The sequence below is a fragment of the Photobacterium aquae genome, from assembly GCF_001029445.1.
Lineage (GTDB): Bacteria > Pseudomonadota > Gammaproteobacteria > Enterobacterales > Vibrionaceae > Photobacterium > Photobacterium aquae.
The window spans coordinates 115,343-230,685 of sequence record NZ_LDOT01000006.1 but is presented as its reverse complement, the minus strand read 5'-3'; the positions used below and the strand labels follow the sequence as shown (position 1 = coordinate 230,685).

Genomic DNA, 115,343 nt, shown 5'->3' with positions numbered 1-115,343 from the left:
GGTCGTTTATTCTGCAAGATGAACAGATCACAACACACAATCGATAAGGTAGAGACAAACCGCAGATAGGAAATATAACTATCTAGTTAGAATGGATTTATCAGAATAACATGCAGATGAGGGCAATATGACAGCACAATGTCAGGTTTTGGTGATGGTATTTTAAACGCCCCCTTCACTAAATCCTTTAAAATGACCAAAATTTCTGGCCTGTAAGGTGTAAACAAGCTTGTTTATGATACTATTCGACCCAATTTATGAATGAAATCTCATCGGTAGAGAGAACACAAAATATGGCTTTTGATTTTTCAAATTTGACTGTCGACTTATCGGCAATGCCTACAACAATTGACATGGGCCACGCATGGCTCGCTGGCCTGCTGGTTGTCATGGTCATCCTTTATATTGCCAAAAAGGGCAAGCCGGTCGAAATTGAGAAAATTGTCGAAGTAGAAAAAGAAGTCGAGAAAATTGTCGAGGTTGAAAAGCCTGTCGAGAAGATTGTCGAAGTCGAAAAAGTTGTTGAAGTTGAGAAAATTGTCGAAAAGATCGTTGAAGTAGAGCCTAAGCTCAAAACGACAACGCCTGATTCGGCACTTCAGCTTCTGTCTCTGCTTCAGCAAGAAGCACGCTTTATTGATTTTATGCAGGAAGATCTGAAAGGTTTTGCCGATGCAGAAATCGGTGCAGCGGCCCGAGTTATCCATGAAGGCGGCCAGAAAGTACTGAACGAATACTTCAGCTTTGCACCTGTACGTGATGAAGAGGAAGAAACACGTATCACTCTACCGAAAGGCTTCAACGCATCTGAAGTTCGCCTGACGGGTCACGTTGTTGGCGAAGCACCATTTACCGGAACACTCATCCACCGCGGTTGGAAGGTTACTGACGTCAAACTGCCTAAACTGGCTGAAGGCCATGACGCACACATCGTTGCCGCCGCTGAGGTAGAACTGTAATGCAAGAAACACAAGAACACCGTTACAGTGTAGGTATCGACCTAGGTACTACACACTGCGTACTATCATACGTTGACCTGCAAGACGAGAATGCGTCTGTCAATGTTATGCCGATTGCCCAGCTAACAACACCGGGTAACGTCGAAGATAAAAACCAGCTACCATCATTCCAGTACCAGCCTCATGAATCTGAGCTTGCTGAGGGCGATACAGCCCTGCCTTGGAATACCCAGCCAACCGCGATTGTCGGTGCAATGGCACGCAACCTTGGTAGCAAAACACCTATCCGCCTGATTGCGAGTGCGAAAAGCTGGCTATGCCACGGTGGTATCAACCGCCGTGACGCATTCATGCCACTCAACAGCCCGGAAGAAGTCATCAAGGTGTCACCGCTTGAAGCAACCCGCAACTACTTGGCACACCTTGCCGATGCTTGGAACTTCAACCACCCTGACACACCGCTGTTTGATCAAGATGTCACCATCACGGTACCGGCATCATTTGACCCAGCCGCCCGCGAACTAACAGCGGAAGCTGCGCGCGAAGTGGGCTTCAAGCACATGACCCTGCTAGAAGAGCCACAGGCAGCCGTATACAGCTGGCTGAAAAACAACGAAGACAACTGGCGTGACCAAGTGTCTGTCGGCGATGTGATTTTGGTCGTCGATATCGGCGGTGGTACCACCGACCTTTCGCTAGTTGCCGTGACCGAAGAAGATGGCAACCTGATGCTTAACCGCGTTGCCGTCGGCGATCATATCCTGCTGGGCGGCGACAACATGGATCTTGCCCTTGCCTACCGCCTGAAAATGAAGCTGGCGCAAGAAGGCAAGCAGCTGCAACCTTGGCAGATTCAGGCTATTACCCATGCCTGCCGCGATGCCAAAGAAGCCCTGCTAAGCGATGCAGACGTTAAAGCTGTGCCAATCGTCGTACCAAGCCGCGGCTCCAAGCTACTTGGCGGTACGCTGCAAACTGAACTGACCCAAGAAGAAGTTCAGCAGACACTGGTTGAAGGTTTCTTCCCTCGCAACAGCATTGAAGAACACCCTGTAGAAATGCAGCGCGGCGCACTGACCCAGATGGGTCTGCCTTACGCACAAGATGCCGCAGTATCACGTCATGTTGCTGGTTTCCTTAGCCGCCAGTCATCTGCCGTTGACGAGCTATTCGAAAAATACGAGCAGCTTCACGAAGGCTTCATCCGCCCTACCGCGATTCTGTTCAACGGTGGTGTGCTGAAATCTGATCTACTGGCAGATCGCCTGCTGTCTATCATTAACAGCTGGCTAACAAACGCCAATAGCCCAGAAGCAAAACGCCTACAAGGCTTAGATCTCGACCTAGCGGTTGCGAGCGGTGCGTCGTACTACGGTTCTGTTCGCAAGGGCAAAGGTGTTCGTATCCGTGGTGGTATTGCAAGCAGCTACTATGTTGGCATCGAAAGCGCCATGCCGGCAATTCCGGGCATGGAGCCACCTGTTGAAGCACTGTGTGTTGCGCCATTCGGTATGGAAGAAGGCACACAAGCAGATGTTCCAAGCCGCGAATTCGGTCTTGTTATCGGCCAGCCGGTACAGTTCAAATTCTTCGGTTCGACGGTTCGCCGCGAAGATCCAGCTGGTACGCACCTTGACTGGTGGCAGCCAGAAGAGCTTGAAGAATTGCCAGCGATTCAGGTTACCCTGCCTGTCTCTGAAGGCCGCACTGCAGGACAGGTTGTTCCGGTTCGTTTGGCGTCTCGCGTCACCGAGCTAGGCACGCTATGCCTAGAGGCCATCGCCACTGACAACGACCAGAAATGGCAAGTGGAATTTGAAGTCCGCGAAAAATAAGCACATAACGGCACCTTCGGGTGCCGTTTCTTTATCCTTCCCATGTCATGTTATTGTTCGCGAATAACCAATATTTATACCTAAAACAAGCAATTGACACCGGCTTGCGTATATAATCGAACGTTCAATAATGTAACTTACTCTTGGAGTAATGAATGTCTTCCCCGCGTTATCTTGTCGGCATTGACCTAGGAACAACCCATACGGTTGTTGCCTATGCCCCTATCTCAGACAATCTTGAATCAAGCCCGATCCAGATCTTTGACATCGACCAGTTAATTGCCCCCGGCGAAGTCGCCCGTAAGCCCCTACTCCCCTCTTTCCGCTACCATCCGGCTGAAGGTGAAATCGATCCAAGCCAAATGGTACTCCCGTGGGATCACCAACCCGTGGCCGGTGATATTCGCCACGCAGTGATCGGCGAGTTGGCCCGTGAGCTAGGAGCCAAGGTAGAAGGCCGGCAGATTGTCAGTGCCAAGAGCTGGCTGTCACATACCGGCGTCGACCGAAGCGAAGCCATTCTTCCTTGGTCGTCGACTCAAGGCGTCACCAAAGTGTCGCCTGTCGTTGCCAGCGCAAGCTATCTGAATCATGTCCGACAAGCGTGGGACTACCATCACCCAAGTGACAAATTATCCGAACAAGATGTCGTGGTTACCGTTCCAGCATCTTTTGACGAAGCCGCCCGGGCGCTCACCTTGGAAGCAGCCGCACTAGCCGGACTGCCCAATATTGTCTTGCTCGAAGAGCCACAAGCCGTCTGCTATGACTGGTATGCCAGCAACAAGCATCAAGCTGATACCCTACTGCAGGATATCCCCCTTCTTATGGTGTGCGATGTCGGCGGCGGTACGACCGACCTTAGCCTAATCCAAGTTGGTAGCAAAGACGGCAACCTGACCCTAGACCGTATCGGGGTCGGCGACCACCTCATGCTAGGTGGTGACAATATCGACCTTGCCATTGCCCACCTTGCTGAACAGCGACTTCATGGCGGTGCTAAAAAACTCAGTGCATCTGGACTATCCAAACTGATCCAGCAGACTCGGAAAGTGAAAGAATCGCTCCTATCGGGCAACGCGCCAGATACAGCCAAAGTAACCATGTTAGGCAGTGGTTCGCGTCTTATCGGCGGCAGTAAGAGCATCGATATCACAAAAGATGAAGTCCACCAAATTGCTCTTGATGGCTTTTTCCCACTTACCGCATTCGATGATCAGCCAAGCCAGCGCCAAGCCGCCGTGGTTGAATTCGGGCTACCTTACGCTGCGGATCCCGCAATTAGCAAACACCTAGCCCAATTCATCGCCTTGCATGATAACGTTTGTCGTCACTCTCTTGCCGAAGGCGGAGTCGTAATTGAAGACGGACAGCCTGCCATCCCTGTCGCCGTATTGTTAAACGGTGGCGTATTCAACAGCCCATTGTTGGCAGAGCGGGTTCTGAGCACCTTTAGCGCATGGAGAGGTGACAACGTCACCCAGTTGTGCAACCCTCACCCCGATCTTGCCGTCGCCTATGGCGCCGTCGCTTATGCCAAAGCACGTCATGGTGCTCAGCTCAAAATTGGTGGTGGCTCGGCACGTTCGTTCTTCCTTGTGCTTGAAGACAAGAAAAAATCCAAACAAGGTTTGTGTATCCTGCCCAAGGGATTGGATGAAGGCACCGAGATCCGGCTCAAAAACCGCAAATTTGCGCTAACCCTCGGCGAACCGGTACGTTTTAACCTTGTTTCATCCACCGATGATGCCCATACCCAGGCTGGTGAGATCCATACTATTGATCATGAAAGTTTCATTTCACTGCCACCATTTATCGCCACACTGGACAGTGAACGCGATCGTGCCGAACTTGCGGCCAACCAAAAGGATCGCGAAGAAGTCACCCTCGCCTGCCAGTTGACCGAAGTCGGCACCCTACAACTAGAGTGCGTTAGTACCCTAGACGAAACCAAGCGTTGGAAAGTAGAGTTTGCCATCCGCAAGGATCTTGCCAAAATTAACCGTGACGGCAGCACCCTTGCTCAGTCAGCCCTGCCTGATCGTATTGATGATGCAATTGATCTCATCAAACAAGCATATGGCGGCAGTACGAAGAACGTCGATGACAAGACAATCAAAACCCTTCGTAGCCGTTTGGATAAAATGCTCGGTAAGCGTGATAACTGGGATACACCTTGTCTGCGTGCTCTTGCTGACTCACTGATCGACAGCCGTAAACGTCGTCGTCGCTCAGATATCCATGAACGCAACTGGTTAAAACTGGCTGGTTTTACAATGCGACCAGGCTTTGGCTACCCTGCCGATGAATGGCGCATGGAACAGGTATGGTCACTGTATCAGCATGGTATCCAGTTTGATAACCAAACCCAGACATGGAGCGACTGGTGGACGTTCTGGCGAAGAGTCGCAGGTGGGCTAACCCAAGAGCAACAACTGGTGATCTACAAAGACATCGCCAAGTACATCAATCCAGCGGCTACCCGCAATGGCAAACTGGCCAAAGAGATGCAAGAGCGCAGCTATGAGGATATGGTTCGTCTGGCGGCATCATTGGAACATTTGCCTTTCGACAAAAAGCTCCAGCTGATTGAATGGATCTTCGGACGACTGCAAAAACCTCAGTTTGCCCAAGCACACTGGTGGGCTATCGGCCGTATCGCAACACGCAGCCCTTTCTATGGCAGCGCACATAATTTGCTTACACCTCAACATATTGCATACTGTTTACCTGAGCTCATGGAGTTTGACTGGCGCGATGATCCCAATATCGCTTTTGCGGCGGTAATGATGTGCAGAATGACCGGTGACCGCACCTTGGATGTGGATGAAAATAGCCGAAATGCTGTAATTGAGAAGCTAAAAGCAAGCAAAGTACCGGAAAGTTGGATAGAGATGGTGTCGACGGTGAAGATCTTGACGGAAAGTGAAACTAAGCGAGTATTTGGTGACGCGCTACCAACAGGATTACGCTTGCTCGATTAAGGTTCTGTTAGGGTTCGAATGGTAATCTCGAAGGATAACAAATAACAAATGCTTTTATTTTGATTGGCTAACACCATTTTGCCTAGCGAGTACAACCATGAACCGTTCACAATACCAAATTATCGCCCAGCGAATCTTCAAGTCAGAGAATCAACGTGTCGCAGTTGCAGCAGTTGTCTTTGACGGTATCTCAAGCTACGAAGCCGAGAAGCGATTTGATGTCCCTAAAGGCACCCTGTCGCGCAATGTTCGTAAATACAAACGCGAAGTTGAATATCTGCAGAACATTGCAACTGCTTGAAGTGCGTTTATACTCACTGACTAAAAAGGAGAGCCTGTGCTCTCCTTTTTCTCAATTGCTTATTCACAATTGCTTCAAGCTGACTAACCCATTCTCAGAGCATCATCAGTACCGCGCAGGTAACAACTCCCCGCAAATAATACAGCCCCGGCGAACAGCATCAATATATTAGTCATTATGCCGTTGGCAAGATACGATGCCACAGGATGTTCCCCCGTCAGGACCTGAAAAGGCTGCCAGTAAATATCAGACAAATACTGCCCCCATTCACCCGAGCCACTCACTTGGTAGAATACAATTTTCAACACCACTACAACGACGCATACCACTAAAATGGGATGCCTCGTCAACTGTGACAATGCAAACAAACCACAGGCAAACGGAAGTAGCGATACGCTAACCATCGCCATGCGGCCAATAAATTCAACCCAGTGCAGCATCAACCCCGTCAACGTAATATGATATGTAGCCATCATATCCGTAGGCAGCCACCAGGTTGCAAGAATCAAGACAATGGCATCGGCAAACAGCAAGAACAGTGATGTGATCAGCGGAACAAGCACAAGAATAAAAACTAACTTGGCGCCCAGCATCATTGAATCTGCAACGGGCATCGAACGCCAGAAAAACAGACTGCCCTCTTGCTTCTCCTTTTGCAGCGTTTTGGGGGTATAAATCAAAAACAACACAAAATATATAATGCCGGCGACAACCTCGTTAAGTTTTCCGATAAACCCGGCAAACATCCCCGTCGTCGCTGATAAGCTTATAGTGCTATCGCCTGAGGTCTCCCAAGACATCGAAAAGTTATTGCCGTAAACAACAAAAACAAAATTGACCACAGAGAGCAACGCAAGAAAAAGCGGCAACTTCCAGACAATCGAATACTCAAGCAGTTCTTTTTTTATTAATGGGAAGAGCTGTTTCATTCTTGCTCCTGCTGTAACGCAACAAACAATTCAACCAAGGATACTGAGCTTACACTGCCGATCTGAGCCAGCTGCTCTTTGTCCTCTAACCTAAAAATACCCTGTAATGTCTCGATTCCTTCTTTAATGTGCAATGGCTCTGCCGCCAATAATTGGCTACGCTTTTCACGCGGACAACTCACTTTCGCATAACGAGAGACGACTGCCGGCAACTCTCCGGTTTCTATCACCCTACCTCGTTTCAGCATTAAAACGTGCGTCAGCAAATGCGAAATATCATCCACATCATGACTTGCAATAACCACCGAGCGTTTTCCGGCATGAAACCATTTAACAACATTCTGATAGAAGCGTTCCCGATACATAAGGTCTAACCCCAACGTCGGCTCATCTAAAATCAGCACTTTGACATCAGTTGCCATAATCAAAGCGAGGTGTAACTGGAGCTTCATGCCTTTCGACAAACGAGCCACCTGCATTTTAACGCCGATATCCGTCTCTTTTAGGTATTCCTCAACCTTGTTACGCTTAAATCCAGGATGAAGACCTGCAACATAATCAATAAGCTGGCTTACCTTCATCCATCCGGGCAATATTGCCGCATCAGAAAGATACGCAAGGTGCCGAACAATCTCGACCCTATCTTTCCTCGGCTCACAACCCAGTACAACCAACTCGCCTTTAATATCATGTACACCAAGAATCGCATTAATCAACGAAGATTTCCCGGCACCATTATGGCCCAGTAAGCCTAGTATCTGCCCTGGCTCTAATACGAAATTCACATCGTTCAGCGCATGAAACTTGCCATAAGACTTACTTAACTGTTTTGCTTGAATCAGGGTTTCCACTCGATTAATTCCACCGTAGTCCATCTTAGGTATTCATCAGCACAGTTGTCTCTGTGCATTACCAATTCTGAATATACCTAAACTAAATCAAGATACTAGTTTCAAAGCAAGGAGAAAGTATGCCTTTTAGATAAAGTCCTCGATCATGATGTAATAACGTATATCTTTAAATCACTAGATATACCACTGACTGAATTTACCAAACATTTTTCATATTCAGCATTATACCCAAACTCCATCAGCAAGCTCGTCCATGCCGATGTGTAAGAGGACATTAAGCCATTGATTTGTAGGCAGTGCAGACCGCTACTGGATATACAGAATACAAGGATGGAATAACGAAGGTTGCGCACCAATCTCTTGGTGCGCAAAGAGGCAATCACAAATATCGACACCGAGTCATAATGCTCAGGTATAATTTAGGCGAAGAACACCCTAGCTAGACGCTATATTTCTACTCATTTACTGGGTCGTTATTATTTGCGAATTAAATCGCAATACTGCTGAAAGACCAACAGTATGAAACAGGTATTATAAGGCTTCGTCCTGTTCGGCAAATAACTCTTCTGGATGAACGCCGTCTTTTTCCATAAGAGCCAGAATTTCAGTCATTCGTACCTGACGCGCTTCTTCTTTAAATTCATGAAGAACAGCAATCAAATTATTGATTTTCTGAATTGGCATACGCTTGATTACCGCTTTTTGACGACCTGGTACTTCGTCTGCGAAATCAATTAGGACTTGGCGATAATCAACTCGCTCTTCCTTCACAACACCGGTTTTAGTATCAACAGATACTGAACCATTCTTTTGTTCAACACCTTTCAGCATCGCCGCAAGCGCCTTTTCGGCAGCCGCAAAATTATCCATGAATTATACCTCTAAAATCGAAATCACGTTGGGAGCAATTAAATCGATTTTATCGACATGAAATTGTGGAAGTACTCCGAGCATGATAATCGAAATATACAATGAATAGTTACATCAACAGATGTGTAGTAATTCGCAAAAAATGTCACCTGAACATTATCGTGAAAGGATAAGACACTAAACAGGATCGATCTAGTGCGACCAAAATGGTAGATAGGCAGATAATACCTCTAGTTTGAACCCTTGTGAACACAAATCTAATAAAATTCACAACAATTCAGTTTAGGGAAAGGTCTACCGTCAAACCATACTGACAAAAACTGACGCATTTTTAAAACTATCAGCTTGTTTTTTAAGTTTGGTTCACACTTTTCTATTTGGCAATAGTCGGACATAATTTGAGTCTCACCATTACTCACCCAACAGACGGCAATCTATGCATCCTTTACTTTCGGTGTTCTCGTGGACAAGGCTTAGCTCAACACAGGCTCGATACGCAGCTTGTATACTTATCAGTGGCTTAGCTCTACCCTCAACAGGCTTAGCCTCGGTAAAAATCGATACCCACTTCCAAGCGACACAGGCCTGCCCTGCCTATCAGTCGTTTCGCAAACAGAGCAACCCAAATAATATCCATACCCAAACAGGTACACGCTATCAGGCATATCTACTTAATAAACCCGATGGTGACTGGGTACAGCTTAAATTCAATGACGCTACCCCGCCACTTCGTTGGGTTAATCGTTCTTGCGGCCAATTAGGCTCGATCTCTAGCCCTCCAGCTAACGTCTCCACTAAAACAACAAACCACAACAATAAACAATGCGATGTCGCAAACCAACATGACTCCTATGTTCTTGCAGTAAGCTGGCAACGTGGATTCTGCGAACACAGCAATGCGGCCAACAATAAACCTGAATGCAAGGCACTGAACAATAACACGTTGAGTATTGATCATCTCACCTTGCACGGTTTATGGCCCAACCGTGCTTCCTGCGGAATAAAGTACGGGTATTGTGACCCAAACAATAAGCTATCACTCAAACCATCGACGATTGATGCCATTGCCCCGTGGATGCCGAATTTTTTGTATCAACAAGACTTTGGCGCATACCAATGGAAAAAGCACGGAGCATGCCAAGCCCTTGATGATGATAGCTATTTCCTTCTTGCTGCTGATCTCGTAAAACGCGTTGATGCTTCTGCAATCGGTCAATATATTAAGCACAATGCAGGAGAGCGAATCTCAGTAAAGAAGATGCAAACAGAACTACAACGTCAACTAGGCCAAGATACTGTCCGCAGGATCCAATTGTCATGCTTGAAAAAGCGCTATCTTCAAGAAGTCAGGATCTCACTCCCTTTGGATATTGAAAACAATTCATCTCTCGAAACGATGCTTGGCCAAGCGAAGCCCATGAAAAATTTCAGAGGAAATTGTAGCGCCACAATCGTCATTGAAGACTAACAAACCTTTGGGTTACCTCAAGGTATTCATTTAAACGACACCGTTATCTATTCTCATAAACGGCATCGCGCTACCTTGAGGTAACCGTTTAAACATCACCGAACATGATGTTTTTATCGCCACACAATCATATTCAACAACAAGAAATGAGAGCTTTGCATGAATTCTGAAATTCAATCCCTTGCTTTATCACCCTTGTTAGGTAGAATGATTTTCATTGCCTGTTAAGGCGATGAATATAAAGCCTTTTGGCGGACATTAGCGCAGTTTGGTAGCGCACTACTCTGGGGGAGTAGGGGTCGCTGGTTCAAATCCAGTATGTCCGACCAAAAGGCTTTCCCCGCATCAATACGAGCCATTTATCATCCCCTATCTAGTCCGACCAATATTTTACATAAATTTATCAATAAATTAAGATAGTATACTTATACTGTTTTATTTAATGCCCGCAACTGAGCGTATGATTCCTAAGGTACATAAATTATAATGATGAAGCTGCTAAACCTTCTCAGAATCAGCGTGTTATTGCTGATTATGCTGATTGCATCAGCTTTACTACTGGATAGATGGTTTTCAACCCAAACTCAAGCGCGTATCTTTGATACCGCAGATGCAATCCCTGCTCGCTCCATCGGCCTCGTCCTAGGTACCAGCAAATATATCGCCAAGTCCCTCAACCCCTACTACAAATACCGAATCGATGCGGCTAAAGCGTTATACAAGAAAGAAAAAATTAATGTCTTGCTGCTTAGCGGCGATAATGCCCATCGTTCATACAATGAACCATGGACGATGAAACGCGACTTGCTCAGAGCCGGTATTCCAGATCAAGACATTGTTCTGGATTATGCTGGATTTAGAACACTGGACTCTGTGGTGAGAGCTAAGAATGTCTTCGAAGCCGATCATTTTGTCATTATCACGCAGCGTTTCCACTGTGAGCGAGCCTTGTTTATTGCCGAACGTAATAATATCGATGCTATTTGTCTTGCGGTTCCTGAACCTAAGGGGTTAGCCGGTCTGAGAATTCATATACGGGAAGTGCTTGCGCGTATCAAAGCGGTAATTGACCTGTATGTATTAAACGTACAACCAAAATTTCCTGGCCCGCCAGAGCCCATTAAACAGAGTGACAATACTCTCGAAGGCCCCCCGTCTCCCAAGCCACACTAATCTGAAGAGCCACATCAGTGGCTCTTTTTTTGTTTCAACGAAACCAGACAGCCTCCGCCTCCAAAAAACTGCCGCTCCTAATGGGTAGAAATCTACACATTCCACGGTCACAGACTCACAAAAACAACAATGCGATTACAGTTAGGTTAATTATCAACCAACCACAACTTAACAAAGCAAAAACAACTGGTAACATTTGTCGTAGCGGATGTGACAGGGAATCTTGGCCATCCTATTACTATAATCAGCACAAGGAAAAATTATGACAGCCTTAGCCATGACTCTAAGAAACTGGCTGTTTGACCGAAACAGCCTCATCCTACTGGCCGATATCGCATTGTTTGTCGTTATGCTCAATACATTGCCTTTCGAACATGACATCGTTGTAGGTATCAGTATTCTGACTTTTATCGCCGTACTATGGCTAACTGAAGCCTTGCACGTCAGTATTACAGCCATTCTTGTACCGCTGCTGGCTATTGGCTTTGGTATTTTCAAAACACCACAAGCCCTTAGCAACTTTGCCAACCCCATTATATTTCTCTTTTTAGGGGGCTTTGCGCTTGCCGCGGCGCTTCACAAACAAGAGCTAGACAAAGCCATTGCCGACAAGGTGCTACTAGTGGCCAAAGGCAAAATGTCAGTGGCTGTTTTTATGCTATTTGGTGTCACGGCTGCGCTATCAATGTGGATCTCAAATACCGCAACCACGGCAATGATGCTGCCGCTTGTCTTGGGGATTCTCAACAAAGTTAACGCCAAGAGCGAGCGTAGCACTTATGTCTTCGTTTTGCTGGGGATCGCTTATTGCGCCAGTATTGGCGGTATCGCGACGGTCGTGGGCAGCCCACCCAACGCCATTGCTGCAGCAGAGGTAGGCTTGAGTTTCTCAGAATGGATGGCCTTCGGTTTGCCTATTTCCATTATCTTGCTGCCAATCACCATAGCCATCTTGTACTTTTTGATCAAACCGAACCTAAACCATACTTTTGAGCTTGATCACCAGCCAGTCGCCTGGAGCAACGGCAAGCTTATTACTTTGGCCATCTTCCTTTTAACTGTTACCTTCTGGGTTTTCAGCAAGCCCATCAATGCGTTCCTTGGCGGTTTTAGTAAATTTGACACCTTGGTTGCACTAGGCGCTATTGTTCTTCTTGGTGCATCACGGGTTGTTAAGTGGAAAGATATTGAGAAGTCGACTGACTGGGGCGTACTGCTACTGTTTGGCGGTGGCATCTGTCTGAGTAACATCCTCAAGGCAACGGGTACTAGCATCTTCTTGGCACACAGCCTTAGTGCATTCCTCGATCAGGCAGGGCTATTTTTCACTATCCTCGTTATAGCTGGTTTTGTTGTTTTCCTTACGGAATTTGCCAGCAATACCGCGAGTGCCGCCTTGCTTGTGCCTGTATTTGCAACCGTTGCCGAAGCGCTCGGGGTATCACCTGTCGTCCTGTCGGCATTAATCGCAGTATCGGCCTCGTGTGCCTTCATGTTGCCAGTCGCGACACCGCCTAATGCCATCGTATTTGGTTCTGGTCATATCAAACAATCAGAGATGATGCGAGCAGGTATATACCTTAACATTGCTTGTATTGGTGCCCTATCAATCTTTGCCTACTTGTTCTGGTAAGCACCGCCCTCTAAAATGCAACAAGGCCAGCATCTGCTGGCCTTGTTGTTTTCATCTATCTCAAGATACCGGTGAAATTTCCACCCTATTTCGTCCCTGCTCTTTCGCCAGATACAACGCACTATCGGCACGACTGATAAACTCATCTACCGACTCATCAATACGGTACTCGGCAACCCCTAGGCTGCAAGTTATTGTTGTACCCAGGCTCCAATGATAATGCTCAACAATATTCCGAAGTTGCTCGGCAAATTCCTGCGCGCTACGCAAATTTGTCGCCGGGCAAAAAATAATAAACTCTTCCCCTCCCCAGCGAACAACCACATCCGTTTTTCTGGCGCGCAAATTCAATACTCGACCAAATTCCTTGAGAACTTCATCCCCGCAATGGTGACCAAACTGATCGTTGATACGTTTGAAATGATCAATATCGATATAAATAATTGAAAATGAATGGCAATTAAGTCGAGAAAAATCCAAGATTTCGCTAAGCCAAGAGTCAACGGCGTGACGGTTCTGAGTGCCTGTCAGATTATCGGTAAAGGCAAGCTCCTCAAATTTCATCGACTTCTGATACAAATTCTTATTGGCATCTTTGAGAAAATCCGCCTTTGCCACAACTTGCTGTAACTGAAAATTTAACCGCCGACGTTCAAAATAGAGAAAAACAACCGCCGCACTAATCCACAACATCATGTTTATCCGCAATAGCGTCGATTCAGATATCCATTGCCCGTAAAAAACCAGCTTATTGAGTCGGATCGTGTAGTTCGTCGGTTTAACAAAACTGCCCGTTGCAATTTCTATGGTTTGGATTTGTGAGAATTCGGGGCCTGCTTTTTCAATCGGTATGGCATATTCAGCGATCCACCAAGAGAGTACCTGAAAGGAATCCATCGGGATCACTAACAGTCCGTTACCGGCCCCGGGCGCATACTCTATCGCGTTGAACTTAAGTGAAATGGGATCATTTTCGCTGGAATAAGATGGGTCGTAATTGCGGAGGTAAACACGGATTCTCTCGTCATCCACGGGGCTAAAATAATCAACATCAATGCCCACAGAATGATAAGTAGATAAGTCGATACCACGGGCAATATTGGTAAAATTAATGGCGATTTCACAAAATGGCCATTGCCCGGCTTTGCCCAGTTCACAATTGAGGACTATCGACTCACCATCTATATCAAGATACGTTTGAGTGTCGCCACCTTGCGTCGTGTCATCAATACTGGAAAAGGCGGCGTTTTTAGCACTGACAACAAATTCCTTGTTAAAGCCACCAAGCATATAGAAAAGATAAGAAAAAAATGAGAACGACAACAATATATATGCTGTATATCGTAGCCGTAGTCTGAGCCTGTCCACGCTTTCACCTACTCAATGTACGCATTATCATTTTCATTGAACCGCAACAAGGAAAAAACAGAGGTAAACCTCTGTTAAAATTACTAATTCTTGTCACGAATTAACTTTCTAGCCTACTGATAATGCGCACATTTCACTCAAATATCAACCTCTTTTCTGGTGACGTCCCCGATTTTTATGAATTTGCGACTTGGCTTTAGCTCTGCGCTTATCTTTTGAGCGGGATGGGCGTTTGTCATTCGGTACAACCGCGAAAGGATCTGGCTCATACCCCTCAAGCCATTCCTGTGGCAATCGGCTATCTAGCAGCTCTTCAATCGCACGGAGTGCCCACTCTTCGTCTAAGCTCATCAGTGAAATCGCGTGCCCTTTCATTCCAGCACGACCTGTTCGGCCAATGCGGTGAACGTAGTCTTCCGCTTTGAATGGCATATCAAAATTAACAACGTACTCTAACTGCTCAATATCCAGACCACGGGCAGCTACGTCTGTCGCAACCAGCACGCGCACCTTGCCCTCTTTGAAATCATTGAGTGCACGTTGGCGAGCGCCTTGGCTTTTATCACCATTAATAGAGGCAGCCTTAATCCCATCCTTGCCCAACTCTTTGGCTAGCTCGTCTGAGCCTTGTTTCGTTTTGGTAAACACCAAGACCTGCTGCCAATTGCGAGAGCCAATCAAATAAGACAACAGCTCTTGCTTACGATGTTTGTCAACTGGGTACACCATCTGCTCAACGGTAACTGCCGTCGAGTTAGCAGGCGTTACTTCGATCAGTTTAGGGTCTGTCAAAATATCATAGGCCAGCTTTTTCACCGCTTTACCGAAAGTCGCCGAGAAAAACAACGTCTGACGCTCTCTGCCAAGGCGCTTCATAATGCGCTTGATATCATCAATAAAGCCCATATCCAGCATACGATCGGCTTCATCTAAAACCAGCGTATTCACCAAGCTCAGATCAACCGTCCCCACATAAGCGTGATCAAGAAGGCGTCCAGGTGTCGCCACCAAAATATCAACACCACCAGCCAATGCTTGAACCTGCATTTTGATACTGGTGCCACCGTAAGCAACCGCCACCTTCAGACCGGTATCCTTGCTATAGCTTGTTAAGCTATCAAATACCTGCTGCGCCAATTCACGGGTTGGTGTCAAAATCAAAGATCTCGCCTGTTTTTCTGCAGGTCGGTCACCCGAGGCCATCAACTTATCAAGCAGCGGCAAACCAAATGCCGCCGTTTTACCCGTACCCGTTTGAGCGCCAGCCAAGACATCATGCCCAGCCATCACCTCGGGGATCGCCTGCACCTGCACGGAAGTCGGCTGCTCAAAGCCAAGCGCCTGAACATTATTAACCAATTGGCTATTCAGCCCCAAAGAGTGAAAAGACATAACATTTCCTGCTAATTACAAAGAGCAGCGATTCTAGCAAACTGCCCCCCCTAGGCAATGACAAGTTGTGTTTTAGGGGGAATATTTCCTTCCCTCAGCAGCTTAGTGAACTTCAAGACAAAAAAAAGCACCGTATTACCGGTGCTTTAACAGTGACACTATAGAGAAACTATTTAATATTCAGGAAAGCAGCCCCACGTACACCACCAGCATCACCATGCTTGGCTTTGACGATTTTTGGAACACGGGCTACTGACAAAAGATGCTTAGGAAGTCGCTTCGGCATCTCTTCATAAATCAATTCAAAATTGGACAGGCCACCGCCAAGTACAACAACATGTGGATCAAGACCGGTGAACAAGTTTGCCAAACAGATGGCAAGCAATTCCATGAAGCGATCTACATGCTCAAGGGCTTTCTCGTCGCCTTCGCCATGACGCTTGATGATTTCAATGGCTTTAAGCGCTGCTCGCCGTAATAGTGCGCGTAAAGTTGCTCAAATCCACGGCCAGACAAGTAATTATCAATACAACCCTTGTTCTTGCAACCACAATCGAACAGCGGAGCTTTTTCTCCGAGATGGAACCAAGCATCAATTGGCATACGTGTATGACCAAGCTCACCGGCAACATGGTTCTTGCCTGAGAATACCTGACCATCAAACACGATACCACCACCAAAACCGGTTCCTAGAATCAGACCCAGAACTGACTTTTCACCCTGAAGTGCTTCATCCCACGCTTCAGAAAGTGCAAAACAGTTAGCATCGTTGTCAATTGCAACCTTACGACCAATACGTTGCTCTAAATCTTTTCGTAGAGTGCGGCCTGTAGCAGCGGGTACGTTAGACGTCAGCAATGCACCATCTTCCGCATCTTCCATACCTGGGATGCCAATACCTACCAAGCCCTCGCAGCCAAACTCCCGATCGGCTTTCTCGATTAGACCAACCAAGGTATCTAACAGCTTGTCGTAATCATCACCGGGTGTTGGCACACGCTCTGTTGCCACACGCTCAAGCTTCTCGTTAAAGGCGCCAAACTCAATTTTAGTACCGCCTACATCAAAGCCGTAGTACATCCTGCACACTCCGAAAGTCATTAAAAAACAAAACTGAAAAAATTATCCACATAACTACACCTACAGACTGTGACGAGACACGAATTTAGCAGGCTGCAATTCTGCGATAAGTCGCGAATGTTGAAAGAAACACCAAACTGTTTCACAAAGTAACGTCTTGATGTTACTTAATTACCTGTATTTTCCATTTTCTTAGGTGGGTCGGAATAACTATCTCGTCTCCCCTATGATGGTTAAATTAATATTCAGTCATACATAACGCGAGATCAATTTTGGCATTGTGCTCCGGCAACATTCGGTTCATCTTTCCTGCCATATAACTTTCGCGGAACACATCAAACCATAAATCCAGAACTTCGGCATTTTTACTTTCGCCGTACAAATCTATAATTCGAGCAGCCACTTCCGCCGTTCCCAACTGATTGGCCTTGGACGCTTCCCTCACCTGGTAGCGCGATGGTTTTTCCGGATTGATCGACAGCACAGGAAAACCATTCAAATACGGACTCTTACGAAACATTTTTTTCGCTTCAGCCCAACTGCCATCAAGCATCACAAACAAAGGACGCTTACCAGGGGCAAGCTCAACCTGTTCTGCCACCCTGCCCGGTTCGGCATATTCAGCGGGGAAGACCACATAAGGCTGCCATTGCGGATCAGCAAGCAGTGACAACATGGCAGGGTTAGGCTCGGTACGAGACCAGATGTAAGCATAGGTATCGTGGAACAAATCGGCGATAAGCCGGCCTGTATTGCTTGGCTTCAGCACTTCATCATCGTACATCACCAGCAAAAAAGCCGCATTGGAATTGATTACCGGCTTGCTCGCGCAAATGCACATCGTCGCCCGCAGCATACAAAAGCCACAACGCTCTAACTTGCCGCCTCTGGCCAAAAATGGTTTTGTCGAACGAGCAAGGCGCTCATCGTAAAGCTTATGGACAGCGTGAATTCGCATAACAACCTACCAAACAATATAAAACGCCTGCATTGTACTGCTGTCTCGGCAAGTTGCAATCATTGTGAACTTAGATCACAATTTGAGGTTCATACGATATTCCAGTGAGATGAACGAGAGTGCCATGATCAAAAACGGCCACTCAATATGAGCAGCCGATTTTCGCTGTGCATCGTCATTAACGAAACGCAGATTGTTACTGGGCGTATTGGCTAATTGCCGAATCAAACAGGTTTTTGACCAGACCAATATAGTCTTCCAAAAATACGACCTGCTCGTTCGTTGGGCAACGAGTCCATACTCCAGCCAAGACTTCATTGAGGTCTTCAACAACCGCATCAGCTTCTTGCATCAACTTAAAACGGAAGTCTTTTGCCAAATCAGGATTTTGGGCAAATACAGCCATCAAATTCGTTGCTATCATATCCGTCACAACATCCTCGACTGTTTCAGCACAGCCTTCAGCGTCTGACTTTTCAAATAGCGAGAGATGCTCAGTAAAATATTCGATGAGCGCGTGATAGCCTTCAGATTCTACAACCATAACTTCCGATTTCTCGTTTACGATTCCTATGGGCCGCATAGATAGACAACGTCTATCGCGTTCCTGCCGAGCCCTTCTCATATTCCCAGCGAACTAAATCAAGATCATAACTCAAGTTAGCTCTATGCCCAAATCGCGTCTTGCTGTTTGGGTACACAGTAGCATTCTAAAAAATATAAGATTAATTACAATGATATAAATTAAGTTTTTACATTCACATGCTTTGTTTTTGGGCAGTTTTCTCGCTGACGGCAAAGATTGTAGACTGATTACGGCCATTCTGCTTGGAGTGATATAACGCACGGTCTGCACATTCTAGCCATTGATTGTAATTTGCCATTGCCGGAGTCCACTCTGCCATCCCCAAACTCACGGTGGTGATGATCTCGCGAATGTCTACCTTGACGACCGCCTTCTCTATTCGCGACCGCAGCCGTTCGGCAAAATACATCGCCATGTCGGCACTTGTTCCCGGCAGGATAATCCCAAACTCCTCGCCGCCATAACGCCCCGCCAAATCACTCTGACGTTTGGTTTTCTGCAAAATTGTCGAAATTTGCTTAATGACAGCATCTCCGGCGACATGACCATAAGTGTCATTGACCTTTTTAAAATGGTCGATATCAAACATCACCAAGGTTGATGACGATTGCAACTGGACACAACGCTCAAACTCTTCGGCCAAGCACGTTTCCCAATGGCCGCGGTTATAAAGCTGGGTGAGCCGATCTGTCATACTGAGATGGGTAAGTTGCGCATTAGACTCATGAAGGTGCATCTTATTGCGCGCAATATCCGAAACATCTGTAATGGTAAGGCAGATATGATGATATTCCCCGGTCAACGACTTCAGCGGCGTCAACGTCATATTTTGGTACATCACTGACGAGCCCCCAACCACGGGGCTGAAATTACTAAAATTAAAGATGAACGGACGATCTTCCCAACAGCTGAATGTGCGAGTACGCAGCTTGAATGTGGAGTTTATTTTATTTATCAGCCATGTTTTAGGTAAATCATCAATCACATCAAATAGGTCATAGCCCATGATTCGATCAACACAGACTCCGCTGTAAGCCTGCATAAAGCTATTCCAAGCGACAACTCGGTGTTCCCTGTCAAGGATCACCACACCTGCATCAATATTGTCTATAACCTGCAAAATAAGGTGAAAATCGGCAAGGTGGCTTTTTTCATTCAATGCAATGTCTCCATAATTTGTCTAATGACTGGAATTGAATGGCAATCCATCATAAACAGTACCGCACATTCCACATCATACCGTTCAGCTTTATAGCAATATTCAACAGTAAACAGCGACTGCTGGTTGCTCACATTATCTCCCCAGGCCATATAGTCCTCCATCACCAAAGGCTGGCGGACCGAAAATGGAATATTCATTTGCTCTGAGAGGGCGACCAAAAATGACGACACCATTAAATTTGCAATATTTACGACAATTTCATGTTTGTTTTCATCAACCTGACTAAAGCCTAGTCTTTCACCAAAATGAAGTATGTCACGCCCATGCAAACAGATTAATGCCTCTCCATGTATACCACCGCCTACAAACCGCTGCGAAATTGCGGTTGAATCAGGCTGGTGCTTAATATCGTGGATCGTCATTAAAAGATCAGCCGGACACAGCATGGCGACATTGGGCTGCGGCATTTTGATAAATTCCCCAAGGTGATCCGAAATAATTGCCCCCCCTCGCCCCAAAGCAATGTTGGCTATTTCCCGAAAGGCTGTCAGGCAAGCGTCGTTCCCTCTAGTAATAAACGCAGGTGACGGCTCAACCGATATGTGGCGAATCTTCGTGCTGGCGAGATGCTGAGTGTCGTTAGAGGGCAAAGCGCCATCAACACCGACCTCGGAAAGTACTTTCAAAAGCATCTGCTTTTGAAATGGTTTGGCAAGAAAATGAGCAGCACCAAGACGACTACAGCGCTCTTTTGCCTGTTGCTGTATATCCGCTGACAGCACAATAATCGACAGCTCTGACCGCTGATCCGCTAATTCTTCCAATACCTCAAAGCCGTCCATAACTGGCATGGTTAAATCCAGAAACAAAATATCAATGCGTTCATTTGCCATACAATTCAGCGCTTCTTGTCCGTCGCTAGCAAATATCACACTGACACCTTCAAACTCTTGAAGGTATTTCGACAGGCTCCGGTGTACCACCGGTGAATCATCACATATCAAAATACGTTTGGGGGACAGCACAACTCACACCTATATTTTCATCGAATGTGAAAATGATAATGTAAATATGCAACTCATGGTTTATATAAGCACGGTATTTTTGCACTAAGTGATACTGATCGGCTTTTCCATACAATTAATGTGAAATAGTTTAATTTTCATTGCTTTTATCGTGCTATTGACTCTTTGGCTTATTTATAAACTCAAGGTATGATGGTTATACTCCAATGACGTCAAAATGGTTATTTCAGCATATTAAAATATGACAATATAAGTTGATGAATGGCACGCTACTTTTCGCTTATTTTACAACTCGTGACTATGCTGGAGCCGCTTTAATTCTTCATTTTGAGGTAAATTGGGTATAAACATTACTATAAAGGAATCCTTCATATGAAAGTCATTCGTCTGGTGCTCGGACAACTCATCCTGCTCTTCAATGCCGTATTTTCGCCTCGGTCGCTAAAACGAGATGAAGAACAACAAGACAAGGTAAACCAAGCAGTTGCCCAACTTAAACTTTATCAATTCGATGCCTGCCCGTTTTGCGTAAAAGTACGCCGCACTGCCAAACGACTAAGCCTACCGCTGGAAACGCGTGATGCAAAACAGCCTGAACATGAGAAAGAGCTCATTGCCGGAGGGGGGAAACGTAAAGTGCCTTGCCTTCGTATCGAAGAAGATAACGGCAACGTTACTTGGATGTATGAATCAAACGACATCATTGAATACCTAGAGAACCGCTTCAACGCTGCGTGATTACTGTTTTGACAACCGCAAATGGCTAGTCATCCTAACCATTTCGGCGCTATCTAGCTGCCTCCAGACATTGAGCCTAGTGGTCGAGTAGTCTTGAGGTAGCTTGCCCTATCATTATCTACAACAAAAATAGTTACGACACCGCCCCCCATAAACAGAAATTTCCGCTCTCGAGTCCTTCATTTTTGTACCAAACGGTCGATATAGTGAGTTAGTGCCCCAAATTTGCGATGTATATCCTAATGAAAAAAACCAAAATCATTACCACTGACGACATCTTGCTCAAGCTCTGCCAGTCATTTTCAACGGTATTGTCTACAGCAACCGACAGTGACATTTCCTACTCGGCAATGGTACAAAAAATCAACAAAACCAGCCTCAAGCCTGATATAGGCTGTTTTGTTCTGTTTGACGGTGGCTTTACCGGTCTTGTTGTTAGCAATTTTTCACAACAAGCTGCACTCGAACTGTACAAAAATTACATGTTAAAAATGGGCATGATGGAAGACGAGCTCGCAATTCACCATACGTCAGATGAGGTATCAGACGTATTGGGCGAGCTCATGAACCAAGTTGTGGGTGACTTCACTGGCAAAATCCGCCGCGAGCTTCAGGTTTCTATCACCCAGAACCAGCCAAAGATGCTGGCACTCAACAAACAAATTTTGCTATCTGTTGATACTAACCTTGATCGCCCGCAAGCACGCCGAGTCAGTTTCACGACTGAAAACAATAATATTTTCTACCTTGAGCTTGCTATGGATAAAACTGAGTTTATTCAACTCGAAGAGTTTGACCAGCAAAGCCATGATGATCCTGACAGCATCATCGAACAAACACAGCGTACCCAGCAACCTAGCAAAGCTGAGGCGAAGCAACCCGATGTTGACTTGGATTTACTTGATGAACTAGGCCTATAAACGCCTCGAAGCATCACTATTCGCTGTCTTCCCCCATGCACGGATAGAGGAAGACAGCGCGATAACGTCCTCTGTGACGTCTTCCCCCCCTCAAGGATGAAACATCGCTTCATCCATGCTTTGCTAAACTTCTCAAAACACACGGTATGAGAGAACGTTATGCACTGGCGGTGTTACCTAACCCTAATAGCAGCCCAAGTATGCCTTGCTGGAGTGTGCTATGCAGAAAAAATCACCTATAACGAGCTGGAAAACGGCGATACGATTTCAGTCACACTAGATCAACTGTTGCCCACTCAAGCCGTGCTTGATTACGATGCTATCTATGCCAACCTGCAGAGATACAAAACCGACAAAAAAAATATATTTAATGACCTCTGCCGTTTAAATGGTCGATCAGGGGTAAAAAAATGGTCTGAAGACTCAACCCCTACCGACTCTGCAAGTTATCAATGCAAAGACAAAACCACAAAGCACAAAACCGCACTCAGCACTGTGGTAATAGGACCTGAAGAAGGCGTGCTGTACTTAACGGATAAACTGACAGCACTCTCAACCTTTTGGGATATGCCGAACGGCGGAACAAGCGTCCCCATTACAGTTAAAGTGGCACATAATCTTCTCGATTCTGGTGATGACTTCTGGGCTGAAATGAATAATGACCATGAGGTTTGGTTATTCAACCGCAAAGGCGAAAAAATAAAACCGGATGATTTGCCTGAATACATTGGTATGAAACAACTCAAAAACGACAAATACCTATCGGTTGTCAATTTCCTCGAAGGGATAAGCTATCGCCCTCCTAAACCTGATGGAAAAGACAATAACACCACAATGATTCCTTTTCTTGCATTGAACTGGGCTTTGGAAATTCGCAAGCACATGAATATCTCTGATTATGATCTCAATGATCCTGAAGAGTACGCCACTGCACTTACCGAGGCGGCAACCATCATGGTCGATCTCGCGGATGATACGGTTATTGGAAATTCAAAGCGCACAGCAAAAGAAATGGGAAAATTCGATACCGTCGACAGCAAAGCATTAGAGGCCCTTGTCACAAATAAAAAATCACGCTTTGGCCTTGCTATCGCCTACCGCCTAGACAAAAAAGAGAAATCAACACCTAAAGCTATCCTTGATGAAGAGAAACAAGAAAAACAAGAGGCCAAAGACAAAGACAACGGGGAAAACCCACCATCCTCTAACGACAACCCCAAAAGTGAATGATCATTAACTCGCCGTGTACTGTACCGCACGACTAACATCAAGAATTAATAACCACGTATAACGCAACAAGAAGCGCAGACAAAACAAAAGGAGCACTCAGATGCTCCTCTTGTTTATCACGGGCTAAGCGCCCTCACACAGCCGATCAGTTATTCAGGATCTGAACCGTATTGGCATCAACCGCATTGATGCTATCGTCTTTCTCAATAACACCATTAATCTGAATTTTGCTTTTTGGCGTAATTGTCTGGCCATTCCATTCATCGTCATCAATCTTTACTGGCATATTTCCGGTATCATCAGCAAACAGATAACGCTCATTACCCAATGAATGAGTCAGGTGGCCAACAAGCGTCACAGGCGTACCATCGGTCAGCCAGCTTGCATTCATAACATCTTCAACCGTATTGAGATTGTCGTTGGCGCTAGGCCCCTGAAAACCGCCGCCCGACGAAGAGTTATCGGCAGCCAAAACAGAACTGGAAAGCAGTAGCGCACCAAGAGTGACAATTAGTTGTTTTTTCATTTTTTGCTCCTTTTCTGGTTTGACCTAAGTATGTGACGACAAAGATGAATCGAGAATGAACAAACCATCCCTGCTGGACATATATTAGCAGATGGCAAGCAACTCATTGGCTGGCTATATGCGGCAATTCTTTTGATCCTTCGCACTGTCCATACCGGCAACAAACCTGAATGAAACCGCTCAACTCTTTCGCTGGCTCTGTTTCGCTGACTTAACATCACGGCCTTGCCATTATTTTCTGTTATAGTGCCGGTACCATAAATAACAATAACATCAGTTAATGAGAAAATTTATCTTACCGCTTGTCATGGTTGGATTTTTTGCACTTCCTACTGCGCTTCAAGCCAATACGGAAAACAGTGCGTGCAACGATACAACTACTGCTAAAACCCGAGCTCTATTTTTAAAGCATTATCAGAAAAAAGATTACACAGCCGCCTACTACGCAGCTTATCTTTATGCTGATAGTTGCCCGGCCTTGTTTTCGGCGCATTCACCGTCAGCAGAAACACTATGGCTGCTTAGCGACTATTCTCTCGCGGCATCACGGACCGATAATCAAAAAGCATGTGACGACATCGCGTCCCTTATTAAGGCCGATACGTTACAGCAACATCCCCGAATCGCCCAAGCAATACAAACCAACCTTGGCCTATGTTCACTCAAGCAAACCGAGTCACGAATTGATACACGGCTTACTCGCTCAAGTTGTGCTCTTGACAAAAATTTCCTTGCCGTGCCGGCATCTTGGCAAGGCAACATCGCAAATCATGAGTCGATAGAATGTATTGGCCCCAAAACATTAACACAAGGGACATCGCTAACCTTACTAAAGGCGGGCACCGACACTAAAGCAATTCGCATTCCCTTCGACGGTGTTATACCCAACGACGGCAAGACCCGTCATCTCTTCCTTGGCGACGAACGCCCTATGATGGTTGCCAATGTCTTTAACACCGAAGGCTCACTGCAACCCCAAGCTGCTAACAAACGTACCGAATACTATTCATTACGCGCTTATCAAACCAACGAAACAACCCAGCAGCAAGTCACACAACTCAATACCGATATGGTACAGAGTAAAAGCGACAACGATTACTCACCGGAATACCTTGCTGAGCTAGAAAAAACAATAACGACAGATTTTACCGTCGATCCATACAACTGGTGGAGGCACAAAGCGCTCATCGACATCAATGAAATGGCTAGTCAGGAAAACTTCCTTGTCGCTCATTATAAGAGCCGTATTGAGCTAGTTTATAATCTTGGTAATGATATTAAGACGCTTGATTTGCTAACGGGCAACAAAAAGACCGTATTCACAGCACCTGAACCGGTCTATGTCCATAGTATCGAAGAATCACTGCTGTACATAAAAAACAAACAGGATGATTATTTCGAGCTAGATCTCACTGCGGCAGCTCCCTCTCTGGTACAGGTTCCTTATGCGCCACCTCCGCACAAAGGTCGCTATTCGTCCGTACCGCTAGTATCAGCCGACCAACAAAGTCAAATAAGCAGCGATGATGGCCAATTACTCGTTGAAACCCCCTACCATAAAAGCATTCTGATTAATGATCACTACGAAAACTGGGTAATCAACAACCTTTCTTGGGGGGGCGATAGTTATGAAATCTATTTTGATAACTCATCAGCCTATGCCTGCATCTGGCGGGTTGATTTACTCAACCGTAAAATCGAACGAGTTATTCCGATAGAAGCCGCCGTTGAACCCTATGGATTTCGTGTTGGCAATGTCCCTTATGTGGTATATGCCGATCGAGACAAAGACAAACTCTATTTAGCGACACCGATGTAATAATCAATCGTCGAATACCCAAGTGATATCCCAGCCCTATAGCTAAATATCATTTGGGTATATCACGCGATGTATGATGCGCATCCTACTGCTCTGTCTTAATTTCTAAAGACATCGTTCAGCGTACAGGCATTTCAATTAATTTTGATTTTGTTGTTATCGCCGTAATTTTCATCTATTATTTCGCACAATCCGATCGGATTATTTATTTTCAACCACAACAAGAAAGGAGTAATCATCATGACAACGACAACATTATTTTCTGCAGGCCTTTCCCGCTAAGTCATCAGGAACAAATCCTTCCTTAGATACTTCTCGCCCGGTCCACAGGCCTGCCAATAGACTTTTGTTAAATCCTTTTAGCAAGGAATTGGTATTATGGGCAAATCCGTCCAAAAGATTTCAAACAACGTCAGCCTTATTGCATCCAAAAATACTTGGATTGAAGGGCTAGCTATACAGCAACTTCAAAAAACATCAGAGCTAGAAAGCATTATACGCGCTGCTGGTATGCCTGACTTACACCCCGGCAAAGGCTACCCTATCGGTGCGGCTTTTTTCTCAACAGATAAAATATACCCTGCCTTAGTCGGTAACGATATTGCTGCGGTATGGCCCTTTGGCAAACCTCCGCAAAAATATCCAAAATTAAAATAGACAAACTCGCCAAACAGTTAGAAAACATCGAGTCTCCTCTTGATGATAGTTGGGATTCAATCATTAGCGATGGCAAGCAAGGTAAAGGCATTGAAGACAATCGCTACGACCATGCACTGGGTACTATCGGCGGAGGCAACCACTTTGCGGAGTTCCAAGCCATCGAGGAGGTTTTAGACCAACAATCCCTTGAGGTATTAGGGCTTGATAAAAAACAGTTACAGTTACTTGTTCATTCGGGATCAAGAGGCCTAGGACAATCTATCCTGATGGAGCACATAACAGAATATAGTCACAATGGTATCAGGGTTGGCAGTGAAGGTTTCCAGCATTATATGACCCGTCACAATACCGCCGTATGCTGGGCGGCACTCAACCGTGAACTCATCGCCAAGCGCTTTATCGCTGCCATCAAAGCCGATGGCCGTTGCGCACTGGACGTGACCCACAACGCTGTTACCCCAACAGTGATTGATAATACGACTGGCTGGGTACACCGCAAAGGGGCAACCCCCAGCGACCAAGGCTATGTGATTATTCCGGGGTCTCGCGGTGACTATAGCTACTTGGTGAAACCTACAACTGATGTCCCTACAAGCGAAGACGGCCATATTGCCAGTTTGTTCTCGCTCGCCCACGGTGCAGGCAGAAAATGGAAGCGCGGCGATTGTCATGGCCGCCTTAGCCATAAGTACAAACGCGAAGATCTATACAAGACAGCCCTTGGCAGCCGGGTAATTTGCGGCAACAAAGAGCTGCTTTATGATGAAGCACCTCAAGCATATAAAAAGTGTGAAACGATTATTGAAGACCTTCTCGATGCAGGACTGATCACGCTAGTGGCAAAATTACGCCCCGTACTCACCTTCAAAACGCATGGAGGAAACTTGTCATGATTTTACTGCAACTATCATCAGGACAAGGCCCGGCAGAATGTTGTCTGGCTGTTGGGCATGCCCTCAAATATCTTTCCAAACAGTGCCATGATAGCGGTATTAACATCGATATCATTGAGCAAATGCCAACAGGCAATAAAGGCGAATTCAAGTCAGTTACCGTGCAACTAAGCGCTAAAAGTACCGGTAATGCCTTAACTTTTGCCAAGTCATGGCAAGGGAGCATACTGTGGATCTGCCCTAGCCCTTACCGTCCGAGGCACAAACGCAAAAACTGGTTCATCAGCGGACACGTCTTTAACCTAGAACAAACTGAATTAACTCATCACATAACATTTCAGTCCTGCAAATCATCAGGTGCTGGTGGCCAGCATGTCAATACGACCAACTCAGCCATTCGGGCGACACACACCGTTACGGGCATAACCGTACGAGTCGACAGCGAACGCAGCCAGCATGCCAATAAGCGGCTGGCCACGGCGTTGATCTTTAAAAAGCTAAACGAAGAAAAACAGCGACGAGATGAACATGATGATCAAACCCGATGGCAACAACATTGGGAGCTGGAACGAGGTAACCCGATAAAGACATTTAAAGGTAAAGAATTCAAATTCATTCACCAATCATAATCAAAAAAAACAGGCCAGCGAATGCTGGCCTGTTTTACTCTGTTACTTATCACCCTTTACGATGATAACGGGCAATAAACGTATCTAGCTTATTGGCAAACTGCTGGCGCTCTGCCTGCCCCATGGGTGCAGGGCCACCAGTTTGAATACCCGAACTGCGCAAGGTATCCATAAAGTCACGCATTTGCAGGCGCTGTTTAATCGTCTCTTTGCTGTACATCTTGCCGCAAGGATTCAATGCATGCACTCCAATACTGATAGCCTCATCTGCTAATAAAATATAAAGCGCAATCACCAAGTCCCCAGCCTCTACTCACAACTAACCAATTTCTTATTGATATATTTCAATGGATACCATGCGAAATTTTATTCATTATTATCAATGATATATCCAGATGCTGCCCATTTAAATTAGCGAATGCTAGAACCAACAATCTTCTCAAAACACGGACAATGAGAAATAAAACACCGAATAAAATTAAAGCTCAAAGCTTTTTATGATACATGTCACATATTAAATGTAACAAATTGTTATTAGGTAACTATAAGCATATTCTCCGTCGGTTTTTATAACCTTTGGTATAGCGATATGAGTAAAACACATAGCAAAAATCAACTCTATTATGCAGTGGCATGTTCCATGCTTGCATTGTCTGTCGTCAGTTGTGGTGGTGGTGAGTCATCAGCACCAACATCCGACAAAACTGAATCAGAGCACGTTCAAACACAGAGCATTTCTATTTCTCCGAGTTTTACAGCCGTATTCTCAGAAAGAGTCAACAAGGTTAGTGCGCCGTCATACCTGAAAAGCGCCCTTCCAAGCATGACGCTGAATGATAGCGAACAAAAAACCGTCAACACCAAAAGTGTTGATATCCGATACAAGGGACAGATGGTTGTTTCAGATACCCTGACATCCAAAGTTCAGGAATTTGACTGGCCACTGACGCTAAAAGCCGATGGTACCGTGATTTCACACCGTACTATCACGCTACGCCCAGGCACCTATGACTTTACGCTGCTGCTTGAACACAATAACCAGCAATACATCGGTAAAGCATTGGCTGTTGATGTCACCCATGATCAGGCCCTGAATGTAAAACTGAAAATCCAACCACATCTTGGCGATACCCTTGTTAACATCAAAGATATTGCGGGGCTTGCCAAACTCACGCTTAACATCCCGGCCGAAGAGCTAAAGGCGCTGGCTGATCCTAAAATCGGGATCACGCTAGGCAAAGATGGCGAAACTGTCGACGAGCTAGTTTTCAGCCTGAACAAAGACACAGGTCTGACAGACATCACTCTGGATTATGCCGAGGGCGATTATCACCTTGCACTGAACCTCTACGAGAACACCCAACTCGTGGGTACGTTGCTGAACAACAACACGACCATTAACTTGCGTGATGGTGAGTCCACCAAGGTCGATATCATCCCATTGCAGGCCGACCTCAACTTTAACTTCAATATCAATGACCAAGGCTACGCGGGAAACTATATTTTCAGCGTACCTAAATCACTGGTGGATCGCGTTAACGGAGTCGATAACCTCGCTGCTGTCGTTCGCTTCTCCACCAATGAAAACAGCCAAGAAACCATCCGCTACTTTGTCGAACAAAATGGTAAATACCTTAGCACGCAAGGGGATCCGATTTACTTCGAGACGAATAAACAAGAGAAATTCACTTCTTCCATCTCGTTTTTCCATAAAAACCAGAATGATGATTACCAAGATATCCCTCTTGCCTCATGCGCCTTCACGCTCACTGCTGGCTTGAACCAAGATGTCAGCTGTAAACTGAGTGTCGATGCCTCGCATCAAATTCATGGTCATATCCTTGGCAGCTTGATGCTGAACGTAATGAACAGCGACCAGACAATGGCAAACAATGCCAACGTCTATATCGATGACAAGCTGGTTGGTATTACAGGCAGTGATTACATCACCTCTTCGTTCAAGACCCATTTGCTACCGGGTCAACATACGGTAAAGGTTGAGAACAGTAAAAATAAAGCAGAGATAAATCTAACCATCAAGCCGCTAGATGTTATCAACAAGCTTGTATACTTAGAAAAGAAAAATAAAGGCTCGGGTATTTTTGAAAAAAGTGCTCAAGAATTGAAAATTGCAACAGGATCTGAAGCCAGAGATCTAGAACTAGGCGACTTAGATGGCGATGGGGATCTTGATCTTGTTGTGGGTATGGAAAAAGTTGGAGGAATACCCGATTTAGTTTTCTTTAACGATGGTAAAGGTAAATTCATCAATACAGGTCAAAATCTGGGCAATAAGCGTACTATGGATATTGCATTAGGTGATATTGACGGCGATGGGGATATTGACCTTGTAGAAGCTAATTATGAAGCAACCAATAGCATTTTTTATAATCGAGGTAACGGATTTTTTGATGAAGACAATTCTGTTTGGGGGGAGAAATCTTCTTCTGCTGTAATACTTGGAGATATAAACAACGACAACCACTTAGATATTATTGTTGGCTCTGGTAATAAAGATATGATCTACATTAACAATAGTAGTAAAGGGTTTGATTTTTCGGGTAAGATATTAAGTGAAAATGCATCAACGAGTGCTCTTTCTTTAGGTTATATTAATAATGACAATGAATTAGACTTAGTAAGTGTAGATGGTAATGGTCAATACTATAATAAAGGAGGCAAATTATATAACAATGTAAATGGTAATCTTCAATTAACTCAAGAGGATTTAGGTACTGGTTCTTCATTTGCTGTAAAAATTGCAGATGTCGATAATGATAATGACCTTGATATTTACATTGGTAACTGGAATGGATATGAGCATCAGGACGAACTTTATATAAATAATGGTTATGGTGTTTTCTCTAAATCAAGTCAATCTTTTCCATATTATCGCACTACGGATATTGCCTTTGCAGATGTAGACCATGATGGTGATCTTGATCTTATTACATCAATCTCTGATAAAAAGATTTCTAATAAATTATTTTTAAATAATGGTTATGGTGTATTTGAAGAAACAAATCAAGAACTAGGTTATAATGGCTCATCAGTTATCAGTGGTGACATCGACAATGATGGTGATATCGATTTGATCTTCGGTTATTCTGGTAAACCAATCGAAATTTACTTCAACAAAAACCAATAGTTCCTTTCACACAATAAAGGCTGCCCATTTGGGCAGCCTTTGTTCCATATCACCCTTTACGATGATAACGGGCAATAAACGTATCTAGCTTATTGGCAAACTGCTGGCGCTCTGCCTGCCCCATGGGTGCAGGGCCACCAGTTTGAATACCCGAACTGCGCAAGGTATCCATAAAGTCACGCATTTGCAGGCGCTGTTTGATCGTCTCTTTGCTGTACATCTCACCGCGAGGGTTCAATGCATGTGCGCCTTTGGTGATGACTTCATCAGCCAATGGAATATCAGCTGTGATCACGAGATCCCCGGCTTCTGCCTGCTGGACAATATAGTTGTCCGCCACATCAAATCCTGACTCAACCTGCGTCGAGCGAATATACGGTGACGGTGGTACACGAATATACTGGTTGGCCACCAGCGTCACCTGAACGCCTACACGATTAGCGACTCGGAACAAAATTTCCTTGATAACATTGGGACAAGCATCGGCATCAACCCAAATTTTCATGCTTCCTCTCTTATAGAAAACGTATCCTAGAAAAAAGCCGCCCTGACGGCGGCTTTTAAAATACAGTCTGGCTGAAGAATATTAGCCTTCTAAGCCTTTCTTCGCTAGGTACTCGTCGTAAGTACCGTGGAAGTCTTCAACACCGTCTTTGGTAATTTCAATAATACGGGTTGCGATTGACGATACGAACTGACGGTCGTGAGAAACGAACATCAATGTACCCTTGTAGTTTTCCAACGCCAAGTTCAATGATTCAATCGATTCCATATCCATGTGGTTAGTTGGCTCATCCATCAGCAGGATATTTGGACGTTGCATGATAAGCTTACCAAACAACATACGGCCTTGCTCACCACCAGAAATCACACGTACAGACTTCTTAATGTCGCTTTGTGAGAACAGCATACGGCCAAGAATACCGCGTACCGCTTGCTCGTCGTCGCCTTCGCGCTTCCACTGAGACATCCAATCAAGTAGATTCATGTCTGAATCGAAATCATCTGAGTGATCCTGAGCGTAGAAACCAATGTTCGAGTTCTCAGACCACTTAATCATACCTTCCATTGGGTCCATCGCACCGGCCAATGTATTCAGGAATGTCGACTTACCGATACCGTTAGCACCGATGATTGCAATACGCTCACCCACTTCAACCAACAGCTTCACACCGTTGATCAGAATGTTGTCGCCGTAGCCTTGCTTCAGACCTTCAACTTCCAGCGCGTTACGGAACAGTTCTTTATCCTGCTCGAAACGGATGAAAGGGTTCTGACGGCTAGACGCTTTCACTTCTTCCAGCTGGATCTTGTCGATCTGCTTCTGGCGAGATGTCGCCTGCTTCGCTTTCGATGCGTTAGCAGAGAAACGGCTAACGAAGGTATTCAACTCGGCAATCTGCGCTTTCTTCTTGGCGTTATCGGCCAATAGACGCTCGCGAGCCTGAGTTGCTGCAACCATGTATTCGTCGTAGTTGCCAGGGAACATACGCATCGCACCGTAATCCAAATCAGCCATATGAGTACATACGCTGTTCAGGAAGTGACGGTCGTGCGAGATGATGATCATGGTGCAGTTACGCTCAAGAAGAACGCGCTCAAGCCATGAAATAGTATGGATGTCCAAGTTGTTCGTCGGTTCGTCAAGCAGCATGATGTCTGGATCAGCAAACAGAACCTGTGCCAGAAGCACACGTACCTTCAGACCCGGTGCAACCGCACTCATTAGGCCAAAGTGCAGATCCTCAGGAATACCTAGACCAAGCAGCAATTCACCCGCACGAGCTTCCGCTGAGTAGCCGTCCATTTCTGCGAATTCTACTTCTAGATCAGCAACACGCATACCGTCTTCTTCAGACATATCTGGCATCGCGTAAATACGGTCACGTTCTTCTTTAACTTTCCACAGCTCTTTGTGACCCATGATAACGGTATCAACAACGGTGTACTCTTCAAACGCAAACTGATCCTGACCCAGTTTAGCCATACGCTCATTCGGATCTTTTGAAACAGTACCGGCTGACGGCTCAAGCTCGCCGCCCAAGATCTTCATGAACGTCGACTTACCACAACCATTCGCACCAATAAGGCCGTAACGGTTACCTTCACCAAATTTAACGGAGATATTCTCAAACAGTGGCTTGTCGCCAAACTGCATTGTGATATTAGCTGTTGAAATCAATGTACTGTTCCAATAATGATGTCTATCAAGCAATAAAAAAGCCGTCAGTGACGACGACCTTTTCGCGTTGTGCGGCCAGTATAACAGCTTATGTGAACTTCATCACCTTTAGTTTGCCCTACACCCGCTAAGCCGCTATACCCCATAAAAAAACCACTCTGCCTAACTGACCAATGTACTCACACCAAAACCACAAAAAACCATCAGCACGAAAGCACTGATACAGGCAGGCGTTTTGATTTTGACAATATGTCGTAATTTAATCCTACATGTCGATATTCTGGCCTACCTGAGTTATTGGGGGTATTAATTGCTTAGAATCAACGTTTGTTTTGCGTAAAATGTACGCATTAAACAAAAGGAATACTGAATGAAAAACAGATGGTTAGTCATGGCTTGTGCCCTTCCTTTTTTGGTGGCGTGTGACCATCAAAGTTCAACTACGAGTGCATCCAATACAATAGAAACTCAACCACAAACTGTCATTAGCACGCCAAGTAAAAAACGAACAGCTAATACGACAAAGTGTGACTGGAATGACCAAGATAGTTATGGGCAAACACTTCTTCATAAAATTTACAACGGTACAGCCTGGACCGAAAAAAGTTTTGATGAAAAACGTGCTTTATTGTCAGAAGGTTTTAAAAATGGCTGCATAGATCCTAATTTACAGGATGATATGGGATATACAGCTGCACATTACGCAATCAGATTAATGTACGACGTCATCCCTTATGATCCTAATTTGGATAATCGACCTTTTATACACCCGATAGAATTTCTAGACATTCTCATTTCCCAGCCAAGCTTTAATCCGAATATTCGTGATTATTACTATCGACGTTCACCATTAATGCAACTGTTTAGCTATAATGACATCTTCGATATTGACATATTAAATAAAACAAATAATTTAACAAGAACAAAAGAAATTGCTTCAACCCTATTAAAAAGAGATGACATTATCTTTAACTGGCAAGATGGTGAACATGTCACCATACTTCAATCAATAAATGAAGCAATTGACAGTGTACATATCAACCCTTGTAATTACAGCAATGAACCTCATCAACGTTTAAATACCATGAAAGAAATAAAGGAGATGATTGAAGCTAAAAACCGTAATCTCATCTACCCTTATAATAACAACGAAAATTGGGAACTACATGGTATTTTTCTAGAAATAGGTTTTAATTCAGATCTAAGTTATTTTGAACTTCTCAATAATTATTTATTAGAATCTTTTGTTCTTGGCGCAGATCCAAACTTTCTATCCGATGATCAATACACATTGCTCACTATTTTAGCAGATATTAACAATCGTTATCATGGTGCAGATGTAGAATCCAATAATGCCTTACGCACAAAATTGGCAATGACGATAATTCAACATGGTGCAGATGTAAATATTTCCACAGAAGGCCGGACACCACTCCATTTCGCTCTTGGCAGTAATAATGTTGGACTGGTTAAATTATTGCTAACACGTAAAGAGCTTAATTTAAATCTGCAAGATAGAGAAGGAAATACGGCAATAATGAATTTCTTCAAATATCATGATGACGATACATTTGAAGAGCAATCAAGACTACTATTCGAACGAAGAAATGATATTAATTGGTATCAAAAAAACTATAACGGCGAAAACTTACATGCTGTTTTAAATAAAGTCGTGACAAAATATAACAGAGAATCGATGAATATATGGTTAGAAGAAAGCCTACGATTGATCAATTATGATACTAATCATGCCAATACAGCAGCTCCAAATCCTTGATAATTTACCAATGGTAAGGTAAATAGGGAAATTTAATCTTACTTTTGTAATGGTTGTACAAAACGATAATCAGGGTTGATACTAACTAAACACCCTGATTATCCATTCATATAAGCAAAATAATTCAATAAGAACTTTTGCAAGATTGACGAATGTAACAGATATAAGCTTCTGATAGAAATAGTGATGTTTCAATTTCATAAAAACTCAAACTGCTAAAATAAAGCATTTACTTACTTGAATCTAGCTGGGTAAGGATCTGCTACTCTAGACCCATCTCCTGACTCAGGTTGTTTTAAATAACGCTGCCAATGCTGTGATTTTCCTGTTCCTACGTGCGCATCATGATCATCCAGTAAACATTTATCTAGTTTACTTTCAGCACGAGCCTTTCGTTCCAAAAAAGAGGCCAGCTGATCTTCATCAAATGAGTGTTCCAAATAAGGAAAACTTATCCTCAACTCACCTTGTGGACCGTTTTTAAACTGCCGGTTAACCTTGCTAAATAGCCGATCTAGTCTCCCAACACGTTGTTCATGATCGCCAGGATTCCCAGCTATACCGTAGTGATGAACCTGATTACACTGCAGATGCAAGTTGACACCTTCTTGAAAAACAGACGTTGCCACCAAAACATTAGGATAAAACGGCGAATTAAAGCTCAACTGTAGGCTATCTCGGTTTGAGGTCTCACCGCTTGCAAACGCTGCTGGTGATGTATGCCCTTTGAGGGCTCGCCAGTCGTTATCGTATTCATCAAGGCCCACACGAGCGATCTTTTTACACACATCTTCAAAGGTTTCTAGTGCGGCTTTGAAATACCACAACAACATAGACTCTGATAACTTTGGCGCTGTATGTTGAATAAAATCTATGTAACGTGTATGCGCGCTCTCACCGCTTTTGTATAAACGATTGTTTTTATCAAATTGATAGAACCAACAGAACAGTTCCACCATCACAGGACTTGCAAACAAAACACCCGCCTTGAAATAGTTAGCAAAGTTCTCTTTTGTTGCAGCGTTCCATTTACGGAACCGCGCTTTCTCAGTATCACTCAACTGTTCAAACAGGTGCTGCCAAATGGTTGGCAGATTTTCGCTAATTTGTGTCTCTTCATTAACAGCAACGTTATTCAACTGATGTCGCTGCGCTCTTTGAGACATCGCGGCCGTTGAATACGTCGCACGTTTACGATCACCACTTTGTTGCTCAAAATGATAACCGTATGCTTCTTTTTCATAATCCAATGAGGGTTCTAAAAAGAGCGAAAAAATACTTTCAGGCTTACGAAAACGCAAGCCGACATTGGTACATTCGGTGTTTCGCGTATCTTCCAACGCGTTAGGATCACGCTTCTTCACCACAAACAACTCTGTGATACGCGAACGCAGTTGATTGTCATCGGCACTTAGCTCACTCGTATCTTCATCATCTTCTGGCAAAGGCTCTTCAAACTCTTCGGCATGGTTAAAATAACGGTTTAACCAAACGCGACTCCAATGACTTTGCTGCCACGCTTTTAATTCGCTTTCATTAAGCTCAAGGGCTTGCGCTATTTGATGACCCAACACGTTATCGTATCGAGTATTCACTCGCTTTGTCAGTTCTCGTACTGAGGGGATACGGCGCACAAAAACCAAATGCTTGATATCATCAAGGCCGTCTGGCGTAAGCATTTCAGGTACAAATATATCAACTAGCGCTTTATATTTTGGATGTTCGGGAAATTCATTGAAACAGCCGTAATACTCTTGGCTCAATTGATGCAGAAGCTCGGTATCAGGCGCTTTGCTAAATGCGTCTTTTCCATGTTCATTTGTTTGCTGTTCAGCATCCTGTTTAATCGCTTGTCGATCATGCTCACCAAAGGACTCAAATCCTTCAAGATAACCGTAAAGAAACTGTCGGTTAGATGCTTTTGCTTGAAACTGTTTCACCAACTGGCGCTGATAGAGCCCAAAAAACAGTTCTGCATTTTGGTTTTCCGCAAACGAAACAGGATGTGCAATCTCTTTACGATAATGCTGCTTAGCATAATGCACCCCATTTTTTCCTTGTAAGAGGCGCAGGCGTCGTAAACCATATTTCGTCAGTAAATGAGCCGCATCGAAATCATTCTGTGTCACGCTATTTTTCAAGTCATCTTCCGCAGCAAAATAACGCAATATATTCGCGACATCATTTACGGATGAATGCGTCGGCGTGGCTGTCATCAGTAATACGCGTTTTGCTAATGGGCACTCGCCTTCCCCTTCTCCGAAAAAAGCTTTCGCTGCGGCCACTTTTTGAGAACCACCTTCACGTGCCCGTAAGTAGTGCGCCTCATCGATCACTAAAAGATCGAATCCTTCTTGGTGCAGGTAATTCATGACACGCGCTTTTAGTTCAAGTGCATGTTCACGCGCTAATCCAACCTTATCTGCTCCGTCAGATTCTTTCGTTAATCCACTCAACGCATGAATGGTGGTGAAGTACACATGGTGATCTCCCTTACCAACACGTTCAATCATTGCTTCTAATTTGGACTCAGGCTCTGCTACCTCCAATGGCTTGCGCGACTCACCATGCCAATGATCTTGCTCAAACGCACCAAATTCCCCTTTCCATTGAGAGCAAATATTTCTATTGGGTGCAATCACCAATATTTTTGCATCGGGTTTCAGCTGTTGCAGTAAACGGATCACCCCTATCGCTTGAAAGGTTTTGCCCATACCAACCTCATCCGCCAGCAGGGCAAGGTGATGCTGTTGCAGCAAACGACAAAGATAGGCAACACCTTCCGCTTGCTTCGCGGCCATTGAGGTGCTTAGGCCTGCTTGGTAGCGCCACTCTTTATTACCTTCGTCAAAGCTCATCTGCTGTGACACGGCTTCTGGCGTTATTGTCGCCCAATCAGATAGAAACATAATTACACTTACCTTTGATAAGGCTACGATATTGACCACTGCCAATACTGTTTTGCAGCTCTTTCGCGCGAATCACACTATCGTTGCTTTTGAAACGCAAATCACTTAAACGTGCTTTTAGGTCGGAATCATTGGCATTTTTCTTCACTTGATCGACCAGAAGATTAAACTCTTGCTTCATATACCAGTTAAATACATTGGCATTTTCTGTCAGTTCATGGCGTATTTTTAACCCCATCTCAACCAAACAGCCAGGAACAACAAAAGCGTATTGCTCAATCATGCGATCCGACTTCAGTGTTTGAATACGTTGCTCAAAGCTGTCCATTGCCTGAAACATCCTAAAATAACTTAACGTTGGTGATGACTGTGGTTCGGATAGCGAGCCCGCCTCTTGTTCGTCCAACCAATCATGATCGTTACCGAGTATTGCGCTACGCAACGATGCATTTGGGTTGCTCTCTAATGAACGCCCTTCAATGAGGCTATTAAAGATATCGTCCAGAGACTCAAACTCTTCAACGCGACGCATCATACTGTTGTGCTCAACAATAAAGCCTCTATAACGCAAGCCATTCGTTAAAACCAACTCATAAGCATGGTTCACCAACAACGCTTGTGGCTCTTGAGATAACTTATGTGTTGTTGCGTAGACAGTTTCGCTCGCCGTTTTTACTACATACAACGGCTCGTCAAGATCTGGAAGGTGTAACTCCACACTTTGCCATGCTAAGTCGTCGTCTATTTTGAGAAGTTCGATGTGATAAGTCAGCGTTTGCCAATCAAATACGACTCGAGTTTCCACCGGCATCAGCTCGGCCACTTCAAGTACATGCTGACTTAACTCTTTACTCTGCATGAAGTTATCTTCGGTGATACTGAGTAACTGTGTCAGTACAGTCTGTAAAGGCTGCTGGTTGGCCAGAATGATGCCCGCTTCAATATTCACCTGCCCAGCCCCTTTACTGTCTAAATCGAGATTTGAGCCCGGTGTTGTAAAGTTCCAAGAACCAATAGCAAGCTTATCGTTTGTCATCCAGACCTTGGCATGGCACAACTCACTTCTTTCGTCTTTTGCTATCGGACTACGATAAAAACGCATAGATTCATCAGAAAACAACGGTAATAAATCTTCTGACCACTGTGTTCGCATGCGCTGATTTTCAACCAAATCAGGCACAAGATGCAGTTTCAGTTGATGGGGTAATGCGACACTTTTTAGACGTTGAATGAAACCCGCCAAATCCGATGGAAAATAGGGAGACCAAACCACTAAGTCTCGTGCTGCCTCATCTGAATGCCCCAATAAATGACTTAACAGCGTCTTATGCTTTCCATCACTGCTATTTTTGATGAACGTATGAACAAAACACCAGTCTGAGGGAGTAATTTCAGAACGCAAGTTGCGTGGAAAGCTGATCTTTGTTTCAACTTGATTGACTTCAAACAAAGGCTTAAAAAAAGCTCGAATGGCTTCTACTTGGTACTGGCACTCAACACGCTGAAAGGTGAAGACTTCTTGATTCGTTGACCAACCACTGAGTGTCAGGTTAGCGCTACCAGCTCCCAGTATGGCCTGCCCATCTTCATCTTGAAGAAAGATGACTTTAGGATGAAAGAGTGTACTGTTATTCAATACTTTCTTGCGCCCACCATCCAGTAAAGCTGGGTTCACACCATACACTTCAATCGCGGTGCGTTTTAGATCACTCGCATCATACATACGCTGATCGGCGAACACTTTGACATCCATGTTGGCGATAATATTTGCGTTGCCTTTACGCCCTTCTTTAATACCGCCATTTAACTTTTGCTGCATTAGCTCAAAGTCAATGCGACTACGTGGTTTATCCATCTGCAATAGCGTCGACAAAACGTGCCGCTCAAAAAAATCCATATTGAGATTGAATGTCGTGAACCAAGCATGTTTGATATGGCCTAACGATTGCAGCTGTTTCGCGAGCTCTTCAGCCAGTTTAAATGATTTAGTCATTGGATTTTCCCTCTAGACCACGAATAAGCTGGCTAAACTGATCGAGATAATAACGATTGAACCATGTTTTGTATGGCCTTTGTGCTGCTGTTGGAAGCGTCCGTAATTTAATATGACAGCGATAATCACCTTGGCTATCACGCTCAACCCAAGGGCTTTGGCCTCGTTGATTCATGATCGCACGATGGTATTTCAGTAATGCGTCCACCAGTAACGTCATATTGGCTTGTGAATCCGTATTATCGAGTTGTGCCAATGCAAGTAGCGCTTCATAACGCTTTTTGGCGACGCCAGAAAACTTGGACTTAATGTCAATATTGTGTTGCAGATCACGTGCAAGGTGAATAATCGAATTGACGTTACGCTCTAACCCTAGATACCGCTGATACACTTCCTCTTCTGTCTGTACGCGTTGGCTCATTAATACGCTAAACAACAGCTCGCATTCAGCAAGCAATGGCTCAACGTGGCAGATATCAACCAACTTTTGTTTTTCAAACGCGTTATTTTCATTTTCAATCGCTTGTTCAAAGAACGGCTGCGCAGACCCTGTTTCATCCGTCCGAGTATTAATGATTTCATACAGTGAACCTGCCGCATTTTGGTCAAGCTCGGTAACGTTTAACCAAAACGCTTTACTTTGTTTACCTACAACGGCCGGTGTCGCAAACTGCTGTGCATAAGCTTGTTTGATAGACTTGGAAACGTCTTGCCACAATATTTCTGGCACCTTAGCATCTTGTTTGATCACTTCCTGTAAATGTTCAAACAATGCATTTGCCAAGCCATTAAGCTCTTCGTTTTGTTCAAAGAAGTTCGTGGCTTTTTCCCAAAGAACTGCGCTTTGAGACTGATGGTAACGGTACTCTTTATCAAAAAACAGCATTTCCGTGAAAGGCGTTTTATAACGGCCGCTCACCCCCAAAGTCAGTTGTCTTACTAACAATTGGCCTGACTGTTCTCTGGTAAATTTCAACGGTTTGGTTAGCGTACCTGAGCTAATGAGTAATCGTGCTTTTGAAGTGCCTAATATTCCTTGGGTTTGCACGCTAACTTGCTGCTGCTCTTCAGCCTCAAGCATAGAAAAAACAAACAGGTTCTCTAGATAGATCAAACATGCTTGTTTAAACGCTAATGTATCGGTATGACCATAGACCGCCTGTAAACAGCGACTGAGATCCGTTTGAGCTTCTACCACACGCTTAATCACGTAGTGATGTAAAAGGTTTAGCGTGTAATTTCGCACATCATTAGAAATAGAGCTCACACGATTATGAAAGATATCCTGACCTAAACGAGACCAAATCATCGTCATACCTAATGGGTCAATATTCAAGGATTGTGTGAGTGTATCGTCGAACTCAGTGAAAAATTGTTTTATAAACATTTAGCTAACTTTATATTGGATGATTCATAAACACAGAAATAGCATTTCCATTTAAGGCACTACGCTATGATAGAGAAGTGGATAGATTTACTCACTATCGAAAAATGATCTGGCATTTAAATTTTACTTAGCATAGTTTCTGTCAATACTGTCCCATATGCAATAAAATTATCACCATAATCACGATATAGCATTAACATGAAGATACCTAGTTCAGCATCTAAATATTATCTTTACTTTGTAACGTTAATAATCACATAATATTAAATGTTAGATTGGTTAACATTTGATTACTGCTTTAAATTCACAATTAATAATATCATTGTATTATATCGCATCCTTTTGTTCACGCCTCCAAATTAGAGGGTAATTACAAGCTAACCACTCGAAGAATAATATAATAAAGATAAAATCATAATCATCAAATTGATTAATACTTCTCACAATCAATGCTCTCGTCGAATAGTTTTCTTTATAGATTTATCACCTACTTGTAGTACATCTCATTGATACGTTAATTTACAACAACAAAAGAAGATAACTTTCAAAAATATACTATCAATTGATTTATATACACTTATAATTCATTTAAATGCCATCACATCATACCTGTGCAACCCTTAACAAAGAAGGTAATAATATCATTATTAATCAATAACTTAACACAGAATCGCTTTCGAAGAACCTTAGATCAGCAATTATAAATAGTAAGTTACAAAAAATATCAATATTTATAATTCATCTTAGCAATTAAAATTAATCAAATTATATTTATTTTAAAATAATTGAAACTCATCATCTATACAATTAACTTGATATACAATAATAAAAGAGTATAAATGCACTCAGTCTCATTACCATACTTATCACTCATGAATAAATTTAATAAAATTATTATTAGCCTTATAATACTGACTCTTTGTTCTGGATGTACAACAACACATAACCTCTATACAGGTGAAGAAGACCTAGACTATGGTGAAGAATTTAGCGTTTTTAATACTATCATGCTGCCAGTTGCTATTGCTGGTATCGTTTTAATCGCTTATGGTGCCGCACATAGCTCAAACAGTGGAAGTTCAAGCATCTCATGCAATGGTTCATACTGCAATTACGATGCTGCATGGGATTATTTACCAGGGAGTTCACAATATCGCTGTCGATCAACAGTAAATGGCCAGTTTGTATTAGACTCGTATTGCTATGGTCAATATAAGCAAGATAATTGGTATTAACTCCTCAGATTACCACTAATTTGAACATCCATTTAGTCATAGGTCTTGTAAGAATTTTACTCTAAGGTTTTTATCCAACCTTATTACTTATTCTTCATAAAAGATTTATTGCCAATTGTTCGTAACATTTATCCGTTAACTGAGCGGTTCAATAACACTACGCCATTATTGTGCAACATTACGCATAGCGCTAATACAGAGCTAAACAACCAAACAAGAAGCAACAAAAGTATAGCCGTTGGTACAACACGAAATTCAAGCACAAAAAAACGGGCCTTTCGGCCCGTTTCTCATTTATGTACTTATTCTGTATAACTGGAAGTCATTCCCAATCAAGAATCACTTTGCCTGACAGGCCAGAGCGCATCACATCGAAGCCCTGCTGGAAGTCATCAATCTTGTAGTGGTGTGTGATGATTGGGGTCAGATCCAAACCTGATTGGATCAGTGACGCCATCTTGTACCACGTTTCGAACATTTCACGACCGTAGATACCCTTGATGACCAAGCCTTTGAAGATCACCTGAGTCCAATCGATACCCATGTCTGATGGCGGAATACCCAGCAGCGCAATCTTACCGCCGTGATTCATGCAAGAAAGCATGCTGTTGAACGCTGACGGTACGCCGGACATCTCAAGGCCCACATCGAAGCCTTCCGTCATGCCAAGCTCAGCCATCACGTTTTCCAGCTTCTCTTCAGCAACGTTAACTGCACGGGTCACGCCCATTTTACGGGCAAGATCCAAACGGTACTCGTTTACATCGGTGATCACTACATGGCGAGCACCAACGTGTTTAGCAACAGCCGCAGCCATAATACCGATTGGGCCTGCACCAGTGATCAGTACATCTTCGCCAACAAGGTCGAAAGACAGTGCTGTGTGTACCGCATTACCAAACGGGTCGAAGATAGACGCCAAATCATCAGAAATACCTTCTGGGATCTTAAATGCGTTGTAAGCAGGAATCACCAAGTACTCAGCAAACGCACCTTCACGGTTTACGCCCACACCAATGGTGTTACGGCACAAGTGCGTACGACCGCCACGACAGTTACGACAGTGACCACAGGTAATATGACCTTCACCTGAAACGCGATCGCCAAGAGCGAAACCACGTACTTCCTGACCAATGCCAACGACTTCACCCACGTACTCATGGCCTACAACCATTGGTACTGGAATTGTCTTCTGCGACCACTCATCCCAGTTATAGATATGAACATCAGTACCACAGATCGCGGTCTTCTTAATGCGGATCAACAGGTCATTATGGCCAAGCTCTGGCTTGTCCACTTCTGTCATCCAAATGCCTTGTTCTGGTTTTAGCTTTGATAGTGCTTTAATTTTCATCATTTTTTCCACTACGTAACAATATCTGACAACAACATTGAATGCATCGCTACCACCGCCCTTTCACCCGTTTAATATCTAGAGCGGGCTTGTCTCTTTGCCCTTCTATTTGGGCCGAAAACTAGAAGAAGATGGTAGCGTTAGCCATATTCAGATACTTAGATAATGCCCATGTCCTTGCCAACTTCGATGAACGCATCGATCGCTTTGTCCAGCTGCTCACGGCTGTGGGCCGCTGACATCTGGGTACGAATACGCGCTTGGCCTTTTGGCACAACCGGGAACGAGAAGCCAACTACGTAGATGCCTTTCGCCAGTGAGCGCTCGGCAAATTCTGCGGCAACTTTCGCATCACCCAACATAATTGGAATGATCGCGTGATCAGCACCACCCATTGTGAAACCCGCGTCTTCCATACGTGTACGGAAGTGTGCAGCGTTATCCCACAATTGATCGCGTAGCGCACCGCTTTCCTCAAGCAGATCAAGAACGCGCAGTGATGCAGAAACAATCGCAGGAGCCACAGAGTTAGAGAACAAGTATGGACGTGAACGCTGACGCAGCCAGTCAATCACCTCTTTCTTAGCTGCAGTGTAACCGCCTGAAGCACCGCCCATTGCTTTGCCCAATGTACCGGTAATGATATCGATACGGTCAATCACGTTGTGATATTCATGCGTACCGCGACCATTCGCGCCCATGAAGCCCACAGCGTGAGAGTCATCAACCATAACCAACGCATCGTATTTGTCGGCCAAATCGCAAATCGCTGGCAGGTTGGCAACTACGCCATCCATTGAGAACACACCGTCTGTCACAATCAGTTTATGACGCGCACCAGCTTCGTTAGCCGCAATCAGTTGCTGCTCGAGCTCTTCCATGTTGTTGTTGGAATAGCGGAAACGCATCGCCTTACATAGGCGTACGCCATCGATAATAGAGGCATGGTTCAGCGCATCGGAAATGATCGCGTCTTCTGCACCTAGCAATGTTTCAAACAGGCCAGCGTTGGCATCGAAGCACGAGGTATACAGAATCGTGTCTTCCATACCAAGGAAATTAGATAGCTTGCGCTCAAGTTCTTTGTGTGAATCCTGAGTACCGCAAATGAAGCGCACAGATGCCATACCGAAACCGTGGGTATCCATCCCCTCTTTCGCAGCTTCAATAAGCGCGGGGTGGTTGGCAAGGCCTAAGTAGTTATTGGCACAGAAGTTCAGCACTTCTTCGCCAGTATTAATCGATACCGCAGCTTTCTGCGCTGAAGTAATGATACGTTCTGATTTGTATAGACCTTCAGCTTTTACTTCTTCTAATTGCTGATTGATCTGATCGTAGAATGCAGCAGACATGATGTTCCTCACAATATTATCTTTTCCACTGCTGGCCGAAACGACGAACAGTGTAAATAACCAGCAATGCTAATTATTTCGCAATATTTCTATTTATAGATTAGGTGATATAACTGTAAATTGTGACTTTTACAGGTAGTTTCACCATTCTATTCCATGCGCTTTCAGACTATTATCCCCTCTCCCGGAAAAGGACTCGTGAATTATGGACACAAATAGACTCATTGCCCTGATGCCGGAGCTGGCGGTTTTCAAAATAGTTGTCGACGAAGGTAGTTTTACCGCTGCAGCCAAAAAACTAGGAGTGACGCCTTCAGCCCTGAGCAAACAGCTATCACGGCTAGAACAAACGCTGTCAGCCAAGCTTTTGGAGCGTACTACGCGCAAGTTGGTGATCACTGAATCAGGCAAAGGAATTTACAACCAGTGTGCGGCTCTGCATGAAGCAACCAGGCAAATTGTCGAGTTCACCAGTTCTGAGCATGTAACGCCGTCTGGCTCACTAACCATTGCTGCCCCAAAGGCTTTTCTAAGCATTGTTCTACAACCAATGGTGCTGCCATTCTTGACCCAATACCCTGATATTCAACTCAAGCTAAAAGCAAGGGACGGTGATATCGATTTGATTTCCGAAGGAATTGATGTGGTATTCAGGCTCACCGAAAAGCCAACCGAAGGACTGGTACTGAAACACTTGGGCAAAGTCAGCCTGAGCTTGTGCGCCAGCCCCGATTACATAGCCCAACGCGGGATGCCAGAGCAGCCGACCGACCTGTATCAGCACGATTGCCTGTATCTTGGTGAAACAACCACCGATCATATCTGGGAATTCGTCAAAGACGATGAGATACACACTGTCCCCGTTCATGGCCGGTATGCCGTTAACCATTCGCAAATGCGGTTGCGTGGCGTTATGGACGGACTAGGAATCGGGATCTTCCCCGATTTTGTAATCAAAAAAGCACTGGCTAGCGGTGATGTTCTCCCTGTTCTCGATGACTGGACCATAAAAGGGAACTATCAAGGCGACATTGCCCTGCAATTTGCTCAAACCAAATTCATGCCCGCCAGGCTGAGAGTCTTTATAGACTACGTTGCCGCCCATCTGTCTAAATACACCGTCTCCTGAGCATAGGCTTCAGCACATCAATCGCCTAGCTTCCGAATGTGGAAGCTAGAGCTATACTTATACCCAAATAACAGCACAACCATAAAAGACAGCGCGTACATGATCCTTTTAGACAGGATAGTCGTTAGTTAATAACGCAACTTACCTATCACCAGTTGCCTCGTATTCGGCAATTTTGGTAGGGAGATAAACCTATGCTAAAAGCTATTATGTTATGTTTCAGTCTCTTTCTCACAGTAAACAGCAATATGTCAGTTGCCTACCCACTTGATTCTATTCATTGGAATCATCGCAGCATTCTGTTCTTTGCTCCAGAGAACGATCACCATGTAAAAACCTTTGTCAAAGAAACCCTGATGAACAACTGCTTACTGCAAGAGCGGGATATTCAAATTGTTGTTATCACTCAAGATGGCTACAACAAGCCTGCCAACTTGTTTAGTGCCGAAGACATTGCCATCCTCAGTGCCAAATACGATATTAATGGCGATAGCCACACTGCCATTTTAATCGGTAAAGATGGGCAGGAGAAACACCGTTGGGGCGAGCAGACCAACTGGCCTTACATTACCGAACTGGTTGACAGCATGCCTCTGCGCCAAAAAGAAATTGCCTATCAACCTAATAGTCGGTGTTCAATTTAAACAAGAATGGCTTTTAATCATTTTACACCGTAATGACATCGTTCAAACTCATAAATCTTTTCTTTATATTTCATTCCATTAGCGATCATGAATGAGGTGTTATCACGTTTGCCCATCGCTTTCTCGACTCATCGCACATCTACGCCCCCTACTACGCCATTAAAGTTTGAAGTGGGAGGATTTTCTAACAACGCAAACACAGTAAGGTAGGCATTCACCTCATATCCAACTAAGGGACGATTAAAACAATGATGAATGTGCCTTATCTTTATCATGGTCAGGATCCATTCTGGGTTGATGTCTGCGAGCATTCGCTTAATTTAACAATGGTCAGCGATACCGATAGCCCCATCGCTGCGCTTTTTATTCGCTGTGAACCCGATAATGAAGAAAAGCTCATTGAAATGGAACGCGGTAACAAGCTCGGACGATTACAATATTGGCATGGTCAACTTCCCTTGAACCAAGACCAGCCAATCACCCATTACTGCTTTAAAGTCATGCTGTCACAACGCCAATGGTGGTTGCATAGTCAAGGGATCAGCCCTCGCATTCCGGGCCGCGAGGCGCACTTCAAATACAACCGCCACGACCAACCACCCGCTTGGATAAAACAGCAGGTGTTCTATCAAATTTTCCCCGACCGCTTCAATAATGGCGACCCCAACATCAGCGTAACCAGCGACGAGTACTGCCTTCGAGGCGACACCCGCCCGACCATTGCCAAGCAGTGGGGAGACTATGTTTCACCACATGGCCAAAACGGCCCCAACGAATTCTTCGGCGGCGATCTACAAGGTATCCACGATAAATTGGATTATCTTCAAAATCTTGGAGTCACTGCGCTCTACCTTAACCCTATATTCACTGCACCAAGCAATCATAAATACGACACCACTGACTACCGCCAAATCGACCCGCACTTGGGTACCAATGCTCAGTTTGCAACAATGGTTGAGGATATCCACCAGCGTGGTATGAAAATAATGCTGGATGCCGTTTACAACCACACCTCGGTTAACCACCCTTGGTTCGATATGTATGGCAAGCAAACAGACGTTGCCGGCGCCTATGGCAACCCGCACTCTGTCTACCGCAATTACTACCAGTTTTCAGACAACAGCAACGACTACGTAGGCTGGAATGGCATTGCAACGCTACCCAAGCTCAATTTTTCAAATCCTGAAGTGCAAGACTATATTTATGCGGGCGATGAGGCGGTCATAAAATACTGGCTACGCCCTCCTTACAATATTGACGGATGGCGATTTGATGTTATCCATATGCTGGGCGAAGGTGCAGGCGCCACTAACAATGCCCATTATGTGAAGGCATTTCGTGACGCAGCGAAACAGACAAACCCCGACTGCTTTGTATTAGGCGAACACTTTTTCGAGGCAACCCAATGGCTACAAGGCGATCAGGAAGACGGAGCCATGAACTACTATGGTTTTGCACATCCGATCCGCGCCTTCTTCGCCAATAAAGATATCGCCTATCACAGTTGCCAAATTGATGCAGCCGATCTCGTTCAGTGGCTCAATGAAGCACGCAGCAAGATACCGTGGCTCAATCAGTTGGCTCAGCTAAACCAGCTCGACAGCCATGACACCATGCGTTTTCTGACCATGCTCGAAGGTGACAATGACACCATGCGGCTTGCCCTGCAAATGCTATTTACTTATGTCGGTACGCCATGTGTTTACTACGGCACCGAAGTCGGACTTGAAGGCGGACAAGATCCTGACAACCGCCGTTGCTTCCCTTGGGAGCGCATCGAAGGTAATAAATCGAAACATCCACTCTTCGATTATATCCAGCAACTCATCACCATTCGTCGGAACGAACCCGCTTTGCAGACGGGTAGCATGCAATGGCTATACGCCAACCACCAGCAACTTGCCTTTGCCCGACACCTTGGTGACGATCAGGTGATCTGCCTGCTCAACAACCATCCCCATGCCCGCGAAGTCACTATCCCCGTATGGCAACTCGGCATGAAAGACGCAGTCCTGATCGATTTACTCACTCACGACGAGTGGATTGCCAAAAACGGTGAATTCACCATTACCCTTGCAGGAAAAGAAGGACTTATTCTCAAGGTGATTAACGAGTAAATACTCATACCCAAGGCCACCATAACGTGGCCTTTTTCTGTTCCCTCCAAATAACTATCGTTTTATCAAAAAAATAAGTCACGGCGAGGACACGCATTTTGCATGTAGTACTCATGAAAGGCTTGAACTACCTCACATATCCCGCTGGAGACAGATCACATTTATAAGTAATTAATTTTACTAGGATATTAAGCGTTTGGGATCTAGACTTATCAGTAACGGGATAAACGATAAGAGATTATCGAAACACCGAAAAATGCGATAAGCCCTACACTCCATCAAAACTGCCTTAGAGTAGTCGATGTTAAAACACCTGCGTTTCCTTGCTATTACCGCCGCACTCACGGCGGTAATTTTTTCTATAGGCCATAGACAAGCCCAACATTGTGGCGAGACAAACACGAGATACTGTCTCACGTCAGCAGGTACATTTTTCCCTATTCACTCCCTCAACCTTAGACATAATCTCAATACTGAGAGCAAAAAAATCACATCCTTTCAGTCACTTATTAATTCCATATTTTTCTCCCTGTTATTAGCTAAAAAAGTTTCCATTATTGAAATATGCTTAATTTGAGCTTGAGATAATAATAACGAGGTTCCTAAGATGATTAGGCCAGCGCTAAGTTTAATTGCATCTGTAATGTTAATAGGTTGCGGAAGTGACTCTGATAACACACCAAGACCTGACATTAGTACAATGGATGAAATTAGTGTAAGAAAAATAGGAATTGATCTTATTAATATCACAGATCAATCAATCGATTTCTATATAAAAGAAAACAACGACAATATTGAATTATTTGATGACGGCAACAAAGTTGCTACAACATTATCAGATGATACAAGCTATCATGGCATCAGTTGGACATCGCCTTCTCCGATGGAGATCAATGTCGGTATTAGCGATACCAATAGCCAAACCACACAGGCTGAATCAGACGATATTATCCTCAATGATAAAGAAAAATTATGGGCTATCGCTTGGGATGACGGGGATGATATTACCTTATCAACCAACACTGAGCAGCCCTCCCCTATTGAGGATAAATATAGAATTCGCATTTTTACAATTAGCGATACATGGGTGCAAATCATCTCATCAGCCATATCAACAATGGAGGTTAAAGCAGGTAAATTTTCACCACATATGACGATTGAAAACTGTTCTGGAGAATTATATCTCTCTGCAAACTCAGTCGATATTTGTGATTTAGATATAGGGAAATCGTATTTACTAATTATTGATGGGGAAGATCTGTTGTTAGCAGCAGAAGAAAAATAATATAAATAACTATAACATAAACCAACTTGGGAATGATAATAAAAATAGCGCTTTATTTAACGCATGGAACGCCTACATATAATAACAGTAAGTCACATTCGGAGTACGTGCTTTGCACTTTGTGCACTAGGGGGAAGTTACTCTGCTAGTCATTCTATGACTAGGGGCATACATCAAAATTCTGTAGGCAGCGGTGGCATAAGCCCCAGCAAAATAATGCTGGGGCTTCTTTTATTTCATCTCATTTCGACAAAATGATTATGCGGTGGCCAATTGCTCTTGGTCTGATTTTTTCAATACTGCGTATGAAATCCCCGTCACCAATGTACCGGCAGCAATCGCAACCAGATACAGCATCACTGGCGTGATCGCATTTGGAATAAGTAGCACAAACAAACCGCCGTGTGGTGCCATCAGTTTCGCCCCAAACAACATTGACAATGCCCCTGTTAGTGCGCCACCAGCCATACAACATGGGATCACTCGCATTGGATCACGGGCTGCAAACGGAATTGCGCCTTCAGAGATAAAGCACAAACCCAACACAAACGATGCCTTACCCGCTTCACCTTCGCTTGCGTTAAACTTGCGTTTGGCAAGGAATGTAGCCAATCCCATACCCAGCGCCGGCACCATACCTGCCGCCATAACCGCAGCCATTGGTGCGTAGGTTTGAGAAGCAAGCAGGCCAACGCCAAACGTATAAGCGGCTTTGTTTACCGGACCACCCAGATCGAAACACATCATACAACCAAGAATAATACCCAGTAGTACAGCATTGGCCGATCCCATATTATTCAAGAATGTCGTTAGCGCCGTCATCGCCGAAGATACCGGACCACCCACGATATAAATCATGATAAGACCCGTAATCAAGCTCGCCGCCAATGGAATAATCAAAATCGGCTTTAGCGCTTCCATTGATTGTGGAAGCGACACATTATTGGCAATCCACTTGGCACTGTAACCCGCAAGGAAGCCAGCCACGATACCGCCTAAGAAACCAGCCCCAGTCGAACTCGCCAGCATGCCGCCAATCAAGCCTGGCGCCAACCCCGGGCGATCCGCAATTGAAAATGCAATAAAACCAGCCAGAACAGGGATCATCAGGGCAAAGGCCGAACCGCCGCCAATGGTCATCAATGCAGCAGCCAGCGTACCTTCTTCCTTAAAGGCCTCGATACCGAACACGAAAGACAATGCAATTGACAAACCGCCAGCAACAACCAATGGAAGCATATGGGAAACACCGGTCATCAAGTGTTTATACGCGCCCGTTTTCTCTTTCTTTGGCTCCCCTTCACTGGCACTGTTACCTGCTTGATGTTGGTAAACAGGTGCCGTTGCAAAAGCTTTCTCTATTTCGTCAGCCGTTTTCTTCAGTGCCAACCCTGTGCTGGTTTTGTAAAGTTTCTTACCATTGAAGCGGGACAGATCCACTTCGATGTCGGCTGCGATAATCACTAAATCAGCAGCGGCAATTTCTTCTGCACTCAACTGATTCTTGGCACCCACCGAACCACGGGTCTCCACTTTGATCTGGTGTCCCTGACGCTTGGCTTCTTCTTCCAGCGCTTCGGCTGCCATGAAAGTATGAGCAACCCCCGTTGGGCAAGCCGTAATAGCCACAATTTTCTTAATACCAGAAGAATTTTCAGTAGCAATGGCCACTGTTGGCTGCTTAAGCTCCGTCGCCTCGGCAACAGCGTGCTCAAGATACTGGTTAGGATCTGACAGCAGTGAGCCAATGTCAGATTGATAAACACGCTTACCAACAAACCGCGTGGTATCAACCGGGGTGTTTGCTGCGATAACAATGCAATCAGCGTTTTCAATCGCAGACGTCGACAGAGACTTAACCGGCACAACTGACGACTGGCACTCAATCTCAGCCGTCCAGCTCAAAGCCGCCGCTGCTTTTTCGATTAATCCCGCCGCGATAATGCTATTGGCAATGCCACTTGGGCACGCGGTGATAACTGCAATTTTCATTTCAATACCCTCAGCTCTTCACGCTATTTAGCTGGACACTTTCTTGTATCTTCAGCACCTGACGAATATCTTCGACGCCTACCCCAACTTGGCTAACCGCCAAAGCAGATAACGCTGTCGCAAAACTCAACGTCCCTTGCTTACTCCAGTTATTCAGTTGCCCCCAACACAGCCCTGCCACCAAGGTGTCACCGGCTCCCACTGTACTGACGACCTCCATTTTTGGCGGCTGTGAACGTAGCCAGCCCTCATCGTTAAGCCACATCACTCCATCAGCCCCTAACGACACTACGACGTTCGCAATCCCCTTGCCTACTAGCTGCTCGGCCACTGCCATCATATCCTCGTGGCTATCCAGCTTATGGCCAACCCAGTCAGCCAACTCTTCATCATTCGGCTTTACCAACCATGGTGCGGCTTCAAGTCCTGCGGCCAATGCAGCCTTGCTACTGTCAAAGAAAACTTTCTTACCTTGCTCTTGCAATGTCCCAACCCATTCGGCACACAGCTCTGGCGAGATACCCTGCGGCAGACTTCCGGCAATCACAAACACGTCATGAGATTCAGCCAAAGCAAATAACTGTTTTTCAAACGCGGCAATGTCAGCACTGCTCACAGCGACACCCGGGAAGTTAATATCACTGACACGCCCACAGCCTTCAACCAACTTCACATTGATTCGGCTAGCGCCTGGGACTCGGACAAATGCGTCATGCGCACCAAGCTGTTCAAATAGTTGGCAGAAAGGTTCTTGGTTATCGGCACCGAGTAAGCCCGTCACCGTGACATCAGCCCCTAACTCAGCCAATACCTTTGCCACATTCACCCCTTTACCCGCAGGATGCAAACTGCCCCTGTCAATCAAGTTCACCGTTCCAACGTTCAATGCCTCTAGGCTTCCGGTCAAATCCAGTGCAGGGTTAAGGGTCACAGTTACCACTTTCAGCGGTGATGTAATTACGTTTGTCATGCTTTATTTTCCTTCACCTAGACCGTCAGCAATTGCCTGGCCAATAGCAACCAATGCAGCATCGGCATCATCACCGACTGCCGTAAACTGAAGCTCATGGCCTTGCTTCACCCCTAGTGCGATCACTTTCATCAAGCTCTTGGCATTCACCGCTTTGCCGTCACCATTTAGGTTACAAACCTGAATATTGGCATCGAACTTCTTGGCCACACTCACCAACATCGCCCCGGGACGGGCATGCAACCCATGCGGATTCCGAATTTTGAAACTCTGGGTTGTACCATCAAGCACTTCTTCTGTTAGCAAAGAGACGACTTTCTCCGGCGATGCGCTAAACAGCTTTTCGGCTTCCTGCTTGTAAAGCAACTGAGCAAGATAGTTCAGGTTATTCAGATGTACGCCATTACAAGCCGCGACAAACAGCAAACCTTTTACCGGCTGTCCCGCCTCTTCAAACACCTCGGCAGGTGTCACAAATGACATTGTCGTGCGGGATACCCCTTTGGCACTTTTGGCCAACCATAAGCCCTGCCCCAAATACGTGGCGCCAGCAGCAATGGCATCTGCGACCGTATCATTACCCGCACTGTGGCGGTTTTTCACCAACCCTGCAGCTACGGCTGTAAGCTGGATCAAATCAGTGGCAGGAAACGACTGAAGTATGCAAGTCTCATCAAAGTCCACTTCAAGCTGGACATCGCCGCTCAAAATGGCGATGAGCTGCTCAGCGCTCTCACCCTGCTTGAGCTTTTCTTCCACGCCTTCAGCGGAAAGCACTTTGGTCAACTGTTTCAATATCCCCAAATGCTCATCAGACTTTGCGGCAATACCGATCGCAAGGTAGACAGTTTTATCGTTATCCCACTGCACGCCCTGCGGAAAGTGATGAATTCTCACCCCTGTTTGCTTCACGAGATCACGTGTATCTGTCGTACCGTGGGGAATCGCTATACCATGCCCCAAGAAAGTGGAATTCTGCTCTTCCCGCGCCAACATTCCGTTGACATATCCGGCTTCAACCAGCCCTTGCTGCTCTAAACCGGCTGCAATAGCCTTAATTGCCTCTTGCTTATTAACCGCTGACTGCTTGAGCTGAATATCGTTGCTTGATAATGACAGCATGTATTAACTCCAGTTGATATGCCTGGTGAAGGCGATGCCTTCTTCTACCCATATAAGTCTAGTGTTCGCTCCCTCCTACATAACTGAATCGATTCAGCAAAGAGGGAAAATAAAAATTTCAGCACAATACATATTGCCTTGCCATTCTGCTGAAACCTTTCAGCTGACATGCTGAATGGTTTCAGCTAATATTGCAATCGTGTCGAGTGAGTCATGTCGTAATCTATGATCCGCCGCACAAAATATTCGCCTGAGTCATATTTCAGGCATCCACTCTTTACAGGGCTTCCTCTACTTTGCGCCTTACGGCATTATCAGTAGAATGTGTCCGATACAGGCAACGACATTCATACCATGAAGCTAGACGAAATCGCCAAGTTGGCCGGTGTATCGCGAACAACGGCCAGCTATGTCATAAATGGCAAAGCCACAAAATATCGGATCAGTGAAAAGACCCAACAAAAAGTCATGGCGGTGGTTAACGAGCACAACTTCCGCCCTGATCACGCAGCAACGTCGCTGCGGGCTGGCAGCAGCCGCTCATTCGGGTTGATTATTCCGGATCTGGAAAACAGCAGTTATGCCAAACTGGCCAAGCTACTGGAAAGCAATGTACGCCAAGCAGGCTACCAGCTGATCATTTCCTGCTCTGATGACGATCCCACCGCTGAAATGAAAGTTGCCGAGACCCTCCTCAGCCGCCGAATTGATGCTCTGATTGTTGCCAGTGCCTTGCCGGCTGACAACGATTTTTATAAACGTATTCAAGCTAACGGCGTACCGGTTATTGCTATTGACCGAGCATTGGATGACGAAATATTTGCGTCTGTAATTAGCGAAGATCTCGAGGGTGCCTACGAACTAACAGCCAGCCTGCTTCAGCAAAATGTGGCATCAATTGGCCTAGTGGGTGCAGTCCCTGAACTAGGGGTATCAAAAGAGCGTGAACAAGGTTTCCTGTCGGCTATCCGGGCTCACTGCCATCATGGAAAACCCGATATCTCAGCACTGATTGCCAACGGCACCCACTTCAGCCAACGCCAAGGACGACTACAGGTTCAGCAGTGGATTGATAACGGGTGTATGCCAGATGCTATTTTGGCTACATCTTACACCCTATTTGAAGGGGTGCTTGATTGCTTGCTTGCCAATCCAGAGATCATGCAGAAAACCAAACTGGCGACATTTGGTGATAATAGGCTACTGGATTTTCTACCAATTAAAATACAGTCTTTACCACAGCAATTTGAACTCATTGCCGATAACGCCCTTGAACTAACATTGAATGCTATTGCAGGACGTTACCGAGCTGGCGTAGATGTCGTGCCGCGTAAAATCAAGCGTCGCAACTAGGCTTTACTCATCACCACTATTAAAAACGGGCAGCCCAAGGGCTGCCCGTTTATTACGTAATGAAGCCTCGTCGAGCCTAGCGTCGAAACATAATTGACAGCTTTTTGCCAATCCAATAACAGGCCATGGCCACCGCAGCAAAACAAACCAAAGCCATGGTGTATGCAAGCCATACTGGGACACCTAACCCCCACGCAAAACTAAAAGCCAATCCGGACAATGCTTCAATGGGCCAACGTACGACAGGAAACTGCGTACCCCCAGCAAGCAAAGCGATAAAGCCAATCAAGCCAACAAGCGCCAGCAACAATCCAAAGCGATTAAATTTTCCCATTATCTTCTTATCGTTGACATAAACAATGATGATATAGCGATATTAAATGACTATAGAGAAGTATTCATCTCTTGTTCAATTTTATATAGTCGGTAGTTGGTATGTATCATCAACGCGTGTGTAATAGCCAATACGACAAACCCAATGAAAAATATGACTTCAACGAAACTTCCAAGAGTCATCTCTGAGTATTTCCCAGCCAAATAAGATAGAAATGGCACATCCACCAACATTTCCGGGATGAAAAAAACCAAACCGGAAATTACAGCAAAAAGAGTATACATAATAGAGTCTTTCAAATTAACAAAGACTTTTCTTTTATAATCTATCACGTCAGCCATGATGTTTACCTCATTGAATTTTAAGTGAAATATATACGATATTCACCCTACATAAAAGCGCTTCGTATCCTAATCACTCTCCGTCAAAATGTCAGGATATGTAAATCTAATTAAGGGAATGCAAATCTGCTTTATAACACCGCTGTTCATTCTTACCCTATTCATCATCTACTCCACGACAACTGGCGAGCAACTCACTATGTTTAAATTTACAGCCATACTCACACTGCTCTGGCTACCAAACATACTGATGAACTGGGATAAGCTAGACGGCTTTTTTCCTTGGCGTCATCAATTAACCATGTACTCGGGCCTACTTGGCCTTGGCTATATGAGCCTTACCATCTTGCTTGCCATGCGTTTTCGTTGGGTGGAGAAGCTCACGAAAGGTCTAGACAAGGGTTACCAACTGCATAAAAAATTGGGCATAGGTGCGACTATTAGCCTATTTTGTCATTGGCTTATCGTGAAAAGTGGTCCGTGGCTGGTTGAAACGGGCATTCTCTCCAAACCGAATCGAGGGCCACGGCCTGAAATCGACGGTATCAATTGGCACCTTATTGCGGAACAAGTCGGCGATATCTCATTCAAGCTATTTCTGATCTTTGTCATCATCAGTCTTGTTCAAGCAATCAGCTATAAAAAATTCAAATTCACCCATAAGCTCGGTGCCATTTTGATGTTGGCCGGTATTTTTCATACCGTATTCCTTCTTGATTGGAATATCAGCGCTATACCGATGAACATCGCCATAGCCAGTATCTCAGCCGCTGGTATATGGTGTTCGTGGTTATCGCTGTCAGGCAAAATTGGCCGGAACAATAAAGCAAATGGCACTGTTAAAGACGTTAAAACATATTCCGTCGGCACGGATCCAAATACGGTGGTACGTTTTTCAATTAGCCTCGACTCGACTATCAACTATAAGGAAGGACAATTTGCCTACTTGGACTTCCATGACGGGGAATCACCTCATCCGTTTTCAATTTTAAACTTCAATACTGAAAAACAGTTAATTGAATTTGGTGTAAAAGATCTAGGTGACTACACGCACGAGCTAGTGAACAACCTTAAAGCGGGCCAAAAAGTGACTGTTGAAGGTGGCTATGGTGCATTTCAAATCCCTAATTGTGAAACACAAGTATGGGTGGGTGCTGGTATTGGTATCGTACCATTTATCTCACGCCTGTATTGGTTAGCCGATAAGGCTGAAACCACATCTGACAAATTAAAAGAAGTCCATCTGTTCTATTGCGTTAGCTCTGAACAAGAAGCATTTTTCCATAAGGAAATTCTAGCCATAATTCAGCATTTGGATTTTATCAAATTGCATCTCGTAAACACTAAAAATGGCGAGTGTCTGGACAGTGATCGGGTTATGAATACCGTTGAATGCAAAAACTTTGATATCTGTTTCTGTGGTCCACAGCAATTCGGCAACATGCTAAAAGCAGGATTGGGGACTTCAGGTATTTCTGAAAACCGCTTCCGTACAGAATTTTTCAAAATGCGATAGCAAAACAGCTATCCATGAAAATGTAACAAAACACATATTTTTTTGAAAAGTCGGGCTTTGTCGTCAGTACCCTGTCTTGTATTGCACTCAAAGTCCGCTTTACCCGCCTACTCCAATATTCCTTATTCCCCCCTCCTTCAAAAGCTATCATCTACCAAAAAATCCTCAAACTGTTTATCGCTTTGACGATGCTTTAAGTCTCTCAGCAAGAAACCAGGAAATATACGGGAAATTCAACCCCTCCTTAATTCAGTATTTTTAGTTAGCTTAGCTAAAGATAATCACCAATGAATTGCACACTATAAATGACAAATAATTGACGAATCTCATTCAACCAAAACCACGATAAAAACAACAAATCGCTTCGATAAGAAATATTCATATTTGACCGTGTTTTTTTGGGCTACATATCACAGACAATTATTTGCTCACAATTTTCAACTCAACTACCATAAAAAAAGAAAACAGGAACGCCATCAATCATTAACGAAAAAATAAATTATTTTTATTTAATTAAAATCTCAGTCACTATTTACATAACTATTTAAATCTCTATGAAAATTAAATTATTGCCTGCGGTGATAGCGTCTCTGCTATCTGTCAACGCGTACGCATCAAACAACGATGCGGAACAACAATATTTCAAAGCGACCTCTGAAGAAGTCCATCAGAATATCGTCAACAAGATTGAAGATTTACGCCGTTATGCATCGGATGACAATAACGTCATCGTTGAAAACGGTACACGCAAAATCGAAGTCAATGGCGTGAAATACGCCCTGACTGACGATAACTACATTTCATTCGATATTCCAAAACCCTTTAACAATGAAACCGCCTTCCGCAACGTATTCGATTTTATCGATACCGATTGGGAACTGACTTGGTACCACGGCGGCATGGTTGCCGTGAACAAGGTGTTTGGTAACTACGATTACGGCAATGGTTGTTTGATGGAGTACTACCCGAAAGGTACCGTCGATGCCAACGGCCCGACCCATGTATTGCTAGAAACCGCATCATGTAGCGTGAATGACTTTGAAACCACGCAGCAATACTTCAGCAATGGCACGTTCATCACCGCTGAGCAACTGGGTATCGATTCACTGGCAATCACGGCCATTGAACGTTACCAAGACAAACTGTTCATCACCCAAGATACGAATCCTGCGTTCATCACCATTTTCGATATGACGACACAAAGCGTGATCGGCCGAATCGAAGGCATTGATAGTGATCGTGGCTTCCAGCCGTACAACCGTATTAACGAGTTGGCTATCCACAATAACCTGCTATACGTGTCTTCGCTGTCTTCTAACCGTGTTGATATCTTTGACCTAGACAATAACAACAGCTTGGTTGTGTCTCTGGGTTCTGGCACCGGTTCATGGGGCGGCGCAAACGGCCTGGTTCACGCTCAATCGTCTGCAGCGACCGATGACTTCGTGTTTGTGACCGATGCACAATCGCGTATTTCTGTGTACCGTCAGCAAAATCTGACGCCAGAAAACCCTGACTTTGCGAAACGTGCAGGTTTCCTTGCCTATGAAGGGAAATACACCCACCGTAAAGTACAAATGCACACCATTGGCGATCACCTGATCGTGGCCACGGCGGATCGCGGCTACTTCGTTTACGACATGACGAAGGTCGACCAAGCCCTCGCTGATGGCGCGGATTTAGCCGCAGAGAAAGTGGTGTCACTGAACCTGCAAAAAGTGGATCTGGACAACAATACGCTAGTTGTCAGCTTTAAAGATCGCATTGAATGGCATGATGCCGCTGCGTTTGCTGCCAATGGTTTTGTATTCGGTGAACCACTACGCACCGTGCGTGCTATCAATGGCCAACCTGTTTCTGCACTGAAAGATCTGCACTTTGCCAACAATGAGCTGATCACGGCAAACAGAGAGCGCATTGCGATTAACTACCTACTGAATAACGAAATCACGTTTGTGGCAGATACCTCTGTTGCACAACAGACCATTGCGTTTGACCAGCTAATGCCAACGTCTGTGACGCAGATTCTGGGCAACGATGAACCACATCACGTATTAATGGACCGCGAGTTGCGCTCCGTTAACATCAACTCATTAGTTCAAACGAAACTGTTGAACAATGAAACGGTACAGATCACCAACTACGCGGCAAAAGAACTGCGCGATATCACGCCAGAGCTAAAACTAAACGGCATTAACAAGTGGTTCAAACTGGGCACACTGGATCGCATTCCAGCGTACGCACAGATCACCCTGCCACTGTCTGCATTCAGCTCGGATTTCCAGTTCAACAGTGCCAATAACGACGGTGTGTTCGATCTGTCTGATCTTTTCGCCGCAGACTTGGAAGTGAAAGACCTGTTTGAACATCGCTTCAGCTCGGAAAGTGATGCCTTTGCACAAACGCTGTCTCGCCTGAAACCAACGTGGGAAATCCGCTTTGCGGGCACGGCTGACCACAAATGGCGTGACATGAATGGCCTGTATGCGCGTGAATGGTTGATCATCATGACCAACTTCGCCTACATGGTATCGTCTGATGAATTTAAGCACGTGTGGTTTAACTTTGAAGATATCATTGGCTACAACATGCACTCATACGCGGGCCAAGTGCACGAGCCTGGCGGTTACTTCACGGCGGAAGATTACAACCACTACTACCACAGTATGCTGAAGCGTCCTTTCGTTAATGTGGGCATTACAGCAATGGGTGGCGGTCTGGGTTCTGGCGGCATTACCGGTGTAGACACATGGTTGTTCTACAGCCACTACTACGGCCAGTGGGGCATTATCGCACACGAATTCGGCCACGGTTTTGATGGTAAGTCATACGGTCACGGCACTAGTTTCGCCAATGGCGGCAACGGTTGGCAACCTCTGATGACCATGATGGCAAACTACCACATCCGTAAAGGCGATCTGCCGTATATGGATGACAACCTCAATGGCTTCTACAAAGAAGAAAACGACGCCTACCAGTACGCAGACATCAGCCTAGGTAAGCGTAAGCACCGTAGCGACAGTCATATGTACCTGCTGGACGAGTACTTCATGACCTTCTCTGACCTGCCTCAGGGTTGGTTCCAGCATGAAGATCGTTTTGCGCCGGAGAGCCTGAACAATCAGGAACGTATGATGTTGGCGAAAATGCCGATTCACGGTGATGATCCGTACCTGTGTCGCTTCGACTACACCACGGAAACAGGCACCACCCAACTTCACGGCTACGTAGAGCAGTTGGATGATCAGCAATACCGTTGTACCGGTGGTGATGAGATCAGCTACCGCCAGCCAAACGGTGAGAAAGTGGCGTTTGCCTCACCAGTGGGCGAGTTTGAATGGCTATCTCTGTACTCTCCAGAGCAAAAAGGTGAGCGTGTGACGACATTAAATAGTCAGGAACTATGCGCAATCAACAAAACCGGCTTCTACGGTGTGGGTTTTGTCAACAGCGGTAACCAGTGTACTCAGCAGCCTGAAGTATACTGGTCAAACGGCAAGCAGTGGACCTTCTCAAGCGGTTGGGTTGACTACAAGTTCCGTTAATCTGATGGCCTGATACGTACAGTATCACCCATCCTCGTATCTATTTATTACCTATGCCACTCAAGCAATTGAGTGGCATTTTTGATCTTTAATACCCATTCTCTGCTTCACTATTAAATCAACCGCTTCAGAACCGGCCGCTAAAGATATATCCTTTAAACGCCTTTTACCAATGCGCCGGTCAATAGCTTTAAGTATATACGTCAACCCCCAATGATCATTGTTAAAATCCTTGGATAAAAGCTCATCTTTAGGCGTATCAATATACTCACGAATCAACGATGAAATCTCCGATATATCTGTCACATAAGGATAGTACTTAAGATCTGACCTTTGAGATTCTGTATTATGGATAAAATCTTTTAGGTAATCCCATACCACCTGCTTATTGACAGTAATCCAGTAACGCGGGATATCCGTTGTCCCCCGTGATGATTTCATTCTATATATACTGCAATGAATTTGCATATTAATATCGCTTGTGCGTATTCCATAGAGCTCCTTCTGGAGCTTACTCCATCGTTTTGACATACATCCTACAAAACATAGTGCATAACATTAAAGTGATAGCAATACTAACACTTATTAACTTATAAAACATTAAAGTAGATTACCCTTCCAAAGACACTAAAATTCAATAATTATATTCATAATCTATCAAGGGCAGAACTTATCCTTACGATAGTTTTTTTGTTATAACTTTAAATAATCACTAACAGAGTGCTGCATGATTTTCACCAACTCATCATCCATATACTTATACTCATCGGGAATATCCAACACTTGAATATCTTTATATTCCAATAATTTGCCAAATTGCGCTTTCAGCCTATTTTTGTGCTTTTCTTCCATCACAAAAATTACATCAGCCCATATGATATCTTTATGATTTACGGTCCGTTTCGCTTTAGGGCTAGTTCCCGCAGATCTTACATTCAAGTCCGTATGGTTTCTCCATACACTTTCTCCTGTTGGGCTTCTCCACTGGTTTCGACTACATATAAAGATAATGTTTCTCACCAACTTTTCCTTCGTTACATTTCCGCGATAATTAAAGGAGGTGTAAATGACACCTCCTTTCCATCTAGCCACGATTGCTCCCAATCGCTAATTACTTAATCGAGTCTTTATAGGCGAGATTTTCAGCCCGGTATTTCTCAACCTTGGCTTTTACCTCTTGCGGACTTAGAACCGCTCCTTTTTGGTGGAAGACCCAGTCTACCTGCTGCTCATAAGTACGCGTTTCTGTTGACGTCACCGAATTAGCATTGATAAACCATTGATTGAAATGGATAGACATCAAGGTTTCAGGATAAACATGACCACCGTGGTTAGCAAACGGCTTACCGTCAATAAAGTACTTCACTTCACCGTCTGCTACCTGAAATACCAAATCATGCCATCCTGCATAACTGGATTGATCATACGTATGTAAGTTATCTGCCAACCAAGGATCGACCTGAACAGTCTCCCACGTTGTGGCATACATTACATGGCGCGGTACACCCCATCCGCCGTTAGACAGGTATTCAAAATCAATTTCACTATAATTTGGATCGTTATCAACAACCAAAGGCGTAATCGTGAAGAAGGTTTGTACAACCTGATCACCATCAGGTGCTGTTCCTAACGGTATATCTGAAAACTTGACCCGTGCGGCATAAGTCCCTTCAAGGAAACGACGCTCCGTGGTGAAAATCTCTGTCTGTACAGTATTTTCCGGCTTGCCTGCCGTCGATGAATGCATCGTCATCAGGCGGTTACTCGTATCTAGCGGGTCGACAACAAAATTGATATTGTCTTTATTCCAACTCGCCCCAGGCACACCGGGACCACCTCCCCAAGAACGCAATGTCCAAACTGAATCTGCTAGAGCGGGATCAAGATTAGATTGATAGCTAAAATCATCGAATAGCACCTGTTCCTGAATCGGTGGTGCCACAGGCCCTACTTCTAGCCAGACATCTGCCTTGCCGGGAATATCGCCTCGTGTCCAGTACTTAGCCTCATAGATCACCTGCTTATAAACTACCTGCATACCTGCGGTATAGGTCGCTGCCGCCACCCACTCATCAGGTATCCCACCCTCGTCAGAAATTAATTGCCACGGACCATACGGATTACCCGGTTTTTCACCGCGAGTCCACCACTTAGCTTTATATTTCCTTCCTTCATAGATAACAATTTCACCACCCACATACACTTTGTCCGCATTCCAGCTGCTATCTGGTATAGGTTTATCCGGATCCACCGGCGGCGTATTACCATCACAAACGATGATCGGATTACCTTTGATTGTGTCATCCATCGCTTTCAACAAAGAAAATTCACCCGCCGAATCTTGAGTAAGCTCCCAGTTCATAATCCCGCCAGCGGTATCCAACGCCAATTGCGTTTTCTTGGCTATTGTTGGAATGCCATTATAATAATTTGTGCTAATTACATTACCATTGGCATCTTTGGTTAGCTCATCTTCACATGCCTGAGCTGGATCGATAGCGACAATATCTTTATATTTTTTCCAGCCCGGACGAGAATAAAAAGGCGTACCAAGCACTGTTTTCTCTTTACTCAACCCTCGACCCTGCCAGTATTTAATCGAGTCTAGAGCGTATTGATAACTAGAATGATCACCGTTATTTTTGTCGTAAGCCATCAAGTTGAGGAAGTCGATATCATCAAAAACTTCAGGTTTAATCCCCTCTCCGGTATGCCCTAATGCGACGACTGCTGCGGTCAAAAACTTCCCTTCAGCCCGTAATGCCTTACTCAATTCATCCATTAATAATGCGTAGTTATCTGCCGATGCTCCAGGATCGGGATACTCCCAGTCCATATCAACCCCATCAAGGCTGTACTGGTTAACAAAAGCCATTACATTGCTGACAAACGCTGTCCGTGTCACTGGATTACCAGCTAAGGTTTCAAATGCGCTATCATTACCGCCATTCCAACCACCGATCGCGATCCCGACTTTCACATTATACGACTGGGCTTTTTGCACCAGATTTCTTAGCGTATGAGCACCTTCAAGCGGTTTAAGCGTACCATCTGCATTCGGCAATAAGAATGAATAGTTTATATGGGTAAGTTTATCGTATTGGACAGCATCCGTGCTCCCTTGCCATGACGGGAAATAACCGACCACTTTAAAATCACTAATAGGTGCCGTTGCTGCGAAAACACTAGCCGAAAATGTCATTGCCCCAACGAATGCCATCCCACAAAAAAGACGATTTAATTTCAACATATTTTCCCCTTTCAAAAGTGTGATAATAATTGAATCTGTCGATAATAAAATTCCACTGGCAATGATGCTATCATGGTTGTTTTTCGAACAGTCGTCATATTGATCACAATACTGAACATTAATGAAATTTAATTATGCAAGTGACGTACAGGTTAATAACAACAGCAAAAACAGTGCATAAAAACGTGCTATTCGTTCCAATATTCTCGAATAAAAAATAAGAAATTCATATTCTAATGAAATTACTTAACGTGGATTTCCAGAATGCAGACTCCACTAATAATCATACTGGTTATACGAATTGACAATATCATTTATATTTTATTTACAGCGATTATTAGAATAGTCCATCATCGATAATCTCGCATTTATCAATACCAAAAAAAAGCCCAACTAGATATTTTGTCGGGCTTTTTCTATTTAAGATAAATATTATTTCGAGGCTGTTTTATTACCCAAAACTTGGTGCATAACACCGGTTAGTTCAGCGTCAGGGTCGCCCGAGAGTTCCCATGTAAATACACCAGCTAGTCCTTGCGCTTTAGCCCATTCAGCCTTGGCTTTTACCGAACGACTATCTTCGTAAGTGATAAAGACCTTCTTCTTGGCGTGCCATAGATATGGTGCGTGGGACGCCTCATCATAACCGTATTGATACCCCTGCTTGGCGGTATAATTATTCTTGATATCCCAATACATGAAATATCCCGGCTCTTTATCATCCGTACCAAAACTTGCGCCCTTTTCTGATATCAGCGTGCTGGTTGGCAATCCGCCGGCAAACTCAGTGCCTTCCCAACCCCGCCCATAGTAGGCCGCACCAAGCACCAGTTTGTCTTTTGGGATCCCATGATCAATCATCTGATTAATAAAGACGTCGGCTCCCATACCCCATACGCTACGATCAGTGGCATGCAAATTGGTTAGGTGACCAGTTTGCTTTCCCCACCCACCAAGGAAGTCATAGGTCATGGCAAACATATTGTTCATCAGCGGTGCAACGGCTGGCCAGTCTATCTGCGCGGCTTTAGGTCCAACTCCCACTGCCGATGACAACTCGTACTCACGGCCAGTTTTCTTGGCCAACACGTCCAATTCACCCCGTAATGCTTTCACCAATTTAGTGAACGCTTCACGCTCAAGCGCTTTTTCTTCATCACTCAGCTTCGTTTCAGGGCTCCAAGGTGATGTCGTCAAGCCACCGCCTCCGGGATATTCCCAATCAAGATCAATACCATCAAAGAAATCATACTTGGCGATCAGCTCAACAGCACTACTGGCAAAATGTTTGATGGCTGCATCATCTTTGGCCATAGCATGAAATGGCTCTGACATTGTCCAACCGCCGAATGAAGGTAAAATGGTCAAAGTAGGATGATGCTTTTTCAGCTCGGCCAACTGAGCAAAGTGCCCTTTGTATGGCACATCCACCGACACCTTGCCAAAGTCGACATCAAAGGCAGCTTCTTGATCCACAACAATAGCAGTAAACGGTGCTTTTCCCTTACAGGCGGCGGCAACTTGCGCCTGTACTTTTTCAGAAGCCCCCGTATGCGGGCCGCACATACTCAGAAACGCATAAATCACATGAGTGAGTTTATCGGCTGGAATATCTTTTACTGTGTAGGGGTTACTGGCATTATCATATTGCCAATCGGCAAAATACCCGCCAATAACATGGTTATCAGCCAACGCCGGCGTACTCAGTATGGTGCTGATTACCGCCCCCATGATTAGCTTCTTCATTCTATCTCCTCGGACAACGCTGTAAGGGAACAGAGCAATTAATAACCGAACCGAGCAAATAAAAACATTGCTCACTTTGCGTTAGCCGATATAAGAATAGATTAGATAATAACTTTGCGATTGAACGCGTATTTTTATAAGCAATACAACAGGCTTGACAGCGATTCTGGTGACCCCAAATGCCTGTTATAACGATATTCTTTTATCTTGCCATTTACGCCGACTAAAAAAATCCACCTTCTTATATCAGCCTAACAAGCACAAACATAATCATTTAAAATCATAAGCTTAAATATCATCACAGGACTTAAAAAAACATAATCAACCAACTGAACAATAAATAGCCTTATGACGCATTTAATATGCTTTGTGATTCAAAATTTCCAGTGTAGTATGCGCGTCCCCAATGATTACAGGCACCAACACTTGGCTACTATTTCTTCTAACGCGTTGTATACCGATTTGTCTGGCTACTATGACCTAATGTGCATAGACATCAACTACAAAGCACAAAGCGATTACGTACGACGACTTCATCAGTTATTCGGAAATAATGGTACTCGCCACCTTGATCTTGCTTGTGGCACAGGCCCGCACATCCGTCATTTCATCGACAGTGGTTTTCAAAGCAATGGGCTTGACCTCAACCAACCGATGTTAGAGCTCGCGAAGATTCGCTGCCCGGAAGCAAGTTTTGACCTGCAGAACATGTGCGATTTCAAAGTTGACCAACCTCTTGATCTCATTACCTGTTTTCTGTATTCCATCCACTACTGCGGCAATATCGAAAACTTAAAACGTTGCATCGCAAGTGTACATGCAGCGTTGAAAGAAGGCGGTGTCTTCTGCTTCAATACAGTGGAAAAAACAAAAATCAACAATAATTCTTTCATGCGCCATGCCAGCGATTTAGACAATAGCCAATTTGTTTTCAAATCCGGATGGTATTACAGCGGTGAAGGTGACAGGCAGACCCTCAAACTGAGTATTGAAAAAAACACGGCAGAACAAACTCAGTACTGGGAAGATGAGCACCCTATGGTTGCAGTTAGTTTTGACGAACTTAAAGCGCTGCTGGAACCGTATTTTGATGTGCATGTCTTTGAGCACGATTACGATAAAATTCTGCCGCTACCAGAAACCTCTGGCAATGCCATTTTTACCTGCGTGAAACGCTAAACGAAGCTTACGCTTTAACTGTCCTTAATATGTAAACACTGTTCAGGATAAGATAGCGTCGATCAAAAAGCCCCTGATAACAATCAGGGGCTTTTCTCTTTCAGAATATACAGCCACAGATCCCATCAAAATAGTGATGAGATAAACAATACCAATCCAGGCAACACAACAAAGATCATGCTGAGATAAGCCACCACGGCCCACTTGCTTTTTGCCGCATAGCCTCCCAAGGTATCTGCACATTTCAACGGTAGTTCGCGCAACACGGGTATCCCAAAAATAAAGAGGATACTAATGCAATTGAACAATAGGTGCACCAAGGCAATTTGCAAGGCAAATGCAGCATTACCACCGACCACCGCCGTGGCCGCCAACAGTGCGGTAATACAGGTGCCAATATTCGCCCCCAGAGTAAATGGATAGACCTGACGAACACTCAATACATTACTGCCCACCAGCGGGACAACCAAGCTCGTTGTTGTAGATGATGACTGTACTAAAATAGTAACGAGCATACCTGATGTAATGCCGTGGAGTGGCCCTCTACCTATGGCGTTATTCAGCACGGTGCGAGCCTTACCTACCATCAGCGTCTTCATCAACTTACCCATTACGGTAATAGAGGCGATAACCGTGACGATACCGAATATCACTAATGCTACCCCACCCCAACTGGTCGGGAAGACTTCAAACAAAGACTTAACGCTATTTACGGCAGGCTGTGTCAGCGGTTTTATGAAATTAAAGCTTTTCATGCTGAGATCATTGGTTTGCAGCAGCGGCGATACCAACCAACCAGACAACTTAGCTAATAACCCAGTCATCATTTCTAATGGCAAGAAAATGAATACTGCCAGCAAATTGAAGAAATCATGAACCGTTGCACAACTAAACGCCCGGCGAAATTCCTCCTTACAGCGAGCATGGCCAAGGCTGACAAGCGTATTAGTGACCGTGGTGCCGATATTCGCCCCCATCACCATAGGTATGGCCGTGCCAACCGGCAAACCACCGGCAACCAAGCCAACAATAATAGCCGTCACCGTACTGGATGACTGGATCAACGCTGTACCGACAATACCGATCATCAAACCAGCTACCGGATTTGAAGCAAAAGCAAACAGTTCCTTGGCCTGCTCACCAACAGCCCACTTAAAACCACTTCCGATCATCGACACTGACACAAGCAACAAATACAGCATGACCAACAGGCCTAACCACTGTAGCACACGTGGTGAACTCACACCGTGTTGTGGGCTATTGAAGGTTCCTGACTGTACGCTCATAGCTGGCTCCCTAATTTATGTCTTCAGCTAGGGGCATCCTATGAATGTTTTATTACAGTAATATTACTGAAACAGCCAAATTTGTTCATTATTTGACCGTACATGTGATTTTTTTATTGATGTGATAAATTAGTTTGCTTGCTCTAGCAAAAAAGTCATACTTTCCCTACAGCTTTGTTGCCATCTTGGCACATTACATTATCACTATGTATCAGAAAGTACTCTTTTAATGAGAGCAAAAAAAAATACCAGCACTACATGCTGGTATTTTCGAATATAAAGCTCGTTATTTTAGCCAGTGAGAAACTGCAACTTTACCTAACCGGTATAAGCGTTTGGCATGATCGGCTACTGCCTTGTCACTGCGATCAAGGCGGCGACGGTTTAGTTGAGTGTTGACCCCGTCTTCAAATGCCATCAGCAAAATATCACCGACCGCAGACATATTGTAGGCTTCTTTACCTTCGGGCATCGCGATCACAATCCCTTCGTCAGGATGCAACTGCTCTATATTGTAATCAAGTGCCGCTTTAATCGTTGCTGCCTTAGCATTCGAAGGGTTTTCAATATTGTAAGGCGGGGACCATTCACCCACCGGCGAAAGCCTGTCAACTTGATTTAGCAACATGATCAGCACTGGCTTTTTACGGTGACTATTCTCTGGCAATTGGTAATACGCATCAAACTTTGCACGCAAGGCAGTATCAAGCTGACGTGCCGGTTGGTTAGCTTTAACCAGCCAGAAAACCAAATCACTGTTGGCCATCTGCTCTAGCAATAACTGAAGGGTCGCGGGATTACTGTCCAAGCCGGGTAGATCTACCAAATGAATCAAATCCAACCCTTCCACTTCGCACTTATGAATAACGATACTATCTGTAGAAGGAATAGGGCTCACTTCTGCCACCATACTCCCAACAAATGCATTCACAAAAGACGACTTGCCCGCACTTACCTGCCCAATCACGGCAACTCGCAACGGTTCGACGTCAGCAGCCAATGATGCCTCGTCTGTCACCAAGCCATTGCTTTTACCCAGTTCATCATCGCTCACCGTGAACCGACCACTGTACAAATCTATTGCCACAGAAACCACTTCCTGCAGTAAGACCTTTTTCAGTTGGTATTGCAGCTCGTCACTGACTTCATCAAACAATTTACCAAGCAACTGCCCTCGCGCCTCGGCAATAAGCCCCGCAGGGGTCAAGGCTCGAAAAACCCGGTAGGCATCGTAAACTTTCTTCGCCTTACCAAGCTTATCTTTGTGCTGATAGCCCTGCTGTAGCGTCGATAATTTCAGTTTTTCAGCATACGGTACATGAGCAAGTATAAAGCGGCGGTATCGACGGCTGACCTGTTCTAACATCAATAAAAACTCAGGAGCGGTAAACGCCAATGATGCGGTACGATCGGGATAAAAAGCCACGCCAACCTTTTGTGCCAGCACCACACTGTGGTCCCGTAGTGCCGGCCAGCTGTCATCCGTGCTCAACTGCTCTTTCAGAACCTCATTCAACTGCTGCCACAGCTGTTGTTCAAACTCACCCCACTCTTTCGATGGGGCAACATCGTAACGGGCTTCAGCAGAGGCTGAACCAACATCATCACCACTACCTGTAGCCTGAGCCTGTTGACGGCGAACCCACAAATATCCCGCCGCCATCACTAACGAACTGCTCGCCAACAATACCGATAACAGCAACCATTGGCCATTCTGAATCACATCGACCAGCCCCAACACAGCAAGAACCAATATGGGGATAAAAATGGCAACGATCAGCAAGGGGAAAAAGCCCAATGCCGTACGGGACAATAGCCCTATAGTTTTAGTGGTTCGTTTCATTGTTCGTCTGGCTCTCTTTAACTTGCTTGAGGGCTTGCTCGAACACGGCCTGAATATCTTGCCTTGTCACAATCTCACCTTTGCTCAAATGATACAGATACTTGCAACCAGCACGGCCGATGGCATATGTCATGGCAAAACTCACGGCGACAGCTACGGCACTGCCTACAGTTTGGCCATAAACAGGTATCAACTTGGCCAATTGACGTACCCCTAACTTGGATAGATATTTCAGCGCGAAACTGCTGCCAAGCAAACCACTGAACTCGACAAATCGCTGCCGGTTCCATTCGACGCCATAATGCGCACCGAGGCTGTGCAGCATCTTTCCCTGAATAGCGGGTACGGTAACGAGTCCTACCGCGGGAATGGCATCGGTTGCCCCTGCACTTCCTGCATACCACAGCACTTCTTTTTGCAACTTGGCAAAATTTCGTTGCTCGTGATCTTTTTGATGCTGCTCGCCCTGCAGCAGATACAGCACGGGCAGCCATTGTGCAAGTTTATTAACGAGCGCATGCTGGCCATGATCATAGCTTGCTTGGTCTTGGTCTTGGTCTTGGTCTTGGTCTTGGTCTTGGTCTTCAGCAACATGTTGCCAATAGGCAAAATCAACCTCAACCAGATCGACTTCCTCACCCCATATCTTTTCGACTTGCTGCTGATTATAAGCTATGGCCTGTTTTGCTTGATACTCAGATGCCAACGAATCACAGCCAGTGTGCACCACCAGCAAGCTCTGGATCCGGTTGTCCTTACGAATTTTCGACAAGGCACTTAATACTTCTCCCTGTTCGGGTTCTTCTGCTTTCATCACCACAATCAATGCATGGCTCTGCTGCAAACACGCCTGGATATCTTCATCAGGCTCATAGCTCGCTTCCGCCAGTCCTCGGGTATCAAGAAAGCGTAAGATAGGATTTTGTTCAGGGAATGCGTATGAATAAGCGGTTTGGGTACACGGCTGGAAACCATTGCCGATCTCGACACAAGTATTACCGGTAACAGCCTGAATCAACGACGACTTGCCAGCCCCCGTTTTACCCAGTAACCACAACGTTGGCAAGCACTGCTCCCAGTGCTGATTAGCCGCTGACATATCAGGGTCAACGGCCGGATTGATATATTGGTATATTTGCTTGAAAAACTGCTGCATTGGTATCCTTGGTACTAGAACCTTACCTAGTCACAATACCATACCTTTGGGCCAAATCAGCGAGGATGTCCAACAATCCTAACCTACGCTTTATGATTACTCAGCATGCAGCAGTCGCAAATCACTTAGCCTGCTTCCTGACTCTTATCGGCATTCTGCGGTTGCTGGGGCATTTTCACCCAATGCATAAATAGCTCATACCAAAGGGCAAGCACCACCGCACCAACGAACAAACCAATAATACCGGCGGCGATCATCCCACCAATGGCACCAATCAAAATAACCGGCATCGGAATATCAACACCTCGCCCCATCAACATCGGCTTAAGAATATTGTCTGACAGGCCCGCAAGGATAACCCACACAGTAAAAATAGTGGCCGGTGTTGTATCCATATAGGAAAACACGTAAATAATCACAGGAAGAACGACTAGCAATGCTGGCAACTGAGCAATCGCAAGAATAAAGACCAGTAAAGTCAGTACACCCGCCGCCGGAATTCTGAAAACAAAGAACCCAGCACCAATTAATACGGCTTGAATAAAGGCGACCCCAACGACCCCCAGCAACACACTACGCACTGTTGCCGCAATTAAATTGGCCCACTCTTCACCATTTTTACCCACCACCCGAACGGCTATCTTATCCACGGCGGCGGTCATTGTTTCAGAATGCGTCATAAACCCAGCTGCAATAAGCAACGAGATAATAAACATAACCACAGTGGCAATGCCGCTTCCCAACATCCCCGCAAACGCCGCCACACCCGATTTAATTTCTGGCAGGAACTTCACAACAGCCTGTTCGAGGTTATAGGCAAATAAGGCCCATACGTCATAGAGCTTCTGGCCAATAAGCGGTATCGCGGCAACTTTATCGGTCGGTCCCGGAATTTTGACACTTTCGCCCTGAAGGATATCCGTGACATTAACGATTCCATCGTAAACAGAGCCCATCACCATAATCAGTGGGATGATCAAAATAGCCACCCCCAACAGCGCCAGCAAGGTAGCTGCCATGCCCCGCTTTCCGCCCAGCATATTCGCTAGCTTTGTCGTCAGGGGCATCAACGCAACAGCGATGATCGCCCCCCACATGACGGGGATGATAAAAGGTTTGATGATGTCGTACGTCCACACCACCAAAACAAACAGCAAGCCTATCCGAATTGCCGACTCGACCATATTGTTCACGAAAATACTGCTGTTGCGTCGTTCAATCTCTTTATCCATCATTTTCTTCCTGACTGGTTGATACTGATGATTGATTGCTCTGACTCGCGCCCACCAAACTCGCCACGACGATAGCCATATAAAACACACCGGCAATGGCTTCCAAGTACACCACTACCTGAGCAAACGGTGACACTGGGCTAATATCGCCATAGCCTAATGTCGTAAGTGTTACAAAACTAAAATACGCCGCATTAGAAAAATTCTCGCCCCATGCCTTATGTTCCATACCGGTAAATGAGGTGGGGGAAAATTCTAATATCAGCAAATAGAGCAGTGCCCACATCAAGCCCAGCAGCAAAAACAAGGCTAATGAACCCACCACTTTGTTATTATCTATCGTGCCGGTAAACAAGATTTGGCGGGCAATCGACTTAAATGTGCCGAAGAAGAAAGTAAACATTAGCAGCATCATTGCAATATCGGTCTGCTGCACATCAAATACAGCCTTCATCAAAGCCAGTACAGCCCATATCACCGCTAATGTCATTAAAAAGCGATACCACGCCTTATCAAAGCGCAAACTCACCAGACAGACAACAAACGTCAATATCGTCAGAACCTGAAACAGTGCGTCCAGCCATTTTATCTCCAGCACCATATCGAGCGATGCACTGACCAGCAAAACTATAAGTGCCAGCGTCATATAATAAAAATTATTCTCCGCCGTAATTTTCCCCGCCATTAGTCCCCCTCTTTATTGTTATTGGAGCCACTTGTCCCAGCGATCACCGATACGTTCGAGGATGCCTGTAATGAAGAGCTACCAATGTCTCTATCATCTGGCTTATCTGTTTCCATCGGTCTCTCGCTGGTATCTGGCAGCAATTCTTCATCAATAACCATAATAGAAGCCGTCATCCCAAACCGCAGGTCTACCCCTTCAGGCAACACCCCCAACGTCACTTTGACAGGGATCCGCTGGGCAAGACGTATCCATTGAAAAACCGGATTCACGTTTGGCAACAAGTTATAGCCCGTTGAACCGTCTTTAGGTGCAATCCCCCAACCCAATGAATCAACCACGGCATCAATGGGGGTATCCGGATAAGCCATCAGCGTAACCTTGGCACTGTCGCCAATATGAATATTAGCCAGCTGGTTTTCTCTAAAATAACCAAATACCCAGAAACTATTCACATCAACCAGTGCCAACAATGGCTGATTAGCGACCGCCTGCGTCCCTTCACGGATATCAAGGTTCGAGACATAACCATCGACGGCGGCAAAAACTTGAGTAAACTCTAGATTAAGCCGAGCGGCTTGGAGTTTTTTCTCCGCGATCTGTATTTGAATCAACGATTCCTCATAGGAAATCTTGCGGCGGGTAAGATCTTTACTTGATACCGCCCCGCGATCCTTGGCCTGAATATCCAGCAAACGGTCATATTCAATCTTTTTGCCTTTGGCGCTAATTTTCGAACGCTGAAGGGAAGACTCAGCCTGAGACAACTGAACCTCATACGTAATCGGATCAATCTTAAACAGCAAATCGCCTTTACGTACATACTGATTGTCTTTAACCGCGACATACACAACCGGGCCTGAAACCCGGGGGGCAACCTTGATGATATTGGCCCTGACTTGGCCGTTACGCGTCCACGGATTCTTAAAATACACCTGGTACTTTTGATAGGCGTACATCAACGCCAACGCGATAATGGTCAGATTAATAATAATGACAATGAGCTTTTTTATCTTTTTCATAGCCACCCTTAGAAACGGATATAAAACGCGTCAATTGCTATGACATAAAACACGGTGATCGCAATAAAAGTCAGTGAAGGAAAGGCTATCAGCCGGGACAGGCGTATTTTGTTCATCACCAATACGGTTATCCAGCTAGCAATCACCGCCAGCACAATCACCGACAAAAAAGGGGAAAAATAAACATCACCCCACGCGAGTTCATGGGGCACGGTCATTGCGGACCTCCTGGATAACGTTGTTTATCAGGATCAATAGGATCACCAAATGGCGAACGCGCCGGGACAACCTGATCTGGCGACAATACTGGCAATGTCGTCGAATCAAGCTCCTCTCCCCAATCGGTTCGTGATTGCATCTGCTGTTTTAGCGAATCACTGACAAAAGCCTTGCCCGTATTAGCCTCCCAACCACCGCCTAGTGACTTGTACAAAGCCACCACTTGGTTGGCAACGTTACCTTTCACTACCGCATAGGCATCCTCGCTTCGGGTCATTTTCTCGACTGAATTGAGCAGACGCTCAAAGCTAATCTGACCATTTTCATATTGAGTCAATGAGATATTGTAAGCCCGTACCGATGCATCAACCGAATTAAGAGCCAGTGCCTGCTGCTCCCGGTTTAACTGATAAGACTCAAGGGCACTTGTCACCTCTTGCACCGCAGTCAGTACCTGCTTGTTATAGCTGGTCAAGGTCTCCTGAAAACGGGCATCTTCAATTCGAATATTGCTCTCAACCCTACCATACTGAAAAATATTCCAAGAAAATGAAGGGCCTAGAGTCAAGTTAAGGCTATCGTCAAATTGGAAATTGGATCCCGCAGAAACGGTGCTATTTATGCCAATCGCCCCGAAAAGCGAAAACTGCGGATAAAGATCCGCTTCTTTTATCCCTATTTGGGCGCTCTGAGCGTGGGCCTGTAGCTCAGCCAATTGAAGATCAGGACGGCGCAATACCAAACCAGCATCAACTTGTGTATTCAGTGGCATCGTGGCGGGTATCAATGAATAGTTATCATAACTCTCCATCATGCGTCGATGGCCGGGTTGGCTGTACTTGGTGTCGAAGGCGGCTACTTTATCTCCAACCCAAGATTGATTGAGTAAAGGCTCAACCTCTTCAGGCAACAGGCCCAACAGCACAGCCAACGCATTGCGCGATTGAACCATGCCTATTTTCAAGCTTGGCAAGGCCGACTGGGTGTTATAAAGCTGAGTTTTGGCCTGCTGGACATCAAGCTCGGTAACATCTCCAGACTCATACTGGATCTGGGTGATCCTTACAACCCTCTTCTGGATCTCGATGTTACGCTGAGATAACAAGACCCTTTCCTGAAAAGTACGGTAATTGACATAATTTCGGGCAACCTCAGCGGTAATGGTCACCAAAATATCATGATAAGAAGCAATGGCTGCATACCATCCGGCCTCGGCCGCTTCGACGCCCCTGACATAACGCCCCCAGACGTCCAGTTCCCAACCAGCATCAAAGCTCACACTCGCATTATCGAACGTCTGATTATTTTGATATATCTTGGCCAGATTGCCTGACAGCGTTTGTACTTGTGGGTAACGGAACGAGTCAGCAACACCCATGGCAGCACGGGCCTGAATAATCCGCAAACCTGCAGCCTCCAAATCAAGGTTCTGCACGGCAGCGACTGTCACCAGTTGATTCAGCGTCGGATCATTAAATTGCTGCCACCAGCGCTCTGTTCTGGATACGCTTGACTGGAAATCCTGATCGGTCCATGTACTTGGCAACTCTTTTTTTGGGACCCCAACAAAATTAGGCCCTAACACCGTACAACCGGTAAGTAGGTATACCCATACCATCAAGCTCAAAATACGGCTCAAAACGCCAAGCAATACGTGCCTTTTTGCTGTCAAACAGCGCCCCCTAGAAACGTTTGTGCGTCAATACATCCCAAGCCACTTTTTCATTTGCCCGATAGCAAGCAAGCAGCGATTCGAATAAGTTTTTCTTCAAGTTTAGGAAAATATAGAAATAGGCAATGTCTGAATTCGTATTTTTTTGCCATTCTTGTTCAGTAAAAAATTGATCAAGCCTTGCCTCCAGCTCCTGATAGTCGTGCTGGACATCTGCTGGAACCAAATGCGATACCTTGGGATCGCCAGCCAAATACTCAACCAAAAATGGGATCACTTTATCGCGATGCTGCTGACGAGCAGTATGGACTAATGGGCTCACCTCTAATTTAGACTCCGCCTGCTGCAAGGTCAGCAAATGGTGAAACACCAAGTCACATTGAGAAGCATACTCGCCCAGCTCACTTGGTGTTGCCCCCGGGAACAAATCACCATCGACCTTGCTCGACCACAGGGTCAATTTTGCCAATGCCGTCTTGGCTACCGTCACATGCCAGCGCATAGACAAACGTTGCCACCCATTAAGTTCAGGTTGCTGAACCAACCAGACAATGGCCGAAACATGGCGGAAAAAGCGCTCCCTCATCACCATGACCAAATGCTCGGCTTTGGAGGAAAACGGAAAGAAATGGGCCACGACAACCACACCTACCACCAAATAAAACAGGGAAACGATAGTCAGGGTGATCCCGAAGTGATAGACCATGGAGTTATCGATCCCCATGGTGAACAATCCCAGTAAAAAGAAAATTGTCACAGGCCCCTTCAGGGCATAGAAAGCAACAAACGTATAGGCAAAGATAAATGCCCCCAATTCCGCCCCTAGGGTCAGCTCTGGCAACAAGAAGACATAGGCAGGCACAGAGACAACAAAGCCCAGCGTAAACAGTACAAACAATGCCGCTGGGTGCATCGGCATAAACGAAAGAATAGAAACGAAAATAGTGCCGAAAATAACAAAGTTATAGCCACCAGGCGGATTGGCGTAAATCCAAAATAACCCTGTCGCCCAATAGATAACAAACACCTTTATGGCAGTCTTGGCATTCTCCGCATCCCACCAGATGAAAGCCGGCTTTTCAGCCAATAATGGCAAAGAGAACCCCACCTTACCGGTTAGCGAGTTGATGCTACTGATACAACTTTGCAACTGAACAAGCCTTTCACGTAAAGCCCCAAATAAATAACAACTACTGATGGCCTCACCGCGATACAAATGGCTTTCCCCTTCGAGCTTTTGTTTATCGACGGCCAGTTGGGGGATGGCTTCCGGCGGGAAAGCCTCACGACTATGCCAAGCGTCAGGTAGAGCCTCAAACAGGGCAATCAGTTCATCACGTATGCCAGCATAGTCTTGAATAAATTCGGCTGGATGCCCGCCAGCCCGAGAATGATCTTTGGCGGCAAACATCAACAAATTCGTTATTTGGCTAAACAGGGCTATCGTGCCGTCCCATTCTTTTTTATAAGCCGAAATTTCGCTACATTCTGCGCTCAGGGTCTGGTAACGCCCCTCCAATGCCTGCTGCGCGGCGTAAACCGCCTTACTGAGATCGGCAACCGTTACAGTTGCTTGCTCATCCTCTGCCTGCGAGCCCTCCCCAGCATCAGGGGGGGCAACTGGCAATAGTGCTTCCGGGCTATCCTCACCGACAGGTATTTGTACCTGATCGGACACTGGCTGGCTGATATGTTCAAACAGGGCCTGCTGACTTGCCACTAACTCTCCCGCGAGCTTGTGAAGATTCTGCTCGACACGAGGCGGGAACAAAAACACGCCTACCAAAGTGTAAACGACGACACCAAAGATAGTCATGAAGGTTCGCTCGACACCGTATAGAAACGCACCTTCAGCATCTCCCCCGTTGTACATCATCATGATCATCACGCCTGTCAGCATGAACAAAGTAGGATCTTTTTGGTAGGCAGAGCGAAGGTAGAAGACTATCGTGATGGCAATAGAGACACTGAGCATGTAGAACATACGGTCTTGGGCAAATGCGCCCACAAGACACAATCCAATGATCCCACCGGCAATGGTACCCAATACCCGCAACGTTCCTTTGGCCAAAGACTCTCGACGGCTACCGGTTGTGGCAATGAGCATAACGGTCGTTGCAGCCGTAGAGGGCTGACTCCATCCCATGGCCATAGGTATAAGAAACGCTAAGGTCAGGCTGATAGCAACCCGGAAGGCAAACTTGAATGTATCGCTAAAACAAAAAGGCACCAGCCATGTCGACGGATCACGCCACTGAATAGCCTCTTCCGCTACTGTCTCTTCTGCTACTGTCTCATTCGATGCAGAATGCCCCGTTGTGCCTGCCACCCATCCCCCTCACACTGCCAGATCTCGCCTGCGTTTGATCTTGAATATGATTTTAATGCTAGAAGAATTATGAGTTAGTGCAGGAATTTCCTGTCTTAACAAAAATACTTTCCTACGCTATGTATGAGCCAATACTGAGGATGATTGATAGACAAAAGCCCCGAAAATATCGGGGCTTGATAGATATTCAAAGGCAGGTGTTCTGAAGCGTAGTACTACACGGCAGCGCGATCGGCTCGACTATGGTCAATGACCATAGTTTGACTAACGGCATTAAGTAGCAATTTGACAGCAGGCAACATTCGGCTTTCGTCGATATCAAAATCACCGTTGTGGTGACCCGCGGTCAGATCAGAACCGACCAGGCAGTAAATCGCCTTGCCGCCATTGCTTTGGACACGGTCAACCAAATATCCCGCATCTTCGCTGGCACCAAAATCTTTCTCGCGGATCACTTCGCTAAACCCGCTGGCGAGGCCAATACTAGACAACAAATCAACTAACTCTGTATCATTTTCTAGCTCAATCGCCTCACCCTGCGGGAAAATCTTCACTTTTACGCCATGCATCATTGCAGAAGCTTGCGCGATATTTTCAACCTGCTGGAACATGTAGGTATTTAACTCGCGATTTTCACCACGGGTTTCCCCCATCAATACCGCGTTGGCCGGAATCACATTGCGACCGTCACCGGCGTGCATCTGGCCAATATTGATGCGGGTCATACCATCACGATGGCGAGGTATCGCCAACATCTGTGCGACCGCCGTACAAGCCGCAGCCAGCGCATTCTGACCGGCATTTGGCTCAATCCCCGCATGGGCAGGCTTTCCTGTAAAATGGATATCAAATTTTGAACTACACAGGAAATGCTGCGGATCGCAGACCAACGTGCCGCTTGGCACGTTCATGCCAATATGGGCAGCAAAGAAATAATCAATGTCATCGAGCCAGCCACTTTCGGCTATCGCCTTACCTGCGCGGCATCCTTCTTCAGCTGGCTGAAACAACAATTTTATTGTTCCGCACAGACTATCACGATTTGCCGCCAGTACTTCTGCAACGCCCAACCCGATAGATGCGTGAGCATCATGACCACAGGCATGAGCAATACCAGGAGCCAACGACGCGAACCCCAGAAAACGTGGGCGGTGGGAGTCATCTTGGCTTTCCATCACCTCAACCGCATCAATATCAAAACGAAGCGCAATCACCGGCCCCGCCTTTCCTGTTTCTAAAACAGCCCCCACACCGGTAAGGCCATCCATCTGAGCCAAGTGACCAAGATCCGCCCCCCAATTAAGCGCCCTCTCCTGAGCTTTGACGACCAACTCTTCATCACGCCCCATAATGGCTTCGCGATTGATGATCGTATCCCCGAAATGCAAGGTATAACCCATCGCTTCCAGTTGGCTGGCAATTCGGCTAGTTGTAAAAAACTCCCGCCACGCGGCTTCTGGATAACGGTGAAATTCACGCCGGTGATTCATCAATCGCTGAGTTAGTGAGGCTTCATCAAGTTGTAGTTTTTCTAACACGTCTAACTTCCTATATGTCGCATAGAGCTGCTGACACTGCGCACATTATCTGGCCATGATCTATCAGTAGCCAGTCAGCTCCATAAATCCTTGTCCCGTATGACTACCAGAGACCACTATCGGCCCTTCCCAATAAGAGAATACAAACGGCAACCATTGCTCTTCTCGCACAGCATCTAACTCTAGCTGAATCCCTTTCGAAGGGATCTCCACATACCAATTCAGTGGATACGTTTTATCGCCATGGGTGGTGAATGACTTCGGTGTCAATCTGATAGCATCAGCATCAATCACCTCAGTGCGTCCATCCGGCCAACTCAATGAGCCAAAATAATAGGGGCGCGAATTTTTTTCCCTGATCTGATACAGCATCAGCGCACTTCCATCATTTAGGTGCAGAGAAAACCAATCCCAGCCGAGTTGCGATTCGGCCATGCCGGTACTACTCCATTCCCGGTCAAACCAACCTTGTCCCGACACCCTGTACGTTTTACCATCGAGAACCAGTTCCCCCTCGACGGATAGAAAAGGCGCACTGTAATAATAAGAGGCAATTGGCTTTGTCTGGTGTTTTTGGCTATACCCCTTGTCACCTTGCAAAACCCAATTCCCTTGCTGTTTAACGCGTAAATTAGCCTGCATTCCTGTATCGGAAAAGGAGACTACGGCGGGGAACGGTGAATCGCTAAATGAGTGCCACTGCCAATTATCCAGCCATGCCTTAAACGGATGCCCCATCACTCCTGCCTGCCCAATTCCCCCACGGGCAAAGCGTTCAGCCGCCCACATTTTTTCAGCTCCGGTCACAACAACGTGGGCCATATAACGCTGAGGATTATTCCAACCCGTTCCCTTTTCTGCCGACGCTGCCGAACGGAACAATGTCCACTGTATCCCGAACTGCTCCCCCGTCTCACTTTCTACGTTTGCCGTCAAATACCACCATTCAGTCCTAAATTCAGGATGAGGCAGGTGATCTTGCGGAAAGGAAAAAGTACGTCCGGGAACAACAGGGGCAAACTGGCTACCGCCATCTGCATTAAGAACGGACACCGAACGATTAACCGGTTCCTCTTTTTGCCCGCACCCCACAAGTGCAATACTGGCAATCATGACCCATAACATCAGTAACGTGTTTTTATACTGCTGTTTCAGCATTAGAACGCCTCCCGCAGTGACATCATGGCTGAGCGGTTTACCAAACGCCAAACATGCCAACCACCTGCAATCACCAACACCGCCAATGCCGAGCCTAACGACACTAAATAATCTACCGGGAAATATTCAATTGGCATTGTCCAACCAAAGGAGTATTTCAAGACAATATCTATCAACAACTGGGCCAAAATAAGCCCCATCGGCAGCGCAATCAATGCCGTAATCAGTCCCAACACTAACAATTGCCCACCACCGAGGATCGCCAATTCCCGTCCGGTCATCCCCATACAGCGCAGTAATGCAAACTGGCGCATCCGCGACAACTCTCCCGCCACGGTGGCAAAAAACAAGCCACAGACAGCAATAAACAACGTCAACTTACCAAGTGTCGCCGTGACAATGAATGTCCGATCAAACACATTCATCGCCTGAACCATCAACTCTGTATTGTTACGAATACGCTCAGGCGGCAAGCGGAAGGTTTCCCCCATCTCTGAAATCATCGCCATCGCATCGGTGTCGGGTTTAAGGTGAATAGCCAAGCCTATCTGTCCCCGGTGCGGCCAATATTGGCGCCAGCGTTTTTCAGGGATCATCACCTGCCCGTACGGATTGCCGTAATCATAATAAATACCGGCTACCAACCACTTTTTGTTAAGTGGCGCGGCCAAGGTGACTTCATCGCCAACCTTCCACCCTTGCTTGATGGCCAATGACTCACTGACAAGAACCGAGCGGCCAAGATGGAAACGCTGCCAGAATGAATCCAAGGTGGACTTCATGGACAAGGCACTTTTTTCCGCCTGTGACCCACCGATACTCACAACCTGCAACGTCCCCAGATCTGATGGTAGTTCTTTGCTAAATTGCCACCAGACGGTTTTCACCTCATCGCGTTCTGCCAGCCAACCACTCATCCGTGAGGCCATATTCAACGATGGACGCACGTAAATATCGGCCGACAACCGCTGATCCAGCCAAACCTGTGTCGTTGTTCGGAAACTACCGACCATAGTCTCCATGCCAATATTGGTTGCCAACGCCAGCATAAACGCCATTGCAGCAACACCACGATAACTCAAGCTCGCCGCAGCATCGGTAAAAAACCAACGCAAACGAGCAGAACGAGTCAGCTTGGCAAACAACGAAAAAAGTTGCCACACCAAAAACGGCATACCCAATGCCGAGGCAATCAAGATAAAGGCAATAAGCACAAATCCTGCCTGCTGCCCGTGCGGAAGTTGATAAATTGCCCAAGCCATGCCAATAAAGAAACAGGACACCAAAGCCTGAATGGCAAACTCTCGGCCGCTAATCCGGATCAAAGACATGTGCCCGGCCAAACGCGTTGGCTGAGTACGAATAAGGCGCATTAACGGCCAACCACAGGCAAACAAACAACCTAATACCGCTATCGCAAGTGATGCCAGTCCCCATTCCCACTGCCACGTAACCGATAGGCTCACATTGGCTCCGTATAGATCATTGAGGGTTTCAGCCACCGACGGTAATAATTGCTCAGCCAAGAACAACCCCAGAACATTACCGCCCAGTAAACCCAGAATAATCCAAACCACTAGCTCCAACGCCAATACGCGGGCCAACTGAAACGACGATACCCCAGCCTGTCGCATCAAGCCCACCAGCGGCTGTCGCTGTGTAAGAGAAAGAGACATAGCCTGATAGAAAATAAATAACCCCACCACAAAGGCCAGCATCCCCATCGCGAACAAGTTCATATGGAAGGCCTTGGTCAGCGGTTCAAGTCCGGCACTTTCCTGCTTTTCCAGTTTCAGCGCCATCGGCAAGGCATGCTCAAGGCGGCGCAGTTCCGAGGCAGGCATCACACCACACAGAACCGCATCGACCCCCGAACTAGGCTGAAGTTGACGGATCAGCGACATATCCGCGATTAATCGAGGACCTTGAATTTGCTCTTGCTTAACAACAACGACAGGTCCGATCGTCCTACCGCTCTCAAGGGTAAGTTGCTGGCCATCAGCAATATCAAGGTATTTGGCAAATTGCTCACCAATCAATAGCGGGTAAGGCGGGCTCATTAGCGATAGCATTTGCGCGGCATTATCCGACCCAATGCTCCGATGCCCTTTGAAACTGGAATATAGTGCAAGGGGATCCACACCGATAATATCGATATGCCGCCCTGAGGCTAATGCCACGTTGATCTGATCAAGCGGAACGCACTGCTTAAAACCTTCGCGCTTTAGCTGAACATAAAAGCCTTGTGGTACATGCAATGACGGCTGTACATGCCGAATACGGTAAGGAAAAGGATTCGAAAAAAGTTGCTCACCGTCACGGTAACTTTCACGGGCTTGCTGGTTGACCCCCATCACCCCAACAAGGAGTGCGATACCCAACGTCAAACCAAACCACAACAACACAACCTGCAACGGGTGGCGCTTGTAATGCCCCCAAAGCGCATTAGCGACGGGGAACGACATGCAATTGCCCTCCCTGTAGGCGAATACAGCCGCTCATATACTCGGCGACCTGCTTACTGTGAGTCACAAGTAGCAAGGTGCAATTCAGCTTTTTGGTCAAACCAACCAATAGACGTATCACCGCACCGGCATTGCGTTCATCCAAACTACCGGTCGGCTCATCCGCCAACAAAATTTGTGGCTCCATGTATAACGCCCGCGCTATCGCTGCACGTTGCTGCTGTCCCCCAGACATTTCCTCTGGGTAACGATGAAGCAGTGGCATGAGATCTAAAGCAGAGATAATTTGACGCCACAGTTCAGGCTTATCATCCAACCCTTTCAGTTGGCGGCAAAAGCGGATATTGTCTGCGGTTGTTAAGGTAGGCAAGAGATTAAACTGTTGAAAGACAAGGCCAATATTATTACGTCGTATCGCGGTTCGTTCACGCTCTGAAATAGCATGAATCGGCACATCACCTAACCACACCTCACCAGACCCAACCGTATCAAGACCGGCAATTAAATTAAGCAATGTACTTTTTCCTGAGCCACTCTCCCCCATCAAGGCAAGTTGCTCACCCTGCTTAAGTTGTAGCTCAGCACCCTGCAAAACCGAATGGTACTCATCACCATCCAAATAACCTTTGCAGAGCTCGACTAGTCGTAACATTATTGTCCTCAGTCAGGAAACGAAATCGCCTGAAATTTACAGCAATCAACTCTTGCGATAAAGCACTTTGGCTTAGTTATTCACAAAAGCTGCAAAGATCACGATAAACTGGCCACAATCTGGGCAAATCTTCTGGGCAGCGACAACAAAAACAATAAAAACAAAGTACTTAGCAGACAAACGATATCCACAACCGGTTAATTATCTGCCATCGTGGGGATATATTACCGCATTGACAGTTTAATAACCATTTTCCTCCATTACTCACAATTTTGCTCTTTCCCTTATGTTGTTACCCAAGCACCAAAGTACTTGGTGCTAATTTCCACTACATTTATACGAGGATATGACCGATATGGAGCATCACTTTTATGGAAGAAACGATTCTGGTCGTCGGAGCTTCAGGCTATGTGGGGAGTCACCTTGTTCCTGCGCTGGCCAATTCAGGCTATAAAGTACAAGCCTGTGCCCGTAATATCACACTGCTCCAACAACGCGGCTGGGAACATAGCAATAACATTGAACTCAACTATCTAGATCTCAACCAACCTGATAACTTACCCCAGTTGCTCTCTGGGATAGATACCGTTTTCTTTCTTGTCCACGGTATGAATCATGGCCATGATTTCATCGATATCGAACTCGAAGGCGCTCGCAATTTCAGCAGCGCATTGGCCAATAGCGACGTCAAACGGGTCATTTACCTCGGGGCATTACAACCCAGTGACGGTGAATCATCAGATCATCTAGCGGCGCGTCGAGCCACGGGAGAAATTCTACGCGAAAGCGGCGTGCCCATCACCGAATTACGGGCAGGCATTATTGTCGGCCCGGGTTCCGCCGCTTTCGAGGTGATGCGTGATTTTGTCTATCATTTCCCTATTCTGATCACCCCCAAGTGGGTACATTCTAAAAATTCCCCCATCGCATTACGCAACCTGCTCTACTATTTGCAAGAGCTACTAAAGTTCCAGCCCAGCCGGCATCAGATTATGGATATTGCCGGCCCAGAAAATATCAGCTATGCCACCCAACTAGAGACTATAAGCAAGCATGCAGGCAAAACAGCACGGATCCTAGCAGTTCCTTTTCTCACTCCTAAGTTTGCCGCCCGCTGGCTACGCATTGTGACGTCTGTACCCACGAATATTGCCCAAGCCTTAATTGGCGGCCTAGGCCACAATCTAGATGCCAACGGCAGTGCTATCCAATCACTGATACCACAATACCTCCTCAGCTACGATGAAGCCGTTGAAGAATCGCTTCGTCACGAAACCGAAGTCGTTCGCAGTGAAATATGGGGGTTCGACCCCGATGCCCTTGCCCGTTGGCAATCTGGATATGGCTATTACCCCAAACAAGCCGGTTACAAGCTCAAAACCGACGCCACAGCAGAGCAGCTATGGCAGCAAGTGCAATTAGTCGGGGGGAAGGAAGGCTATTTTTTTGCCAACGTCCTATGGCGGATCAGAGAATGGATGGATGCGGCCATCGGCGGAAATGCGATGCAACGCTACCGTAGAGATCCCAATACATTGGCTTTGGGTGATCGCGTTGATTCATGGAAGGTCATTAAACTCGAACCCAACAGGTTCTTGTCACTACTTTTTGGTATGAAGGCGCCAGGTCTCGGAAGGCTAGAGTTCACCATTGAGGACAAGGGCGATCACCGTGAAATTGATATCCGGGCTTGGTGGCACCCCGCAGGGTTTTCCGGTTTACTGTATTGGTTTGCCATGATGCCTGCTCACTTATTCATTTTCCGAGGCATGGCCCATGCCGTAGTAAAGCGCTGCAAAGCCAAAGCGCAAGAAGGGAAAACCGAGACCATATAGGCAGTGGCTAATAACAGGCTTATTGTCAATATTCTTCCCCTATCTCGGCTCACTGACTGGGATAATTAACATAAAAAACGAGAGCCAAGGCTCTCGTTTCAAATTGATGCTATCTTGCTTATTGCAAACTAGGTACTTCAGGAAGGTGGCTTCCTGCATTGTGCGGATAAAGCACATACTCGCCGTGATATTTCACGATCGACTTGTAATCCGTAACCTTATACAACAAGATCCCCTCGCCATACGCTGCATCTATTGCCTCCGGCACAGTACCACGGATAAACAAGGACAAAGGCTTAACTAACTCGCCATTTTCAGCAAACGCCGCTTTAGCCTGCGTCGCACAAACAACCAACGAAGCCTGGCCATCGGTATGGTGTGTCACCTTGCGATTTACTTCGTATTCGGTGGTAACTATCCACCCATTCGCTTCTAGGGCTTGGTAGAATGCCTGCAACTTCGTCATGGTTACCGCTTCAGCTTCACCATTGTCCTGCAAAATGCCACCATACGTCTTTTCGAACTGCTCAAACTGCTGTTTTAGCTGGGCATGCTTACCCATGCTTCGAGCTTGCTGTTGCCAACTCAACAACGTTTTAGCCACGCAATGGGCATAACGTTGCTGTTTGATCGCCTTCGTTACCCACGCACTAATAAAATGCGTTTCGCTAATTGGGTTTTTCGGTGTCTTGCCAGATTGCTGTGAGGCAGCAAGCTCCTGCAAGCCTTCTGATACAACTTTATAAATTTCTTGATAGAACGCCGTCATTGTTTTCCTTACGCTTCGCGTGACAGGAACCAGTAAAATGCCGCTGATAATAATGCACATACCGCCATGGTCAAGGCCATTGGCCATGCCGTCGCATCGGGCATCATTGCCACTAAACCACCTACAACTGTTCCTGTGCCGAATCGCAATGTGCCAGCTAAAGAAGATGCCGTTCCTGCCATATGAGGATAACGGCCTAGCAAGCACGCCATTGTATTACTACCGATAATTGAGATAGTACCGACGAATAGCATGACAGGGATCACTACCCCCCACAAGCCTAGTCCCAGTATCTGGCCACAAACCAACCCTGCACCGGCTAAAAACTGAACAGAAAGACCAAAGCGCAACATCCAATGCGACCCTTTCTTTCTGACTAATCGGCCATTAAGGCTAGTCATAACGATCAGGCACACAACATTCAGGCCAAACAGCAAGCCAAAGTATTCCGTGCCTACATTATATAAATCAATGTAAACAAAAGACCCGACGGTTAAAAACGTAAACATGCCGGCGAACGAAAAGCCACTGCAAAACACTAAACCAACCGCAACAGGACTCGTTAGCATGCGAGCGTAATTTTGCAGTGTAGAGCCAATATGAAACGGCAGGCGCTTTTCTGGGGGCAATGTTTCCGGGATCTTCAAAAAAACGGCCGTAATAATAACGACGGCAAATATGGCCAATACCCAGAAAATAGAACGCCAGCCAAACCAAATTGCCAAATAACCACCTAGCATAGGAGCAATCAGCGGAGCTACCGTCATGACCAAGGTGATAAATGACATCATTCGAGCAAACTCTTCGCGCTCAAACATATCGCGTACCAAGGCCTGAATAATTACTGCTGCCGCTGCGCCAGCAAAGCCCTGTGCAGCACGGATCCAAGTCAGCTCAATAACATTGGTAGACAACGCACAGAAAATAGCCGCAAGGGCAAATGCCACCACCCCGCCAATCAGGATCGGCTTGCGACCGTAGCTATCAGCCAAAGGACCATGTAATAACTGGCCGACCGCAAACCCGGCAGTATAGGCAGTTAATGTGGCCTGAACCAACCCGGGGCTAACCATTAAATCTCTGGCTATGGTCGGCATGGCTGGCAAATACATATCAATCGCCAACGGGGTGAGTGCCCCAATAGCGCCAAGAATAATGATCAGTTGGAAACTGAGGGTGCGACTGTGCTGTGTCGTCATGAGGCCCCTGTATGACAATATGAAGAGAAAATAGTGTACGACGGAAATTACCTATCCGCCTACATTCGAAAAAGATGAAGGTGAATGTCCAAGCAACACCGGATATTTTCCCCACTACAAACAGGAAGGTAGCAATATAGGATACGGAGAAGAATGGCGTCTCCCTGTCAGGGTATGTGACACCGATACAAGTGCTCGGAGAATGCTTGGATCTACAATATAACCTCAAAACACCTAGACAGAAACTGACCAAAAGAAAAAAAGAGGCATTTATAGCCTCTTTAATCAATATTTATATCCAACCAGCCAAATTACATAAAGGCTGCAATTTCCTCGTCGGTCAGCTGACGGTATTCACCCGGCTCCAGCGCCTCATCCAGCTCAACATCACCGATCTTCTCTCGGTGCAGACCGACAACCTTATTGCCAACTGCCGCAAACATGCGCTTGACCTGATGATATTTGCCTTCGGAGATTGTGATCAGGGCTTCGTTGTCCCCAAGAATTTCCAGCTTAGCAGGACGTGTCAGCTCTTTCTCACCCCGTAGCTGTACGCCATTGGCAAACTGCTCAACCACCTCTTCGTTGATTGGATCGGCAAGCTCAACGTAGTACACCTTCTCGCAATAATGGCGTGGAGAGGTAATACGGTGCGACCACTGCCCGTCATCGGTCAATAGCACCAAACCTGTTGTATCGCCATCTAAGCGGCCTGCTACATGCATCTTCTCTGGGCTCACTTCATCGAACAAAACGAAAACGGTCGGGTTGTAGTCGTCTACGTGCGAGCAAACAAAGCCTGATGGCTTATTCAGCATGAAATAACGTGGGCCATCAAAACGCAGCGGGCGTCCGTCAAATTCTACCTCGCAGGTTTCAGTGACCTTCAGCGCACCGTTCTTCACGGTTTCGCCGTTCACTTCAATACGTTTTTCTTTTAGTAGTTTACCTGCGTCTTTGCGGGTGATCCCAAGCGTTGTGCTAAGAAATTTATCAAGCCTCATTACTGGCTCCAGCTGATACATAAAAAACTATCATACCAACTTCCTCTCTTTGTTCACATTAACCCTCTTCTTTTCAGCTAAAATAGGTTCACAGAACACCACGTTGACGAATTCATATCCAACCACACAAGGAATCTTTGTTTTGAAGGAGATAACTGGTTCTACCTGATCTTGGCGAACATTTTGTACTACATGTTGTCATATTCTTGGACGAATCAGGTTTGAATTACGTATAACAAGGTACTAAGCTACCCATGCTTTCGCCATTGAAAAATAAACAAATAACAGTTTTATCACGGCAATTTGCAAACTAGTACCGAACAGTGAAGGTTACATTATGAACATTTCTCTTGTTGCGCCGACTTTATCATCAACGGATCTGCTGCTTAACCTTGTCGAGGAGCTCTTCGACTATGAAGCACTCCCACAGAAAAAAGAGCAGACCCTACAGGCCATCCAACAGCTCATTACGCAGCCCGAACTGGGTCAGTCATGGTTTATCGAAGCAGAAGACCAAGGCGAAACTCTGATTGTTGGCCATATCATTATCAGTTACTCCTTCAGCCTCGAGCATGGCGGACGAGTTGGCTTGATAGACCAATTCTACCTAAAACCCGATTGGCGCCAACAAGGCATTGGCACTATCTTGCTCCCACAAATTGAGCAGCATGTGGCTTCTGCCGGGGTCAATGCGTTATCACTCGAAGTCAATATCGGCAATCGCGGCGCCCGCAAGTTTTATGAGCAACATGGGTTTGTACCTCGCCGCCAGTTCTGCATGATGACCAAAACCATCACGCCTTCTCCAGTGACGATGGACATCGCCTCTTAGCTCGCCTAATACCTGCCCGCTCTTCCTCGAGCGGGCTTCATAAGAAGAAAACCAACGAAACCTATCCAAGCTGTAGTACACTGCCGATACTGAATCGTTATTCTGTTTTCTGTTATCCATGTATCAACTTCGCCCCTACCAACAAGACAGCGTCAGCGCTACCCTGCACTACTTCCGTAAACACAATACTCCCGCTGTACTTACCCTGCCAACAGGAGCAGGAAAAAGTCTGGTGGTTGCCGAATTGGCGCGGATTGCCCGAGGTAGAGTATTGGTCTTGACCCACGTAAAAGAACTGGTTGAACAAAACCACGACAAATACGAAAGCTATGGTCTAAAAGCGGCAATTTTTTCAGCCGGGCTTGGTCGTAAGGAAACCGATGAGAAAGTCGTCTTTGCCTCTGTTCAATCTATGGTCAACAGCCTCGACAGGTTTGATGAGCAATTTTCATTACTCGTCATAGATGAATGCCACCGCGTACCCGATGATGAAAATAGTGCCTACCGCCGAGTGATCGCCCATACCCAAAAGGTGAATCCTGGCATCAAGATCCTTGGCCTGACCGCAACACCTTATCGCTTAGGTATGGGTTGGATATACAAATATCATACCCGGGGACAAGTACGCACCGAGCAGGACCGCTTCTTTCGGGACTGTATCTTCGAATTGCCAATCCGCTACCTGCTCGATGAGGGCTACCTCACCGAACCCAAAATGATGGACATGGCTGTGATGGGGTACGACTTTTCCCAACTTCGTCCCGGCAACAACGGCCGCTACAAAGAGTCCGACCTCGACGATGTTATCGAGCGCGCAGGCAGGGTCACTCCAATGATCATCGAGCAGGTACGTGAGTATGCCAAAGATCGTAAAGGTGTGATGATCTTCGCCTCAACCGTCAACCATGCCCAAGAAATTCTGGGTTACCTCAGTGATGAAAAAGCCGCCTTGGTCATTGGTGACACCCCTCAAGATGAACGGGACGACATTATCAATCGCTTCAAGCGGCAAGAAATCAAGTTCCTGGTCAATGTCTCGGTACTGACCACCGGGTTCGATGCCCCGCATGTTGATTTAATTGCCGTATTGCGCCCGACTGAATCCATCAGCCTATATCAGCAAATCGTCGGCCGGGGGCTGCGACTGTCCGAGGGCAAGAAAGACTGCTTAGTACTGGAATATGCCGGTAACTGCTATGATCTTTACCAACCCGAGGTTGGCGATCCTAAGCCCAACAGTGATAGCGAAGTGATCATGGTACCCTGCCCGGCCTGCGGCTTTAACAACAGCTTCTGGGGCAAGCTCGATCCGGCAGGATTCTTGATCGAACACTATGGCCGTCGCTGCCAAGGCTACTTCGAAGATGACGACACAGGCGAGCGTGAAGAGTGCGGCTATCGCTTCAGGGCAAAATACTGCGAAGAATGCGGTGCCGACAATGATATTGCCGCCCGTCGCTGCCATCAGTGCGATGCTGTCATGGTCGATCCCGACAAAAAACTACGCGATGCACTCAAGCTAAAAGACGCGATGATCATGAAATGCCACGATCTTCGACTTGAAGCGGGGAAAAACAAATTCGGCAAGCCACAGCTAAAAGTCATTTACATTGGCGATGAGGGATCGGAAATCAGCGAAGTATGGCCTCTGTCGACCAAGGGACAAAAAGACGAGTTTACACGCAAGTTCGTCAAACCCCACCTTGCTGATAGGCATCGCCCGTTTACCGACACCGCGCCTAGCAAAGTCGCCAACAACGCGCACCGCTTCAGACCGCCAGAGATTGTTATTGCCCGTAAATCGGGTCGCTTCTGGGCAATCCGCGACAAACTGTTCGATCTGGACCAATATCAGAAAAACTGACCCGCGCTGGTGGGACAACTAACGAAAAAGCCGCACAGATGTGCGGCTTCTTTATGGCATAGACTCACTGATATCAGAAAGCGTAATCGAGAGTCACACCCCAGTTTCGACCAGGCTGAGTACGGCGGTCGATACCTTCCGTCGTCGCCGTTGCCCCCTCAAGATCCTGATATTGCCAGTATTTTTCATCAAATGCATTAAACAGACCAGCACGCAGAGTCAGATCAGACACCGGGCGGTAATAAGCCGTCAAATCAACCACGGTATAGCTTGGTGCTTCAAGGTTGGCATCAGCATCCTTATCCTGCCATTCATCCTTCGCGGCCGCCATGGTTACCGTCAATGCACTGCCCCACAGCTCCGAAGGCGCGTCATAGCCAAGACCAACAACCGTGGTAAACGGCGCAATCGTATCTAGCGTCTCACCCGTTTGCTTATCTTCACCGTCAAGATATGCCATCGACAAACGTACATAAGAACCCATAGGCGCGCCAAAGGCTTCATCTAGCCACAAGCTACCCTTAAATTCAGAGCCATAAATTCGCGCTTTGCCGATATTTTCATTGGTGGTGACTTCGACAGAACCATCCATCGTTGTTTGGCTACTGATGAAATTCTTGTAATCGTTATAAAATGCCGACAATTCCATCGCACCGATACGCCCATTAGCCCGCACACCGATCTCATAGGACTGACTCTCCTCCGGTTTCAAATCTGGGTTTGACTCGATACGATAGCCGAACATGGTATGGTCTTTGTCATAGTACATTTCGTAGATAGTTGGAGAGCGGAAACCCTCACTATATTGAGCATAGGTGCTCAGATTCTGATTCCAATGATATACCATACCTAGACGTGACGTTAATGCATCACTATTGTGCTCTTTCAGGCCAGACTGCTCATCAGGAGTCGCCGTGAAATCGTCGTAACGCAAGCCTGCCGTCACAACCATCTTGTCATCCATAAAGAACATCTGGTCCTGAACGAAAATGGCGCGTTTTTCAGAATCAGACGACGGGACTTCTTCTGAGCCTGCCTTATTCTTGCCGTTATCCAAATCGTAATCCCGATAATCCAACGCAAATGATTCATTGGATGCGGATACACCGTAAGTCAGCTCATGACGGCTTGTTGCGAATTCAAGACTCTTTTGCATCTGAAGATCAAACTGCAAACTATCATCTTTACCTGAACGGACTCGGTTTCGATTGCCTTTTGCCTCAGTATGGTCATAGCTATTGTGTTCCGCCTCACTTTCAGTCCAATTTAGGCTCCAGTTAAGGCTGTCAAATGCCACCAGATCAGCGAGCCACTCATGTTCGAAACCTATACGGTAACGCTGATCTTCATCTTCCCCTCGCACATTGGTGTAAATATATCCAGGCATACCACCGTCGCGCCCCTCCCCCGACAGAATTGAGCCATCGGCGCTACGCGTATAATATTCCCCTGTCAGACCAACACGGTGATTATCATTGATTTGGTAAAAAACCTTCGCCAATACATTATGGGAAGCAATATCATAAGGATCTGCTGCGCCACGATTTGGCCCCGTAATATCAGCTCCGTCACCGTGCGTTTCTGTCTCATGGCCATCGCGGTAGGTATAGATCACCATCGATTCCCAATCACCGCTGCGATTGGCTAACTCGACGGTGGCCTTGTATTCATCATTGACACTGGCATAGCCCGTCTTCAAGCCAACATGAGTATCATCACCCGGCTCAAGCATATCTTCAGGGTTCTTTGTCCGCATCAGCACGGTACCACCCAACGCATCGCTCCCGTAAAGCGTAGAAGATGGACCCTTGTTGATCTCGATGGCTGTCAAAGTGTCCACCTCGATCGTATTACTGTTTTTACGCATCACCTCTGCGCCAGGATTGTAAGAGGCCGGTTGCTGAACGCCATCAATAAGCACTTTGACCCGGCTACCACTCATGCCTCGGACAGTGAAGTCCTGCATTCCAAAACGGCCTTGACCATTCACCTGGACACCTGGCTCATACTTCAGTGCCTGTTTGACATCCGTTGCCAAATTATCTTCTATCTGTTCCGCACTGACCTTGGTAACACTCGAAGGGACATTTTTGATACTTTGTTCAGAGCGCGTTCCCGAGACGACCACTTCATCAAATACTGATACTTCGTCCTGAGCATAAATTGAGGGTGACAAAGCCATTACGATAGCACTTGCTACCAAAGTCAGTTTGTTGTTCATAATTCCTGCTAAAAATATTGTTATCAACAAAAGGTTTGCATGAATTATTACAAACACAAACGATAATTACTATCATTATCAGTGTGATTTAGATCGTTTTTTTGTATTAACCGTTAATTTGATCGCAATTTACACTCAATTAGGCACCTTGCTCCCAAGGATGTAAAACCCCTATCCGACTTAGAAACACCCAGTGATTGATAAGAGGTAGGTTCTCTAAGCGTCCAATATGCTTAAAAACTAGAGAAATAAATAATAGATATGATTTTTCTACTTGCTGCTTCGCATGATCATTGCTAATATCCGCGCTCGATTTACGGCATTGAGTAAGGTCGCATTACACAATGTCTTATTTAGTTAACTTAAAGAGTATTTAAGATGAAATTCGAAGCAGTAGTACGTACTGACCTAGGTAAAGGTGCGAGCCGCCGTCTACGTCACACTAACCAGTTCCCAGCTATCGTTTACGGTGGTGAAGAAGCTCCAGTTGCAATCGTTCTAGCTCACGATGCAGTTATCAACCAAATGGACAAGCCTGAGTTCTACGAAGCAATCACGCTAGTAATCGACGGCAAAGAAGTTAAAGTTAAGCCGCAGGACATCCAGCGTCACGCTTACAAGCCAAAAGTTGAGCACATGGACTTCAAACGCATCTAATTGCGGAATTTCTGTGTTAAAGAGCGTCCTTCGGGGCGCTTTTTTATTACCTATTATTCAAGGCCACCAAACAAATCGGGCTGAATTGGCTCCCTACTCTCATCATACACTCCAACGGTCGCCTGTTGACGCTTTGCCCTCATAACCCTCAAATATCTCTGCCTACATAGGCGAATAACGTTACGCTTTTGTTCATTCGACAAATGCTGCCAATGAAACCTCTCCTCACGGCTGCGAAAGCAACCTTTGCAATATCCCCGGCTGTTACTTTGGCATACACCGATACATGGGCTAGGGATAGAAAAAAAATCTAACTGTTCCATCTCTTTTCCTCCTCTAACCGATGTGCCCTATTTCCACGCTACTATAATGCTAGACCATCGTTATACCAATCGTAGTCAATAACTAATCATTCTTGCTTATTACAACGACAAAATCATTGTCACTTTTACGCCAGAAAAATAACCACTTATGGAGAATAACGTCTTTTTATTAAGCGCATTAGTGGTACACATCTTATCGTTAACATGATTTTTCATCGTCAAAAATTTGAATGCACATGCATTTAATTTGCAAATATAACAATAATTCTGTTAGCCTTTAGCTAGGATGAACAATGTGTATTGATTCAGTAGGCACTTCTACTGAGCGTTTGGAGGGAACCATGGATTTTTTTGTACCATCGGCATCAAGCCCACAGCAAGCTGAAGCTGTATTCACATCTATTGCCAAACACGTTAAAGCACCAGAGCAGGCAAAACGCATTTACAAAGTTGAGTGGCATCATGAAGGCATCGAATGTCTCTGTGAAATCGGCCAACCACTTCCGGCTGTTTTTCGCACCGATGAAACCGTTCTGGCCATTTTCGATTGTGGCGACGTCGTCAAAATCTGCACCCCGAATCGCGGCGCGATCAAGTTTGATCCTATTCATGCAACAAAAGCCGATGTGTCGAATATCGAGTACTTCAACTGATCGTCAGGATCATTTCTGCTAATTTGGATCATAATAAAACCCGCACAACAGCGGGTTTTATTTTATCTGCCTGACAATCTAAGGCTCAACCGTGACTCCGGCCTCTGCAAAACTTGCCATCGTATTGTAAAACTCCGCTGCCGCCTTAACTAATGGCACGGCCAATACAGCACCAGTACCCTCCCCTAAGCGCAGCGACAAATCCAACAACGGTTCGGCATCAAGCAATGACAATACCAGTTCATGCCCAGATTCATGGGAACGATGGCCGAAAATCATATAGTCTCGACAAGCAGGTTCAATTTGGGTTGCCAAATAAGCTGCGACTGTCACGATAAACCCATCAACAAGTACCGGCACACGCTGCTCATAAGCCCCCAGAAACGCCCCAACCATCTGGACAATTTCAAACCCACCCACTTCAGCCAGTACTTCCTGGACATCTAGGCCATCGCAACGAATGACGCCTGCACTAACCACATCAATTTTCTTCTCGTACTGCTCTAACGATATCCCCGTACCATAGCCGACACATTGCTCTACGGGATATCCGGAAACAGCCGCCAGCAAGGCCGCAGCACTGCTCGAGTTGCCTATTCCCATCTCACCAAACATAATCAAATGACATCCAGCAGCCACAGTGCTAGCTACAAGATCCGCTCCTTTAACAATGCCTTGGCTCACTTGCGACAATGACATCGCGGCCTGCTTGGAAAAGTTCTCTGTTCTGGTACCTAACCGCTGGCGGATCAAATTGTCATGATCCTCTTCAACGGGCAATAAGATCCCGGCATCAACAACTTTGATCGCAACCTGGTTCGCTCGGCAAAAACAGTTTATGGCCGCACCACCAGCCAGAAAGTTGAGCACCATCTGCTGAGTCACAGCGCTCGGCGCAATACTGACACCTTCATCGGCAATCCCATGATCACCGGCAAAAACCAACACCGTAGGGTTGGCCAAGTGTATTTGGTCCACCGCATCAGGTTTGTCTTGGCTCTGAATAAGTGCTAGCTGGTAAGCAAGGGATTCAAGTTGGCCTAGCGCTCCCAATGGCTTTGTTTTCTGATCGATACGTTGCTGAATGGCATCGCTGTGTGTTCTGTCAAGCATGATGGAAATCCCTGAATAAAAATTAAAAAAGTCCGAGCTGCGGGGCGGTTATCTCACTAAATGATTGGCCGATAAAAGGCAAAATCCCATCCGCAACCGGACGGATCTGCTTTTCAACATAGTGCTCGTAGTCAATTGGGCTTTGCCTTACCTCTAATGGTTCGGGGCCATTTAGGGTAATCACATACTCTATCCAACCACCGTTCTGGTACTGCAAAGGACGGCCATGGCGTTTGTTGTACTCATCCGCCATCCTTGCCGCACGAACATGAGGAGGGACGTTCTTCTGGTACTCGCTCAAGTTACGACGTAACCTTTTACGATAAACTAACATTTCGTTGTGCTGCCCGTTGCGTGTCGCCTCGACATATTCCCGTACATAATCTTCCACTGGCTGATCATGGAAAATACGCTGATAGATCACTTTCTGAAAGTTCTGGGCCAATGCTGTCCAATCCGTCCGTACCGTCTCCAGTCCCTTGAATACAATGCGCTCATTTTCCCCCACATCGACCAAACCAGCATAACGCTTCTTACTGCCCGTCTCCTGACCACGGATCGTCGGCATCAAAAAGCGGTGATAGTGAGTCTCGTACTCAAGCTCTAGAGCTGATTCCAACCCATAGGTTTCGCTTAGGTGTTCCCTCCACCACTGGTTAATATATGTAACCAACCCTTTGCCTATATCATCCGCCTGGTCCGCCGAAAAGCTGCCATTAAGCGAGACGAACGTCGAATCCGTATCACCGTAAATAACCTCATAGCCTTTCGCTTCTATCAATTCACGGGTCACTTTCATGATCTCATGTCCCCGCATAGTGATCGAAGACGCCAAACGATGATCGAAGAACCGACAACCTGATGAGCCAAGTACGCCATAAAAGGAATTCATAATAATTTTTATCGCCTGGGAAAACGCTTTTTCGCCATCGCGCTTTGCCTGATCCCGTGCCGCCCATAAATCTTCGATCATCTTGGGCAAAAAATGCCGCTGGCGATGAAAGCGGCCGCCTCGAAAACCGGCAATCGCCTGCTCGTCATCCCTACCTTCCTCAAGTAGCAGTCCTTCCACCAGGCCAAGCGGGTCAATACGAAAAGAACGGATAATAGAGGGATACAGAGATTTAAAATCCAGCACTAATACAGACTGGTACAGACCCGGTTTCGAATCCATCACATAACCGCCGGGACTGGCAATCCAGTTGTCGCTATCTAGACTAGGGGCAACATACCCGGCACGATGAAGCTGAGGGAGATAGAGATTAGTAAAAGCAGCCACTGAGCCACCCACCCGATCGAGCTCAACACCCGTCAGGCAACTGCGCTCAATGGCAAAATCGAGCAAATGCGTATGAGCGAAAATTCGCGTTACTAATTTGCAGTCTTGCAAATTGTAAGTAGCCAGCGAAAGCTTGTCCTCGCGGTACATTTGATTGATTTCCGCCATGCGATCATAAACATTATGAATCGCCTTGCCTTCTCCCAGAAGCTCTTGGGAGACAGACTCCAGCGACCATGACCGGAAATTATAGGTCGCTGTTTTCAGGGTATCGATACCATCAAGTACCACCCTACCCGGCACGGTAAGAAAGCCTTGATTGGGATTTTGCGAAGACTGGCGCCAATGCATCTGCTGATTGCCCCGGCCAAGTCGCAACCCCACGTTGTTCCATTCTGCACGGCGGATCAGCAAGCGAAAATCAAAATCAATAACGTTCCAGCCAATCACCACATCAGGATCAAAACGGACAAACCATGCTTCCAGGGCCTCAAGAAGCGCCTTTTCGCTGTCTACCCACTCAATCCAATTTTGTTCCGCGCAGTCTGGTTCTGGTTTGCCGACCATAATCACACGACTATCATTATCGCTATGCAAACCGACAGAGTAGAGAACGCCCTTTTCGGAGCATTCAATATCCAAAGATACAACCGTCAATTCAGGTCTATAGTCAGCGGCTTTAGCCTTGACGTTGGCATATTCCAGAAAGCCATTACGGCGTTTTAACTGACCGGTAAAGGCAATCCCGCCACGAATAAATCGCTCCATCAAAAACCGATCCGCCAAACGGATATCCGATTCATAGGCTTCGATGCCAGCGTGTTGCAATACAGAGGCTAATTGATGGCTATCCTTGATAGTCTTACTGTAACCCGCCGCCATAGGCTGATGTTGAAAGTTACTCAGGGCCAGAGACTTCCAACGGGTATTCACCCCAGTATCTTTGAGACTGTGCTGTGCCCCATCAAGATCCTGCTGGCGAACAAAACAAACCGGCTCATCACCCACAATGGTTAACTTGGCAGGCCCTTCCGGAGTCTTAACCCAAAGAGTGATCTCCGTAGACCCGCGACTGTCACGGCTTTGACGGGTTAGTACGAACCCCTGTGATTGTGCTTGCAAACAAACCTCGATTTCAACATGAGCAATATCATTACCCTATCTTTCTATTAATTTTATCAAACTCTGCGACTAACCAACTACCAAAGCTATCTAGCATATAGAGCGAGGCTTTTTTTGGTACTTGGGTTCGAGATATCAGCACAAACAGTCGTTCGATTTCCGTGCTCTTATCCGGGTAGTATTCAAGAAATACTGACGAGGCATCTTCCAATGAGAGCGCCAATTGTCGCTTCCGGTGAAAAACCAAGCCAAAAGCAGCCCACAGCATCTTGCGAGCAATAAAATCGCAGTAATCGAGATAATCTGCCACGACTTTCGTCGCCATAATCTTACGGCGGTAACTCGACAGACAATGAGGCAAATCCGCATTTAGTTGCTTGGCAATTTCCCAACTCGCCTCGAAACAACCAAAACGTGACGCAAGATCATCCCCTGCGATACGATGGCTGCAATGCTTGAACCAAAATCCCCAACGGAACACATTAGCGATATCAAGCACCTCCGCCAATTCAACCAAGGTGAGTTCAATATTACGGGATATGGGATGAATCTGCTTCGCACGGAGGGCAACATTCAAGACCAAAGCGCGCTCTGCAGCCGTCAAAGGTGCAGCGGTCACCACCGTCAAATTAACATCCGATCGCCCAACAACAGCAGAGCCTCGTGCAACACTACCAGCAAGATAGATACTGTATGCTTTTTTACCTAAAAAAGACTGAATTTGCTTAACGACCTCGATCAATAGAGGGCGAAATTGTGGCTGAATAGAAAAATGTTTATCAAATTCGGGGAGAACACGTGACACTGAAAACTTCCTTACCAATCTTCCACTACTCTGTTCACTGAAACGCGAAAAAAGTGGTGGTACAATATACCACTCTTTAGCCGCCTTCGCTTAGTGCAAGATGCTCGTTCCAGAGTGATTTGTGCGCACTTGTGCCAAACGACTGAGTGGGGTGTCGTAACCATAGCCTGCGTTTAAAGGTATTCCTCACCAAGCATTATTTCGGTCATATTTAACTCAACATAAAATACTAGAAAACAACCAACAACTCCGCAATGAACAGAATAAACAGCCAGTATTAATGGGGCAATATTGGTATAAATATATTTTCCTTAATTAATTTTCTATTCGTAAAGATTAGTATATCATTCACTGGTTAATCCTTCTGGCTATAACTAGAATGAAAAAACTTGAGATTACTGTTTTTGTATCCGCTTTTTTATTAGCATCAATGATATTTGTTGTTTCGGTAAACAAGTTATCCCAGCGGCAAGTCACCTATGTCTCTCAGGCAATGCTAGATCGTATCAATAGCAATTTCGGACAACTTGAAGAAAGATTGATTCAAATTGATCAGCAATACCCACCTTGCAGCATGCTCGCGAGGGAGGAGCTTATGCAGCTGACTTTTGATTCCGGTTCAGTAGAAGAAATAAGCTACATTCAAAACAATACCTTAAAGTGTAGTGACCGTGATTCACATATACTTACCAGTACTCACACTGATATTTCTGTAAATATATCAGCATTAGACTCACGTTATTATTTCTACCGTGATATTAATTCAAGAACAGGTAACGTGAACCTATTTTTCATGTTGCAAGGATCAAGTGGTTGGTATCGCGTACTGCTTAATTCCGGCTTTGTAAATTATTGGCTTGCCAGTATAGCAACAACTCGTCATGTTTTTGCTTGTATTGGTTATGGCAAGCAAGTTAATCCATTATGTCAGAATTTCAGCGCTCCACACCGTAACCCTATTTTTGATATGCGCACCACATCGGAACACTACCCTATTGTGGTACATGTTGGATATTCTCCATATATGTTATGGTGCCAAATCAAAAGCTATTTATATATTGGCTTAGTTTTCATATTGGGCAGTGCTTGTTTCTGCACTTGGCTGACTCGCCGCTTTGCTAATGAGCAAAAATCTCAACGATCCGATCTGCAACGCGGCATAGAGCACAATGAATTCGTTAACTACTATCAACCCATCATAGAAAACAAAACGGGCGAATGGATCGGCGCTGAACTGCTCGTTCGCTGGCATCACCCTCGTCATGGCTTGGTTCTCCCTATGGCATTTATTCCCCAAGCCGAGGAGACAGGGCAAATTTGTGCCCTCACCCTAAAGATGATCGAGAATGCGGCCAACGAAAAATTAGCCGTGATGACGATGAAGAAGCCCTTTTATATCTCTGTTAACGTCACCGCTAGCATGATCGCCAATAAGGCATTCGTCGAGCCGCTTATTGCACTTATCCAACAGCATCAGAGTTTAAGGCACAATTTCGTCTTGGAGTTTTCCGAGCGAGACAGTTTTGCCAACAGCGATATCAATGAGCTCAAGCAGGCCATGCAGCGGCTTCGTGACGTTGGCGTGACATGGGCTCTAGATGATTTCGGAACGGGCTATGCGGGGCTCTCTACTCTACGTGAACTGAGCTTTGATATTATCAAGATCGACCGTTCTTTCGTTGCCGGCTCAGCAACCGACTCTGTCACCCAGTCGATATTGAGCAACATGGCCGACATGGGACGCACCCTCAAATGCAAACTCATCGCCGAGGGCGTAGAATTGAAAGAGCAGGCCGAACAAATTGACGCTCTGGGCATACCGTATAGCCAAGGCTACTATTACGCTAAGCCGATGCCTTTTAGCCGATTTATCGCCAAATTTAAAATTTATTCAATGCAAACTACGGCTATAACGAGAAACCAGCACGAAAATGTTGGTGTTAGCGCATAACCGTGGTAATTTCCGGTTTTTCCAAACAGTAAGATATAACCCATGCCAAAAGCTAGTGAAATTAAAAAAGGTTTTGTTATCCTTTCAGAAGGCAAAACTCTTCTGGTTAAAGATATTGAAGTAACCACTCCAGGTGGCCGTGGCGGCGCAAAAATCTACAAGATGCGTTGTACTGACCTAACTACAGGTGCACGCGTTGACGAGCGTCTGAAGTCTGATGACGTAGTTGAAACTGTAGATATGACTAAACGCCCTGTTGCATACTCTTATGCTGACGGCGACACAATCATCTTCATGGATAACGAAAACTTCGACCAGTACACCTTCAATGCTTCTGACATTGCAGATGAAATGCTTTTCATCACTGAAGCAACTCAAGGTCTAATGGTGATCCTTGTTAACGATAAAGCAGCAGGCCTAGAGCTACCTTCAACTGTTGAGCTTGACATCGTTGAAACAGATCCGTCAATCAAAGGTGCATCAGCATCAGCTCGTACTAAGCCAGCTCGCCTTGTAACTGGTCTAGTAGTACAAGTTCCTGAGTACATCTCTCAAGAAGACAAGATTGTGATCAACACTGCTGAGCGTAAATACACTGGCCGTGCTTAATCGCTGATCTCCCACTAGCCTGACACCCGATATACTCTGGAGTCAGGCTAGTATCTTCTTCGTAACGCCCCTTCCCCAGCGCTTTTGTGCGTCATTCCAGCAAACTATTTCTATTCCGTACCTGTCTCGCTATACTGTCTGCTCACTCAACTAGAGACAGATGTAGCTCATGGAAACACCAAACCTCATTTCTTACGACGACGTTATTGATGCCGCCTACGACATTTTCCTGGAAATGGCCGCCGATAACCTAGACTCTGCAGACGTATTGCTCTTTACCCTTCAGTTTGATGAGCGCGGTGCTGCTGAGCTTGTCGAAACAAAAGACGATTGGGCCGAGCATGTCGGTTTTGACGTTGATAAAGAAGTCTATGCAGAAGTACGCGTTGGTCTGGTCAACGAAGAGAACGACGAATTGGACGATGTGTTTGCCCGACTTCTGGTAAGCCGCGACCCAGATAATAAATTCTGCCACATCCTATGGAAGCGCGATTAATCACCGCAACTCGATAGCGTCGAACAGTTAAAAAAAACGGAGCAAATGCTCCGTTTTTTTTGGGGGGGGACAAATCAGCACTACACCAATACGTGGCTGTCTTGATTCTCGTTGCGGCGCACCCAAATAAGGCTGAACACAACAAGAATCGCCATTACTGACATCACAGCTCCTAGGCTATATTGATCCTCTGCTCGCATCATGGATGCCGCCAGAGTTGCCAAGCCAGCACCTAGGTTCTGCAGGCCGCCAAGAATCGCCCCGGCAGTCCCAGCATGATGAGGAAATGGCTGGATGGCAGCGGTTGTTGCCGCAGGGAACAATACACCCGCTCCGGCAAAATAAACAAATGCACCACCAATCAGCGAACTAACAGTAACCAGACCAGCCATACCCGGAATCAAAATAATCACAGCTCCCAAGGTAATCGCAAGCATACCGATCATCATCACCTTCGCATTACCCAATTTCTTGGCAAGCACGGCAGAAAGCCATGAACCGGCCAGATACCCCGGCAGCGGCAGAATAAAGAGCAAGCTGACTGTTTTAGGATCAAGCTTCAGTACGCTCCCCAATAATACGCCCGCAGCAGCTTCAAAAGCGGCAATACCGGCAAAGGTAGCAATCAGGCACAAAACATAGCCTTGAAAACGACGATTGCCCAAAACATAGCGGTAGCTTACCAATACGCGTTCATGGCGACGTTTTTCAACTGGCAATGTCTCTGCAAAATACACCATCATAGCCAATGTCACAGCAGCACCAAAAGCGAACAAAAACATGTAGCTTGCCTGCCATGTGAACGCTGATGACAAGTAACCACCCAGCACTGGCGCGATCAGAGGCGAAAAGATAATGCCCATGCTCACTAAACTGTTCGCGCGGTGCAGGTCTTCACCTTCATAACAATCTCGGGTAACGGTACGGCACATAGCCCCACTACAACCGGTTCCCATACCCTGGACAAAGCTGGCAGCCAAAAACCACTCGAAGCTTGGGGCAAACAATGCACTCACGATGCCCAACAGGAAAATCCCCATACCCAGTAAAATCACCGGACGGCGGCCAATGCGATCTGAGAGCGGGCCATAAATGAACTGCGACAAGCCGTAAGGGATCAAATATGCCGCCATTACAGCCTGCAGGTAAGCAGACTTAACAGAGAAAAATTCTGACATGGCTGGGATAGAAGGCACATACATAGTCTGTGTCATCTGACCAACAGCGACCAAAATAATCAATAGGAATAACAATTTCGCCATGCTAGCGGAAGACGATTGCTGTTTCACAACCAAAATCCTTATTACAGAATAAAATATCGTTAACGACGGAAAACAGTGGAAAAAACCACCACCAATCAGAATATAACTCTGTGTTTTTCTTTCAATATAAAAGCAATTGCTTTGTTTTTACATTTTCACGGAATCATAATCTACCAAGATGCGCAGATACTAATCCTGAACGTATTTTCTGGCAATAAAATAACGCATTGATTCACACGATTGTTTATTATGAGATTCATTAGAAAAGATAATGACAAATAAATATGATCGAAAACTGAAAGAAGATTTAGATCACACTAAGAAACAAGATTTACAAGTGACTTCAATGTATCGGACCTGTGACGCCGCATAACAAAAAACCCCGCATTTGCGGGGTTTTGAAGGTATACGAGTGATGAATATCAATCGAAATGGAAGCGATGCTTACCGTGACTTGCTTTTGTTTTCAGATAGTATTCGTTACCGTCTTTCACATAAGCCTTAGTACCAACAACTTCCTCAATCTCAATGCCTAGTGCTTCGAGATCCTGAATTTTCTTTGGATTATTGGTAATCAGACGGATCTTCTTCAGTCCCAATGCCTGAAGCATCATTGCGGCTTCAGTGAACTCACGCAGATCATCACCAAAACCTAGATGATTATTGGCTTCATAGGTGTTCATACCCTGACTTTGTAATTCGTAGGCATCGATTTTATTATATAAACCAATACCACGGCCTTCCTGACGCAAGTACAGCAATACCCCGCCTTCCTCGCCCATTTTTACAATCGTCTCATCAAGTTGCTCACCACAGTCACAGCGTGATGAATGAAACACATCCCCAGTTAAGCACTCAGAATGCATACGAACCAGAGGTGGCTGACCTTGTTTGTCTGCCTGATTGAAAATCAGAGCTACATGCTCTTTGCCCGATTCCAACCCATTGAATGAAAGCAGATCAGCCGGAATATGACTTTTCTGGCCGACTTTAAATGGCACTCGTGCCCTTACAGTTACCATGTTGTTCCTAATATATTTCTACACCCGGGCAGCCCGGACAGTGAGAGACAATACCACTGATGATATCTAAAATTATGACACTAAAACAGCACAAAGGCATTACGGCGCAAATAGCCTGCCTCTAACTTATAATGTTATAACATAACAAATCAACACTAAGATTTGTACGGATATTCACTACATGATGCTCTCTCCCCACTACTCACCTTACTGTTTCACTTCATACCGCAATAACGCCTTGTCAGAGCATTCGTATAAAACATCGCCATAGACATCAAAGTAAAGCAAATAACAAAGCCCATAATCAATAACATACGTAGCCAGTCTCCTCCCTGCATCAATCTTTCCACTAATATTTGATAAGTGACAAAGACCCAATTAACCGAGATAACTACCAATCCAAGCATCACCACTTTAGGCACCCAACGGGCTTTTATCACAAGTAGCAATGGAAACAAAAAACTACACCAAAAACCGACACCATTTCCTATTCGCAGAAAATGCGCCGCTTGCAACCAATAGCTTAATACTATTGGCATAACCACCCATACCATTGCCATTTCCCCCAGCGAATTGAGACGCTATCAAAATCAATTTAAAACAATTGTGTAAAATACACTCAATACAACGCCTGCAACATACCCATAAGGAATATACCTGTCTATTACACGCCCTATTTAGCTATCATATTAAATGGATTTATGTTCAAATGGCGGTTTTTAATCCCAGTAGTTATAGACATCATGAAGTCCACACTTTGGCACAGATGGCGATGGCCGGGCCTTGTGTTTGTCATTGGCTTTTCGCTGATAAACCAATCAACCAATTTTCTTAATACAACACTGTTTAAGGCTGATGTCTCTAGCCGTTTAGATAACCTGTATCAATTTTACCAAAGTCGGTTTATCCACATCGACAACGAAGTACAGGACTTATCCGAAAAGCTGGCCTACTCCTGTGATGACAACGATATTTCATTACTTCGCAAGACCGTAGAAAAATCCTCAGCGATCCAGCTAATTGAAATAACTAACCTTTCCAACCATTGTTCTATATATGGTCACGGGGTTCGGCTAATCAAAAATTATGCACCTATCGAGCAAGAAGCTGACACCAATACAAAAATCAATGGTCAGCTTGGTGACACGCTCTTTAGCATCGAGCCCTATGACAACCATAGACTGAAGATTAGCTATGCCCTCCCTCGCGGGCTGGTAACCGTTATCACAGAACCCTTCCAAAACGTGTTTACCGACAGCGAAACCTGTAGCGGATGCCTAGCTATGTACCTCACATCAGGTGAACATAGTCTTCCTATTTATCCCAAAGACAGTGCCAACACTTATCAATTTATCGCGGCCAAAAGATTCAGTCCTATCTATAAAATCAAGATCTTTGCGACTGAAAACGGTATAGCCAAACTTGTCGGCAATGACATTATTATCATTCAACTGTTGCTACTGTCTCTATTGCTGACCTTCTGCCTCGTCCTACGTTTTCGCAATAACGAAGCAGGTAATCTTCGCGATATGATTCAAAAAGGCTTAAAACGCAATCAATTTACGCCTTACTATCAACCTATTATCAATACCCAGCTCAATAAAATGGTCGGGTGTGAAGTATTGGTACGCTGGAAACTGGAAAATGGCGATCTTCTGTCTCCGGATCACTTTGTCCCCACTGCCGAGCATACGGGGCAGATTTTTGAGATCACCGAATCATTGATCAGACAGGTTTTCTGTCAGCTTTCATCAAACAAGGGACGAGCAATCGGTGGCATCGTCAGTATCAATGCTATGCCTACCCAGCTTGAAAACCCAGCGTTCAGCCAGTGGGTGATCGACCTACTGCATACTCATCAGCTTGATGCTAAACGCCTTTCGTTTGAAGTTACCGAGCGAACACCGTTTAACAATATGGAACTTGCCAAACAAAGCCTTGGCTTACTCTGCGAACATGGTATCACCATCAAGCTGGACGATGCAGGGACAGGATATGGCGGCTTCAGTTATCTCCAGAGTTTGCCAATTGGTTGTTTGAAAATCGACAAAATGTTCATCGACACAATCGGCACCGAGGATATCAAAACCAAAATCCTTGAATCGATTATCCTCTTTGCTCAACATGCAGGGCTCAAAATCATTGCAGAGGGTGTTGAAAATGCTCAACAAGTTGAGTATTTAAAAAATCGCGGCGTCTACCTCATTCAGGGATACTACTTTGCCCAACCAATGCCATTCAATGCATTGCTTGAGTACATGAAGAATGCGGAGCACCCACAAACGGCCTCGCCTATCGAGCCCGTAACATCCGTGGCATGATGCTGGCTAAATAGACAACCGAACTAATTTTCAATAAGTTCATTTGTTATTTCTGCCAAAAACTCTAAAATTGTCCGGTTAGTTCAATTGTCCATTCGGATAAATTTCGAATAAGTTATTAGTTTTGCAGAGTTATCTGCCAGACGTAGTAAAGGAAACAACATGATTCAAGTAGTTGGTCACAAAAACCCTGATAGTGATAGCATCTGTTCAGCACTCGTTGGTGCTGAGCTTCTAAAAGCTCGCGGCCTAGAAGCTAAAGCAGTACGTCAAGGCGAACTGAACCGTGAAACACAGCACATCCTAGAGCAAGCTGGCGTTGAGCAGCCAGAAATGTGCACTGGCGTAGCTGGCGAGAAAATTTGGCTTGTTGACTACTCTGACCTAGCTCAGGGTCCTGACGACATCGCACAGGCAGAGATCATGGGTATCGTTGACCACCACCGTCTAGGTGATGTAACAACCGTTAACCCGCTTGAAGCATGGATCTGGCCTGTCGGCTGTACTTGTACCATCATGTTCAACCTGTTCAAGATGGAAAACACAGAGATCACTCGCCCACTAGCGATCCTTATGATGTCTGCAATCCTAAGCGACACAGTTGGTTTTGCCTCTCCAACTTGTACTCAGAAAGACAAAGACGCAGTTGAAGAGCTTGCTAAAATCGCTGATGTTCAGGATTTGGATGCATTCATCAAAGCACTTCTTATCGCAAAAACTGACATCGAAGGTCTATCTGCCGCTCAGCTAGTAGAAAAAGACCTTAAAGCTTACCCATTCAACAACCGTGACGTTGTTGTTGGTCAAATCGAGCTAGCGACTCTTGAGCAAGTTGACAGCATGATCGAAGAGCTTGAAGCCGATCTTCAGCGTCGTTGTGACGAAGAAGGCCTAGCAATGGCAGCACTAATGCTAACTGACATCACCACCAGCACAACACGCCTACTTTACAAAGGCGAGTGGAATGCAACGCTGGATCAGCACGCTGAAGACGGCATGCTAATGATGAAAGACACGCTAAGCCGTAAAAAGCAAGGCTGGCCTTGGCTACAAACTGTACTTGCCTAATCCTGTCAACGGATTACCGATACAGATAAAAAAGGAACCCGCTTGGGTTCCTTTTTTTATAAATGACAGCCGCTAATTGCGATTGCCCAAACTCGTTGTGTCGTTAAGTATATCGGCAAAATGCTCGACAAAATGCCGACCTACGACCTTGCCCTCTCGGTAATCTACCTCAAGATCATCCTTGTCACTCAAGAGTGCCCAACTACACAAACTTTTTTCAGGCGCGATCTGAATCACTTTCAAGCCAGGTGGCGGAGAATACATAAAGTCATGCGCTTCACGGTAAGTCGAATAATAAGTATTGAGCATAGCCAGTACATCGCTACGCTGCCCCTTGCCAACCGTTTTCACAAAACGCTCGATATTTAGCATTTTGCGCTGGCCTTCCCACAGCATCGAATCTTTGGGCTCTGCGTCATTTGCCGACGGATCAACCTCATCACCATCACCTCGGCTATATTTCCATTGTTCATATTTGGCCGTTAACTCAGCATGAAACGACTTAACCTTGTCCAATGACTCATTCAGACTCAGCCTTTCGATGTAATCCGGTAGTTTGGCTTCCACTTTTGCACGCCAGTCGAAACGCCTTTCTTCCGCCTTGTATTCTAGCGGCTCTGTTCTGACCACCACTACGAGATCTGCCCCGCGACGCCATGCTTCTTTGACAGGTACAGCAGCACTAACACCACCATCCACCCATTCAAGATCCTCGAGACAAACCGGCAAATTATAGATCACAGGTATGGCACAGGAGGCACGCAATACATCACACCAATTGTCCTGATACATCGGCATATAGATATCTTGCAGCGTATCTTTGCGGGTAACACAAGCTAAGGCGGTACGGTGCTCTAACACCCCCCTAGCCCTCTCTACATCCAAAGGCATTATTCCTTGCTCGGCAACCTGACCAAGAGCCCAGTCTAAATCCATGCTTTTTTGCTGACTCAGGTACTTATAGAGGTTAAAAAAAGCATTTTCAGTCGTATAGTCGACGATAAAGTTATAGCCGAATTTCGATTGGCGGCTAATATAAGACGACAGATTCAGAGCCCCGGCAGAGGTGCCAATATAAAGCTCAAATGGGTCAAAGCCGGCCTCCAGAAATGCATCAAAGACGCCAGCTGTAAAAATCCCCCGCTGGCCGCCCCCCTGGACAACCAACGCTATTTTACTTCTATGTGCTTGCTTAAGTTGCAACGAGAAGTTGTTTACAACTTGTAAATCCAAGTCTTTTAGACTGAAGGGCAAATGATTCGTCATACAACAGTTCCGACACAGCGAAAAAACAAATATATCGCAATAAGTTGAACAATAACGGAATGCCCACTCGACAAATTTTACTGATAAATTAGACAGTAATAGAGATCAGACCAAAGGTCAAAAGAACAGTCATGGTTACAGTTACAACAACAACGGCCAGTTTCAGATCATAATCCATCATAACATCCTCACTATTTGTCATGGCTTAACAAATTATTAACGGCATTTTCGGTTTAGTTCAAGATTTCAACAATCAAAAAAGCAGTATTATCGGAAATCTGTCACAATAAATTTAACCAGTTAACGTTCGGATTAAGCAGATGAAAAAGCATTTATTGTTACTTGCAACTACCCTGTTATTGCCCAGCGTGGCAGCCGCTAACAACAACGTCTATATCACGCCCTATATCGGATACAGTTTCACTAACGGCCTATCCGATGTAAATGGCATCAACGTCGAAGCAGAAGATGACGTTCACTATGCGCTTGGATTAATGACAGATCTGTACAACGGTCGCACCGGCTTATACCTCAGCCACCAGCCTACTGACTTTGCCAATATCACTGGCAGCGGCTCTTTAACCTATGCTCACTTACAAAGCGCCCTTTATTGGGAAACCTTCAACAAAGCAACCACCTACTTTGGTGCCAGCCTTGGTGCAACGATTATTGATGCTGACTGGAGTACCGACGATCTCCTCTTTTCAGCAGGCCTATTTGGCGGTATCGAATTCCACCTTACTCAGAATCTGGCCGTCAATCTCGAAGGTCGCTGGCTGGCCAGTTTAGTTGATAGCGATACAACTACCCGCTGTACTCTCCCTACCGGTGAACAAGACTGCAATATAAGAATTGATTCCGAGTGGATGAATCAAATTCAAACCAATCTCGGCATCACATACTCATTCTAAAATATGCTGATAGCCCCTAAAGAAAGGCCATTATCAATGGCCTTTCTTTGCCTATTGAGCACGCATGTGAGTACTCAGATAAAAATACAATAACCTACAGATCATCTCGTTACCCTCACGATTAGACATAGTTTATAACTCTACAACAATGCCACCTCACTGATTGGAAATGGAAGTTTTCCCTAATTAATCCTACGTTTTATTAACATTCGCCGTACATAAGGAGAAATGTATGAAACGTGAACAATGGGGCTCTCGGGCTGGCTTTATTCTTGCCGCCGTTGGCTCTGCCATTGGCTTGGGGAATATATGGCGCTTCCCCTATATGGCCTACGAAAATGGTGGTGGCGCCTTTTTTATTCCTTACCTTTTTGCCATGCTAACCGCCGGTATCCCTTTCATGATCATGGAGTTCAGCCTTGGTCACAAACTGCGTGGCGCCGCGCCACGCGCCTTCGCGCAACTAGGCGGAAAATTTGAGTGGCTAGGCTGGTTTCAAGTGTCTATCGCCGCCATCATTGCGATCTACTATGTGGCGATCATTGGATGGGCTATTTCTTATCTTGGTTTTTCATTTAGCCAAAGTTGGGGGGACGATACGAATGCCTTTTTCTTCACTGAATACCTAAAGCTTGGTGAAAATTCACCAAGTCAATTAGGGGGGCTGCAATTACATATTGCTATTCCGATGATCATTGCCTGGGCTATCAGTTTTGCCGCGATATTCTCTGGCGTAAAAGCGGGCATCGAGCGAGCAAGCAAAATTATGATGCCGTTGCTGTTTATCATGGTATTGGCTCTCATCGGGCGGATCATCTTCCTACCAGGTGCCCTCGATGGGCTCACCTATTTATTCCAACCTGATTTCAGCAAAATCATGGACGCAAAAGTATGGTCAGCAGCCTACGGACAAATCTTTTTCACCCTCAGCGTCGGTTTTGCCATCATGATTGCCTATTCAAGCTACTTACCCGAAAAGTCAGACATCAATAACAATGCTTTTATGACGGTATTAATTAACTGCGGCTTTTCCATCACCGCAGGATTACTGATCTTTGGGGTATTGGGGTATATGGCTCAAGAGCAAGCCAAACCTATAACCGAGGTTGTCTCCGCAGGCGTTGGCCTCGCCTTTGTCACCATACCCGCCGCCATCAACCTCTTACCTCTGCCTTTCATTTTTGGGCCATTATTCTTTTTGGCATTGGTAGTCGCTGGATTGAGTTCGCACATTTCAATTCTCGAAGCTGTGACCTCTGCGCTAATAGACAAACTCCATTGGACTCGTAAGAAAGCTGCTTCTGTTGTGTGTGGCAGCGGCTTTGTTATTTCGATGGCATTTGCCACCAACGGCGGGCTGTTGCTCCTCGATTTGGTCGATTACTTCATTAACAATATCGCGTTACTTTCAAGCTGCCTTATCGAGCTTGTGATCGTTGCATGGCTATTAAAAATATCGGATATACGCCATTACGTTAACAGCATCTCGGAATTCAGTATCGGTAGATGGTTCGAGGTATGCGTGCGTTTCTTGAGCCCAGCATTGCTCGCCATCATCCTCTTCACGAATTTTATCAATACCTTCAACAATGGGTATGGCGGCTATACCCAAGCAGAATTACTCTTACTTGGATGGGGATTGGTCGGCGTGATGCTGATGACATCTGTCATCATCAACTTGATGTCAAAAACACAACCACAGCAGGAGGCAAAACTATGACTCTAGGTGCCATTATTATGATGCTGTTTGGTTTAGGGATCACTTGGGGGGGAGCCGCCTACTGCATCTCGGTTGCGATGAGAAAAGCAAAAGAAACCTAGTTCACATAAATGGTCACATGACGACTGCGTCTTAGTTCTAATTAAAAGAAAAACAAGGTAGAGGGCCGGCCCTCTACCTTGTTTTATTAAACACGCATAATGTTAACAGCAACACATACCAACAAAGAATTCTTTTCCATTGAGCTACATATAGTTACAATCGTGTCATGCACGAGCCACTCATCAATGCGAGAAAATCCAACACTGATAATGGCAAAGACCCAGAAATATCAATAATCAAGGAATGGCTATGAAGTTAACTGCTATTTTTCTTTCAGCAGCCCTCATCCCCTCAATGGCAACGGCAACGACGACTCAATGCGAAAGTAATAAATACCATCAATATGTCGATGCCTCATTAGTGTGGTACCAAAACTTGGTCGACCTTGCGATCAAACACGACCCATCCCTCAAAGAAGTGGGGAATTGGTTTCTAGAAGGACGCAAACACCATTTTGAATTTAATCGCCAAGCGGTTGATTGGTATTTGGAAAATGACAAGGACAAACTGGCGCTAAACCAATCCGTAGAATCATGGTTACAACTCACCCAGCAAGATATCAAAAAACTGTCAGCACAAGATACGGCGCTGGGTAAAACTGCCAAAATTGCGTTTGACGATCGTCAGGATAAACCACATCCAAAAAACTACGATCTCCGCAGCACCTTTGCCGGACTACTCACCAATCCAAAAGATATCGAGGGCCCACTGACCCAATACAATGCAGCAATTACAGCGATTTCAGACATTAGCTGCCAATAAGTACCCCAACTACCGACAATGGAAGACATTGCCAAAGGGGTTCACAGATTAAAGAGGGTTTACATGAGACGGATTTCACGCATTTCCCTACTGGCCACGTTATTGATGGCCAGCCATAGCTATGCCAACCCCAATCTAGCATGGGATCCCGGTTTCGGTGCGGATCTCTCATTGCTGACGGGTTACACCAGTAGCCGTAGTCAATTTAATACTGACAACGAATCAACCGACACACTCAACCAACAGGGCGACAGGCAAGATAATATACTCATAGCGCCGTTAGGTACGGTCAATTACACCTTTGCCAGCGGCAAACAGCAGCTCTACTTTGGTACCAGCCGCTCAGATCTTGCGTTGGGTCGTTTCCATATCGAACTAGGCTACAAGCAGCGCTTTAAGGACAGAAGCCAAATCACCCTCAGCTACATACCGGGGATCATGGAGCAAGATACCTGGCAAGATCCCTATATAACCGGACAAAACCGCCAAGAGACTGGCAGTGATATCAAAGGGGCGCGCTTCCAATATGACAGCATCATGGGAACGCCTTTCTCCATTGAACTTGCAACCGGAAAATTTTCGCTTGAGAACGAACGATCCGGCAGCGCGATACTTCCCGCCGAGCAACAATCAGTATTACGCCGGGATTCGGATATTTACTATGGGGAAGTGAACTACCTTCACCCCTTATCACGCGCTCAAATGCTACGCTATGCATTGAGTTACACTCAAATGGATGCCGATGGCGATGCCATGGCCAACGATGGCCTCGGAGCGGAAGTTTCATGGATCCAGCGCTTCAACCAATCCAGCTTTGCCCTGACACTGAGCTACGACAGGGTCGTGTACGATGCCCTCAACCCCGTATTCAGCGAAACCCAAAAGGATGACCGCTGGGGCATATTCCTAGCCTATGAGTATAGTGCTCCCTTCGGCTGGGAAGACTGGGGGATCATTTCACTGGCAGGCTATAATCAAAGCAACAGCAACATCGCCTTTTATGACGAAGAAAACCTGTTGTTAACTGTGGGTATTAACTACCGCTTTTAAAAATTTTCGACACCGACGGCA

The 115,343-nt window shown here is 45.7% G+C and carries 91 protein-coding genes, 1 tRNA gene and 2 pseudogenes; 41 read left to right on the top strand and 53 right to left on the bottom strand.

Annotated features, from left to right (window positions below):
• Nucleotides 1-314: 314 nt before the first annotated feature.
• The 4 genes from ABT56_RS06495 (at nucleotide 315) to ABT56_RS06480 (ending at nucleotide 6,079) form a co-directional block, all read left to right on the top strand.
• Nucleotides 315-959, top strand: a complete 645-nt coding sequence (locus ABT56_RS06495; protein ID WP_157037792.1) for a DUF2760 domain-containing protein — start codon at nucleotides 315-317, stop codon at nucleotides 957-959.
• The gene (locus tag ABT56_RS06490) at nucleotides 959-2,794 is read left to right on the top strand and encodes an Hsp70 family protein (protein ID WP_047878038.1); all 1,836 of its coding nucleotides are present in this window, start codon (nucleotides 959-961) and stop codon (nucleotides 2,792-2,794) included. Before ABT56_RS06495 ends, ABT56_RS06490 begins: the two co-directional genes overlap by 1 nt.
• 155 nt (nucleotides 2,795-2,949) lie before the next feature.
• Nucleotides 2,950-5,778 (top strand): Hsp70 family protein, encoded by a 2,829-nt coding sequence (locus ABT56_RS06485; protein ID WP_047878037.1) that lies wholly within the window; start codon nucleotides 2,950-2,952, stop codon nucleotides 5,776-5,778.
• Nucleotides 5,779-5,875: 97 nt separating this feature from the next.
• Nucleotides 5,876-6,079 (top strand): hypothetical protein, encoded by a 204-nt coding sequence (locus ABT56_RS06480; protein ID WP_047878036.1) that lies wholly within the window; start codon nucleotides 5,876-5,878, stop codon nucleotides 6,077-6,079.
• A gap of 83 nt (nucleotides 6,080-6,162) precedes the next feature.
• Here the strand turns inward: ABT56_RS06480 and ABT56_RS06475 are convergent, their stop codons facing one another.
• The 3 genes from ABT56_RS06475 to ABT56_RS06465 form a co-directional block, all read right to left on the bottom strand.
• A complete protein-coding gene (locus ABT56_RS06475; RefSeq protein WP_047878035.1) occupies nucleotides 6,163-7,008 on the bottom strand; it encodes a hypothetical protein in 846 nt (281 codons plus the stop codon).
• Entirely contained in the window at nucleotides 7,005-7,859 is an 855-nt protein-coding gene (locus ABT56_RS06470) for an ABC transporter ATP-binding protein (protein WP_053062403.1), read from the bottom strand. Before ABT56_RS06470 ends, ABT56_RS06475 begins: the two co-directional genes overlap by 4 nt.
• 531 nt (nucleotides 7,860-8,390) lie before the next feature.
• Complete coding sequence (locus ABT56_RS06465) at nucleotides 8,391-8,729, bottom strand: hypothetical protein (RefSeq protein ID WP_047878033.1); 339 nt, start codon at nucleotides 8,727-8,729, stop codon at nucleotides 8,391-8,393.
• Between the two features lie 436 nt (nucleotides 8,730-9,165).
• Here ABT56_RS06465 and ABT56_RS06460 point away from each other — a divergent pair, with 436 nt between their 5' ends.
• From ABT56_RS06460 to ABT56_RS06445, 4 genes are all read left to right on the top strand, one after another.
• On the top strand, nucleotides 9,166-10,197 hold the full coding sequence (locus ABT56_RS06460) for a ribonuclease T2 family protein (protein WP_053062395.1): 1,032 nt from the start codon (nucleotides 9,166-9,168) through the stop codon (nucleotides 10,195-10,197).
• Nucleotides 10,198-10,449: 252 nt separating this feature from the next.
• Nucleotides 10,450-10,526: transfer RNA gene (locus ABT56_RS06455), tRNA-Pro, on the top strand.
• Between the two features lie 160 nt (nucleotides 10,527-10,686).
• Complete coding sequence (locus ABT56_RS06450) at nucleotides 10,687-11,370, top strand: SanA/YdcF family protein (RefSeq protein ID WP_047878167.1); 684 nt, start codon at nucleotides 10,687-10,689, stop codon at nucleotides 11,368-11,370.
• Nucleotides 11,371-11,632: 262 nt separating this feature from the next.
• Entirely contained in the window at nucleotides 11,633-13,003 is a 1,371-nt protein-coding gene (locus tag ABT56_RS06445; RefSeq protein ID WP_047878032.1) for an SLC13 family permease, read from the top strand.
• 60 nt (nucleotides 13,004-13,063) lie between these two features.
• Here the strand turns inward: ABT56_RS06445 and ABT56_RS06440 are convergent, their stop codons facing one another.
• The 7 genes and pseudogenes from ABT56_RS06440 to ABT56_RS06410 form a co-directional block, all read right to left on the bottom strand.
• A complete protein-coding gene (locus tag ABT56_RS06440) occupies nucleotides 13,064-14,326 on the bottom strand; it encodes a GGDEF domain-containing protein (protein WP_240478264.1) in 1,263 nt (420 codons plus the stop codon).
• 189 nt (nucleotides 14,327-14,515) lie between these two features.
• Entirely contained in the window at nucleotides 14,516-15,763 is a 1,248-nt protein-coding gene (locus tag ABT56_RS06435; protein WP_047878030.1) for a DEAD/DEAH box helicase, read from the bottom strand.
• 169 nt (nucleotides 15,764-15,932) lie between these two features.
• A pseudogene (gene nagK, locus ABT56_RS06430) lies at nucleotides 15,933-16,843 on the bottom strand (N-acetylglucosamine kinase).
• 238 nt (nucleotides 16,844-17,081) lie between these two features.
• Nucleotides 17,082-17,801 (bottom strand): tRNA-uridine aminocarboxypropyltransferase, encoded by a 720-nt coding sequence (locus ABT56_RS06425; RefSeq protein WP_047878029.1) that lies wholly within the window; start codon nucleotides 17,799-17,801, stop codon nucleotides 17,082-17,084.
• Between the two features lie 196 nt (nucleotides 17,802-17,997).
• The gene (locus ABT56_RS06420) at nucleotides 17,998-18,345 is read right to left on the bottom strand and encodes a DUF3802 family protein (RefSeq protein WP_047878028.1); all 348 of its coding nucleotides are present in this window, start codon (nucleotides 18,343-18,345) and stop codon (nucleotides 17,998-18,000) included.
• A 214-nt stretch (nucleotides 18,346-18,559) separates the two neighbouring features.
• Nucleotides 18,560-19,546 carry a GGDEF domain-containing protein gene (locus tag ABT56_RS06415; RefSeq protein WP_047878027.1) on the bottom strand — a complete coding sequence of 329 codons (987 nt, stop codon included), beginning with the start codon at nucleotides 19,544-19,546 and terminating at the stop codon, nucleotides 18,560-18,562.
• Entirely contained in the window at nucleotides 19,543-20,574 is a 1,032-nt protein-coding gene (locus ABT56_RS06410; protein ID WP_047878026.1) for a response regulator, read from the bottom strand. Before ABT56_RS06410 ends, ABT56_RS06415 begins: the two co-directional genes overlap by 4 nt.
• Before the next feature lie 372 nt (nucleotides 20,575-20,946).
• Between ABT56_RS06410 and ABT56_RS06405 the strand changes: the two genes are divergently transcribed.
• From ABT56_RS06405 to ABT56_RS06395, 3 genes are all read left to right on the top strand, one after another.
• Nucleotides 20,947-21,312, top strand: coding sequence for a glutathione S-transferase N-terminal domain-containing protein (locus ABT56_RS06405; RefSeq protein WP_047878025.1), 366 nt, complete (start codon nucleotides 20,947-20,949; stop codon nucleotides 21,310-21,312).
• Nucleotides 21,313-21,554: 242 nt separating this feature from the next.
• Nucleotides 21,555-22,232, top strand: a complete 678-nt coding sequence (locus tag ABT56_RS06400; RefSeq protein ID WP_047878024.1) for a DUF3334 family protein — start codon at nucleotides 21,555-21,557, stop codon at nucleotides 22,230-22,232.
• Between the two features lie 159 nt (nucleotides 22,233-22,391).
• Nucleotides 22,392-23,462 (top strand): ParB/Srx family N-terminal domain-containing protein, encoded by a 1,071-nt coding sequence (locus ABT56_RS06395; protein ID WP_053062394.1) that lies wholly within the window; start codon nucleotides 22,392-22,394, stop codon nucleotides 23,460-23,462.
• A gap of 145 nt (nucleotides 23,463-23,607) precedes the next feature.
• Here the strand turns inward: ABT56_RS06395 and ABT56_RS06390 are convergent, their stop codons facing one another.
• Nucleotides 23,608-23,988, bottom strand: a complete 381-nt coding sequence (locus ABT56_RS06390; protein WP_047878023.1) for a YgiW/YdeI family stress tolerance OB fold protein — start codon at nucleotides 23,986-23,988, stop codon at nucleotides 23,608-23,610.
• A gap of 280 nt (nucleotides 23,989-24,268) precedes the next feature.
• Here ABT56_RS06390 and ABT56_RS06385 point away from each other — a divergent pair, with 280 nt between their 5' ends.
• The 4 genes from ABT56_RS06385 (at nucleotide 24,269) to prfH (ending at nucleotide 27,989) form a co-directional block, all read left to right on the top strand.
• On the top strand, nucleotides 24,269-25,807 hold the full coding sequence (locus tag ABT56_RS06385; protein WP_157037788.1) for a hypothetical protein: 1,539 nt from the start codon (nucleotides 24,269-24,271) through the stop codon (nucleotides 25,805-25,807).
• Nucleotides 25,808-26,185: 378 nt separating this feature from the next.
• A complete protein-coding gene (locus tag ABT56_RS24480; RefSeq protein WP_240478263.1) occupies nucleotides 26,186-26,464 on the top strand; it encodes an RtcB family protein in 279 nt (92 codons plus the stop codon).
• The gene (locus ABT56_RS06380; RefSeq protein WP_240478262.1) at nucleotides 26,419-27,360 is read left to right on the top strand and encodes an RNA ligase RtcB family protein; all 942 of its coding nucleotides are present in this window, start codon (nucleotides 26,419-26,421) and stop codon (nucleotides 27,358-27,360) included. The genes ABT56_RS24480 and ABT56_RS06380 overlap by 46 nt, the downstream gene beginning before the upstream one ends.
• Nucleotides 27,357-27,989 (top strand): peptide chain release factor H, encoded by a 633-nt coding sequence (prfH, locus tag ABT56_RS06375; protein WP_047878021.1) that lies wholly within the window; start codon nucleotides 27,357-27,359, stop codon nucleotides 27,987-27,989. The genes ABT56_RS06380 and prfH overlap by 4 nt, the downstream gene beginning before the upstream one ends.
• Before the next feature lie 49 nt (nucleotides 27,990-28,038).
• Here the strand turns inward: prfH and ABT56_RS06370 are convergent.
• Nucleotides 28,039-28,299, bottom strand: a pseudogene (locus ABT56_RS06370) (DUF188 domain-containing protein); the annotation flags it as partial.
• Nucleotides 28,300-28,578: 279 nt separating this feature from the next.
• Here ABT56_RS06370 and ABT56_RS06365 point away from each other — a divergent pair.
• On the top strand, nucleotides 28,579-31,137 hold the full coding sequence (locus ABT56_RS06365; RefSeq protein ID WP_084722172.1) for an FG-GAP repeat domain-containing protein: 2,559 nt from the start codon (nucleotides 28,579-28,581) through the stop codon (nucleotides 31,135-31,137).
• 49 nt (nucleotides 31,138-31,186) lie between these two features.
• On the opposite strand, the gene ABT56_RS06360 is transcribed toward ABT56_RS06365, so the two are convergent.
• Nucleotides 31,187-31,642 (bottom strand): YaiI/YqxD family protein, encoded by a 456-nt coding sequence (locus ABT56_RS06360; protein ID WP_047878019.1) that lies wholly within the window; start codon nucleotides 31,640-31,642, stop codon nucleotides 31,187-31,189.
• A gap of 81 nt (nucleotides 31,643-31,723) precedes the next feature.
• A complete protein-coding gene (locus tag ABT56_RS06355) occupies nucleotides 31,724-33,319 on the bottom strand; it encodes an ABC-F family ATPase (RefSeq protein WP_047878018.1) in 1,596 nt (531 codons plus the stop codon).
• 370 nt (nucleotides 33,320-33,689) lie between these two features.
• On the opposite strand from ABT56_RS06355, the gene ABT56_RS06350 reads away from it, so the two are divergent.
• Nucleotides 33,690-35,096 (top strand): ankyrin repeat domain-containing protein, encoded by a 1,407-nt coding sequence (locus tag ABT56_RS06350; RefSeq protein ID WP_047878017.1) that lies wholly within the window; start codon nucleotides 33,690-33,692, stop codon nucleotides 35,094-35,096.
• Nucleotides 35,097-35,329: 233 nt separating this feature from the next.
• Here ABT56_RS06350 and ABT56_RS06345 read toward each other — a convergent pair whose 3' ends face one another.
• From ABT56_RS06345 to ABT56_RS06335, 3 genes are read right to left on the bottom strand one after another with little or no spacing between them, the layout of a single operon-like run.
• Entirely contained in the window at nucleotides 35,330-38,005 is a 2,676-nt protein-coding gene (locus ABT56_RS06345; protein ID WP_047878016.1) for a DEAD/DEAH box helicase, read from the bottom strand.
• Nucleotides 37,992-39,998, bottom strand: coding sequence for a phospholipase D-like domain-containing protein (locus ABT56_RS06340; protein ID WP_047878015.1), 2,007 nt, complete (start codon nucleotides 39,996-39,998; stop codon nucleotides 37,992-37,994). The genes ABT56_RS06345 and ABT56_RS06340 overlap by 14 nt, the downstream gene beginning before the upstream one ends.
• On the bottom strand, nucleotides 39,991-41,385 hold the full coding sequence (locus ABT56_RS06335) for a hypothetical protein (protein WP_047878014.1): 1,395 nt from the start codon (nucleotides 41,383-41,385) through the stop codon (nucleotides 39,991-39,993). The genes ABT56_RS06340 and ABT56_RS06335 overlap by 8 nt, the downstream gene beginning before the upstream one ends.
• An 839-nt stretch (nucleotides 41,386-42,224) precedes the next feature.
• On the opposite strand from ABT56_RS06335, the gene ABT56_RS23865 reads away from it, so the two are divergent.
• Complete coding sequence (locus ABT56_RS23865) at nucleotides 42,225-42,620, top strand: hypothetical protein (RefSeq protein WP_157037787.1); 396 nt, start codon at nucleotides 42,225-42,227, stop codon at nucleotides 42,618-42,620.
• 322 nt (nucleotides 42,621-42,942) lie between these two features.
• Here the strand turns inward: ABT56_RS23865 and tdh are convergent, their stop codons facing one another.
• Together tdh and ABT56_RS06325 are read right to left on the bottom strand one after the other, a co-directional pair.
• Nucleotides 42,943-43,974 (bottom strand): L-threonine 3-dehydrogenase, encoded by a 1,032-nt coding sequence (tdh, locus tag ABT56_RS06330; protein ID WP_047878013.1) that lies wholly within the window; start codon nucleotides 43,972-43,974, stop codon nucleotides 42,943-42,945.
• Between the two features lie 158 nt (nucleotides 43,975-44,132).
• Nucleotides 44,133-45,326: a glycine C-acetyltransferase gene (locus ABT56_RS06325; RefSeq protein WP_047878012.1), complete on the bottom strand. Its 1,194-nt coding sequence runs from the start codon at nucleotides 45,324-45,326 to the stop codon at nucleotides 44,133-44,135.
• A gap of 205 nt (nucleotides 45,327-45,531) precedes the next feature.
• Here ABT56_RS06325 and ABT56_RS06320 point away from each other — a divergent pair, with 205 nt between their 5' ends.
• The 4 genes from ABT56_RS06320 (at nucleotide 45,532) to ABT56_RS06305 (ending at nucleotide 50,501) form a co-directional block, all read left to right on the top strand.
• Nucleotides 45,532-46,455 carry a LysR family transcriptional regulator gene (locus tag ABT56_RS06320; protein WP_047878011.1) on the top strand — a complete coding sequence of 308 codons (924 nt, stop codon included), beginning with the start codon at nucleotides 45,532-45,534 and terminating at the stop codon, nucleotides 46,453-46,455.
• 194 nt (nucleotides 46,456-46,649) lie between these two features.
• Complete coding sequence (locus ABT56_RS06315) at nucleotides 46,650-47,099, top strand: DUF4174 domain-containing protein (protein WP_240478261.1); 450 nt, start codon at nucleotides 46,650-46,652, stop codon at nucleotides 47,097-47,099.
• Between the two features lie 251 nt (nucleotides 47,100-47,350).
• Nucleotides 47,351-49,216, top strand: a complete 1,866-nt coding sequence (gene malZ / locus ABT56_RS06310) for a maltodextrin glucosidase (RefSeq protein WP_047878163.1) — start codon at nucleotides 47,351-47,353, stop codon at nucleotides 49,214-49,216.
• A 607-nt stretch (nucleotides 49,217-49,823) separates the two neighbouring features.
• Nucleotides 49,824-50,501: a hypothetical protein gene (locus tag ABT56_RS06305; RefSeq protein ID WP_157037786.1), complete on the top strand. Its 678-nt coding sequence runs from the start codon at nucleotides 49,824-49,826 to the stop codon at nucleotides 50,499-50,501.
• Between the two features lie 258 nt (nucleotides 50,502-50,759).
• Here ABT56_RS06305 and fruA read toward each other — a convergent pair whose 3' ends face one another.
• From fruA to fruB, 3 genes are read right to left on the bottom strand one after another with little or no spacing between them, the layout of a single operon-like run.
• Complete coding sequence (fruA, locus tag ABT56_RS06300) at nucleotides 50,760-52,493, bottom strand: PTS fructose transporter subunit IIBC (RefSeq protein ID WP_047878009.1); 1,734 nt, start codon at nucleotides 52,491-52,493, stop codon at nucleotides 50,760-50,762.
• Between the two features lie 10 nt (nucleotides 52,494-52,503).
• On the bottom strand, nucleotides 52,504-53,463 hold the full coding sequence (gene pfkB / locus ABT56_RS06295; RefSeq protein ID WP_047878008.1) for a 1-phosphofructokinase: 960 nt from the start codon (nucleotides 53,461-53,463) through the stop codon (nucleotides 52,504-52,506).
• Between the two features lie 3 nt (nucleotides 53,464-53,466).
• Complete coding sequence (gene fruB / locus ABT56_RS06290) at nucleotides 53,467-54,585, bottom strand: fused PTS fructose transporter subunit IIA/HPr protein (protein ID WP_047878007.1); 1,119 nt, start codon at nucleotides 54,583-54,585, stop codon at nucleotides 53,467-53,469.
• A gap of 354 nt (nucleotides 54,586-54,939) precedes the next feature.
• Between fruB and cra the strand changes: the two genes are divergently transcribed.
• The gene (gene cra / locus ABT56_RS06285) at nucleotides 54,940-55,938 is read left to right on the top strand and encodes a catabolite repressor/activator (RefSeq protein WP_047878006.1); all 999 of its coding nucleotides are present in this window, start codon (nucleotides 54,940-54,942) and stop codon (nucleotides 55,936-55,938) included.
• A 76-nt stretch (nucleotides 55,939-56,014) separates the two neighbouring features.
• Here the strand turns inward: cra and ABT56_RS06280 are convergent, their stop codons facing one another.
• Both ABT56_RS06280 and ABT56_RS06275 read right to left on the bottom strand, forming a co-directional pair.
• Complete coding sequence (locus ABT56_RS06280) at nucleotides 56,015-56,272, bottom strand: hypothetical protein (RefSeq protein WP_047878005.1); 258 nt, start codon at nucleotides 56,270-56,272, stop codon at nucleotides 56,015-56,017.
• A gap of 50 nt (nucleotides 56,273-56,322) precedes the next feature.
• Nucleotides 56,323-56,613, bottom strand: coding sequence for a hypothetical protein (locus ABT56_RS06275; protein ID WP_047878004.1), 291 nt, complete (start codon nucleotides 56,611-56,613; stop codon nucleotides 56,323-56,325).
• Between the two features lie 199 nt (nucleotides 56,614-56,812).
• Here ABT56_RS06275 and ABT56_RS06270 point away from each other — a divergent pair, with 199 nt between their 5' ends.
• Both ABT56_RS06270 and ABT56_RS06265 read left to right on the top strand, forming a co-directional pair.
• On the top strand, nucleotides 56,813-58,129 hold the full coding sequence (locus ABT56_RS06270; RefSeq protein ID WP_047878162.1) for a ferredoxin reductase family protein: 1,317 nt from the start codon (nucleotides 56,813-56,815) through the stop codon (nucleotides 58,127-58,129).
• A gap of 554 nt (nucleotides 58,130-58,683) precedes the next feature.
• Complete coding sequence (locus ABT56_RS06265; protein WP_047878003.1) at nucleotides 58,684-61,674, top strand: LVIVD repeat-containing protein; 2,991 nt, start codon at nucleotides 58,684-58,686, stop codon at nucleotides 61,672-61,674.
• A 60-nt stretch (nucleotides 61,675-61,734) separates the two neighbouring features.
• On the opposite strand, the gene ABT56_RS06260 is transcribed toward ABT56_RS06265, so the two are convergent.
• The 4 genes from ABT56_RS06260 to ABT56_RS06240 form a co-directional block, all read right to left on the bottom strand.
• Nucleotides 61,735-62,205, bottom strand: a complete 471-nt coding sequence (locus ABT56_RS06260) for an SF0329 family protein (protein ID WP_047878002.1) — start codon at nucleotides 62,203-62,205, stop codon at nucleotides 61,735-61,737.
• A 162-nt stretch (nucleotides 62,206-62,367) separates the two neighbouring features.
• The gene (locus tag ABT56_RS06255) at nucleotides 62,368-62,766 is read right to left on the bottom strand and encodes a low molecular weight protein tyrosine phosphatase family protein (protein ID WP_240478259.1); all 399 of its coding nucleotides are present in this window, start codon (nucleotides 62,764-62,766) and stop codon (nucleotides 62,368-62,370) included.
• 19 nt (nucleotides 62,767-62,785) lie between these two features.
• Nucleotides 62,786-64,924 (bottom strand): glycosyl hydrolase family 18 protein, encoded by a 2,139-nt coding sequence (locus ABT56_RS23205; protein WP_053062393.1) that lies wholly within the window; start codon nucleotides 64,922-64,924, stop codon nucleotides 62,786-62,788.
• Nucleotides 64,925-65,356: 432 nt separating this feature from the next.
• Nucleotides 65,357-66,670 (bottom strand): glycoside hydrolase family 18 protein, encoded by a 1,314-nt coding sequence (locus ABT56_RS06240; protein ID WP_047878000.1) that lies wholly within the window; start codon nucleotides 66,668-66,670, stop codon nucleotides 65,357-65,359.
• Between the two features lie 393 nt (nucleotides 66,671-67,063).
• Between ABT56_RS06240 and ABT56_RS06235 the strand changes: the two genes are divergently transcribed.
• On the top strand, nucleotides 67,064-67,849 hold the full coding sequence (locus tag ABT56_RS06235; protein WP_084722171.1) for a class I SAM-dependent DNA methyltransferase: 786 nt from the start codon (nucleotides 67,064-67,066) through the stop codon (nucleotides 67,847-67,849).
• A gap of 125 nt (nucleotides 67,850-67,974) precedes the next feature.
• Here ABT56_RS06235 and ABT56_RS06230 read toward each other — a convergent pair whose 3' ends face one another.
• The 13 genes from ABT56_RS06230 to ABT56_RS06170 all read right to left on the bottom strand — a co-directional run bounded on the left by ABT56_RS06230 (nucleotide 67,975) and on the right by ABT56_RS06170 (nucleotide 85,106).
• Nucleotides 67,975-69,135, bottom strand: coding sequence for a Na/Pi symporter (locus tag ABT56_RS06230; RefSeq protein ID WP_047877998.1), 1,161 nt, complete (start codon nucleotides 69,133-69,135; stop codon nucleotides 67,975-67,977).
• Between the two features lie 286 nt (nucleotides 69,136-69,421).
• The gene (locus ABT56_RS06225; protein WP_047877997.1) at nucleotides 69,422-70,978 is read right to left on the bottom strand and encodes a GTPase family protein; all 1,557 of its coding nucleotides are present in this window, start codon (nucleotides 70,976-70,978) and stop codon (nucleotides 69,422-69,424) included.
• Nucleotides 70,962-72,134 (bottom strand): YcjF family protein, encoded by a 1,173-nt coding sequence (locus ABT56_RS06220; protein WP_047877996.1) that lies wholly within the window; start codon nucleotides 72,132-72,134, stop codon nucleotides 70,962-70,964. Before ABT56_RS06220 ends, ABT56_RS06225 begins: the two co-directional genes overlap by 17 nt.
• Nucleotides 72,135-72,259: 125 nt before the next feature.
• Nucleotides 72,260-73,366 (bottom strand): AI-2E family transporter, encoded by a 1,107-nt coding sequence (locus ABT56_RS06215; protein ID WP_047877995.1) that lies wholly within the window; start codon nucleotides 73,364-73,366, stop codon nucleotides 72,260-72,262.
• Nucleotides 73,359-74,051 carry a potassium channel family protein gene (locus tag ABT56_RS06210; protein WP_047877994.1) on the bottom strand — a complete coding sequence of 231 codons (693 nt, stop codon included), beginning with the start codon at nucleotides 74,049-74,051 and terminating at the stop codon, nucleotides 73,359-73,361. The genes ABT56_RS06215 and ABT56_RS06210 overlap by 8 nt, the downstream gene beginning before the upstream one ends.
• Complete coding sequence (locus ABT56_RS06205; RefSeq protein ID WP_084722183.1) at nucleotides 74,051-75,064, bottom strand: HlyD family secretion protein; 1,014 nt, start codon at nucleotides 75,062-75,064, stop codon at nucleotides 74,051-74,053. Before ABT56_RS06205 ends, ABT56_RS06210 begins: the two co-directional genes overlap by 1 nt.
• 17 nt (nucleotides 75,065-75,081) lie before the next feature.
• Entirely contained in the window at nucleotides 75,082-75,285 is a 204-nt protein-coding gene (locus ABT56_RS06200) for a DUF1656 domain-containing protein (RefSeq protein ID WP_157037791.1), read from the bottom strand.
• Nucleotides 75,286-75,287: 2 nt separating this feature from the next.
• Nucleotides 75,288-76,910, bottom strand: a complete 1,623-nt coding sequence (locus tag ABT56_RS06195) for a TolC family protein (RefSeq protein ID WP_047878158.1) — start codon at nucleotides 76,908-76,910, stop codon at nucleotides 75,288-75,290.
• 64 nt (nucleotides 76,911-76,974) lie between these two features.
• Nucleotides 76,975-79,194 (bottom strand): FUSC family protein, encoded by a 2,220-nt coding sequence (locus ABT56_RS06190; protein ID WP_420835121.1) that lies wholly within the window; start codon nucleotides 79,192-79,194, stop codon nucleotides 76,975-76,977.
• 314 nt (nucleotides 79,195-79,508) lie between these two features.
• Entirely contained in the window at nucleotides 79,509-80,831 is a 1,323-nt protein-coding gene (locus ABT56_RS06185) for an amidohydrolase (RefSeq protein WP_047877992.1), read from the bottom strand.
• A 63-nt stretch (nucleotides 80,832-80,894) separates the two neighbouring features.
• Complete coding sequence (locus tag ABT56_RS06180) at nucleotides 80,895-81,989, bottom strand: lipocalin-like domain-containing protein (protein WP_047877991.1); 1,095 nt, start codon at nucleotides 81,987-81,989, stop codon at nucleotides 80,895-80,897.
• Nucleotides 81,989-84,454, bottom strand: coding sequence for an ABC transporter permease (locus tag ABT56_RS06175; protein WP_047877990.1), 2,466 nt, complete (start codon nucleotides 84,452-84,454; stop codon nucleotides 81,989-81,991). The genes ABT56_RS06180 and ABT56_RS06175 overlap by 1 nt, the downstream gene beginning before the upstream one ends.
• Entirely contained in the window at nucleotides 84,435-85,106 is a 672-nt protein-coding gene (locus ABT56_RS06170) for an ABC transporter ATP-binding protein (protein WP_047877989.1), read from the bottom strand. Before ABT56_RS06170 ends, ABT56_RS06175 begins: the two co-directional genes overlap by 20 nt.
• A gap of 371 nt (nucleotides 85,107-85,477) precedes the next feature.
• On the opposite strand from ABT56_RS06170, the gene ABT56_RS06165 reads away from it, so the two are divergent.
• A complete protein-coding gene (locus tag ABT56_RS06165) occupies nucleotides 85,478-86,941 on the top strand; it encodes a DUF2867 domain-containing protein (RefSeq protein ID WP_047877988.1) in 1,464 nt (487 codons plus the stop codon).
• Between the two features lie 118 nt (nucleotides 86,942-87,059).
• Here ABT56_RS06165 and ABT56_RS06160 read toward each other — a convergent pair whose 3' ends face one another.
• The 3 genes from ABT56_RS06160 to rsuA form a co-directional block, all read right to left on the bottom strand.
• Nucleotides 87,060-87,710 (bottom strand): DUF2913 family protein, encoded by a 651-nt coding sequence (locus tag ABT56_RS06160; protein ID WP_047877987.1) that lies wholly within the window; start codon nucleotides 87,708-87,710, stop codon nucleotides 87,060-87,062.
• An 8-nt stretch (nucleotides 87,711-87,718) separates the two neighbouring features.
• Nucleotides 87,719-88,909, bottom strand: coding sequence for a Bcr/CflA family multidrug efflux MFS transporter (locus ABT56_RS06155; protein ID WP_047877986.1), 1,191 nt, complete (start codon nucleotides 88,907-88,909; stop codon nucleotides 87,719-87,721).
• 311 nt (nucleotides 88,910-89,220) lie between these two features.
• A complete protein-coding gene (gene rsuA / locus ABT56_RS06150) occupies nucleotides 89,221-89,913 on the bottom strand; it encodes a 16S rRNA pseudouridine(516) synthase RsuA (RefSeq protein WP_047878156.1) in 693 nt (230 codons plus the stop codon).
• A 337-nt stretch (nucleotides 89,914-90,250) separates the two neighbouring features.
• Here rsuA and ABT56_RS06145 point away from each other — a divergent pair, with 337 nt between their 5' ends.
• Nucleotides 90,251-90,745 (top strand): GNAT family N-acetyltransferase, encoded by a 495-nt coding sequence (locus ABT56_RS06145; RefSeq protein WP_047877985.1) that lies wholly within the window; start codon nucleotides 90,251-90,253, stop codon nucleotides 90,743-90,745.
• Nucleotides 90,746-90,863: 118 nt separating this feature from the next.
• Nucleotides 90,864-92,609 (top strand): DNA repair helicase RadD, encoded by a 1,746-nt coding sequence (gene radD, locus ABT56_RS06140; RefSeq protein WP_047877984.1) that lies wholly within the window; start codon nucleotides 90,864-90,866, stop codon nucleotides 92,607-92,609.
• A gap of 73 nt (nucleotides 92,610-92,682) precedes the next feature.
• On the opposite strand, the gene ABT56_RS06135 is transcribed toward radD, so the two are convergent.
• The gene (locus ABT56_RS06135) at nucleotides 92,683-94,830 is read right to left on the bottom strand and encodes a TonB-dependent hemoglobin/transferrin/lactoferrin family receptor (protein ID WP_053062391.1); all 2,148 of its coding nucleotides are present in this window, start codon (nucleotides 94,828-94,830) and stop codon (nucleotides 92,683-92,685) included.
• A gap of 378 nt (nucleotides 94,831-95,208) precedes the next feature.
• Here ABT56_RS06135 and rplY point away from each other — a divergent pair, with 378 nt between their 5' ends.
• A complete protein-coding gene (gene rplY, locus ABT56_RS06130) occupies nucleotides 95,209-95,487 on the top strand; it encodes a 50S ribosomal protein L25 (protein WP_047877983.1) in 279 nt (92 codons plus the stop codon).
• A 53-nt stretch (nucleotides 95,488-95,540) separates the two neighbouring features.
• Here rplY and ABT56_RS23525 read toward each other — a convergent pair whose 3' ends face one another.
• Nucleotides 95,541-95,810, bottom strand: a complete 270-nt coding sequence (locus tag ABT56_RS23525) for a DUF1289 domain-containing protein (protein WP_084722170.1) — start codon at nucleotides 95,808-95,810, stop codon at nucleotides 95,541-95,543.
• Nucleotides 95,811-96,151: 341 nt separating this feature from the next.
• Between ABT56_RS23525 and ABT56_RS06125 the strand changes: the two genes are divergently transcribed.
• Nucleotides 96,152-96,463, top strand: a complete 312-nt coding sequence (locus tag ABT56_RS06125) for a hypothetical protein (protein WP_047877982.1) — start codon at nucleotides 96,152-96,154, stop codon at nucleotides 96,461-96,463.
• 78 nt (nucleotides 96,464-96,541) lie between these two features.
• Here ABT56_RS06125 and cobT read toward each other — a convergent pair whose 3' ends face one another.
• Genes cobT through ABT56_RS06110 form a run of 3 tightly spaced genes read right to left on the bottom strand, consistent with a single transcriptional unit; the run spans nucleotide 96,542 to nucleotide 100,782 of the window.
• Nucleotides 96,542-97,576: a nicotinate-nucleotide--dimethylbenzimidazole phosphoribosyltransferase gene (gene cobT, locus ABT56_RS06120; protein ID WP_047877981.1), complete on the bottom strand. Its 1,035-nt coding sequence runs from the start codon at nucleotides 97,574-97,576 to the stop codon at nucleotides 96,542-96,544.
• 22 nt (nucleotides 97,577-97,598) lie between these two features.
• Nucleotides 97,599-99,977 (bottom strand): DNA polymerase II, encoded by a 2,379-nt coding sequence (locus ABT56_RS06115; RefSeq protein WP_047877980.1) that lies wholly within the window; start codon nucleotides 99,975-99,977, stop codon nucleotides 97,599-97,601.
• A gap of 31 nt (nucleotides 99,978-100,008) precedes the next feature.
• Nucleotides 100,009-100,782 carry a nucleotidyltransferase family protein gene (locus ABT56_RS06110; RefSeq protein ID WP_053062390.1) on the bottom strand — a complete coding sequence of 258 codons (774 nt, stop codon included), beginning with the start codon at nucleotides 100,780-100,782 and terminating at the stop codon, nucleotides 100,009-100,011.
• Between the two features lie 379 nt (nucleotides 100,783-101,161).
• On the opposite strand from ABT56_RS06110, the gene ABT56_RS06105 reads away from it, so the two are divergent.
• The 3 genes from ABT56_RS06105 (at nucleotide 101,162) to ABT56_RS06095 (ending at nucleotide 103,838) form a co-directional block, all read left to right on the top strand.
• Nucleotides 101,162-102,733, top strand: a complete 1,572-nt coding sequence (locus ABT56_RS06105) for an EAL domain-containing protein (RefSeq protein WP_047877978.1) — start codon at nucleotides 101,162-101,164, stop codon at nucleotides 102,731-102,733.
• 42 nt (nucleotides 102,734-102,775) lie between these two features.
• Nucleotides 102,776-103,342: an elongation factor P-like protein EfpL gene (gene efpL, locus ABT56_RS06100; protein ID WP_047877977.1), complete on the top strand. Its 567-nt coding sequence runs from the start codon at nucleotides 102,776-102,778 to the stop codon at nucleotides 103,340-103,342.
• A gap of 169 nt (nucleotides 103,343-103,511) precedes the next feature.
• Nucleotides 103,512-103,838 (top strand): HI1450 family dsDNA-mimic protein, encoded by a 327-nt coding sequence (locus tag ABT56_RS06095; protein WP_047877976.1) that lies wholly within the window; start codon nucleotides 103,512-103,514, stop codon nucleotides 103,836-103,838.
• Nucleotides 103,839-103,918: 80 nt separating this feature from the next.
• On the opposite strand, the gene emrD is transcribed toward ABT56_RS06095, so the two are convergent.
• The 3 genes from emrD to ABT56_RS06080 all read right to left on the bottom strand — a co-directional run bounded on the left by emrD (nucleotide 103,919) and on the right by ABT56_RS06080 (nucleotide 106,676).
• Nucleotides 103,919-105,100 (bottom strand): multidrug efflux MFS transporter EmrD, encoded by a 1,182-nt coding sequence (gene emrD, locus ABT56_RS06090; protein ID WP_205626054.1) that lies wholly within the window; start codon nucleotides 105,098-105,100, stop codon nucleotides 103,919-103,921.
• Nucleotides 105,101-105,522: 422 nt separating this feature from the next.
• Entirely contained in the window at nucleotides 105,523-106,122 is a 600-nt protein-coding gene (locus tag ABT56_RS06085; protein WP_047877974.1) for a GTP cyclohydrolase II, read from the bottom strand.
• 215 nt (nucleotides 106,123-106,337) lie between these two features.
• Nucleotides 106,338-106,676: a hypothetical protein gene (locus tag ABT56_RS06080; protein ID WP_053062389.1), complete on the bottom strand. Its 339-nt coding sequence runs from the start codon at nucleotides 106,674-106,676 to the stop codon at nucleotides 106,338-106,340.
• A gap of 189 nt (nucleotides 106,677-106,865) precedes the next feature.
• On the opposite strand from ABT56_RS06080, the gene ABT56_RS06075 reads away from it, so the two are divergent.
• Complete coding sequence (locus ABT56_RS06075) at nucleotides 106,866-108,443, top strand: EAL domain-containing protein (RefSeq protein WP_047877972.1); 1,578 nt, start codon at nucleotides 106,866-106,868, stop codon at nucleotides 108,441-108,443.
• Nucleotides 108,444-108,605: 162 nt separating this feature from the next.
• A complete protein-coding gene (locus ABT56_RS06070; protein ID WP_047877971.1) occupies nucleotides 108,606-109,511 on the top strand; it encodes a manganese-dependent inorganic pyrophosphatase in 906 nt (301 codons plus the stop codon).
• A gap of 72 nt (nucleotides 109,512-109,583) precedes the next feature.
• Here the strand turns inward: ABT56_RS06070 and ABT56_RS06065 are convergent, their stop codons facing one another.
• Nucleotides 109,584-110,777, bottom strand: a complete 1,194-nt coding sequence (locus ABT56_RS06065; RefSeq protein WP_047877970.1) for a patatin-like phospholipase family protein — start codon at nucleotides 110,775-110,777, stop codon at nucleotides 109,584-109,586.
• A gap of 320 nt (nucleotides 110,778-111,097) precedes the next feature.
• Between ABT56_RS06065 and ABT56_RS06060 the strand changes: the two genes are divergently transcribed.
• The 5 genes from ABT56_RS06060 to ABT56_RS06045 all read left to right on the top strand — a co-directional run bounded on the left by ABT56_RS06060 (nucleotide 111,098) and on the right by ABT56_RS06045 (nucleotide 115,322).
• Nucleotides 111,098-111,688: a hypothetical protein gene (locus tag ABT56_RS06060; protein ID WP_240478258.1), complete on the top strand. Its 591-nt coding sequence runs from the start codon at nucleotides 111,098-111,100 to the stop codon at nucleotides 111,686-111,688.
• A gap of 232 nt (nucleotides 111,689-111,920) precedes the next feature.
• A complete protein-coding gene (locus ABT56_RS06055; protein WP_047877969.1) occupies nucleotides 111,921-113,408 on the top strand; it encodes a sodium-dependent transporter in 1,488 nt (495 codons plus the stop codon).
• Entirely contained in the window at nucleotides 113,405-113,509 is a 105-nt protein-coding gene (locus tag ABT56_RS23860; RefSeq protein ID WP_157037785.1) for a MetS family NSS transporter small subunit, read from the top strand. The genes ABT56_RS06055 and ABT56_RS23860 overlap by 4 nt, the downstream gene beginning before the upstream one ends.
• Nucleotides 113,510-113,759: 250 nt before the next feature.
• Nucleotides 113,760-114,272 carry a hypothetical protein gene (locus ABT56_RS06050; RefSeq protein WP_047877968.1) on the top strand — a complete coding sequence of 171 codons (513 nt, stop codon included), beginning with the start codon at nucleotides 113,760-113,762 and terminating at the stop codon, nucleotides 114,270-114,272.
• 63 nt (nucleotides 114,273-114,335) lie between these two features.
• The gene (locus tag ABT56_RS06045; RefSeq protein WP_047877967.1) at nucleotides 114,336-115,322 is read left to right on the top strand and encodes a DUF2860 domain-containing protein; all 987 of its coding nucleotides are present in this window, start codon (nucleotides 114,336-114,338) and stop codon (nucleotides 115,320-115,322) included.
• Nucleotides 115,323-115,343 lie beyond the last annotated feature (21 nt).

Bases quoted from the DNA above. Each gene is read 5' to 3' on its own strand.
- ABT56_RS06490 (WP_047878038.1), top strand. From the start codon at position 959: ATGCAAGAAACACAAGAACACCGTTACAGTGTAGGTATCGACCTAGGT.
- ABT56_RS06485 (WP_047878037.1), top strand. From the start codon at position 2,950: ATGTCTTCCCCGCGTTATCTTGTCGGCATTGACCTAGGAACAACCCAT.
- ABT56_RS06480 (WP_047878036.1), top strand. From the start codon at position 5,876: ATGAACCGTTCACAATACCAAATTATCGCCCAGCGAATCTTCAAGTCA.
- ABT56_RS06475 (WP_047878035.1), bottom strand. From the start codon at position 7,008: ATGAAACAGCTCTTCCCATTAATAAAAAAAGAACTGCTTGAGTATTCG.
- ABT56_RS06465 (WP_047878033.1), bottom strand. From the start codon at position 8,729: ATGGATAATTTTGCGGCTGCCGAAAAGGCGCTTGCGGCGATGCTGAAA.
- ABT56_RS06460 (WP_053062395.1), top strand. From the start codon at position 9,166: ATGCATCCTTTACTTTCGGTGTTCTCGTGGACAAGGCTTAGCTCAACA.
- ABT56_RS06450 (WP_047878167.1), top strand. From the start codon at position 10,687: ATGAAGCTGCTAAACCTTCTCAGAATCAGCGTGTTATTGCTGATTATG.
- ABT56_RS06445 (WP_047878032.1), top strand. From the start codon at position 11,633: ATGACAGCCTTAGCCATGACTCTAAGAAACTGGCTGTTTGACCGAAAC.
- ABT56_RS06435 (WP_047878030.1), bottom strand. From the start codon at position 15,763: ATGTCTTTTCACTCTTTGGGGCTGAATAGCCAATTGGTTAATAATGTT.
- ABT56_RS06425 (WP_047878029.1), bottom strand. From the start codon at position 17,801: ATGCGAATTCACGCTGTCCATAAGCTTTACGATGAGCGCCTTGCTCGT.
- ABT56_RS06420 (WP_047878028.1), bottom strand. From the start codon at position 18,345: ATGGTTGTAGAATCTGAAGGCTATCACGCGCTCATCGAATATTTTACT.
- ABT56_RS06405 (WP_047878025.1), top strand. From the start codon at position 20,947: ATGAAAGTCATTCGTCTGGTGCTCGGACAACTCATCCTGCTCTTCAAT.
- ABT56_RS06400 (WP_047878024.1), top strand. From the start codon at position 21,555: ATGAAAAAAACCAAAATCATTACCACTGACGACATCTTGCTCAAGCTC.
- ABT56_RS06395 (WP_053062394.1), top strand. From the start codon at position 22,392: ATGCACTGGCGGTGTTACCTAACCCTAATAGCAGCCCAAGTATGCCTT.
- ABT56_RS06390 (WP_047878023.1), bottom strand. From the start codon at position 23,988: ATGAAAAAACAACTAATTGTCACTCTTGGTGCGCTACTGCTTTCCAGT.
- ABT56_RS06385 (WP_157037788.1), top strand. From the start codon at position 24,269: ATGAGAAAATTTATCTTACCGCTTGTCATGGTTGGATTTTTTGCACTT.
- ABT56_RS24480 (WP_240478263.1), top strand. From the start codon at position 26,186: ATGGGCAAATCCGTCCAAAAGATTTCAAACAACGTCAGCCTTATTGCA.
- ABT56_RS06380 (WP_240478262.1), top strand. From the start codon at position 26,419: ATGGCCCTTTGGCAAACCTCCGCAAAAATATCCAAAATTAAAATAGAC.
- prfH (WP_047878021.1), top strand. From the start codon at position 27,357: ATGATTTTACTGCAACTATCATCAGGACAAGGCCCGGCAGAATGTTGT.
- ABT56_RS06365 (WP_084722172.1), top strand. From the start codon at position 28,579: ATGAGTAAAACACATAGCAAAAATCAACTCTATTATGCAGTGGCATGT.
- ABT56_RS06360 (WP_047878019.1), bottom strand. From the start codon at position 31,642: ATGAAAATTTGGGTTGATGCCGATGCTTGTCCCAATGTTATCAAGGAA.
- ABT56_RS06350 (WP_047878017.1), top strand. From the start codon at position 33,690: ATGAAAAACAGATGGTTAGTCATGGCTTGTGCCCTTCCTTTTTTGGTG.
- ABT56_RS06345 (WP_047878016.1), bottom strand. From the start codon at position 38,005: ATGTTTCTATCTGATTGGGCGACAATAACGCCAGAAGCCGTGTCACAG.
- ABT56_RS06340 (WP_047878015.1), bottom strand. From the start codon at position 39,998: ATGACTAAATCATTTAAACTGGCTGAAGAGCTCGCGAAACAGCTGCAA.
- ABT56_RS06335 (WP_047878014.1), bottom strand. From the start codon at position 41,385: ATGTTTATAAAACAATTTTTCACTGAGTTCGACGATACACTCACACAA.
- ABT56_RS23865 (WP_157037787.1), top strand. From the start codon at position 42,225: ATGCACTCAGTCTCATTACCATACTTATCACTCATGAATAAATTTAAT.
- tdh (WP_047878013.1), bottom strand. From the start codon at position 43,974: ATGAAAATTAAAGCACTATCAAAGCTAAAACCAGAACAAGGCATTTGG.
- ABT56_RS06325 (WP_047878012.1), bottom strand. From the start codon at position 45,326: ATGTCTGCTGCATTCTACGATCAGATCAATCAGCAATTAGAAGAAGTA.
- ABT56_RS06320 (WP_047878011.1), top strand. From the start codon at position 45,532: ATGGACACAAATAGACTCATTGCCCTGATGCCGGAGCTGGCGGTTTTC.
- ABT56_RS06315 (WP_240478261.1), top strand. From the start codon at position 46,650: ATGCTAAAAGCTATTATGTTATGTTTCAGTCTCTTTCTCACAGTAAAC.
- malZ (WP_047878163.1), top strand. From the start codon at position 47,351: ATGAATGTGCCTTATCTTTATCATGGTCAGGATCCATTCTGGGTTGAT.
- ABT56_RS06305 (WP_157037786.1), top strand. From the start codon at position 49,824: ATGATTAGGCCAGCGCTAAGTTTAATTGCATCTGTAATGTTAATAGGT.
- fruA (WP_047878009.1), bottom strand. From the start codon at position 52,493: ATGAAAATTGCAGTTATCACCGCGTGCCCAAGTGGCATTGCCAATAGC.
- pfkB (WP_047878008.1), bottom strand. From the start codon at position 53,463: ATGACAAACGTAATTACATCACCGCTGAAAGTGGTAACTGTGACCCTT.
- fruB (WP_047878007.1), bottom strand. From the start codon at position 54,585: ATGCTGTCATTATCAAGCAACGATATTCAGCTCAAGCAGTCAGCGGTT.
- cra (WP_047878006.1), top strand. From the start codon at position 54,940: ATGAAGCTAGACGAAATCGCCAAGTTGGCCGGTGTATCGCGAACAACG.
- ABT56_RS06280 (WP_047878005.1), bottom strand. From the start codon at position 56,272: ATGGGAAAATTTAATCGCTTTGGATTGTTGCTGGCGCTTGTTGGCTTG.
- ABT56_RS06275 (WP_047878004.1), bottom strand. From the start codon at position 56,613: ATGGCTGACGTGATAGATTATAAAAGAAAAGTCTTTGTTAATTTGAAA.
- ABT56_RS06270 (WP_047878162.1), top strand. From the start codon at position 56,813: ATGTTTAAATTTACAGCCATACTCACACTGCTCTGGCTACCAAACATA.
- ABT56_RS06265 (WP_047878003.1), top strand. From the start codon at position 58,684: ATGAAAATTAAATTATTGCCTGCGGTGATAGCGTCTCTGCTATCTGTC.
- ABT56_RS06260 (WP_047878002.1), bottom strand. From the start codon at position 62,205: ATGTCAAAACGATGGAGTAAGCTCCAGAAGGAGCTCTATGGAATACGC.
- ABT56_RS23205 (WP_053062393.1), bottom strand. From the start codon at position 64,924: ATGTTGAAATTAAATCGTCTTTTTTGTGGGATGGCATTCGTTGGGGCA.
- ABT56_RS06240 (WP_047878000.1), bottom strand. From the start codon at position 66,670: ATGAAGAAGCTAATCATGGGGGCGGTAATCAGCACCATACTGAGTACG.
- ABT56_RS06235 (WP_084722171.1), top strand. From the start codon at position 67,064: ATGCGCGTCCCCAATGATTACAGGCACCAACACTTGGCTACTATTTCT.
- ABT56_RS06230 (WP_047877998.1), bottom strand. From the start codon at position 69,135: ATGAGCGTACAGTCAGGAACCTTCAATAGCCCACAACACGGTGTGAGT.
- ABT56_RS06225 (WP_047877997.1), bottom strand. From the start codon at position 70,978: ATGAAACGAACCACTAAAACTATAGGGCTATTGTCCCGTACGGCATTG.
- ABT56_RS06220 (WP_047877996.1), bottom strand. From the start codon at position 72,134: ATGCAGCAGTTTTTCAAGCAAATATACCAATATATCAATCCGGCCGTT.
- ABT56_RS06215 (WP_047877995.1), bottom strand. From the start codon at position 73,366: ATGGATAAAGAGATTGAACGACGCAACAGCAGTATTTTCGTGAACAAT.
- ABT56_RS06210 (WP_047877994.1), bottom strand. From the start codon at position 74,051: ATGGCGGGGAAAATTACGGCGGAGAATAATTTTTATTATATGACGCTG.
- ABT56_RS06195 (WP_047878158.1), bottom strand. From the start codon at position 76,910: ATGGTATGGGTATACCTACTTACCGGTTGTACGGTGTTAGGGCCTAAT.
- ABT56_RS06180 (WP_047877991.1), bottom strand. From the start codon at position 81,989: ATGCTGAAACAGCAGTATAAAAACACGTTACTGATGTTATGGGTCATG.
- ABT56_RS06175 (WP_047877990.1), bottom strand. From the start codon at position 84,454: ATGTCGTTCCCCGTCGCTAATGCGCTTTGGGGGCATTACAAGCGCCAC.
- ABT56_RS06170 (WP_047877989.1), bottom strand. From the start codon at position 85,106: ATGTTACGACTAGTCGAGCTCTGCAAAGGTTATTTGGATGGTGATGAG.
- ABT56_RS06165 (WP_047877988.1), top strand. From the start codon at position 85,478: ATGGAAGAAACGATTCTGGTCGTCGGAGCTTCAGGCTATGTGGGGAGT.
- ABT56_RS06160 (WP_047877987.1), bottom strand. From the start codon at position 87,710: ATGACGGCGTTCTATCAAGAAATTTATAAAGTTGTATCAGAAGGCTTG.
- ABT56_RS06155 (WP_047877986.1), bottom strand. From the start codon at position 88,909: ATGACGACACAGCACAGTCGCACCCTCAGTTTCCAACTGATCATTATT.
- rsuA (WP_047878156.1), bottom strand. From the start codon at position 89,913: ATGAGGCTTGATAAATTTCTTAGCACAACGCTTGGGATCACCCGCAAA.
- ABT56_RS06145 (WP_047877985.1), top strand. From the start codon at position 90,251: ATGAACATTTCTCTTGTTGCGCCGACTTTATCATCAACGGATCTGCTG.
- radD (WP_047877984.1), top strand. From the start codon at position 90,864: ATGTATCAACTTCGCCCCTACCAACAAGACAGCGTCAGCGCTACCCTG.
- ABT56_RS06135 (WP_053062391.1), bottom strand. From the start codon at position 94,830: ATGAACAACAAACTGACTTTGGTAGCAAGTGCTATCGTAATGGCTTTG.
- rplY (WP_047877983.1), top strand. From the start codon at position 95,209: ATGAAATTCGAAGCAGTAGTACGTACTGACCTAGGTAAAGGTGCGAGC.
- ABT56_RS23525 (WP_084722170.1), bottom strand. From the start codon at position 95,810: ATGGAACAGTTAGATTTTTTTTCTATCCCTAGCCCATGTATCGGTGTA.
- ABT56_RS06125 (WP_047877982.1), top strand. From the start codon at position 96,152: ATGGATTTTTTTGTACCATCGGCATCAAGCCCACAGCAAGCTGAAGCT.
- cobT (WP_047877981.1), bottom strand. From the start codon at position 97,576: ATGCTTGACAGAACACACAGCGATGCCATTCAGCAACGTATCGATCAG.
- ABT56_RS06105 (WP_047877978.1), top strand. From the start codon at position 101,162: ATGAAAAAACTTGAGATTACTGTTTTTGTATCCGCTTTTTTATTAGCA.
- efpL (WP_047877977.1), top strand. From the start codon at position 102,776: ATGCCAAAAGCTAGTGAAATTAAAAAAGGTTTTGTTATCCTTTCAGAA.
- ABT56_RS06095 (WP_047877976.1), top strand. From the start codon at position 103,512: ATGGAAACACCAAACCTCATTTCTTACGACGACGTTATTGATGCCGCC.
- emrD (WP_205626054.1), bottom strand. From the start codon at position 105,100: ATGGCGAAATTGTTATTCCTATTGATTATTTTGGTCGCTGTTGGTCAG.
- ABT56_RS06085 (WP_047877974.1), bottom strand. From the start codon at position 106,122: ATGGTAACTGTAAGGGCACGAGTGCCATTTAAAGTCGGCCAGAAAAGT.
- ABT56_RS06080 (WP_053062389.1), bottom strand. From the start codon at position 106,676: ATGGTATGGGTGGTTATGCCAATAGTATTAAGCTATTGGTTGCAAGCG.
- ABT56_RS06075 (WP_047877972.1), top strand. From the start codon at position 106,866: ATGAAGTCCACACTTTGGCACAGATGGCGATGGCCGGGCCTTGTGTTT.
- ABT56_RS06070 (WP_047877971.1), top strand. From the start codon at position 108,606: ATGATTCAAGTAGTTGGTCACAAAAACCCTGATAGTGATAGCATCTGT.
- ABT56_RS06065 (WP_047877970.1), bottom strand. From the start codon at position 110,777: ATGACGAATCATTTGCCCTTCAGTCTAAAAGACTTGGATTTACAAGTT.
- ABT56_RS06060 (WP_240478258.1), top strand. From the start codon at position 111,098: ATGAAAAAGCATTTATTGTTACTTGCAACTACCCTGTTATTGCCCAGC.
- ABT56_RS06055 (WP_047877969.1), top strand. From the start codon at position 111,921: ATGAAACGTGAACAATGGGGCTCTCGGGCTGGCTTTATTCTTGCCGCC.
- ABT56_RS23860 (WP_157037785.1), top strand. From the start codon at position 113,405: ATGACTCTAGGTGCCATTATTATGATGCTGTTTGGTTTAGGGATCACT.
- ABT56_RS06050 (WP_047877968.1), top strand. From the start codon at position 113,760: ATGAAGTTAACTGCTATTTTTCTTTCAGCAGCCCTCATCCCCTCAATG.
- ABT56_RS06045 (WP_047877967.1), top strand. From the start codon at position 114,336: ATGAGACGGATTTCACGCATTTCCCTACTGGCCACGTTATTGATGGCC.